We start from the raw sequence: 114098 nt of genomic DNA on the forward strand, positions 1-114098 counted from the left end.
CCGCAGGCCCGAGTCCAGGGCGGTGAGGAGGTAGTCGGCGCCGGAGAACACCCCCGCGAGGGCGTCGGGCGTGCCGACCATGCGGTACGTCGTCGGGCCCGAGCCGAACCGGGCCTCCTGCGGGCCGTCCGGTCCCTGCGCGAGCACGACGAGGACATCGGGGATGCCGCGGATGCCGCGGGTCAGGTCCCAGAAGCGCCGGGCTGCTTCGCGCCACGAGGGCAACGGGGGCCGCAGGGCTCGGAGGACCACGCCGGCCGGTTCCGCGTCACCGTCCGGGTCTTGCGTGGGCGCGAAGCGGGATTCAAGGTCGACGACCAGCGTCGCATCGACCGGCGCGAAGACGCCACCGGTCACGGTCACAACACCGTCGTACAGCGTGATGGTGGCGGCCTGCGGGGTGTCGTGCGAGCGCACGGCCACCGTCCCGGCGCCGCGCTCGAACGCCTCGGGGGCGTGGCCGATCCGGACCGCGTCGCGCAGGGTCCGGCCGAGCAGCCGGACGATGGGCGCGGCATCGTCGTCGATCTCGATCCGGACCGGCGCGCGCCGCGCCTCCGGGCCCGGGGAGATCGTCGAGGTTTCCGTCATTGCCCTGCCTTTCTCCGAAGACGGATGTGCGTTGCCGCGGGCGCGGCGGTCAGTCGAGAGCGGCGTAGATGTCCGGCCGACGCCGGGACAGCAGCGCCGCCCAGCCGAGGCCGCCGGCGAAAGCCGCGACGACGACGGCGAGGAAGACGTTCGCTCCGGTGCGCGACCCGATCAGCAGCTCGAAGTTGCCGACTACGAGCACGAGGATCGTCCCGAGCGCGCCGAGCGCGAGTGCGGGCGCGACCGTGCCCGTCCACGTGGTCGCCGTGCGGACCCTGCGGAAGTGCACGACGACCGCCGCGGACGTCAGGGCCAGGAGCACGATCAGCCCCAGCGTCCCGGCGCCGCCGAACCAGGCGTAGATCTCGACGACGGGCTCGAGGCCGGCGATCGCCGTGGCCGCGAGCAGCACGCCGATCACCCCGGAGGTCAGCAGTGAAGCCACGTGCGGCGACCGGTGCGCGGGGTGCACCGAGCCGAGCGAAACCGGGAGCGCGCCCTTCCGGCCGAGGGCGAACAGGTAGCGGCCCACGACGTTGTGCGCGGTGAGCACGCAGGCGAAGAAGCTCGTGACGAGGAGAACCTGCATGATGTCGTGGGCGGCCCGGGACAGATAGCGGTCGGCGAGCCCGGCTGCGAGGGCTTCGGGGTCGTGCGCCGCGAGCTCGGGGGCGTGCGCGATGCCGAGCCCGTTGATCATGGCCCAGGAGGAGAAGGCGTAGATCACGGCGATCAGGACGACGGCGATGTAGGTCGCCTTCGGGATCGTCCGGTCGGGATCCTTGGCCTCGGACCGGAAGACGGCGGTGGCTTCGAACCCGACGAAACCGAAGACGGCGAACATGATCCCGGTGCCGGTGCCGCCGCCGGTGAACGCGTCCCAGGTCAGCGGGTCCGTGGAGAGACCGTGGTCGCCTCCGCGCAGCACGATGGCGAAGTCGACGAGGAGGACGATCCCGACCTCCGCGATGAGCAGCGCGCCGAGCACCCGCGCGCTGACCTCGACGTTGCGGTATCCCAGGTAACCGATCGCGGTGAGCCCGGCGGCCGCGAGGCACCACCAGGGAACCGGGACGCCGAAGAAGGTCTCGATGACCGTGCGGGCGGCGGCCCCGAGGTAGGCCGAGACGGCGACCACGAGGAGTGAGTAGGTGACCAGGGCGAGCGTTGCGGCGCCCAGCCCGGCCCCGGTGCCGAGGCCGCGTTGGACGTAGGAGTAGAAGGCGCCCGCGTTGCGCACCTCGGGGGTCATCGCCGAGTACCCGACGGTGAACAGCACCAGCACTACTCCGACGATCACGAAGTCGAGCGGCGTTCCGATGCCGTTGCCCGAACCGAGCATCAACGGGATGAGCCCGGCGAACACCGTCAGGGGCGCGGCCATCGCCACGACCATGAAGACGATCTGCGGGACGCCCAGTGTCCGGTCGAGGCCGGCGGTGGCCTCCGGTGTCCGTTCTTCGCGCTGCTGGCTCATGACAACCGCTCCGTTCGGTGGTGCTTTCCGCGGTCTGGTCATCCCGCGGGCCGGCTCGCCACCTTGACCAGACCCGAGTCCAGCACCTCTCGGACGGCGCGCTCCGCCGCACGGACCGCGCCGTCGAAATAGCCCTGGTTGACCGTCGCCGTTTCCGTGCCGGCCCAGTGGATCCGTCCGACCGGGCAACGGTCCGCATCGGTGTACTGGGTCAGCGAGCCCGGGGCGCGGGAGCCGACGCAGCCGCTGATCCACGGCTCCTGCGTCCAGTCCTTCTCGAAATAGCCGACCGGGTTCGCCGCTCGCGGTCCGAACAGCACGGTCAGATCGCCGAGGAAGGCGGAGCGCCGCGCGGCGGGGTCGTCGAGGATCGCGTCGGGCCGGTGCCCGGCGGTGCCGAGGAAGGTCAGCAGGATCCCGACGCTGCCGTCGGGTGGGGAGTTGTCGACGACGTACTGAGCCACCGGCAGATCCGTGACCGCCTGGCCGTTCAAGCCCTGCTCTCGCCAGAACGGGCGGTCGTAGACGGCGAAGAGCTTGCTCTCCGCGCCGACGCTCCAGCGACGTTGCAGCATCGTGCGGCGGGTGGGCAGGCCGGGCGTGACGTGGATCCGGGCGGCGTCGGCGGGCGACATCGCGATGATCACCCGGTCCGCGCGGACGTCGACCCGCGCCGACCGGACCGACACCCCGTCGGCGTCGTGCGCGATCTCGATGACGGGCGAGTCGAGCACCACGGCGTCTCCCAGGTCGTCGGCCAGGCGCTGCGCGATCCGGACCGTGCCGCCGACCACCCGCGATTCCTGCGCACCGCCGGTGATGTTCAGGGTGTGGTCGATCCCGCCGGCGCCCCGGATCCGCGCCAGTTGCACCAGCAGCGACGTGGAGTGCGGGTCCTCGGCGTTGGTCACCGAGAAGCCGATCGTGAACATCTCCTTGGCCTCGGCGGTCATCGCGTTCGCGTCGAGCCAGTGCCCGAAGGTGGTGGAGTCCCAGGAGCGGGCGCGGCGCGCGGTCCACGGGGTGTCGAGCGGCACGGTTCTCGCCATCCGCTCCAGCCGCAGCTGCAACTGGGCGAAGTCGGCGAGAGCGAGCGGGTTCAGCGGCGGGACGAGACCCTCGTACCGTTTCGATCGGCCGCCTCGGCGGTAGATCGACTTGCCGTCGACGTAGGTCTTGAAGGTCTCCAGCCCCAATTCGTCCAGCAGCGAAAGGATCCGGTCCTGGCCCGGCCCGACCCACTGGCCGCCGCCCTCGGTGATCACGCCGTCGGCGACGTCGAGGTTCATCGCGCGGCCGCCCACCCGGTCACCGGCCTCGGCCACCACGACCGACAGCCCGGCCTGCGCCAGCCGCCGCGCCGCGGTCAACCCGGAAACCCCGGCGCCGACGACGGCGACGTCCGCGGTACGCAATTCGGTCATGCTGATGCCCTTTCGAGGTGTTCGGCAACGTGGCCGACGACGCGGGGAGCCAGCGCGTCGGGCAGGTGGTGGCCCATTCCGGGAATGACGACGTGCCGCGAACCCGCAATCGCGGCTGCGGTGGCGTCGCCCCCGGACGGCGCGACGACGAGGTCGCGATCGCCGTTGAGCACGAGGGTGGGAGCCGTGATGCGGGTGATCTCCGCCGTCCGGTCGCCCGAAGTCTGGATGGCCTGGACCTGCCGAGCGGTCCCCGCTGCTCCGTCGCCGTCGGTGCGGTTCCACGTCTCGACGGCGTGGCTCGCTTCTTCGACCTCGTCGATCGGGAACTCGATGCCCGCGATGTGCGCCGTCAGGCGAAGGTGCGCGCGCACGGCCTGCGCCCGGTTCCGCGGCGGCGAGGCGGCGAGCAGCGCCAGGGTCGAGAGGGCCGGCTGCCCGACCTTCCGGTTCCCCGTGGTGGAGTACAAAGAGGTCAGCGACCTGGTGAGGGCCGGGTACCGCGCCGCGACGGTCTGCGCGATCATCCCGCCCATCGAGCGACCGACGAGGTGCGCCGGCCCCAGGCCGAGGTGCTCGATCAGCTGCGCGGCGTCGGCCGCCATGTCGGCCAGTGTGTAGGCGTCCCGGCGGGGCCGGGCGAGCAGTTGCCGCAGCGTGCTCGGCGGCGGCGTGGTCGCGTAAGCGGAGCGGCCGCAGTCCCGGTTGTCCATCCGGATCACCTGGAGGCCGGCCGCGGCCAGCGCGGAGACGAACCGCCACGACCACGTCGTCAGGTCTTCCGCGAGGCCCGCGATGAGCAGGACCGGCGCGGCGCCGGGCTCGCCGTCGACGCGATAGCAGACCCGGGTGCCGCCCGGAAGGGTCACGAAACGGTCTTCGACGGGTTCAGGCACCGATCTCCTCCCGTGCCCCCGGGCGAGCGCTTTCCGCACCGGCGGCGGTTCCGAACCGCAGCGCGTCGTCCAGCAGGGAGCCCCGCAGCAGCTTGGCGTCCTGCGGGTAGGACATCGACATCTGCCACCTGCCCGTCCCCTGCTTCGGGGTGGTTTCGCGGGCCCGCTGCGCGTAGCCCGAGCTGAGGTCCATGACCGGCCGCGTCTCCATCGCGGGATCGGCGTCGACGACGACGCTGTCGTAGCCGGAGGCGTCCATGTGCCCCACCAATGCGCAGAAGTAGCGGCACAGGATGCCGACCTTCAGCGTCCACGACGAGGTCGTGTAGCCGATCGCGATGGCGAGGTTGGGGATCCCCGAGAGCAGGGTGCCGCGGTAGACGACGCGCTCGGCGAGATTCACCGGCGCGCCGTCGACCACCAGCTCGATACCGCCGAGCAGGCGCACGTTGAGGCCGGTCGCGGTGACGATCAGGTCGGCGTCGAGGTGCTCGCCCGACTCGAGCCGAATCCCCGACTCGGTGAAACGCGTGATCCGGTCGGTGACGATCGAAGCGCCGCCCTCGCTCAGCGCGGCGAAGAAGTCGCCGTCGGGGGAAAGGCACAGGCGCTGGTCCCACGGGTCGTAGGGCGGGTTGAAGTGGGTGTCCACGTCGAAGCCCTTGGGCAGCGACTTCTTGTTGATGCGCCGGATGACCGCGCGGCCCAGGCGGGGGAACGTGCGCAGCGACTTGACCACGCCCCGGTCGATCCAGATGTTGATGAACCGGGTCATCGCGTAGCCGCGGCGTTCGCCGAAGAGCCGGGTCAGCAGCAGCGCGACGGAATCGACCTTCGGCCAGGGCACCACGTACGTCGGGGTGCGCTGGAGCATGGTCACGTGGGCCGCGGCGCCCTCGCCGGTCAGCATCGACGGGATCAGGGTCACCGCGGTCGCGCCGCTGCCGATCACGACGACCTGCTTGCCCGCGTAGTCGTAGCCCTCGGGCCACTGCTGCGGGTGGACGATGTCGCCGGCGAAGTCCTCGCGGCCCTCGAAGTGCGGGGTATAGCCCTCGTCGTAGCGGTAGTACCCGGTACCCGCGAAGATCCAGTTGGCGGTGACGCGCCGGTCGCCGTCGGTGGTGCGCACGTCGATCGTCCAGCGCGCGTCGGCACCGGACCATTCGGCGCGCTGCACGCTGTGCCCGAGGCGGATGAGCCTGCCCAGGTCGTTCTCCTCCACCGTCTCGCGCAGGTAGTTCAGGATCTGGGGACCTTCCGCGATGGCGGCGCGGTCCTTCCAGGGCTTGAACTCGTAGCCGAAGGTGTGCAGGTCGGAATCCGAACGAATGCCGGGATACTTGAACAGGTCCCAGGTGCCGCCGATGTCGTCGCGCCCCTCGAACACGACGACACGCTTGTCGGGGAACGCCTCGACGATGTACCGCGCGGCGCCGATACCGGAAATGCCGGCACCGATGATGACGATGTCGAATTCCTCGGGTGGCTGCGTCGATGCGTTCATCGTGAAAGCCTTTCGATGGTGATCACGTCGATGTGCCCCTCCACGGTGCCTGCTGCGGAGGTCCGTGCTCTACGCCGCGATGCCCCGTCCTGCGGGACGACGTGGTGCACAGTGCACCGCCCGGGCCACTGCGTCGCCGTGCCCCCGGCGTCGTGGTGCAGTGTGTGGCGACTGTCGCGGGACGTGGGTGCACATCGGCGTAGCGGGCGGCCTCGCGAGCAGGCCACTGTGGAGCAGCGCGAGATCACGGTCACATTCAAGGAGGCGCTGCCATGCGCGACATTCTCTTCGCCGCAGCGGACATCTGGATGATCGCAGTCGGAATCATCTGCGGCGTGAAGTTCATCAGAGGCCATCGCAACTATCTGATCGGCCTCGAATGGATCATCATGGGTGTGTCGGGAACCAATTTCCTGGTCTACGGGGTCACCAAAGCGGGCCCCGATTCCCTGCCGCACCACATCGCGTTCTTCCTGGACGCGTTCTCGCGCTCGATCGGGTTCACGCTGATCCTGGTCCTCGGGTTGCTGGTCGTCACCCACAGGTACAAGCCCACGATCCGGGTCGAGGTGGGCGCCTTCTCCCTGGCCGCGATCCTCGGATTCGTCCTGTCCGAGTTCGCCGACGAGATCGGCACCCCGGGCAAGGTGTTCTTCCTGATCACCGCGCTCGCGACTTCCGGCTTCCTGTGCTACTTCGCGTGGCGCCTCCGGGAGATCGGCGAGCGCGCCCACGCCGTGTGGATACTCGGCGCCACCGCGCTGAACGTCGTCGTCGCGTCGATCTACGACTTCTGGCGGATCCCCGGCGACGACGCCGACCACACCCGGTTCTACATCCTCGCGCTGTTCAAGTGGGGCCTGGCGATGCTCGTCATCTACCGGGCGTATGCCGCCTTCGCCGCGCACGACAAGCGGGTCGGCGCAGGTCCCGACCCGGTCACCCACGCCCCCGGAGTTGAAACCGCATGAGCACCACCTACACCACGTTCACCGGATGGGTCGATTCCCCCACTGACCTCCGGTCGTCGCTGACGGAGGACACCACCTGCTCCGTCGCGGCATCGGCGGCGGACTCGCGGGCATGGCGACCGCACTCCGCCTCGCCGAGCACGGCGTCGACGCCGTGCTGCTGGAATCGGCGTTCTGCGGCCACGGCTCGGGCTCCCGCAACGCCGGCCAGCTGGCGAGCGCTCCCGGCGGCGACATCCAGCTGCTGAACCTGCTCTACCGCAAGCGCATGCCGGCGATCATCCGCCTCCCCGAGAACGCCGCCGCTCACGTCGAGGGCCTGATCGAGGCGCTCGGCATCGACTGCGACTACGAGGCCACGGGGAACGTTTTCGTGGCCGTCTCGCGCGGACAGCTGGGGCGAACGCGTCGTATCGCGAAGATCCTCCGCCGTGCCGGGGCCCACGTCGAGGAGGGCACGGCCGGCGAGCTGGGCATCCCGCACGGCTTCCTCGGCGGCATGCGCGCGAGATCCGCGGCGGGATCGTGAACCCCGGCACGTTCCTGCGTGGCCTGCGAAGCGCAGTGCTCGCCTCGCCCGTACGGCTCTTCGAGCAGTCGAAGGTCGTCGACATCATCCGCAGCAACGGCGGCGTCAACGTCAAGACAGCCCGCGGAGTGGTCCGGGCGGAGAAGGTGGTGCTGGCCACGAACGCCTACGCGGGCGAGTGGGACATCACGCCGAAACGCCTGTCGTCGCCGATGTGGGTCACCGAGGTCGAGACCGAGCCGATCGCCCCGGAACGTCTCGCCGCTCTCGGCTGGGCCAGCCGGTCCGGGCTCATCACCCAGCACAACATCATGGAGAACTACCGGCTCACGTCACGCCACACCATCGTGTTCGGCGTCCGGCAAATCGAACGTGCGACGAACTACCCGCTTCCCGAACGCCGTCCCGACCCGGCAGTGGTCGCTGACCTCGCCCGTGCGTTCGCGCGCCGCTTCCCGCCGCTGGCGGACGTGGCGATCGCCCACGCGTGGGGCGGCTGGATCGGCATCACCTCGACCTGGCTGCCGGTCGCCGGCACGGTCGGCGACGACGTCTACTACTCCCTCGCGTGCAACGGTCACGGGCTCGCCCAGGCCACATACATCGGGTCCCTCATCGCGGATCGGCGTGGAAGCTGTGAATGCGGCCGTCCGCGTGCTCCACGACGGCCCAGCCGGCGAAGTCCTGCCGCATCGTGCGCAGCACTGCCGGAACATCGGTCTGCCGATGAGCGCCCTCCACGCCTCGCAGTCGTTCCCCGCTCAGCTGAGTTCCCCGAACCCAAGGCGACCATGGACAACCTCCCGAATTCCGCCTCGTCCGGCGTACTGTCCTCTCGCGACTGGCGGTCGATCACCGGCATGGCCGCGGTCATCCAGGCGTTGAACGTGACCGGCTGGGGTGTGCTCGGGTTCGTGGTGGCACCACACCACTACGCACTGGGAGCCACCGGGGTCTTCGGTGTGGGCCCGGGTGTCACGGCTTTCACCCTCGGCATGCGGCACGCGTTCGACGCGGACCACATCGCCGCGATCGACAACACGACCCAGAAGCTCCTCGCCGAAGGCCAGCGGCCGCTCGCGGTCGGTTTCTGGTTCTCCCTCGGGCATTCGACGGTCGCTTTCCTGCTGTGCCTGCTGCTGTCCTTGGGAATCCGAGCGCATGCGCCGCGTCGATTTCGACGAAGCCGAACTGGAATCGCAGCTGAACAAGCGAGGATTTCGGACTCGGTTTCGACACAGCCACCGAGATCGGGCTGCTCCTGCTTGCCGCCGGGGCGTCGGCGTTTTCCATGCCCTGGTACGCGATCCTGCTGCTGCCGATCCTGTTCGCGGCCGGGATGACCCTGTTCGACGCGGCCGACGGGGTGCTTCATGAACTTCGCCTTCGCGTGGGCGTTCGCGAAGTCGGTGCGGAAGGTCTTCTACAACATCACGATCACGGTGCTGTTCGTCGCGATCGCCCTGATCAACGGGACGACACCAAACCACGCCCCGATGTGAGCGCTGCCTGGCCGCCGCTGCAGTTCACCTCGGCACGCCACCACGACACTGTCGTGCTCACCGTGGCCGGCGAAATCGACGTTTCCACCATCTCCGCCTTGAGCGGCGCGCTGGCCGGCGTCATCACCCAGCGCCCCGCCCTGCTCGTCGTGGACCTCACCCCGACGACGTTCCTCTCCTGCGCCGGCCTGACGGTCCTGGCCGCGGCGCACCGCCTGGTCGGGGCCCGAACCCACTTCGCCGTGGTCGCCGGCTCGCGCGCGTCCTGGCGGCCACTGCACCTCACCGGCCTGGACCGGCAGCTGCGCGTGCACCGCCGCCTCGACGGCGTGACGGTTCCCGTCACGCCGATGGTGCTGCGGACGGTGGTCGCCGACGCCGCGATCCTGGTCACCGCTACCGGCGGGAGCCGGCCCGGCGAGGCCGCGGCCATGACGACGGAACTTCGGCAAGCGTGCGAACTGTGCTCCGGCGTCGTCCTGTTCGACGTGTCGGCCTGCACGCTGCCCGATGCCGCCGTCATCGGCAGCGTGCGGGCGGCGATCGCCGGCAACGGCCGGCGCCGGTGCGGTGTCCAGGTCCTGACCGAGAGCGAAAGCCTGTGCGAAGCCCTGGACGCCTCGGGTATCGCGCACTGCGCTTCAGCCGGGCCGAGCTGGTGATCACCGCGCGGGAACGGCAGGTCGCGGAGCCACCGTGGCTTCGCAACCTCGAAGTCAGCGACATCGACCGCGTCCTCGAGATGGTGTACTTCGTCGTCCGGCGCACCGGCCGGTCCCCCGCCGCCGCGGCGCGCCTATGCGTGCGGCTGGTGCCGAAACTGGCTGCTTCGGCGACCGCTGCCCCGTCCTCGCCGTCACACCGGCTGGCGGCGGCGCGGCGGGCCCGAATCGCCGTGGCAACCACGCTGCGCGGCCTCGAACACCGCCGCGACCCGGCGGTGTTCGACACCGCCTTGGCCGAAGCGGTGGTCCGCGACGAGCTCGCGCTCCTGCCGCCCCGGCAGCGGTTCACGGTCTGGTCCGTGGCCGTGCGGCACCGGCCGATCTCCGAGGTCGCCGCCGAAGCCGGGTGGACCCGGAGCCAGGTCGTGCGCCTGCTCAACGCCGGGCTGTCGACCATCACCAGGTGGGGCACGCATTCGATCCCGTTCGTCTGACCGCACCGGTCCGATCTTGTTTGGCACGGGCCCCGACCGGGAATCCGGGTCCGGTAGTGAGTGGCCGCCCCAGTCCCCGGCGCCCGCAGGACTTGGGAAGGACTCACATGACTGTGTCTGCCGTGAGCGGTGACGCCGCTCTCCGGGCCGCGTCACGCAACGATTTCGGCGCGCTCGGCCGCCTCGTCCGCGGCGAAGGGCTGCTGGACCGGCGGTTCGGTTACTACGCCTGGAAGATCAGCGCGACCCTGCTCGTCTTCGCCGGCGGCTGCGTGGCGTTCTCACTGCTGGGCGACTCGTGGTGGCAACTGGTCACCGCGGGATTCTTCGCGGTGATGTTCGCCCAGATCGCGTTCCTCGGCCACGACGCCGGCCACAACCAGATCTTCCGGACCGGCCGGGCCAACGACCGCTTGGGCTACGCCTTCGGCGGGATCATCGGGATGAGCTACGGCTGGTGGATGGGCAAGCACACCCGCCACCACGCCAGCCCCAACCACGAAGACGACGACCCTGACATCGACATCCCCCTGCTCGCCTTCACCCGCGGACAGACCGGCGACAAGCGCGGGTTCGTGCGCTGGACGTCGAAGCACCAGGCGTTCTTGTTCTTTCCGTTGCTACTGCTGGAAGGGCTGAGCCTGCACTGGGCCGCCGTCCAGGCCGTGCGGGACAACGAGGTCAAGCACCGCCGGCTCGAAGCGGTCCTGCTGGCCGCCCACCTCGGGATCTACCTCGGCGCGGTGTTCGTCGTGCTGTCCCCGCCGGTGGCGGTGGCGTTCATCGCCGTGCACCAGGGGCTGTGGGGTGTCTACATGGGATGCTCGTTCGCGCCCGGCCACAAGGGAATGCCCACCTACACCGACAAGACGAAGCTCGACTTCCTGCGCAAGCAGGTGCTCACCAGCCGCAACGTCCGCGGCGGCCCGTGGGTCGACTTCACCCTCGGCGGGCTGAACTACCAGATCGAGCACCACCTCTTCCCGAGCATGCCGCGAGTCAACCTGCGCCGCGCCCAGCCGCTGGTCCGGAAGTTCTGCGACGACCACGGAATCGACTACGCCCAGTGCGGGCTGTTCAAGACCTACTACTACGTACTGCAGCACCTGCACGAGGTCAGCGCTCCCCTTCGCACAGCACCGACACCTGCCCTCTAGTCCTCCCGAGCGAACTCGCAGCCGATCGCTAAATCAAGCACAGAGTCGACTGCTGTCCTGCAACCAAGCAACGTCAAGATGTCCGTCAAACCGGGTCACGCCCAGGGGGAAGCTCAGATCTTGGGTTGGATCGTCTGCCGGGCAGGCCTTGCTGCGTGCCCACCCGGCAGGGTTATCGGCCCGCCAGAACAGTCGCCGACGGCGTAGGGTGCGCATCACCACGTCGGCGTCGGGGAGGCCGGAATGACACCCGAGCACGATACGGTCCCGCGGGGCCGGGAAGCGAAAACGGACAGCTGGTGGCGCGTCCAGCTGTCCAACCTCTACGGGCTCTTCGCGATTTCAATGATGACGTTCGACGGCCGCGAAGCGACGGACATCCTCCGGCTCGCCGCGACCTCGGTGCCATCGCTGAGTGGATGCACAACCGATGCGGCATACCTCATCGACGAGGACGGCATGGTCATCCCGCAGGACGGTGCGGAAGAGGCTCATCCCGACCTCGCCGCGGAAGTCGGCAAGCTCGACGGGCAGAGCGGGCGGATCGAGCTCGCCGACGGCCTCTGGCGCTGGTGCTACGCGCTGCGGGGGGTGGGCGGCCTGACGGGCAACCTCGTGGTCCGGGCCGAGCGGCCGCCGCCCCGTGACGAGTTCTTCCTGCTCAACGCGCTCGGCCAGCAGACCGCAGCGGCGCTGTCCAGCTCCGCGCTGCTCAAGCGGGAGCGGCGGCAGTCGGTGGCGCTGCGGGAGCTCAACGACCAGCTGTCCACGTCGGTGAAGCGGCTCAAGCAGCAAACGCAGGTGCACGACGTGCTGTCCACCATTTCGGCCTCCGGGGCCGGCGAGCCGGGCATCGCGGACGCCCTGCACCAGCTGACCGCGCTGCCGGTGGCGATCGAGGACCGGTTCGGCAACCTGCGCACCTGGGGTGGCCCCGGCCGGCCGGACCCGTACCCGAAGGTCGGCGTGCACCGGCGCGACGAGCTGCTCCGGCACGCCGCGACCCTGCCCGAAGCGGTCCGCGTGAAGGACCGGCTCATCTCGCTGGTGCGGCCACGGCACGAGGTGCTCGGCGTGCTCGCCCTGATCGACCCCGCGCGGACCGCCGGCGCGTACGAGGTGTTCGCGCTCGAGTACGGCTCGACCGTGCTGGCGCTGGAACTGTCCCACCAGCGCAGCCTGGCCGAGGCCGAGCAGCGCCTGCGCCGCGACCTCGTGGACGACCTCATCACCGGAACCGACGACGAGAGCGCGTACGCCCGTGCCGAGGCGATCGGGCACGATCTGCGTCGCCCGCACCACGTGGTCGTGCTGCGGTGGTCCGGCGACCTCACCGAGGGCGTGGTCGCCGAGGCCACGGGACGCGCCGCGACGACGCTCGGGCTCGCCCCGCTCGTGTCGCGCCACTCGGGCGCGGTCGTGCTGCTGGTCGCCGGGCAGCTGGACGGTGCGGCGCTGCACGCCGCGCTGTCGGACAGCCTCGGTGCCGAGGGGGCGATCGGCATCGGCGGCCGCTGCGACACCCCGGGGCGGATCCCCAAGTCCTACGCGGAGGCGGTGCGGGCGCTCGAGATCCGGCGCGCCTCGCAGACCCCGAACGGCGTCACCGGGTTCGGACAGCTGGGGATCTACCGCATCCTCGACACCGGGCAGAACCACGGCGAAGTCGTCGAGTTCGTCCGCGAGTGGCTCGGGAAACTGATCGACTACGACACCCACCGCAACGCCGACCTGGTCGCGACGCTCGCGCAGTACCTCGAGTGCGGGGGCAGCTACGACGACACCGCCGCCGCGCTGATGATCCACCGGAGCACGCTGCGCTACCGGCTCGGCCGGATCCGGGAGATCACGGAGCTCGACCTCCACGATGTGAACAGCAGGCTGAACCTGCACCTCGCCACCCGGACGTGGCAGGTGCTGCGCGGATCGCAATGACCGGAGGTCCGTACTACGTGCCCCCCGGCGACACTCGCGTAGGCCGGGTTCGGATTGCCCATGAACGCCTAATTTAGTTGCAGGACGACGGAATCAGGCGTCCGCCGGTGAACTTGGTGTCTTCAGAACGCCGTCGCCGCGGCCTCGGCCACGGTCTGGTCCTGCTCACCGCTGCCGCCGCTGACGCCCACCGCGCCGACGACCCGGTCGCCGTGCCGCAGCGGGATACCGCCCGCGAAGATCATGACCCGGCCGTTGTTGGATGCGTTGATCCCGAAGAACTGGTCACCGGGACCCGCGTTGGCGCCCAGGTCGGCGGTGCTGATGTCGAAGGCCCGGGACGTGAAGGCCTTGTTGATCGAGATGTCGACGCTCCCGATCCACGCCTCGTCCATCCGGATGTGCGCGACGAGGTTGCCGCCGGCGTCGACCACGGCGATGTTGCTGGGCGAGCCGATCTCGTCGGCCTTGGCCTCCCCCGCGGCGATGATTCGCCGGGCGTCCTCCAGGGACACGGACTCCGTTTTGATGGTCATGGCAAGGTCCTTGCTGCTGTGGGTGGCGGTGGTGGACCCACAGCTTGGTGTTGTCCGACCCCGCACGTCTCCGTCTCCTGGGTCGAACTTCGCGTGCTCCGATGCGCACGGCAGGCCCACCCGAGGACTGCACCACGCACCGGACGCCGCGAAACGGATCGCGGCCTCGGCGCAGCCCGGCAAGGCCTCGGGGAAGTTTCGGAGTGCACGACCGCGAGCTACCGATCCGCACCCTGCGCGAGCAGTCGTCGAGCGTAACCAGCCCGTTCACGCTGTGGATGGTGCTGTTCGCCACGCACCGCGAGGAGGAGGACGAGGAGTACGAGATGCCCGGGCTCGCGATCAAATCTGTCGCTGCGCTCGGGCCGCCCCGAGCCGAGGGCGCCTACTTGGTCCACTACGGACTGATCCACAACTGGCACGAGGCAGCCGCCACAGTCGACTTCGGCGGCGACGTGATCTTCGCGGTCGTGCAGGCGCACCCGAAGGTGCGAATGAGCGAGGTGACCGCGGAAAACCCTTACCTCCTCGGCTTCGACGGGGAGGACGCCGTCAGCCCAGACCTGGCCCACCAAGTCAACAACCACGCCCGACGTCGGGCCTGGCGGGCTGATGCGCCCCCGTCCGCATCGCCCGATGCTGACCTCCGCAGAGATCTCACCGGAGATCGAACGAACCGCAGGAGGCAGACATGGCCGTCACGAAGGGACTGCTGGTGACGCTGGAGGCGCAGGCGGGCAAGGAGGCCGACGTCGAGGAGTTCCTCAACGCCGGTCGCTCGCTGGTCGAGGAGGAGCCGGCCACCTACCCCTGGTTCGCCGTCAAGCTCGGACCGACGACGTACGCCATTGTGGACTTCTTCCCCGACGACGCCGGCCGCACGACCCACCTGCAGGGCAAGGTCGGCCAAGCGCTCGGGGCGAGGGCTGACGAGCTGTTCTCGAAGCCGCCCGACATCGCGCAGCTCGACGTGCTGGCCGCGAAGCTGACGTGAAGACGGGCCGAGGATAGCCCCGACAAACCCCTGCAAGGTCCCGACCTCGTCCCGGAGTGGGCGGGACAACGCCCTCGAACTGCGCCAACCGGACCGCCGCGAACTGCCACGCCTCGACGGTGTCGAAGAGAAGCTGGAACTGGTCCCCCGCCGGGGCGGGGGACCAGCGTGATCCCTTGTCGACGGCGACCTTCTCCACCAGCCGGGACGTCATCGGCATCCGGGTCGAAGGCAGCGGGCCCAACCACGTATGCGTGGCCTGCTTCGCGACGCGCCAGTCACCCGTGATCGACGCTTTCGTCGACGCCGTAGTAAGCCTGGTGCCCTCATCCGGGCAAGCACACGAGTGGACTCCTGCGGCGCACGAAACCGAGCCGGTCGGCGATGACTCGAACTTTTGATCACGGCGGCTCAGGCACGATGACCGCTGCCCGCGCAACTCAGCCGTACCCATCGCGGTGACGGCTACCCCGCTCGCCCAGCAACACGGAAGTATCGCACGCACGAGCGAGGCGATCGACTTCGTCTGCGACATCCTGCTCAACGCCGATGCCGACCTCGGCCCCAGGCTGGGCGAGGGGAACATCGGGCTAGCGCTCCCGGACGTGGTCACCCCCGACACCGAGTGGACCGCTACCGTCACCGGCTTCGAGCCCCACCAGGGCCGGTGTGTCGTGACCAACGCGGACACGGGCCTCGCCGTGGATCACCCGGCCCTGCACCGGCGCGACAACACCGTGGCGATAGCAGTGACCCTTCTCACACCAGCCGTATACCGGGTCGAAGTTTCGGGAGGTGGCAGTTCCCCGGTAAGCCAACTGGTTATGGCCGAGGGCTCGTCAAGCACGCCAGCCTGACCTCACCAAGTGTCGCCGTGGACGGCGTCGCCGGCGGCCCGCCGCAGCTTCTGCTGCCGGGTGACCGGGTCCCAGGCGTGCGTGATGGCCAGCATCCGATCGGCCGGGTGCGCCAGCACCAGATCCACGTTGCCGGAGGCCGAGGATCTCCGGGACCGTCCGGTGGCGGAGATCCTCGGTGACCTGGTCAGGCCCGAGGGCGGGGCCGCCGTTGCCGTGCAGGTCGGCGATCTGCAGCTCCTGCGGCCACCTCCCGCAACCGTCTCCGGTTCTCTGCCGCCGGCAACGAGCCCGGACAGCACGAACACGCCCGTCGGATCAACCTGTTCGGGGCGGCCGTCGAGTAAGCGGTGGACGCTGTGACCGCCAGCGGCTTGGCTCGGTTTTCGATCATTGAGCTGAAGCGCCCTATTCGAGGGCCGACGCGAGAGCGGGACCCGGGCGTCTGGCCTGATTCGGCGTGAGCTGCTTGCGATTCGCCGTCAGGACCTCGTCGGACAGGTTGGGGGTCGACCTCGGCCACAGCACGAGACACCACCAGCGCGCCCACCATCTGGCAGAACAGCCCTACCGCCTGCTCGCGGGCTCGCGCAGCCGCCGGATTGGCGCGCACGTTCGAGCACCATCTCGGTGATGGCGCCGAAGTGATCGGCCCGGCGCTGGGCGGGCTGCTCATCTCGGCGGCGGGCCCGGAGGGCGGCATTCGCCGGGTCACGCCCAGGCGTCGGCAGTCTCGTCATCCACCTTGACCGCCGGACGCGGCCCGCTCGTCGATGGCTTGCGCGATCCCGCAGACGTAAATGTTGCCGTCCGGGCCACGGTGGGCGGTCCCTGCGAACCGCACGGGGGTCGGACCGAGCGCCAGGCCGACCCGCACGGTGTCTTCGATCGGGTCGCCGGTGAGCAGGCTTGCGCGCACCTGCTCGTCGAGTCGGGAACGGTCGGTGTCGTCCACAAGCGCCAGGAACCCCGCGTAGGTCGTCGGCGGGTGGGGATCGAACAGCAGACCGGACCAGGTCATCGTGCCGGCGCTCGGATGCCATTGCCAGACGCCCACGCGCACCCTGACCCACTCCCGGAAATCCACGCCGTCGTCCTGGCCGACGCAGTAGATGAACTCGTCGTCCGGGTCGGCGAGGAAGCTCCACCGGGTCCGCCGGTAGTGCCCGTCGCGGATCAGGAAGCCCACCTCGGCGTCGTCCCAGCGGCCGAGCTTCATCAGCAGCTCGATGCCCTCGACCATGCCGTCCCGGTCGTCGGGGTGCACGAACTCCCACCACGACACCGAGGCCAGCTCCGCGATCGTCCAGCCGAGCAGTTCGCTGTGGCGGGCGTTCGCTGCCTGGTAGAACCCGTGGAAGTCGCTGCGGCCGAGAAGCATCGGGCCGCGTTCCCACTCCTCGGACAGCGACCTTCCCCCGGTGCGTTCGGTCGCCCACTCGACGACGTGCGCGGGCCATGCGGCCTGATCTGACATCCGGGAGCCCTCCCCGTCCATTCGGCCTCGTCACGGCCGCCGGCTGCGCCGACCCGGCACGACACAGCTACGCCGGGTGCGGCCTCGACAGGTGATCGTGCACCAGCCGGACCGCCGTCGCACCCTGCCCACGGCCGTGGCGACTCGTTCGACCGATCCGATGCGCATGTCGCCCGCGGCGGAAACCCCGGGCATGCTGGTTTCCACGGCGGCGGCGCGCGTCCCTGCGGCGCCCTGGACTCGTCAGGAGGGTCACGCGACGGGCGGTGCGGACCACGACGCGAACCGGCGACGGTCCTGGCCGGACCCGTCGCAACACGCACGATGCGGGGCGTCGGCGCACCGGGTCGATGCGCGGCCCGTCAGGTGGCGGGGATCATGCCGTGCGGGTCGAGGATGAACTTCCGAGGGACGCCGGCGTCGAACTGCGCGTAGCCGTCCGGTGCGTCGTCCAGCGAGATCACGGTGGCGTTGACATTGCGGGCGATCTGCACCCGGTCGTTGAGGATCGCCATCATCAGCCCGCGGTTGTAGCGCAGCACCGGGCACTGGCCGGTAGCGAAGGAGTGGGACTTGGCCCAGCCCAACCCGAACCGCATCGACAGCGCACCGACCCTGCTGTCCTCGTCGGCGGCGCCGGGGTCGTCGGTCACGTACAGCCCGGGGATGCCGATCCGCCCACCGGCCCGGGTGATCTCCATCGCGGTGTTGAGTACGGTCGCCGGCGCCTCGCGGCCGTCCTTGGTGTGGCCCTTGGCCTCGAAGCCGACGCAGTCGACAGTGGCGTCCACTTCGGGCACGCCCAGGATCTCGGCGATCTGGTCGGGCATCGGCCCCGCCGACGGGTCCAGCGTGGCGCAGCCGAAGGTGCGCGCGTGCGCGAGCCGCTCGGCGTTCATGTCGCCGACGATCACCACGGCGGCCCCGAGCAGGAACGCCGAGGTCGCTGCGGCGAGCCCGACCGGTCCGGCTCCGGCGATGTACACCGTCGAGCCAGTGCCCACGCCCGCCGTGACGCAGCCGTGGAAGCCGGTCGGGAAGATGTCGGTGAGCATCGTCAGGTCGCGGATCTTCGCCAGCGCCTGGTCCCGGTCGGGGAAGCGCAGCGCGGTCCAGTCCGCATAGGGCACCATCACGTACTCGGCCTGACCACCGGGCCAGCCGCCCATGTCGACGTAGCCGTAGGCGCCGCCGGGACGTTCGGGGTTGACGTTCAGGCAGATCCCGGTGTCGCCCTCGTGGCAGGTGCGGCAGCGCCCGCAGGAGACGTTGAACGGCACCGAGACGATGTCGCCGATGGTGAGGTTCTCGACGTCGGGTCCTTTCTCGATGACCTCGCCGGTGATCTCGTGGCCGAGGACCAACCCGACCGGCGCGGTGGTGCGCCCGCGGACCATGTGCTGGTCGCTGCCACAGATGTTGGACGACACCACCTTCAGGATCACCCCGTGCGGGCACTTGCGGTTCTCGTTGCCCGGCGGGACGCCCGGGCCCGGTCGCAGGACCAGCTCGGGGTAGTCGACCGTCTCGACGCTCACCTTGCCCGGACCTTGGTAGACCACTGCACGATTGTCCGCCATGACGCTCTCCTCGCTGCTCGTCGTGGAGACCAGCCTGGTTCGCGGCCCCGCTTCGGGCACCGGCCTGCCGGGTCCGCTGTGTGGGCCGTCCACTGCCCTGACGGGACGACCCGCGGTGTCGCTCCACCCGGGATGGCACCCTGGACAGTGCCGTCATTCGGAGCAGGCACGGTCGCAAGGGCGATGGTCATCCCTACAGCCCGGGCCGGGCACACGGTCGCGGTCGGCGATATCGCCCCGGAGACCGCCCGACACGTCGCCGGCGACGACCTCCCTGCTCATGGCGACCATAGGTGGCGTCATCGCGGTGGCGCAGACGGCGAGGCCGGCCAGGGCTGCCCTGCATCGCGCCGCGCGATGCCAACGTCACGATTCTGACGGATTGTCGGATGTCAGCGGCCATACGCCGACCACCTCTGCCACCTGCGGCCCGGCGGGCGTCGGGTAGGTGATGCGGTCGCCGGCGCTGCGTCCGATCAGCGCCACACCGAGCGGGCTGTCGGCCGTGAGCACCTCACCGCCCGCGTCGCTCTCGGCCTCCTCGGGATAGCCGACCCGCAGATCCTCCTCGGTACCGTCCGGGTGGCGCACCCGCACCCGCGTGCCTCGGGACAGCCCGGCGTCCGACGGGTGGTGGAGCTCGCGCACGAGCTCGCCGATCCGGTTGTCGAGGCGGACCAGCTCGTCGCTCAGCTCCAGGGTCACAGCCTGGTCGGCTCGGTCGCCGGGACCGTCGTCTCCGGTCAGGCCGGCCCGCACTGCTCGCCGCCGGGCGCGGAGCACGTCGAGCTCCTCAGCGGGCCCGGCATCGCCGGTCATGGCCCGTTCCTCGTCAGCTCGGCACCCGCGATTTCGCGAACTGCTCCACGATGGCCGGACAGAAGGCGGGCAGGTCGGCCGGCGAGCGGCTGGTGGTGAACTGTCCGTCGACGACGACCTCCTCATCGACGGCCTCGGCACCCGCGTTGCGCAGGTCGGTCCACAGGCTGGGCCAGGACGTGAGCCGGTGGCCGCGGACGACGTCGGCCTCGATCAGCGTCCAGGGGCCGTGACAGATGGCCGCGACGGGCTTGCCGGTGGCGACGAACGACCGGATGAACCCGACGGCGTCGGAGTTGATCCGCAGCCCGTCGGGGTTGACGGTGCCGCCGGGCAGGAGCAGCGCGTCGTACTCGTCGACGGAGGCGTCGGTCACGAGCCGGTCGACGGAGAACGTCCCCGCGGACACCAGGTCGAACTGGCGGGCCTGGATCTCCCCGGGATGGATCGAGAGCAGGTCGCTGGACGCACCCGCTCCGTAGAGCGCCCCGCGTGGTTGTTCCAGCTCGACCCGCTCCACCCCGTCGGTGGCCAGGATCGCGATCCGCTTGCCCTCGAGTTCGTGTGCCATGTGTATCTCCCAGACGTCGTTGCACCGATGAGTCGGCGCTACTTTTCCCGCCCGTAGGGCCGAGCCGGAAGGGCCTGCCGGGGCGAAGTGGTCGGTACCGGCTCGGCCCGCCGTGCCGGATGCGGCGTCCGTTCGCCACCGCAGGCTGCCCCAACGTGCGGTGTTTGGTCCTCGCAGGTCCTCATCCGGCGCGCTCGCGGCGGACATGGTGTGGGCTACTACCCCGTGGAAGGAACTCTCATGACCATTGCCGTGACCGGCGCCGCCGGCGCCCTCGGACGCCTCGTCATCGATTCTCTGCTCACCACCCAGGAACCCCGTGACGTCGTCGCCATCGTCCGCGATGCCGACAAGGCCGCCGACCTCGCCGCCAGGGGTGTCGAGGTCCGGGTGGCCGAGTACGCCGACGCCGACGCGCTCGGCAAGGCGCTCGTCGGCCTCGACAAGGTGCTGCTGATCTCGTCCAGCGAGGTCGGCCGACGGTTCGCCCAGCACCGCAACGTCATCGACGCCGCCGCGTCCGCCGGCGTTCCCTACCTCGCCTACACCAGCATGACCAAGGCCACCGAGAGCAGCAGTCCGCTCGCCCCGGAGCACCGGCAGACCGAGGAGTACCTCGCGGCCAGTGGCCTCGCCCACACCGTGCTGCGCAACAACTGGTACCACGAGAACTACCTGGCCCAGCTGCCGGCGATCACCGAGTCCGGCGTACTCACTGCCGCAGCCGGCGAGGGCAAGGTCGCCGCCGCCGCGCGCAGGGACTTCGCCGACGGCGCCGCCACGGTGCTCACCACCGACGGGCACGAGCGCAAGGTCTACGAGTTCACCGGCGACACCGCGTTGTCGTACGCCGACATCGCCGACGCATTCGGGCAGGTCATCGGCCGCGCGGTCGCCTACCGGCCGGTCGCGGCGGCCGACCTGGTTGCCGCCATGGTGCAGGCCGGCGTCGACGAGGGGACCGCGGCCTTCGTCGCGGCGATCGACACCAGCATTGCCGAGGGGGCACTCGATCTCGTCGACCCGACCCTGGGCACCCTCATCGGCCGGCCCACCACATCGTTGGTCGAGGTCCTCAGAGCGGTCTGACGCGACGATCGGCGGTCACCACACGGCCTGGCCGGGGTTGGCCCCGGCGAACCAAGAGGACTCGCATCCGGTGAACAGCCTCTCAGGCCCGCCATGGCACCGACCCGACAGGCCGGTTGGAGAGGCAACGGATGGACCCATCGGGCCGAGGACGGCGGACGGCCTGCCGAGCAGTGTGCAAGGTATGGATATCGCGGTGATCGGAGCGGGCACCGTCGGACGGGCGCTGGCCTCGACGATGGTGCGTGCGGGGCATGCAGTGTGGGTCAGTGACGTCGACGGCGAGACGGCCAAGGCCACGGCCGACGCGACCGGCGCCACGACGGCCGGCTCGAACCGGAGCGCCGCGGATGCCGCGCGGGTGGTCGTGCTCGCCGTCTCCTTCGACGCGGTCGGTCCGGTCCTGGACGAGCTCGGCCGGGCCGTCGATGGCAAGATCGTCGTCGACGTCACCAATCGGATGGATCCGCAGCAGCTCGACGGGACGTCCAACGCCGAGGCCATCGCGGCCCTGGTGCCCGCGGCCCACGTGGTCAAGGCGTTCAACACCGTGCTGGCCGCGCGTCAGGCGGACCCGGTTGTCGACGGCGTGCAGCTCGACGGTTTCGTCGCCGGCGACGACGAGCAGGCCAAGCAGGCGATCCTGGACCTGGTCGCCTCGATGGGGTTCCGGCCGATCGACGCAGGCGGGCTGATCATGGCACGGGCACTGGAGGCGATGGCGATGCTGAACATCAGGCTCAACATCAGCAACGGATGGCCGTGGCAGGACGGCTGGAAGCTCGTCGGCCCGACCGGTTGACGGGGAGGGCGCCACGATGTGTATCGACCCGACACGGCGTCGCGGTGTCGCGGTACCCGACACTCCAGGGGAAGGCTGCCGGCCCGGGTCGGTCGTCGCGCGTCACGACGGTCAGGACGACCGCCACGACCGCGGTGACGACCAGCGTGACCGGGTGGCTGCGCTCGGGTCGATCCCTCCGACGCGCGATGCGGGGACGATCGGCGCGGAAGTCGGCCCCACGGGCCGGTTCGCCCGCACAGCAATGGCTCCACCGGGGCGAGGCGCCGCGGGCAGAGCCCGGGCACACTCGGTGCGATGACCGACGACCACGACCGGAAGGGCTCCCCGTGAGTACCGCGACGACCGTGTGCAGAGCGACGACCGTGACCGACGCGCCACCGGAGACCGAGCCGCTGCCCGACGTCGCCGCCGCCACCCGGGTCGGCGGCGACATCGTCGACGAGTGGGGGAAGCAGTCGTTCCCCGCGAGCGACCCACCGGCCAACTGGTGAGCCCACGACGGTCGGTCGCGCTCCCCTCGGGGGAGCTGGTGCCGGCGCTGGGGCAGGGCACGTGGGGCTGGGCGGAGCACCCCGACAGCCGTGCCGACGAGATGGCAGCGCTGCGCCTGGGCCTCGACCTCGGGATGACGCTCGTCGACACCGCGGAGATGTACGCCGACGGCGGGTCGGAGGAGCTGGTCGGCGAGGCGATCGCGGGGCGGCGCGACGAGGTGTTCCTCGTCGACAAGGTGTTGCCCGGCAACGCCGACCGGCAGGGCACCCTGGACGCCTGCCGGCGCAGCCTGGGCCGCCTGCGCACCGATCGGATTGACCTGTACCTGCTGCACTGGCGGGGGCGGGTGCCGCTCGGCGAGACGGTGGCGGCGTTCGACGAGCTGGTGCGCGGCGGCCAGATCCGGCACTGGGGCGTCAGCAACTTCGACACCCGTGATCTCGCCGATCTCGCCGCCGTCGCCGGTGGTGGCGACGTCGCGACCGACCAGATCCTCTACAACCTGCAGCGGCGCGGGCCTGAGTTCGACCTGATCCCGCACTGCCGGCAGCGTGGCCTGCCGGTGATGGCCTACTCGCCGGTGGAGCAGGGACGGCTGCTGGAGCACCCGGCCCTGGCGGAGGTGGCGAGCCGGCACGGGATCACCCCGGCCCGGGCGGCGTTGGCCTGGGTGCTGCGGTCCGACGGGATGATAGCGATCCCGCGGGCGGGGTCGCCCGAACACGTCCGGGACAACGCCGCAGCGCTCGAGGTCCAGCTCGATGCAGACGACGTCCGGCTGCTGGACCAGGCGTTCCCGCCGCCCCGGACCCGTCGGGCACTCGAGGTGCTCTGAACTCGCGAGCCAGTGGTGCTGATCGCGCTCGTGTCGAACGGGGTCGTGACGGATCGTGCGAGCCCGAGCACTCCGGCCCGACGAGCCGACCCGGCCGCTCAGCTGACGCCCGCGGGAGCCGGGTCCTCCACCTGCACCTCCAGCTCCCCGTGGGCGACATGCACCCGGACGTAGCGGCCGGGCGTCAGCTCGCCGACCAGCAGGAGAGCGGACAGGCGGTTGTCCACCTCGCGCTGGAGGCGCCGATCCCGTACACGCCGCTGCGGTACGCGGTCGAGGACATCGAGGTGGACGGCATGGTGATCCGCCCGGCGACGCGATCCTGGTCGGCTTCGGCGCCGCCGGGCGCGACCCCGCCCAGCACGGCGACACCGCCGACGAGTTCGACATCACCCGCGCGGCCGCACCGCACCTCACCTTCGGCTACAGCGTGCACCACTGCCCAGGCGCACCGCTGGCCCGCCTCGAAGCCGAGGTGGCGCTCCCGGCGCGCCTCGGCAAGTGGCGCTCGGCAGCGCAACGCGGGAACCGGCCGCACCACTGGCGGAGCTCGTCAGTGCGGGTGCCGTCTACACGACGCTGCTCGATTTGATCCCGCTCGGCCGGCTCCTGCCCACCGTCATGTGCCGACCGCATGGTTGTTCGAAACGAACGCGGGCGGTCCTCTCACCAATTCCACTGGGGCACAGCTGGGGCAAACCCCCTGCTACAACTGCACTCAACAACACATAGTTGCAAGCAATGGCGATCAGGCGCATCGTTTCACTAGGCGAATCTCCATCGCCGCAGGTCAGGGCCATGATCGACCCTCACTGGCAGTGAGGGGGTCACGGGCAGGCTCGCACACGGTGTCCTCCCACCTGATCGAGGCGGAACGTGATCGGGCGCAGGGACACGCTGGCGGACACCGACCTGCACGCGCTGAAAGTGCTCGTCCACCACGGCAAGGTCCGGATCGTCGACTGGGGCCTGGTCCCGGCACGGGCAGCCCCGCTAGTCCGTGCCGCAGCAGCGGCGGACGGCGTCTTCGGTCAGCGGGCCGTGCACGGGGTCCGAGACGACCGCGCGCAGTTCCGCGCTCCGGACCACGTCGAGTAGGTGCTCCGGGAACACCTCGGCACTCCACTGTGGTTCCCGGATCCCGAGAACCGCACCCGGTTTGCGCTGCAGGTGGTCGGCGACCGCCGGCCAACGGACCCGCAGAGCGGCCCACAGCGCGAGCAGCCCGGTCTCAGGTGTGTTGCCTTCGAGCGTCCGGACAGCGCGCAGAATGCTGTAGGTGTTGAGGAAGAGCTTGATCTCGCGGGGGTTGCCGCCAATCAGCGGGGCGAACTTCCGCAGCATGTGCTCGGTGTTCGCCTGCGTCTCCGGCGCGGCCACCGCGCGGACCGCGTCGACGGCCACAGCGTCGCGAACTTCCGGTTCGGTAACCGCGTTCAGCGCCGCCAGAATTCGGCCTTCGTCTCCGGCCGCGGCCTGGATCCTGTCCATGGCTTCGACGGCCGCGGCGGTCTTCCGCAGATCCTCTTCGCCGTCGGAGACGTCCAGGAGGTGCCCCAGCAACCGTTGCCGGGCCGTGTGGCCCAGCGCGGGCATCGGCACGGTCAGCTGGAACAGCTTGTCCATGAACTGGTAGCCCAGCGGGCCCGCCGCCTGCCGTCCGTCGCTGTCGAATTCTGCGTACGCCGTGGTGAAGCTCTGCCGGAGCCAGTATCCGTCGGCGCTCACCACGACGTAGGCCGCCCGCGACGTCCCGGCGGGGCCGTGGGCGTCCCGGAGCAGGGTCTGGACCGCTTCGAGGACCTCGACCACGTAGTCGTGCTTGCACCGGTCGAGGTCGTCAACCAACAGCACGACCGGCTTGCCTGTCTGCCGGAGCAGCCAGTCGAAGTGCTCGGCGACCCGACCCATCGGGTTCGCGCCGGTCTGCTCGAACAACCGGGCACCGCCGGCCGAGTCCCACAAGAGGACCCTGCCGGCTACCCGGACGCCGGGCCAGAGCACACCGACCGCCGCGATCGCCGCGAGTACCACCTTCAGCCACTCTGAACCAGGCTGTGGGGTACCGACGACCGCGCGGACGAGCAGGCCGATCCCGCCGGCGCACAGGACCAGCAGGATCGCCGACAGGACAAACGGAGCCCCGGAGCGGCGGGCCCGTGCGGCCAGCTCCTTGAGGTTGAGCCACCGCCGTGCCCACCAGCCCCGGTCCTGCACGATCGCGTTGCGGACCGCGGTCAGCAGCGCCCACCAGGGCGGCGACAGCCGGGACTGCTGCCAGGCGTCGAACGGGGTCACAAGCAGTCCCGCCCCGGTGAGCCGCCGGCCCAGCAGGCCCAGCAAGGTGCTCTTGCCGGCGCCCCACTCGCCGTCCACGTGCACGATCAACGACGTGTCGGGGTGCCGCAGCCGGGTTTCGGTGATCCGCGTCGCGAGTACTTCCGCCAGCGCGTCCCGCTTGAGCAGGTCGATCTCCGTCGGCGTGTCCGTGGTCCATTCGACATCGGACTTCTCCTGGACTCCGAACCGGCCGGCCGGCGGTTCGGTCACCGCTTCGAGCGCCGGCAAGGTGTCGCGGGCCACCTGGTCGACCAGGACGACACCGGCAGGCACACTCGCCGCCGTCGCCCGCCGGAAAGCCTCGTGGCAGAGCCTGATCACGGTGCGCACATTGCCGCTGGACAGTTCCACAAGATGGGATACAGCCTCTTCGGTGAACGGCTCGAGGCGGTAATGTCCTGTAGTCACCCCCTGCGATTGCTCGATGAGCGCCCGGACATCAGACACCCCGAATGGGGTCAGCACGATCACCTGGCCGATGCGCTGGCGTACGTCCGCACCGAGCTGGTCGAGTAGGTCCGGGACGCCCAGCAGGACGAGCATGACCCCGGACGCGGAAACCACTTCGAGCAGTGTCCGGAACGCGCTCAGCCGCAGTACTTCTACCTCGTCGAGCACGATGAGCAGTTTCCGGCGTAGCGCACCGTGCAATTGAGCGATCGACGCCATCGCCTCCAATGCGGCGACTTCCGAGTCGATTGCCCAGGTGATCCCCCGTTCGCGCAGGTGCTCGTCGGGCAGGTGACCGTTGAGCCAGTCCCATGCCGCGGTCCTCAGGTCCGCGCGCAGCAGAAGCATGAGCACACTGACAAGCGCGCGATCCGAAATGAATTCACGGAGTTTCCGCTCGAGGCTACTCGGCAGTTCCGGGGCGCTCGGCGACAGCGACTCAACGTCGGCGACGACGTCCGCCTGAAGCGCCGCGACGAGGTCGACGAACGTTTCGACGCCCAGTTCCTGCATAAGATGCAAGTACGTTTCCCGGAACGTGGTACTCGCCGCCAAGTACGAACTGGTGATGGGAAGGTGCGCTACTGACCGCACCAAGCTCACGGCCGTGTGGGTCTTCCCGGTGCCGTGTTCCCCGAGAACGACGACCGTGTTGCCCTGGCCCACGGATTCACGGATGTAAGCGTCGAGGCAGCCCCGGACCTGGCGAAACGGTTCCGTTTCAACCGTCGTTTCGACCGTGATTTCGCCCACGCCCATGGGCGTGGCGACCGCTATCGGAGAAAACGGGTTCCCAATCGGGGCGTTGTCGCGTTCGGCGCTCATGGTCTCCCGGGTGCGGGGGGCGGCGGATACGTCAACGGAAGTATGCCCGGCGTCCCCAGAAGAACAAAGGGGCTAGCCCGTCGTGCGGTGGGTGCGGTCGCCCAGGGCGTGGTCCGAAACCGCCGTGTCCAGGCGCTTCAGCAGCGGGATCGTCACCCAGTTGGTGCCGTCGAGGGGCCTTGCGGGCCTCCGAAGCCGTGGGCAACTGTGCACCTCGGCGCAGGTGCGCCACCGCTCGCTCCTCAAGTCCGGGCCGTCGTTGCAGCCTTCCGTCGCTGTGCAAGCCGGCCGTGTTACTCGTACAGGCAACCTCACGGCCTGTACGGCTGCTCCGCGCGGATGACATTCGCCAACGCCGTAACCAAAGTGCACGGCCCGGCGACTTCTTCCTCAGGCGTTTGAACATCAGCAGAGGAGCAGGAGTCGCATGCAGACGATCGCTGCTTTGATCTCCGTGCTCGCCGCGGCGATCGCGTTCGGCCAGGTACACCTCATGCGGAACTCAGCTCACGGCTCGCTGCTGAACGAGATGCTCCGGTGGCAGGGAGCACAAGATCTGCGCGACGACCGAGCCCGTATGTACGGGCTCGCGAGCAAGCCGTTCGAGTCGTGGAGCGCAGAGGAATACCGGTGCGTCGAGCGAGTCGCGACGGTTCTCGACCAGATCGGTTTCCTCGTGAAGCACCGCTACGTCACCATACGGGCGTTCCTGACCTGGCACAGCCAGGTCGTGCTCTGCTTCCAGATCGCGGACCCGTTGATCAGCTATCGGCGAAGCAGCGAGAACGTCCCGGAGCTCTTCCTGAACTTCGAATGGCTCGCCCGCCGATCTCTCAAGGCCACTCGCCAGCGAGCATGGTGGCACCAACGCAGCTGGCAACGCCTCCAAGCGCAGACACCGACGCTCACGACAACGTTCGATCTCACGGAAGTTTCCTCGACCCGGCGAACCGACAACCGGACCGCGGTCTTCAACGGCCCCAGTGTCGAGTAGCCGAGAGCGCGTGAACGAAGCGTTGCACGGGCGATGCGCGCGGCGATCTGGCCGAAGTACTAAAGCTTCGTCCGCAGCGGGTCTTCGACCGCATCCGGCAGGGAAGCCGGCTCGACACGGTCCGGGCGGCGGGCAGCGGCAATCGCGCACCCTACTGTGATCATCGCGCCCGCCACAGTGAGAACCCACGCCCAGGCGACACCCATGACAGTGGGCCGGCGGGCTGCTGCTGGCGGTGCTCGCCGCCGGGCTGTTCGCGACCGGCTGCGCGTTGAGGTCCGGCGACGGTCTGCAAACAGCAGCGAACGTCAGCTGGTGTCGGTCGCCTTCGCCGTGCCAACGCTGATCGGCCTGGCCGTTCACCTCAACTGCACCCGCATCACCGCAGCGTCGGGTACCAAACCATCCCGGCACCTGGTCGGGATCATCCCACCCCGCGCCCGCGGCTTCCAGGAACGCGCCCTGCTGGGCACGGTGACGACCACCCTCGACCGTGACCGCACCACCATGCTCGCCGGACGCGCCGGCTCGACCCTGCTCACCATCGGGATAGCGCTGTTTGCCGAGATTGGAGAGGGTCAGTCGCCGGTTTCCGGCCGACACCATCACCTTCTGCCCCAGCACATGCGGTGGCGGTGCAGGCGTTGCGGCTGTCTCTGCCGATGTGGCGGTGCCAGCTCATTCCGACGCCGCTGTCTGAGCGGGGGACGGCAGGACGCTCTCCATCACCTCCGGGACCGTCCTCCGGAGGTGACAGCGGAGACTTCGGCCCCTACAGCATCCGGTTAAACGTGCCCAGCTGGCCGTACTGACCGGCAGCTCAAACCCGAGCTTCTTCTGCCTGCCGTCCGACGGGAAGCAGGAAGATCCTTCTGGTCGCGCCGAGCTGCCCGAGACCGCGCGGCGGCCACCGAGCTGCTCAAATCGCTGGCGGCGTGGGCGTAGCTTCCGTCTTGTCGAAGCGCAGATTTCGCCATTCTCCTGGGAAGTCCGGGAAGTCGATCGGGTCACCAGAGCGATCGATCGTCCAACCGGGAGGCCAGCGGCTGGCATCGTTCGCAGGAACCAGCGCCACCGACGCCAGGAACCGGGCGGCTCCGCGGTAAAGATCGTTGTCGCCGTCATCGAACGACGCGTTCGCGAAGTTCACGGCCTGGAAAAGCAAGCGCTTCCGAACCAGGCCATCCCAAGTTTCGCCTCTTCGAAGGCGAGAGGACCGTCCGTTCTCACGCCTTCGAAGCGAAGGTACCGAAAGGAGGTGAGCCGGAAGTTGCCGCTCCCGAGAAACCACGTCTTGAAGAACCACGCAGCCGCGGCGAACACTGCGTTGGAGAATTCCGCCCGGCCGGTGAACTGCGCTCGGCTGAACGTGGCTTTGCCGTCGAACGCCGTGTTCGAGAAATCGGCGTCACCGATGAACGTCGCGTCGGCGAACTTGGCTTCACGCACCCGGCGGTCGTGGAAGTCGAAGTCGACGAGCGTGGCACCGGTAAGGTCCAGATCGATGTCCGCCCACCGCTTCTCGCTGTCCTCGGTGATCAAGTGGTCGGCCAGGATTCGCTGAGCCGCCAGCCGAACCTGCAGCTCCTGATGACGCGGATCGATGTCCTCGCCGGCCTTGCCCGGCCGCACCGAGGGCTCCCGGCGCACGGCCGCGTCGAAGGTCTCGGCCGGGCGAACCGGCGGCGTGAACGGCATCCGCAGATACGCGCAGAGGACGTTCACGATGGTCTGCCGCTGGCCGAGGTTGTTCTGCGCCAGGCGTTCCAGCGCGTACAGGCCGCCGAGCCGGACCGGCGCGCTCTGACCGAGCTGCTCGACGGCCTTGGTGTACTGCTCGGTGATCCGCCGGTCGATGACGTCGTCCCGGGCGTCCTGCGCGGTGCGTTCCGCCAGCCGGTGAACCTCGTACTTCTGGAGTACGTCGAGCTCGGTCGACCGTTGCCGCCGGACCGCCAGCCACAGCGCCACCACCCCGCCAAGACCGACGCCGAGCGTGCCGCCGGTCCGGATGGCGTCGAGCCTGTCGCCGTCGACCCGCATCCCCAGCAGCAGCCAGACCGCGGCAACCGCGACCACGATCATCATCGGCAGCCCGGCGGCGATCACCCACCGCGGGATCGGCGTCAACACCGGACGCCGCGGCGACCCGGGCTCAGTCGGTTCGATCACCTACAGGTGTCGCACCGGCGACCGGAAACGCAACACCCAGTGGCAGCAGTGCCAGCTCCGTTGCCGGGCGATGAACACCGCGTCGGCGTACCTCGCGGCCTGTCACCGCCGCGCTCCGACGAGCTGGCCTGGAAGTTGACGGGCCGGCCTTGCGTTGTCCGGACCAACAGTATCGTGTCGTGGACTGCGAAGTGTTCGCCGACGTGGTCGATCTCGTGCATCAAGTCTTCCCCGGCGAAGACGCCGCCAGCCTTATCGCTGCCCTTCAGCAGACTCGCGAACCGCCCGCCTGCGCAGGCCTGAGGTGCTTCCCGCCAGCTGAGTTCGAACGCCCGACGAAGGGGTTGTCATCTCGACCACCACGGAGCAAGCCGTCGGAGGTGAGCACGGACCGCGTCGATGTAGACGGTCTCGTGGTTGGTCAGCTCCCCGAGGTCGACGAGTGACGAAGGGATGTTCATCGCGCTGTCCGTGTTGTTCGCCGGCGCGTTCCACGCTTCGTGCATGGCCGTCCCGGCGGTCGCGCGAACCTGCTTGATCAGCTCCGCGAAGGCCTTTCCGACCTGTTCGGATTCGATGACGATCCAGGCCGCGTGATACGCGAGGTCCGCTTGCACCGAGCGCAGCGCCTCGGACAGCCTGACCCGTTCTTCGCCGGGTGCGTCGACGCGGCGGCGCCGGATGGCGTACGGGAACTCCTTATAAGACTGGTACGCCGCGAACGCTTCCGCGAAGGCCACCCGAAGCCGGTTGCGCTCCTCCTCCCGCGTTTTCCTCCGCGCGAGCCAGATCGTGATCGCCGCGGTGATCAGAGCCGCGAGGAAGGCGCCAGACACGACCGCGGCCACCAGCACGCTGGTGCCGCCGGCCGCGGAGGTTCCTCCGCTCGGTGCGGTCACCGTCGTGGTGGTCACGTCGACGGGGTTCGCCACGACGCCATTATCGGTCATGCGGCCTCGGTGCCGGTCTCGCCCGTTTCGCCGGTGGGAAGGTGCGCGGCCTCTTCGCCGGGCCATTCGCCGGTGCGCTGCCACCACCGCTCGCGCAGCAGATGGGCCACGACGTGCCCGAGCAGCGCCACGGGCCCGTCCTTGCGGGTCCAGCGTTGTTCGGCCGGATCGCCGGGATACCACATGCAGAGGGACCCGTCGGGGTACCGGTGCGGGGAGTCCGACGGCAGGTCGGTGTAGACGTGCGGGATGTTGGGGGCCGCGCGGCCGAAGACCACCGTCACCGCCTGGACGGGCAGGTCAGGGAGGTCGAGCCGGACGGCGATGGCGAAGCCGCCACGGTGACGTCGCGGCGGCCGCACCACGCGCACCCGCAAGTCGCACGCGGCGAGCCGGTGCTGGAACAGGAGCCGGGGCGCCGGCTTGGCGTACCAAGCCGGCGCCCGCCACGTTGGCGCGTTCCTCACTCCCGGGGCTCCGCAGCGCCGTACGCCCGGGTCGGCCGGATCAGGGTCGACGGGCCGCCGAGCCCGAGGGTGGCCGTCACCACCGGAATGTTCCGGCGCAAGACCGCGATCTTGCCCGCCAGACCGCTGGGCGACGGGTTCTCGACGTACTTGAAGAAGACCCCGGACAAAGCGGTGAGCACAGCCTCGCGGTCATCGTCGTGCGCTAAGGCTTCCGCAAGTCCGTCGGCGGCCGTCCGGAGCCGCTTGGCCGCGATGTCACGCGAGACCAGGAGCTTCACGTTGGGCGAGACGCCCGCCGGATCGGGCGTCGCGCGGCCGGCTTCGACCCGAGCCGCGGCGTTCATCAGCACCGCGCTCAACGCCGCCGCCATGCCCATCCCCGGCTCGACGAACTCCCAGGCCCAGACCGTGAGGTTGTGGGAGGAGAAGCCGGGCTGGTTGTACTGCTTGTTCCACGCCTTCAGCAGCCGGACGACGCGGCGGCGGGTCCGACGCAGCGACGGCATGCCGGCAGTGAACAGTTCGACGTGCCGTTCGGGGGGGTACCAACCTCCAGATCGCCCGCAGCTCGACCGGCCCGGTGGGCTTGGCCCGATCAGGGAAGGGCAGCAACCGACGTGTCGCGCTGGCGATCTGGGAGTGGACCAGCGACCTGCTCGCCCAGCAAGACGCCACCGAGCCCGACCTTGACCAGCACGGAGAGCCGGCGCCGTCGCCGGTCCAGACGAGCGAGCGGTCCTTCATCCGCGGCCCCGAAGGCACGCACACCGTCGCGACCACCATCGTCGCGATGATCGTCAACATCGCCCAGTGCGCGCCGCCGCGGACAGCGCTGGCAGGGCCAGGAACGACGCCACCGCGCCGCCGAGGTGTCCTACCCCGTCGCCGATCGCGGCGGCTGTGCCGCGGGCGTCGGGAAGCTCTCGGTCGTATGCGTGAACGCCGGGGCACCATGATGCCGATCGCGACGGTGAACACTGCCGCGCCCGAGCCGAGCACCAGCAGCAAGTAGGTGACCAGGGCCATGGCCGCCGCGAGCACGGAACTGGTCTCGGAAGTCTTTGGACTCGACGCGAAGTCCGTGCCCAAGGCCGAGACGGCGGTGATATTCCGGGCCGCCGTTCGAAAGTTCAGTTAACAATAGACGGAAGGTCTGGCCATTCGACCAGATCAACAAAACCGATCAACGACATAGCGGATCTCGCTCGTCGAATTAACCCGGGATCTTTCGTAGCCATTTCCAAAAGTGGCGCCGTATTGAAGTATGCAACCACGTTCACAAACCGCCTGATTCGACGCCGTGCGACTCTTTCCAGTCCGAGTTCGATCAATTGCACCAGAGTTGAAGTGACCAGGCGGGGATCAATCTCAGCGTCGTGCATTAATTTGTCCAGAGCCCCGTAGGCCGCCTCGTTGTCGCGATCGGACATCAGGATTCTCATTGCGCAATGGACCAGTGTTTCAGCGGCGACGGAACGGGCAAAGCCTACGCCGAGCACCACAGTCAATGTGTCTGTAGGAGTGTCAGGATCTGCGCAAATTGCATGAAGCAAAGTCGTCCAGAGCCGACTCGGCATAGGGATCCCACCGAGTCGCCCCAGGGTGAGGCAATCCTCAAAGGCCGACAGTTTGACATCGCTTTTAGCGGTGATCGCGGATAGGATCACGTTAGCAGGAGAGCGAAGCTTGCCGTCGTAAAATGCGAACGCATTCAGTGCCGAATCGACATTTCGACTCAATGGCTCAACGGCATGCAGGAGAACATCGTCTTGCGGTGATTGGTGAACGTGGATTCCAGACTCCATCACACTGCCAGCTGGCAAGACTATTTTCCCGTTCGACTGGGAGTCAGGAATCCCGAAGCTCCATGCGAGATCAGTATCCAGTACACTTGGAGGTTCATCCCGCATTAGCACGACGTCCCGCCGGGTCCCATGACCTGTGCGCCTGATCGCAAGTATGTCGATCAAGCTAGTCCACTCCTCGGCGCCCAGTTGCGAGCGCCACAGCAGAGTAAGTTTCTGCCAACTGGTGACCGGGTCGTCATCATCAGACAGGTCCGAGGCACTAAAAGACTTCCCGGTCGTCAATGCCAGAATAACCAGGTTCGCCGTGTAGACGGCAATCCTCCGAGCCGTGGGAAGACGACGAGGCTGGTAGCGGTCCAGACTAGCGTCGATTCGAGAATACTGCGCCGACGCGAGTAGGCTGCGCACGACCGAGGTGAGCGTAGTCCTGTCTGCCGCCGACACATCGTCGAGAAGTTCACCCAGGAACCCGAAGATAGCTGCTCGCGTTGTCAGCGGAGCAAAGGACAGCAGGGCGTGCAGCATTGTGTCGTCAACTTCAGGAATGCCAAAATGATGTGCGGACACGGCGCGCTGCTTGACCACGAGATCAAGGGCCATACGGTGGACCAGTCTGGCCACCAAGTATTCACCGAAAGTAGCATGCAAGAACTCATAGGTGTGTACGAACTCGTTGTCGAGAGACGCCCGGGCCTCATGAATAAAGAAGAACCGGCCGACAATAAGCTGCGCTGCAGTGAGTCTAGTGCGCATGGTCTCGCCGGGACCATTCCGTGCATCAAACAGGGCGTCTAGATCACGTCCGAGATCGTTTTCCGCAACCCACTGACTGCCTCGGTTAAACATAGCGAATGCGACAACGGATAGTCGCGCCAATTCCTGGTCAACGCCTCGATCGATCTCTTTGTCGAGCATGCTCGGGTTACTCTTAGCAATCTCGCGTCGGGCGAAGCGGGTCAATAGCTCTTCGTAGAGTCGCGCCCGACCCATGGTCAGGCCATCCCGCTGAAGTGCATTGCCGTCGGCGTCGTAAAGCGCCAGCATGAAAAGGAGCAGCGGTTGCCCCGCCAGGGCGCCATGCGCAAGGACGCTGTTAACACTGAGAGAGTCGAGCCCATTCCTCTTCTGATAGTCGGCGTTGACCCCGTTCCATGCCGATAGCCAGCGGGCAACTTGTGGTTCTTCGAACGGCTCCAAGCGCAGCACCACGGTACCGTCGGGCAGCCTGGCGCGGTTGGCCACCGCGATCCGACTAGTCACTATGACAACAACCGCGCGGTTGTGCTCCCTCTCGCGCCGCTGGAAATCGCGGATCTTCGTCAGATAGTCCGATCGACTAACTCCAGTCGCCTGCAGGAGCTCGTCGAAACCGTCGAGGAGGACGACCGGGACGGCCGCGCCAGCCGATCTGGCCAACTCGGGCCAATCAAGGCGTTCCCCTGTTGCTACACGGATAGCGTGTTCGATCTGTTCCTGCAGGTCGGCCTCTGCTGGAACATCGCGAAGGACGACCCGGATTGCGAAAAAGTCCTCCGGGGGCAGGAGGGCGGCGAGCATCTTGGTCAGGACCGACTTGCCCGACCCAGGTTGGCCGAGCACCATCAGCGGCGTGGTGATGGCCCGCGAGCAGGTCAGGTAGCCTGCGAGATAGTCCTGGGCGTCAGATCGAACCGGTAGGTTCGTCCACCATGAATCCTTACTGACCTCATCACGCTGATTTGCCTCGGCCACACGGAACAGCGGCGCGACGTATGCGTCCCTGAGCGTCGGCACCGCGAGTCCCCGCGGCAGATCTCCAGCTTCCACCAAGGGGCGGTCGAGCGCGGCGCAATGAGCTCGGACCACGGCATCTCGCCGGTCGTCGGGGGTCATGCCGCTGGTCACTGTGAGGAGCAGATCACGCAGGCCGTCAAGAGAAGTCCGAGTGGCAGAGTGCTCGATCATCGACACCCACACCCCGAATTCAGGGCAGTCGACGGCGAGTCGCCGATAGTGCCCCTGGTACAATTCAAGCGCCCTGTCGGGAATCTCTTTCGCCACCTCGGCCCGATAATGGTCGCGCTTTACCGCACTGAGGCGCTCCCAGACGAGCAGACCCTGAAGAAATTCGATGAAGTTCTCCACCGATGCCGCAAAGTACGTTGTTAGTTCGGCGCCGAGTCGTTCGGCTGGCAACTCTGGTCCCGGCAAAGGGATCTCCGAGCCAAGAAGGGCACTGACAAGGTCTTTAGCCTTCGGGGTAGCAGGCCGCTCGGCGGCGATTATGGCTAATTGCTCCTGCTTAATGATCTTCAGCTGCTTGAGCTTCTTCACGTCGACTGGGAGGCCGACCTTGCCAAGCGCCTCGAAGAACGCGGTGACGACTATGACGCTATGTGCCGCTTCTAGCAGCTGGGTTCGTCCAACCCGATTGAGTCCAGTGACCTTGTCGGCGACGGTCTTAGTCAGCTCATTGCCCAGCCGCACCAGTTCGGCGCGAGCGCCAAGCAGGTTGATACCGCCCACGAGCAGCAGCCCGGTAGCCGAAAGACGGTCAACGAGGTTGAGCAGGGCAGTGTCTCCACCCAGCAGCTTGACAGCGTCGTTGTAACGGAAGCCTCGTCGCATGTCGGCAAGTATGCCCGCTGAGCCCTGGCGTGCAGAGAGGACCCGCCGGGGCGATATTGATCTGTCACACAGAATCGATATTAAGCACGGGAAGGACCTTTTCGGCCTTAGCCGCCATGCACTAACGAACAAGACAGCGCTATTGAAATTTAGCGACCGGGTTTGACTGGCGATCTTGCTCGTCCACCAATCGGGCCCTGATCGATCCCCGGCAGGCGTGGCGTATCCCGGCCGGCTTCACTCCCGTGGCCGCGCCGTGACGAGCGCCGCCGCGTCCTACTGGGTGTCCGGACTGCTGGAGCTCGTAGGCGAGCTCCAGTGGGGGAAGTGGATGATCGCGCGACCCACTGTTCATCGACATGCCCCGGCGCAACCTCACCCTCGTGCTCAACGCCGCCCTCCCCGCCCAGACTACGAGCAAATCCACCTGTCTATCGCCGCCGTCGAACACAGCCGCTTCACCGGATACCCCATCCGTCCGAAGCACCACCGGTCCGCGATCTAGGAGAACCCGCAATGACGATCACCACCAACGCCCAGTGGACCGGGCGTTCCCTCGTCACCGACGACCTCTTCCAGCGGCTGACTGACCGCATCATCCAGGTCGAGGGCTTCGAGCGTGACTTTGTCGGGCGCATCCTGGACCAACCACTCGCGTTCCTCCTCGCCTGCGCCGCCAACGACGGCGCCCCGCTCGCACCGAGCGAACTCGTGCACATCGGCTGGCACACTTTCGTCCTCGACACCTCCGAGTACGCCGCCTTCTGCGATCGCATCGCCGACCGATTCATCCACCACGTGCCCACCGACAACGGTCCCGCCGTCGAGTCTTCTACGGGCACGCAAACTGTCCTTGTATTGACAATTTTTTGTCAATACAAGTCGAATATGTCCAGTCACGGAGGTTTCCATCGGAAGCATCCCGGCTGGCAGGTGGGTAGCCGGAGATCTTTTTGACGCTGTCTCGGCTTGGCGAGCTTCCGCGACGGCGATTGTGGTCCGCGCAGCCGGGGTGGTATACCGAAGGCGGGTTAAGCGGCTTTGGGAGGGGTGCGCGATGACCCGGGATCCCGTTCACCACTCGCTGTTCACGGTCGACATCGAAGACTTCAGCGCAAGGTACCGGAACGACCGCGCCCGGCTGGCCGTGCGCGCTGCGATGTATCGCCTGGTTCATGACTCCTTCACGACGGCTGAGGTCGACTGGGACTCCTGCACGTACCAGGACTGCGGCGACGGCGCCGTGATCATCGTGCCGCCCAAGGTTTCCACCGTGCTGTTGCTCGACCCGTTGCTGCCCGGGCTGCTCGCCGGTTTGGTCGACCACAACCTCCGGGCACCGCCCGCCCAGCGGATCAGGCTGCGGGTCGCCGTGCACGCCGGTGAGATCACCCGTGACGAGCACGGGGTGACCGGCCACGACCTGGTCGTGGTCTGCCGTCTACTGGACTCGGCCGAACTCAGGGCCGCGCTCGCCTACGCCGATACCCCGCTGGCGGTCGGGGTGTCCGACCACGTCTACGACACGATCGTGCGGCATGGATACCGCGGCATCGAGCCGTCGACCTACCACCCGGTCACCGTTCAGGTGAAAAAGACCCGGCTGCACGGGTGGATCCACGTGCCCGGCTCCCGGGTGCCACCGTCGTTCGAAGCACACGGCGGTGAGACGCCGCCGCAGCAGTTGCTGCCGGATCTGACCGCGTTCGTCGGGCGCGCCATGGAGCACCGGCTGCTCGACAAGCTCAGTGTCGAAAGCCGCCTCCTGGTGCTGAGCGGCCCTCCCGGCGTCGGCAAGAGCGCCATCGCGATGCAGTGGTGCCACCAGGTCGTCGACCGCTACCCCGACGGCCAGCTGTATGCCCACCTCGGCGGCCCGGCCGGGTCGGTGACGGTCGAGCAGGTGCTGGGGCACTTCCTGCGCGTGCTGGGCGTCGCCGCCCCTCGCGTGCCGGTCGGCCTCGCCGAGCAGTCCGCGCTGTTCCGCTCCCTCACCGCGGGCCGGCGGCTACTGCTGGTGCTCGACGACGTCGAGTCCGCCGACCAGGTCCGCGCCCTGCTGCCGTCGTCGGCGGTGAGCACGACTGTCGTCACCAGCCGGTCGAGGCTGAGCGGACTGGTCGCGAACGGGGGACGGCTGATCGAGATCGCCCCGCTCCCTGAAGAGGACGGGGTGGAGCTGCTCGCGCGGCTGGTCGGCGACGGCCGGATCGAACGTGAGCAGCCGTGTGCGCAGCAGCTGGCGGCGCTGTGCGCCGGGCTCCCGCTGGCATTGTGTGTGGCGGGCGCCCGGCTGGTGTCCCATCCTCGGTGGTCGGTGGAAAAGGTGGTCGCAGAGCTGGTCGACGAAGGGCGTCGGCTGGCCGGCTTGTCTCTTGCCGGTGATCTGTCCGTACAGGTGGTGTTCGATATGTCGTCCGAAACGCTGTCCCCTCCCGCCGCGCGGCTGTACCGGCTGCTCGGCCTCCATCCCGGCCCCGACTTCGAAATCGGTCTCGCCGCCGCCGCGGTGGCCGTGCCGACGGCCGAGGCGGAACGGCTGGTGGACGAGATCGTGACGGCGAACCTGCTGGCCGATCCCGCCGCCGACCGGTACCGGCTCCACGACCTGATCCGGTTGCACGCCCGGCAGCAGGCATTGGCGCACGAGCCGGCGGAACAACGAGAGCTGGCCCTGCGCCGGATGCTCGACTGGTACCTGCGCACGGCCACCGACGCAGGTGCCGTCGTGACCCCGCACCGCACCGACGTGCGCCGCGATTTCGCGGACGTCCCCGTCGAAACCGTCACGTTCGCCGGCCATGCGGACGCCCTGGAATGGCTCGACCGCGAACGGGTGAACCTGCTGGCGGCCGCCCGCTCGGCGGCGGACAACGGCTGGAACACCACCGCGTGGCAGCTGGCCGACGCGATGTGGGGCCTGTTCCTGTACCGCACGCACTACTACGACTGGCTGCAGTTCGACCTGCTCGCCGTCCGGGCGACCGTGGAGGACGCCGACCGCGAGGCGGAGGCCGGCGCGAACGACCGGCTGGGCCTGCTCTTCCACGCGTTGGGGCGCAACGACGAGGCGCTGGCCCACATGGCGACGGCCGCGCAGATCTGGCGGGAGCTCGGTGACCGGCACCGGATCGCGGGCTCGATGGAACGATTCGGCTTCGCCTACCTGGACCAGGGCCGGATCGAGCTGGCCCTGACCCATTTCGAACAGGCGCTCGAGGGCTACCGGGAACTGCGGCAGCAACGCAGTGTCGGGCTCGCCTTGGTGAGCATCGGGCGCGCGCTGTTCACCGCCGGCCGCCCCGCCGAGGCCGAACCACCGCTGGCCGAAGCCGTCGGGGTGCTGGACGGCCTGGACGTGCCTGATCCGTACAACGCGGCGAGAGCGCGGATCGCGCTGGCTCGCACCGAGATACAGATCGGGGCCAGGGAGCGGGCACTGGAGCGGCTGCGCGTGGCCGCGGCCGCGATGCGGGCCGTGAACTCGCCGCTGGGCCAGGCGGACGCCGAATGGGCTTTGGGTGAGCTGTTCGAACACGCCGGTGAGCCGCGGGTCGCGAAAGGCCACTACGAGCGCACCGAGGAGATCTACGCCCGGCTCGGCAACCCCGGGGTGGACCAGGTGCGGGAGCACATCAGCCGGCTCTGAGGAGTCAGGCCCGGAAAACGCGCCGGTAGGTCGGGGGGATGGGTTCGTCGGCCGGATGGGTCACCGGTTCGCCGTCCACCTCGATCCAGGCGTGGAACGAATACGGGTCGACGGCGAACCCGAAGCACCAGTCGATCCGGAGACCGAGGAACGCGGCCGTCAGCACCGCGGTCAGCGAAATCTCGACGCAGGCGACCCGGCCGGGGTACCACCGGCTCGCCCGGCGGGCGGCGCTGAGCGCGGAGAGAGCGTCCGCGGCGCTCGCCTCCGGCTTCGCCTTCTTCAGCCTGGCTACTAGAGCGGCCGAGGTCCGGAAGGGCAGGCGCAGGAGCAGCAACGCCAGCAGGAACGTGAACGGGGCGGTGAGCCGCCAGCGCCGGCCCGCGGGGACCTCGTCCGCCGGCACGGCCATCAGCACGCCGGCGGCATGACGGCCTTCCGCGTCGGGCAGTTCGACCAGCCCGCGGGCCACCAGCGTGGACACCAGCTCGTCGGCGTCCCGGCGGATCCGGTCCGCCGGCACTGCCGGGTAGCGAGCGAGGAGGGCGTCGACCGCCTTGTCGACGTCGGCCGCGCTCCGCAGCTCCTCGTAAAACGCGGCGCCGCTGCGGTTGAGCACGAACCAGCGCCCGGTCGCCGAATCGAGCAGCACGAGGCGGCCCGCGTCGTCCGGCACGGCCCGCACACTGGCGGGCACCCTGGCTTTGATCACGGTCGGACCCCCTCCTCGCGCTCCCGCAACCACGCTTCCACCGCGAACACCTGGTGGAGTGCGCCCCACGGGGTGGGCATGCCCTGGATTGCGCCCTCGAGGACTTCGCGGACCGGCCCGGGCTCGAGGATCCCGTGGTCGGCGGCGACGGATTCGGTGAGCATCCGCCGCAACACCGGCGCCGCCCGGCGGACACCGAGGTACACGCCACGCGTGTAATCACCCTTGGTCGTGCGGGCCAGCACCGCCGGGGGTACCAGCCCGCTCAGCGCCGCGCGAAGCAACGGCTTGGGCGTCCTCGGGTCGGCGCGCCGGCGCGCGGGCAGCGCGAGGCAGGCCCGGACCACCTCGGTGTCCATGAACGGGGCGTGCACCTCGACGCCGAACTCGGCGCCGACCGCCCGGACGGTGCGGAGGGTCAGCGTCTGCTGCCTCACCAGCTCCTGGGTGACCACGTCGCCGGCGTCGAGGTCGTCGTCCTCGGCCAGGTGGTCCGCGGTCTCCCGGATGTGGGCGGCGAGAGACCGTCTGGCGGCCGGGGTGAGCCACTGCGCCGAAGGACGCCGCCAGTAGGCGATCCGGTCCGCCTCCCAGGACTCCGCACCGACCGGGCGACCGGCTGCCACGTCCTCCGCGAGGGAGTCCAGGGCCCGGCGCCGGGTCGTCCGGCTGAGCGTGACCGCGCGGCTGACCAGCGCGAGCGGCGTCCGGCCGCGCAGCCGCGCCCACGCCACGCAGTCGGACCACAGGCGGGTCAGCTCACCGTGCCGCGCGAGGTCCGCGAGGTAGGCGGCCGGAGCTTTCAGCACGACGTCGCCCCCCTCGCCCGTGAGATGGGCTTGGGAGCCGAATTCGACGGCGCGCGCCAATCGCGTTCTCAGCGCCCCCGTCGCCAGCGACGACCCGTGCGGCCAGTCGCCGGTGGGACGCAACACCTGGTAGGGCAGGTGCCGGGGACCCGCGGGCACGAGGTGGTGGCGGATGCCGGTGACACTTCGAGCGTGCCGCCCTGCGAATTCGATGTCGTCGGTGACCGGGGCGGCGGGATTGACGGAGGTGAAGGAGTCGAGCTCGCCCAGCTCGCCCGCCGCCAGCACCGTCAAGGACGTCGAGTCCAGGCCACCCGAGAGGTCGAACGTCCACCGATACGGCGACAGGGTGCGGGCCCGTACCGCCGTGGAGAGGGCGGCCCGGAGCCGTTCGGCGGATTCCGCCATCGTCATTTCCGGTTCGGGGCGCAGAACGGAATAAGGACGCTCGCGGAGGCCAGCCCGGCCGATCGACAAAACGTGCCCAGCCGGCACCCGGTGGATACCGCGGTACATCGACCGCCCGCGTACCGGTTCGCCCGATTCCGGACAGGCGAGGATCGCCGCCACGGAAATTTCGTCCAATGGCCCACCCGCCAGCCGCGCGAGGTCCGAAGAATCGGTGCCGAACCAGACGGCATCCGCCTTCTCGGCAACGAAGAGCGGAAACTGACCGACTGGGTCGGCCAGGAGGACCGCCCCGGATCGGGTGATCAGGAGACTGGAGTGGCAGCCCGGCCAGCCGTCCGTCGCGCCGACGTCGTTCGAGCGTGATATGGCCTCACAAGCCTGGGCCAGCTGGGAGTCTGGCACGAAGCTGTGTCCGATGAGGAATAGTGTGCCATCACGGGAGCCCGCCTCTCGGAGGCTGGCCGACAGCGTGCGCGAGACAACGTGGGCGAGCCCGGTCGCCCTGGTCCAGCAACCGACGAGGCTCATCGATTCACCACGACGGCACGTCACCTGGGTCCGGCACGGGTTCAGGAACTAGTCTTCCTGGCCGCTATCGTCCACGCTTCCGTTGCCATTCCCGCGGGTGGTCTTGAAGACCGGACCGAAATCGAATACCGCCGGCGGCTCGTAGTCACCCTCGGGAACGATGAGGACGGTGTTCGGGTCGACGTCAGCGTCGTTCACGAGTGCCCCCTGATACGTTATGGCGAACCGTCTTCGTCCAGTCACTGTCCGCACATAGTACTGTTGTTCGGGTCGATTGACAAAAAGTCACCCGCACAGGAAGTCGACTTGTCGAACCGGTCGGGTTGAACCAAGCTGTTGCCGAACCGCCCACCCCCGGAGCTCCAGAGTCAACAGGCCGGCAGGTCCGCCTTCACCGACTCACTGCCCCTTCCTCTAAGCCGTGTACTCTTCAAATCGAAGCCGATAAGCCATCAGGAGGCAGAGTGTCGAGCACGGGAGCCACGACCGTGGAGGCCCGGTCCCTGCTGTGGACCCCGTCCGATTCGGTCAAGGACGTCAACCGCCGGAAGGTCATCCGCGCGGCGATGGCGGATCCCGGGATCACCCAGGTGAGCCTGGCCAAGCGCCTTCTGCTGTCGCAGGGAACCGTCTCCGCGGTGGTCTCGGAACTCCAGCAAGAGGGCATCTTCCGCGTGCAGAGCGAGGAGGGCGAGCGCGGCAAACGGGTCCGGCTCGGCGCCGTCCGCGGAGTGGCCGTCGGCGTGGAGGTCAACCACGACCGGATCGCGGTGGCGGCGCGCCGGGTGGACACTTCGGCGGTCGAGTACGAATCCGTGGCCTTCCGCGCCGATCAGGGCAGCAGCAGCTGGGTCCGGGAGAGCGCCAACCTCATCAAGGAGCTCACGGTGCAAACCGGGCTCGACATCGATCACATCGTCTCGATCGGGGTGGGCATCCCGGCCGCGGTTGACCCGCGGACCGCCTTGGTCACCCAGGTCGCCGCCTCGCTCGACTGGGACATCACCGGCAGCGTCCCGGAACGATTCCGCGACCACTTCCGCGATGTGCCCATCATCGTGGACAACGAGGCCAACTACGCGGCCTACGGCGAGCACCTGTACGGAGCCGGCCGCGGCGCCGGGACCATGCTGTTCGTCAAGGCGTCCGTCGGCCTCGGCGCCGGGTTCATCATCGGCGGGCTCATCTACCGGGGACGGCACGGGTACGGCGGGGAGATCGGTCACCTGACCATGGAGCCGGACGGCATTCCGTGCCGGTGCGGCAACCGCGGCTGCCTGGAGACCCTGGTCGGCGGGGCCCGGCTCCTCGAGCAGGTCCGGCAGGCGTACGCGGGCTATCGCGCCGATCTGCCGACCAGCGTGGAGGGCATGATCGAGCGGGCCAAGCGCGGCGACGCCGTGTGCCGGCGGGTACTCCAGGACGCCGCCCGGACCATCGGCCTGGCCCTCGCCCGCGTATGCAACCTGATGAACCCCGAGCTGATCGTGCTCGGCGGCGAACTGGGGAGGGCACCGGAACTCCTGCTCGGGCCCATGATGGACGGGCTACGGCTCTACGCCCTTCGAGGCATGGTCGAATCGAAGGACCCGGTGAAGATCGTCGGCTCGGACCTCGGTCTCGCCGCCGGGGCGCGGGGAGCGCTCGGATTCGCCCTCATGACCGACCGCACCATAGAAGCTTGAGCAAGCCTTAAGGCACGACCTTCTTGACTTCAATTTGAAGCAACGTAGACTTTTGTCAGAGGCTCACAGTTATCGGGTCCGAAGTTGGGAACGATGGCCATGCGGTACCAGGACGCCATAAGCGACCTCTCGCCGTGGATCCGTCGGCTTGCCGGTAGCTGACAGACGGACGGGTGTACGACCGGGTCGAAGCAACGAACACTTCGATTCGATGGTCGGACGTCATGAAAGGTGCCATGCGATGGACGTCCCCCCACTTCACCTCATGACGACGGGTTCTTCGTCCGGCGGCATCCGCCGCTTCGCTGGCCGCTACTTGCCGAAGGCCTCCGCCACTTCGCGCCACCGCCCCGCACCGAAGCTCGGTCGCGGCTGGATCAAGCCACCGTCGGCGGCCACGACGGTCAGCCGCGAGGTGGAGACCGAGGCTCGGGAGGAACGCTGGAACACGATGGACATCGAGCGCACGGTCTTGGTGGCCGTGCACACGATCACCAGCCTGATCCGGCTGGAGGACATCGTTCTCCCGCTCGAGGACGATCCGCGCGTGCAACTGGTCTACACCCAGGTGCCCGACCAGTTCGGTGAGGGCGTCGAAACCCGGCTGCGGGACATGGAGGTCCGGGTCCTCTCCTGGGGGGAAGCGACCAGGCGGAAGTTCGACCTGGTCGTCGCGGCGAGCCTGCACCGCCTCGGCGACCTGCCGGCCACCGCGAGGTTCGCCGCGCCGCACGGGGCCGGGTACAACAAGCTCTGGCCCGCGTGGGCGTGGCCCGGGCTGAAGGACGACCGGCCGGTGTACGGCCTGGACCGGGCGTCGTTGCTCGACGACGACGGCCAGCCGATCGTCGACGCGTTGCTGCTCCCCCACCCCGCCCACCTGTCCACCCTGTCGCGCCAGTGCCCCGAAGCGGTGCCGTACGCGGTGGTGGCCGGCGACCCGTGTTACGACCGGTTGCTCGTCTGCCGGGCGCACCGCGAGCACTACCGCGAACGGCTCGGCATCCGTGACGCGCAGACCCTCGTGGCCGTGTCGTCGACGTGGGGGCCCCGCTCACTGCTGGCGATGAACCACGACCTGCCCCGGCGGCTGGCGAGCGAGCTCCCGGCCAACCACCGGGTGATCGCCACAGTGCATCCGGCCGTATGGGCGCAGCACGGCGCCCGGCAGGTCCGGAACAGGTTCCGCGAGGCGCACGCGGCCGGGCTCGACGTGGTCGACACCTACGAGGACTGGCGAGGCCTCTTGGCGGCCGCCGACTTTCTCGTCGCGGACCACGGCTCACTCTCGGCGTACGCGGCCGGCGCGGGAATCCCCGTGCTGCTGAGCCACTTCGCGGACGGCGAGGTGGACCCGGACTCGATCGTGGCCGAACTGGCCCGGAACAGTCCGCTGCTGGATTCCCAGGCCCCGCTGGTCGGTCAGCTGACCGCCGCGCGGGAGGCGCAACCCGCCCAGTGGCGGGCCGTCCACGACCGGCTGGCCGCCCGGCAGGGAGTGTCGGCCGAGATCGTCCGGGAAACGCTCTACCGCAAGCTTTCCCTGACCGAGTTGCCACAGCCAGCCCGGTGGCCGCTGGTGCCGCCGCCGCAGCTGATCAGGGACAACCGGCGCAGCCCGTAACTCCCACATCGGGAGCCGGGCTAGTACTTCAGCCGCACTTCGTTAGGTGGGTGACGTCGTCGATAGTGGCTGGTTTGGCGCGGTGTTGGTGGCGTCGGCGCCAGCGCGACCACGCCCAGACATAAGCCTGGGCGGGAAATCGGGTCAGGTGTGCCAGGAGACGGCGGATTTCGGCGAGGGTGACGGCGAGGTAGGTGTGGGCCAGCATGGCCACAGTGACGTGCCGATACTAAGCGTCGTGTCGGCGGACCTGGTAGTGGTCGAGACCGACTTCGTTTTTGGCGGTCTGGAAGCATTCCTCGATGGCCCAGCGGGCTCCCGCGACGCGAACGAGCTCGGCGTCGTCGGTGCCCTCCAGGCCGCAGCAGAGATAGTAGGCGAGCTCGGGTTCCTTGTCGGCAGCGGTGATCTGACGTCGGATGAGCAGTCATCGTGTCCAGCCGGGCGGGGTGTGTTCGCCAGCGGGAAGTGACGACTGACGCCAGCGCCGCTTCTGCGTGTTCACGGAGGAGCTGTCGTTGCCGGGGCGCCAGCTGCTACATACAGCCGACGGCAGGTGGGCGTCGTGCTGCTTCGGCGCTCAGCAGGCCCTCGGCGCGGCTTCACCGGCCGCTGACAACCGTCGCGGCCGCCACCTTCACGACTGCGCCAAGAACTGACGTCGGGACCACCTGGCGAGTGGGATCCGGAGCGGAACGTGGATTCAGCTACGCGACGCGGGCTTCTCTCGATCGAGTGGCATGTGTCGCGTTACCGCGGGCGCAGTGAAGGCGTTCCTGGCCAAAGACAAGCCAGAGTTCGCCGGCCGGTGACGATCGCCGGTGTGGCCTCGCCCGGTCGGACCACACCGGCCGCGCCGCTAGAGCAGGCCGTTGAGACGGTTGAACAGGGCCTGAAACCGCATGCGGGTTGGCTCGTCGATCTCGTCGAGCAGCTTCCCGGGCGAGCGCATCAGGTGATTCGCCGGCTGAAAGTGATCGAACCGGCCGCCGTGGAGCGCTTCAACCTGCTTGACGATCCGGCCACCGCCGTTGAGCCGCGACTTCGCGAACCTGCCCACCTTCGACGCGTTCAGCAGCTTGAGGTACCAGGCGACGTCGAACAGGTCCTCGATGTCGGCCTCGGCGGTGCCGGTGATCTCGGTCAGATACACCAGACGTCGGTCCTCGAGCAGGCCACGGCTGGCCAGCTGTGCGATCCGCTGGTTTCCACCGGCGGCGACGTCCATCAGGACCGCCACCTTGAGCTCGCTGCCGCCCATCAGCGACACGAACGCAGGAACCTTGTCCAACCCACCGGCCGGCGTGATCGTCCAACGCGGGTCAAGCGGCGTGCCGCCCGCCCGCCGGATCACGTCGCTCATCACCGCCAGGTACACCACGTCGGCCGGGCCCTCGACCAGCAGCTGGTTCGGGCCGATGATCAGCGTCTGGGTCATATCGATGCCGAGTGCGCCGAGCAACGGGAAGACGGTCTCGGGGCGGGCCTTCCAGATGTCCTGGCTGACCTTCGTGCCTTCGTTGTCCACGTCCTCGACGGTCCGACACTGCTCCAGCTTGTTCGGCTGGATCATGAACAGGGAGTGCGTGCTGTACACGACCTGGTGGTGTGGCGCGAGCCGTTCCTCGATGTAGCGCAGCAGGTCGGCCTGAGCCTTGGCGTGCAGGTTCAGCCCTGGCTCGTCGAGCAAGATGATCCGCCGTCGGCCGGTGCCGCTGGTGTACTCGGAGAAGGCCGCGAGGAACGAGAAGAACCAGATGAAGCCTTTCGACCGGCCCTCCATCCCCAAGGTCACGCGGTGCTTCGCGTTCTTGATGCGGATGTGCAGCCACGGATCGGGAAGCGGAACCGACGGGTTCTGCGGGTTGGGCTTGGACCGGAACTCGATGTCGAGCTCGACCGAGAGGCTCGGGTTTTGGGTCCAGTAGTCGAAGAGCTGGTCGGTGAGCTCGTTGGCCGCCGCCTCCAGCGCGGCCTTGCGGCTCTCGTAGGAGTCCGCGGTGAACTCCGCAGACTCGACGCCGGCCAGCTTCAGCAGGGACAGCGCCGTGCGCTCCTGCGGTCCCAACTCTGCCTCGTCGATGGTCTGCAGCCGAGTAATCGACACCTCTCCCGGCAGCACGCTGTACTCGTCGAAGTACTGGAAGTCGGGAATTCTGGACCGCAGAACCTTTCGGATGTCAGCCCCGAGGTCGCGCTCGGCAAGGTCATTGGCTAGTTGGACAGCAGCTTCCGCTTCGCTGTCCGCGCGAAGTGCCGTGATCAAGTGCTCGACGGTCGTGGCGTCGGCGTAACGGCTGACGTCAAGGCCTGCCTTGGTGACCAGGTGGCGCGCGGCGCCAAGCGGGTTCGAGATAGCCGATTCCCAGTAGAACCACTTGGCGTCGTACTTGCGGCCGACGGTGACAACGTCGGCGCGAAGCGCGTCGGCACCAAAGTCCTGGGTAACCGCATCGATGTCCGCCTGCTCGAGCTGGAAGGTCACGGTCACCGGCTTCGCCGAGGTGATCGCGGCCTTGTCACGGGAACGGTAACGACGCGGGTAGTCCCGCAGTTCGTTGAAGTTGGTCGGGTGCCCGCTGGAGAGCGGGTCCACGCGGTACAACGCCTCGAGCACTGCGGTCTTGCCGGACTCGTTCTTCCCAACGAGGGCGGTGACATCACCGTTCAGGGTGAATTCACCCGAATCGGTGACGCTCTTGAATTTTGTAATGTGGGCGGACAGCAGACGCATCGACGCTCTCTTTCTGCAACGACCTCTAAGGAGGGCTGCCCCGACCAGCGGTACACAGGCTACGCCGTTCGCGCCGTAATCGCTAAGCCATTTCGTCGCTGCCTCACACCCGCAAACGGCGTCCCGGCCGACGAGAGGGGCCAGTCTGCCCTCACCCGGCCCGGCCACATGGCAGCCGGCCTACTCCCAGGCGTAGAAGCCGCGGCCGGTCTTGCGGCCCAGCTCCCCCGCGGCCACCTTGCTGCGCAGCAGCTGCAGCAACGCGAACCACTTCCCGAGCGTATGGTGCAGGTACTCGGCGAAGACCATCCGCACGTCCAAGCCGACGAGGTCGGTGGAGCGCAACATACCCACCGAGTGCCGGTAACCCAGCTCGATCGCATTGTCGATCGCCTCCGCGCCGGCGACTCCCTCTTCCAGCATCCGGATCGCCTCCACCCCCAGCAGGACGCCGCGGCGGCTGGCAGCGAAGCCCGGCAAGTCGCGGACGGCGACTCGGCCTTGCTGAGGTCCCGGACGCGGCCCATCACCTCTTCGGCGGTCTCGGGGCGTACATCACCTCGACCAGGTTCGAAGCCGGCACGGGGTTGAAGAAGTGCATACCGAGGAACCGGCCGGGCAACCGCAAAGCGCGCCCAGCTCGGCGACCGACAGCGAACTCGTGTAACTGGCCAACATCCCATGGTCGCCGATCACTGGCGAAAGACCGTGCGAGAACTGTTCACCTGCCCAACCGATCACTCACCGCCGCCAAGCAAGCAGCGTCACCCGACGCGACGGCAAGAGCCGTCCAGCTCCCCGGCGTGCGGCAACAAGCGCTGGTATCGGCATACGGGCCTAGTTCCGCTGGGGGGCGGGTAGCTTGCCCTTCGGTCAAGCGTCGTGGCGCCCCTCTGAGTAACCCACCGTGATCAGCACAGAGAGGCGATTGGATCTTGCGCTATTGAGCGCCCTCTTGCACCTGACTGGGGGACGACTCAGGGGTAAGGCCTGACAATAGGGCAAGTCTGAAGGACCGGAGGGATGCGGCAACGTTTGGTTACCCACGAGTGGAGGTCGGGGTCGATATAGGTCAGCAGCTGGTAGGCGTCGTGCATGCGGTCACGCAACTCCTTGTTCCAGATCGGCTCATGGTGTGCGATCCGGTTACGGAAGTCGTGAAGACGCGAGACCGGCCCCGCGACAGTCGAAAGCCGCTTATCCGGGGCATACGGGAACCCGCGGGCAAGGCTCGGCCACAGCGACGTCTGGTACTGGTTGGCGAGCAGGAACCGCCAGAAGCCGAATGACAGCTCGGTGATGGTCTGTCCATCACTAGGCATCTTGTGTTTGTTCTCCACGCGTCGGCGTGCTTTCTTGATGTCTTCACGCGCCTGCCGGTCCAAGATGTAGTGATGATCATCGAGCCAGGAGCCGGTGCGGTTCTTTCGCCGGTGCTCGCGTTCGAGTCGCGTCGCCATGGTGTTACGCAACGCGACCTCAAGGTGACTCATAGTTTCCCAGAAGCTGGCACTGGCCAGCGAGTTCCAGGCGTACAGGTCGAGAGCGGCGTCGGGATCATACTGGCAGGCCGCGAGGTAGACCGCCATCCGCGGGCTGCCGAGTATGGTCAGGACGGAGCCGCCCGGTTGATTTGCCGTCATCGTCTCGGGTACACTCCTCGCCGAAGACTGCGAGACGGTCCCTGGTAGTCCTGCTCGGGACAGGCCAAACCGACGTAGTTATGTAATCGTGTCCTTCGGGAAGGCGCCGTCCATCGGGCGGCGCTTTTCTTTGCTTGCGAGCAAGCTGAACGTGGCTCGCGGGCTGGGGCGGCGTCCCGGAGCCCCACCATGGCCACTACAAGGTCTGTCATGAGTTGAAAGTCGCGTGACGATCGCCTGTTGCTACGGCTTACGGTCGGTAACTACGTGACCGGAACCCATCTGAGTACCAGGCGACAGGCTGGACCCGGTCGGCCGGGCCCGCCGCTGTTACCCACTCCGGAGCGCCGGGCGCTGGAGCAGACCCACGACGCCGCAGGACGCCGAGGGCTGGCACCACTATAGGACGAGCACCGTGTCCTTTACGCCCTCGCGACCGCGCTGAGCACCACCGCGGCGGCCGGCCAAAGCGCTCGATTCGCGTGTGGGGTTCCATAAGTCGTGCGAGTGCCGGAAATCACGTCCACGCAGGTCAAACGGCATGTCCGTACTCGTGGAGGACTCCCCCGAGTCGGTCCTGCCAGCGTATGACGAGGCGTTCGATCCGGTCGGGTTCAAGGGCCTGGGGCCGGGCTCGCAGGGGCGCCGCGGCGGCCAGCGATCGGTGGGTTCGATGCTGGTTGTAGTGCCGCTCGTACTCACGGAGCGCATGCCGGAGGTGAGTCTCGTTCCAGATCAACGTGCGGTCCAGCAGTTCGGCCCACAGCGTCTTCACCCAGCCTTCCATGATCGCGTTCATGCGAGGCATCCGGACACCGGTGCGCACAGTGGCGATCTTGGCGTCGCGGAGGACCTCATCGATCAACGCGGGGTACTTGGCATCGCGGTCGCGGATGAGGAACCTCACCTGCGCAACGTGCCCGGCATCCGCCAGGTCCATGAGCAGATTGCGGACAGCTTGCGTCACCCAGGCATGGGTGGGGTGCGCGGTGGTACCGAGAATGCGGACCCGCCGGCCAACGTGGTGGACAGCAGCGAGGATGTACTGCCGCTGCCCGGTCAGGGTGACGGACTCGACGAAATCCATCGCCAGGATCGCCTCGGCCTGGGACCGCAGGAAGTCAGCCCACCTGACCGCCGCCCGTTGCGGGGCCGGATCGACACCGTCGGTCTTGAGGATCTCCCACACGGTGGAGGCTGCGACCTTGACACCGAGTAGGGCGAGTTCGCCGTGGATGCGCCGGTAGCCCCACGAGGGGTTCTCGGCCGCCAGACGGAGGACGAGGCGACGGACCGAGGTGAGAGTACGCGGACGCCCAGGCCCTCGGTTCACGCTCACGCGGGCGTGACGGTGTTTCACCAGATCGCGATGCCAACGCAGCACCGTGTCCGGGGTGACCAAGAGCCGGAGCCGACGCAACACCCCGCGGGACAGCGGCACCAGCAACGCTGCAAGGAACATCCTGTCCTCGGGCCGAAGTCGCGGGCGCCGGTCACCGAGCTGTCGTTGCAAGATGGTCAGTTGGTGGCGCAGGGCGAGGATCTCAACGTCCTTCTCGCGGTCGGCCATCGACAGTAGCCGCAACACCGCGAACACATGGACAACCGCAAGATAGACGAAGCGAACCAGCACGAGACGCGATTCATGCCGGACCGCGAGCGGTCACCCGCCGATGACCTTGACCTGCACGGACACATTTCTTGGCACGTACAACCCCGGGCGGTTGCCGACGTTCGCCCAGGTGGTCCGGGTGAACCTGATCGGACGTACAACGTACTGCGCCTGGGCGCGGCACCGATCGCGGAGAACTCCATGTTGACGGCGACCGCGGCGCAATTGTGCTGACATCCTCGGTGTCAACGTTCGACGGCCAGGTCGGCCAGACATCGTACAACCGCGTCAAAGGCGGGACGGGGACACGGGATGACCTTGGCCGCGGCGCGGGATCTGGCGAGCTGGCAGATCCGGGTCAGCACGATCGCGCCGGGGACCGCGGACACCCCGATGCTGGGCCAGCTGCGCTCGGACATCCGTGAAGGCCTGGAAGCGACGGTCCCGCACCCGAAGCGCCTTGGAGATCCCGACGACTATGCGCGGCTGGCCGTGGAGATGCTGGAGAATCCTTATCTCAACGGCCAGACCGTGCGGCTCGACGGGGCGATCCGGATGGCGTCTCGCTGAGAGGAACACCTCGATCAGCCTCGCGTGAGGCCGGGGTACTGCCCTTCGGTTAGACAAAACGGCTTCGTAGGAGTCTTGAGGATATGTGGATCGTCCAGTTGCTTGGGATCTAGGACAGCGCCGTCGAGGACCGCGTCCGTCAGATCCGCGCCGGAAAGCAGAGCACGAGTCAAGTGCGCCTCGATCATGTCGGCTCCCACGAACCGGGCGGCCACCAGGAAGGACTCTTCGAGATTCGCTTTGGGTAGTGCCGCGCAGGTGAAATTGGCTTGAACGGCGTTTACTCGTCCCATCTTGGCGCTCAAGAAGTTGGCACCGGTGAAGTCGGCGCCAGTGAGGTCCGAACCGCTCAGGTCCGCGCCCGCGAAGTACGCCCGGACGAAGTCCGTTCTCACCAGGTCGACCCCGGACAAGCAAGTACCGCGCAGGTCCACTGAATACTCGGCGGCATGCGTATCCGGCCGGATGTTGTGATGGCCGATGACCCCGAGCGCTTCCCGGATGTCGTTCGGCACTCCTTTCCCCTCAGTGCAGGCGGAGACCGGCGAGTGTTCACGAATGAATGACGCCAGTTGTTTGAGAACCGTGGGGTGGTGGCGCGGAGAGTCCATTAGCAGGCTCTCCAGCGAGTGGATGCCGCCTTGCCTGATATCGATGCTGTCGCGGTCACCCAGCTGCTGAACCGCGCGATTGAACCTGTCGTCGAATTGGCCACGCTCGGCGAGCTCGACCTGCTGTTGGCTCGCGTCGGCGGCATGCTGGCTCGCCTCGGCGGAAACACAGCTCACAACCACGGCACCCGTCGCCACGAGCACGGACAAAAAGCTGACAGCCTGGCTCCAGCCCCACTTGCCCTCGCGCGCGCCGACCGAGCGGTTGTCCTTCGGTGCTCTGGATCGGCTTGCCGACAAGACGGGGGAACTGCGCGCGGCTCGCCTGCGGTTCTTGCTGCGTCGCTTGCTTCTCGCGGACATAGCGAGCAATTATGCCGTGTCTCACAGAGTACTCCATGGCGGGGCGAACAAAGCACCGACGTCGGGACGGGTCACCTTCATCGATGCGTCCGCGTTGATTCATCAACGATCTTCATTTCCGCGGGCACCTGATGCGGGTCAACTGCCCGGCCAGCCACTCACCCAGCTCGGCAGTAGAGACGCCCGCCCGGAACGTTACCGCGGCGGCTGGCACCTCCCCCAGCAGGTCGTACGGGATCCCCGCCGCCGCGGCGTCCCGGACCGCCGGGTGCACCCGCAGCGCCTTCTCGATCACGATCAGCACGATCGTGAACCCGCCGCGGTTGATCGCGTTGTCGGTGCGGCCGTGGATGAACAGGAAACCGTCCTCGTCGATCGTGGCCAGGTCCGTTGTGCGGACCCAGCCCTCGACCGGGAGCTACGAGCCTTCGCCTCCAGCACGCCGACGCCCCCGAGGCAGCGGAAAATCCGTACGGTCGACGGCCCGCAACGACACCCCGGAACGCGCGCCCGGCGCTCCCCGCGTCGAAGTCCACTACTCCCGCTGCAGTGCCGGGTCCCACCCCGCGATCGCGCCCGCGAACTCCGCCGCACCGTACACCGACAGCACCAGGACGCCGAAGCGGGCCGTGAAGCGGTCGGCCTCGTCGGCCCACAGGAGCGCCGTTCCGGAGGATACCTGCTCGACGCCGTCGAAGACATCCGTCGGCAGGTCCGACTGCAGCACCATCCGCAGCGCCGCCTAGGCCAGCCGCACCCATCGCGGGCGGGTCCGACGTACGAGCGCGGCACACTGCGCCATTTCGAACTTCTACAGCAGCGCCGTCGGCAACCCCGCCGCCACGTTGGCGATCGGGAAGTACTTTTATTGATGACTGACTCTGGACGCGACTGAGGCACACTCTCTCCCAGAGAGTTCGGCCTCTTCTGCCCCGATCCCGCGTGATTTGGCGTCGAGCACACGCCCACAGCCGCTTCCTTCCCGGTTTAGGGTCGAGTCCCACGGAGCTGGGTCGAACACCTTGACCTGCGCAGTTTGATCACCGAAATCACGCTCATGAAATATCGTAGAAGGTCACCGCCTCTGCGTCAGCGCAGTGGACGGGACCGAAGCGGGTCGGTTAACAACATTCAGCCTGCCGTTCTGCTGCTCCATGAAGCAGTGCGGGCCGCCGAAGGTAGCCAGCACAATGCCGGGCAACCGCCGCAGCCCCGGCGCTGATGCCGCTGTTGTACGTGGCCGCACCAATCAGGTGCCCCATTCGACACCAGAATGATCTGGCGATTACCTGGCGATGGGAACCCGGGGCAACCTTGCCGAAGCCGCCCCTCCGGGAGGCCACCCGAGCCGACGACCTGCGGTAGTGCGCGGTTCGGCTGGTCAAACCATGTTCCGCACTTCCCTGATACGGAAGAGGTCACCGGGTAGCGAAGGCTCCCCCAGACCGCCTGAACACGCAGGTCAGAGGCTCAGGCCGTCGTCGAGGAGCAGAGGGCTTGGTGGCTGGATGGCAACGAAACGGCGACGCTTCCGGGCTGGGGCCACCAGCCAGCTTTAGACGGCGGCGCCATCGAGCCAGATGACCCTTACAACTTGGTGTCGTGGTGTCTCCCCGCAGCTTCCTGAGCGGAGTTGGTCGTTGAGGCGCGCGCCGTCGAAGTCGACCTGAACAGGTACTTCCCCTCTGGCCGGTACGGCGGTGTCGTGGACGATCCGTGCACACCGACCAGGCCCTGGAGCGGACATGACGACTCCTCCGAACACCTCTCCGCGATCAAGCGCGGCACCGCGCCGTGCACGACCGCCAGCGCGCCACGACGCTGCCGGTATTCGCCCTCGACCTGGTCGTCGGCGCGACGACGCCGCACCCACGGTGTTGTTGCCAGCGTCCCCTCCGCAGTTGTCGCCGGGCGCCGCCGGTGCTCTGCTGCGGCTGCTGCTCGACGCGGACAAGGCGGCCTGATCATGCGCTTCGCTTTCTACGGCCGGGTCTCCACCGAGGACCAGCAGGACCCCGAGGCATCCCGAAACTGGCAGCTCGCCAGGGCCAAGGCGCTCGTCGACAAGCACGGCGAGATCGTCGCCGAATTCTTCGACATCGGGCAGTCCCGTTCGATCCCCTGGAAACGCCGTCCCGAGGCGATCCGGCTGCTTGCGGCGATGCGTGACCCCAGCCGCGGGTTCGACGCCGTCGTGATCGGTGAACCGCAGCGCGCCTTCTACGGCAACCAGTACGGGCTCACTTTCCCCGTACTCGTCCACTACGGCGTCGGTCTGTGGGTGCCCGAGGTCGGCGGTGCGATCGAGCCGGAGTCCGAAGCTCACGATCTCGTCATGTCGGTCTTCGGCGGGATGAGCAAGGGCGAACGCAACCGGATCAAGATCCGCGTCCGGGCGGCCATGGCCGCCCAGGCCTCGGTCGAAGGCCGGTTTCTCGGTGGTCGGCCGCCCTACGGCTATCGGCTTGCCGACGCCGGGCCGCACCCCAATCCGGCCAAAGCTGCTGAAGGCAAACGGTTGCATCAGCTGGAACCCGACCCTGTTACCGCGCCGGTCGTGCAGCGGATCTACGCCGAGTACATCGGCGGCCGCGGGAAGTTCGCCATCGCCGAAGCGCTCACCCAGGACGGCATCCTCTCCCCCTCGAGCAACGACCCCGCCCGCAACCGGCACCGTACCGGCGTCGCGTGGGCCAAGGGCGCGGTCGGGGTCATCCTGACCAATCCCCGCTACACCGGGCGGCAGGTCTGGAACAAGCAGCGCAAAGACGAGGTCCTGATCGACGTCGAAGACGTCGGGCTTGGCCATGAAACCAAGATGCGCTGGAACGCCCGCGACAAGTGGATCTTCTCCGAGCAGATCGTCCACGAACCGATCATCGACGTCGAGACCTTCCAGCAGGCCCAGGAGATCGCCGCCGCCAAGGGCGCCGGCCGCAAGACCCGGGAACGAACCCGCACCCGCCACCCCTACGTCCTCAGCGGCCTCCTGCACTGCGGGGTCTGCAACCGCCGGATGCAGGGCCAGCGCAACCACGAACGGCCGTTCTACCGCTGCCGCTACCCCACCGAATACGGCCTGGCCAACAAGACCGAACACCCCCGCAACGTCTACCTCGCCGAGCGCGACCTCCTCGGCCCCATCGACAGCTGGCTCGCGACCAGCTTCGCCCCGCACCGGCTGCACGACACCATCGACGCCCTCTACGCCGCGCAACCGGATCTTGACGTCGATCCGGCGGCCGCGGCTGCCGAGAAGCTCATCGTGGAATGCGACCGCGCGCTGGAGCGCCACCGCGCCGCTCTCGAGGCCGGGGCCGACGTGCAACTGGTCACGGGATGGATCACCGAGACCCAGGCGCGACGCGCTGAAGCAAAGGCACGTGTCAGCATGAAGCCGAAGCAGCAGCGGCTGACCAAGGACCAGATCCGCGAACTAGTCGAGCGGCTGGGTGACATCAGGAAGGTACTGAGCGCGGCCGATCCCATCCGCAAACGGGAGGTCTACCGCCAGCTCCAGCTGCAGGCCACCTACTACCCCGGTAAACGACAAGTGCGGATCGAGGCTAATCTCGATCCGCACTGGTGGGGTTATGGTAAGTGTCCGAGGACGATCTTGCTCGATAATGACAACCCTTAGCCTCTAAGACACTCTCCAGGTGAGTAACTTTGAGCCAGTCGGCCAACCGCCACAGTCGAACGCCAACGAGGCGCGGGTGAGGGCGAGCAGCGTGGTGATGGAGGCGGGGTCGTCGCCGGTGAAGATCGTCTCGTCGGATCCAGGTGTCCACGACGTTAGGCGCGACCGGCCACTCGGCCTGTAACCACAGCTCGCCGCCCTCGAACTCCACCACGATGACGTAACTGCCGTCGACGTGACGGAAAGCCTCCTGGGTGTGCTCGGCGTAGCCGCTCCGTAGCAGCCGCGCGACCCGGCGCAGCCCCAGGGCCGCGAACCGCGGCGGTGCGGCGCAGCCAGCGCCGGATCCCGTTCAGCGCGCCAGCGTCCTCGTCCGGGCCGGCGTCGGTACTAACTTCTAGATACTAACTTCTAGATGCAGGCGATCGAGGCGAAGTCGGGTGTAGCGGGCGAGGCTGCCCTCGACGGGCATGATCACGATGGCGGTCGAGGACCAGCTCGGTTCGATCAGCCCGGCCGCGGCCACTGCCGTCCCGGTCCTTGTGGTCGCCGCTGGGTTCGTCTTCGGTCAAGTAGCCGACCTCCCGATCAGAGCTGACGAGTGGAAATCCGAACGCGCCGTTGCTACCGCGATCATCGGCGCGGAACTCACTATCGGTCACGATGTGGCTCGAGTAGTCCAGCTTTTCTTGGCAGGGTTCAGCTCTCGATGACGGCAACCGCCTCGGTGACGCAGCTCAGTGTTGTCTCACCTACCGGCTGCACCTCAACGAGCCAGATACCAGGGGGCGCGGGAAGCGCGGCGGAGTAGCGATCGTCACCGTCGAACGTCGCCGTCTGTTGCCGGATGAGGTCGCCAGCCAGCGTCTTGAGCCGTATCATGATTCGCAGGTTCGGCCGGTTGGCTGTCACCACGACCGGCAGCGGGCTGTCGGTCGTGGCGACTTCGGGTACGTCCAATCCAATTTTGACCGGTGGAGACAGGATGCTGCCGACGTCAATGGCGTTTGCCTTGGTCCAGACAAGATCACGGACATACTTGTGGTTGGGTAGCGATCCATGTTTTTGCCAGACAGGTATGGCGTCCGCGTCGTCAGACCACTCAGCTGGCACAGCGGCGAACCGCGCGACGGTACCGTCACCGAGGTAGTCCCGGCTGCGGTAACGGCGCGGGTAGGCGACCTCCAGACCCTGTATGCGCACGCTCTGAACGGTCGGCTGGCCGTGCCCGACGATCGCATGTGTCCGGTATGGCGGCTCTCCGTTCGTCCGGAATGCCTCCTTGATCTCGTCGTGGAACCGCAACCCGTCCTCGACCAGGGGACGAGCCCCGGAACCGAGCAGCATGGTCGCCTCGACATCGGCCAGCATCTGCGGTTCGGGCACGGAGTCGACGCAGCGGTAAACGGGAAGAAGTTGCCACAGTGCGGGCATGGTGCGGGCGGAATCACGGAGGGGCACTGACCAGCGACCTAGAGGCCAGGGAACGCTACCGGCCAGCAACTGGAGAGCCTTCACCGACCCGCTGTAGGGCGTACCGAGTGTGATCAGGTGGCGAGTGAGTTCCCGACCTCCAAGAACCTCTAGGTAGTAACGTGCCACCAGGCCACCCATCGAGTGCGCGATAAATGTGACCTTCGCATTTCGCTGGCCGGAATCTTCTCTCCACTTGGAAAGTTCGCTTTCGACGAACGATTGGAGGCGACGCGCCGAATACCTGTTGGATAACCGCCAATCATACGGGAAGAGGCGCATATTACCGTATCGCCCACTTCTCTTCAGCAGGTCGTCCAAGAAGGCGCCGTAGCCAGGTCCAGAGTGAAATCCAGGCCATATCGACCATCCGCGGACGAGGTCGGTCGGCACGTATCCGCTGGGATCCGGATCCCCATCATCGATCCCCGCCGGTAAGGCCAGCTCGGCTAGCGTTCCCGCCACGTTCGACAACCCGCGAGCCAACACGCCCACCTCAGCGTTCCAGACAGCCCCACGCGGAGACTCCAGGATGCTGCCCATGATACCGGGAAGGACGATGACCAGGTCCAATTGCCGCTCCTCCATGAGAACAGTCGACGGTCTCCCGAAGATGACATGTACAGTAGCCTGTCGTCGGACGTGGAGGTAGATCGGTGAGCACGGCGAACGACGAGCATGGGCGCGATCATATGGTCGTGGTGCTTCTGGACTCCTACGAGCACATGGGGTCACTCGATTCACTGCGCGCCAACGTCGAGGTCACTGTACAGGCATGGAGCCGAGCAGGTTTCACATTTTGCGAGCCAGAATTTCTCGGCACTGGCACTCTGCGAGAGATACAAACGTGGATTTTGAAATGGCATCCGCCGCATGTCCGACAACTCCTCATCTATTGGTCCGGACACGGCAAGCAGCTCGATGATCGCAATTTTGCACTACTCGCCAGGGACACCAAAACAGACTTCATCGACGCCACGAACACCGTCTCGGTCGAACAACTGGGCACTGTTCTTTCCCGATGCGACGTCGACGAGATCATCGTCTTCGTCGACGCCTGCCACAGCGGCGGCGGCCATCGGGAAATCATCGATGCGTTCATCCGGAGCTCACGGCGGCGGGTACGCAGGGCAGGCAAGGCGCGTCCGGCCATCGCCGCCATCGCCTCTGCGGACTACGACCAGTACGCCGGAGAGAACGTGTTCTCCGTGGCTTTGGCCCGTGTCCTGAAACAGGGCGCACCGAAAGGCTACTGGGGCGATCAGCAACGGGACTTTACTGTGGCCGAACTGGTCGCCGCGCTTCGTACGGTCATCCGCGAGAGCGAGGTCGACCAGCAACCGCAGTTCGCATTGGACGGCGTGAGCGCACACCATGGCGGAGATCTTCGGCTCGTTAATCCACGATACCGTGAATTCGCCCCGGACATCGACGGCGAGATAGTCGGCGCCTTAGCTCCAATATCTGGCGCGGACCTCGACGAGCACTTCTGGATTAAGTTTCGGGGCATTGATTCGGCCGACCAGCGGGGATTCTACTTCACCGGCCGGGCACAGGTCCTGCGAGAGATCAACAGTTGGCTTGTCAACAACACCGGCATGCTAGTCATTACCGGGCGACCCGGTGTGGGCAAGTCCGCGCTTCTCGGCCGTACAGTGATCATGGCAACTCCGGCGCTACGTCAACGCCTCCCGGACTACGGCATCGACGTGTCCCGAATGAATCCGGACGACCTACCGCCAGACGGTGCAATCGACATCGCCGTGCACGCTCGCAACAAGGACCTGTCCGACTGTATGACGGATATCGGCACCGCGTTGGGGATTCTCGCTCCGGAGACCGGATGGCGCAACGCCGCCCACTTCGTTAGTGCTGTCGCAGACCTACCACGTCCCATCACCCTCCTGGTGGATGCGCTGGACGAAGCCCGACCCATCGATGCGCTGCGTATCGCTCGAGAACTCCTGGCCGAACTGGCCGCGATTCCCGGGGTTCGGGTCGTTGTAGGCACCCGGGCGGACGCCTCCGATCCGCTCGGCGCGATACCAGAGGAGCCAATGGCACACAACACAATCCTGCGGGCGCTGGGAACCGCCCAGGTGATCAATGTCGATCGGTACGACGCGACCGGTGACATCTATGCGTACTGCACAGCCCGCCTGAACAGTTTCCCCGCCTCGATCTACACCAGTGACGATCCGGAGACCACTCGTCGCGTTGCCCGACTGGGTTCGGCCGTGACTAAGCGTTGCGGCGGCAGTTTCTTGCTAGCTCGGATCGCTACACGCGCGCTGGCAACACACGAGCGGCAACTCGATGAAGACGCGCCCGAGTTCGACGCACTGGTCCAGTCCGACGTCGACGGCGCCATCAGTGCAGACCTCGCTCGATACGGCTACCAGGAGGAGAAGGTTGGCGACCTTCTCACAGCACTGGCGATGGCCGAAGGTTCCGGGCTGCCGAGGCGAAACGTCTGGTTAATCGTTGGGAACGCGGTTCGCCGGCGCACGGCCGCCTACGAGGACGCCGATCTCGTCTGGGTTCTCAACCATGCGGGGACGTACGTCACACAGTCCGGCGAACAGGGTGAAACGGTCTACCGCCTCTACCATCAGGCGTTGATCGAGTACTTCCTTGCGCGGACGAACCCAGCGCTGACCAGCCGCCGCATCACCGAAGCCCTGGTCGAGCGAGTGCCTGGGCCACCCGGCGACCGACGCTGGGACCACGCCAATTCATACACACTGGAACATCTGGCAACCCATGCGGTCAACGGCAGCGTCCTGTTGGACATTCTGGATGATCAGATCTTCCACCACGTCGGCTCTGGCCGGATGGCCGCCGCCCTGCTGCGCACCGCGGACACAACGGCAGACGAGGCGGCCTTGGACCGCGTGATCGCGTTTCTCCGCATCGCGATAGCCGCCACCACCGAGTCCGACGCGGACCAGGACAGCTACCAGCGAAGCCTGCTTGCCGCTCTGCAGTTCCGCGAGCAACGCTCGCAGTCGTTCATGGATGCCGATGAGGCAGTCAAACTTAACGAGGACATACTGCATCGCACCGCCGAGGGCATTCCAGCATCGGCTGGACTGCAAGCAAATCTTGGGTCGGCGCTCCGACTCCGGTACACACACACCGGGAATCTAGACGACCTGGATCGAGCGATCGACGCGCTTCGTCGCTCTGTCGAGCTGATCCCGGCCGGGGATCCGACCCTGTACGACCGCCTCTACCAGCTCGGCCTCGCCCTCCTCGATTCCACCGAACACACCGGCAACTTACCGGCGCTGGAAGAGGCCATCGCCTGCCTTCGCGAGGCAGCGGACGGCATCGGCGCAGGTCATCCTCGCCAACAGGAATTCTTGACAGCACTCGGATCAGCGTTGCGTCGTCGTCTCGAATGGACAGGCTCGTTGGCCGACCTCGACGAGTCCGTTGCGCTGAGCGCGCAAGCCGCAGAAAGTGCGGTATCGGAGGACCCGCTGAGGGCCCGGTACCTGTCGAATCTCGCGTCTGCACTAGCCCTCCGATATGCTGAAGGGGGCAGCTACGTCGACCTAGAGCAAGCTGTGACGACCGCTCGTGCCGCCGTCGAGGCAGCCGATCCTCGAAACCCGCAACTCGGGGAATTTCATGGCAACCTCAGTTCCGTTCTGCGCACTCGGTATCTGGACAGCGGTGAGCCTGCCGACCTCCGGGGCGCCGTGCTCAGTGCACGTCGTGCAGTTGACGCAACGAAGGCCACAGCCCCGGAGCGTCCTCGCCGGTTGTCGATGCTCGGCGCAATCCTCGTCACCAGCTACGAGGCGACCGACGACGCCGGCGAATTGGACGAAGCTCTATCGGCATGCGTCGATGCGCTGGCCGAAATTTCCATTACCCATGTCGACCGAGCCGACGCCTTGGTCACTATGGGACTGATCCAGTACCACCGCTTCTTCCGGACTGACGAACTCGCCGACCTGGAGTCGAGCGTCCAGGCCCTGACCGAGGCGGTCGCCCTTACGCCTCGCGAGCACCGGGGCAGGCCACAGCGTCTTCTCGCGCTTGCCACATCACTCCGCGCTCACTTCGATGCCACCACTAACTATGTTGACCTCGATCAGTCGATCGCGGTTCTGCAGGAGGCTGCCGAAACGGCCCCCGTAGAGAGTCCAGAACAAGCGACTTACCGGTACCAACTGGCTACAAACCTCCTCATCCGCGCCGAGCTAGCCGGGAGACGAAGCGACCTGGACGCCGCCCAAGCGTACTTTGCGCGCGCTTCCGCAGTCGCTACGGCACCGGTCGCCGTCCGCATGCGATCAGCACGAGACCTGGGTGCCGTAGCCGCTGCAGCCGGCAACTTCCGTCTTGCCACCGACGCTTACGCGGCGGCGGTCCGGCTGCTCCCCCGGCTCGCTGGAAACGGACAAAGCCGGACGATGATTATGGATCGTCTCGCGGAATGGAGTGGTCTGGGCCCTGAAGCCGCAGCGTGCGCTATCAACATAGGTGCGGTTGATCTCGCAGTGCAGTTACTAGAGCAGGGTCGCGGGGTCTTGTGGACGCAAGTGCTGAACAGCCGCGACGACCTGTCTCGGCTGTCAGACCAAACTCCAGCGCTGGCAGCACGACTAGTCACCGTCCGTGACGAACTCGCCCACCAAGATCGAGTAATGTCGACGGCCACCGGACCGTCGGACCTGGCCCGCACAACCTCAGACGATGTCGATCACCGCCGTCGGCTCGCCAGGGAGTGGGACGACCTCGTGTCCCAGGTTCGTGCGCTGCCGGGATTCGCGGATTTCCTCGCTGCTCCGCGCGTCGAGGAACTCTTGGCAGCTGCGGCGGATGGCCCGGTCGTCATCGTCAACGTTAGCCGGTACCGGTGCGACGCGCTTATTCTGCGACCCGCCGGAATTGAAGTCGTCGCTCTTCCCGATCTGCAGGCCGACGACGCGCAGAGATGGCTGACTGTCTTGCTGGAATCGGTCGAGCACCTCGACCACCACAGCGCAAGCTCATTGTCCGACCTGCTTTCCTGGCTCTGGGATTCCACCGTGGGGCCAGTCTTACAGGCGTTGGGCCTCGCTAGGCCGCCCGACAACGACGCTTGGCCGCGGGTCTGGTGGTGCCCGACGGGACCATTAACTCTAATGCCTCTCCATGCAGCCGGAAAAACGGACGGCACCGGCGAGCATGGCGTTGCGAAGTCAGCCCTCGATTTCGTTCTTTCCTCTTACCTGCCAACCGTTGGCGCCCTCCAGCACGTTCGTCGGAAGCGTGTCGCATTTCCTCGCGACTCCGAAATTCTGGCCGTAGGCATGCCAAACACCGCAGCCTACGCTCAACTGCCGGGCGCCGCACGCGAAATCAGCCTCGTCCGGCAATACGCTAGCCCTGGACGTGCGGTCGTTCTCCTCGACGGCGAGGCGACCGTACGCGCGGTAATCGATAACATGCACCACTGCCAGTGGGTTCACTTCGCTTGCCACGGCGGGCAGGACTATGATGATCCCGGAGGCAGCGCTCTGCTCCTCCACGACGGACCACTCACCGTCCTCGACATGGCAGCTCTCCAGGTCGAAAACGCCGAACTCATGTACCTCGCCTCGTGTCAGACCGCCATGGGCGGCCCCCAGATTCCCGACGAGTCAGTCCACATGGCGGCGGCCGTACAACTGGCCGGATACCGTCACGTAGTCGCAGCCTTATGGCCCGCCAACGATAGTATCGCGGTTCGGGTCGCAAAGATGGTCTATGACCGACTCTCGCACAACGGCGAGTTGCACAGCGACCGAGCCGCTCATGCCCTCCATGAGGCCGTTCGAGCACTGCGCGCCAGATACCCACAGCATCCGCACGTCTGGGCGCCATTCATCCACTCCGGCCCTTAAGGGCCATCTCCTAACCGGTGACAGGTGTGTCCGGGTGATCGTTAATAACGGTGGGATGCAGGTAATCAGGGAATCGCGGTCAGAGCGGATCGCACCGTTTACTGGACTGCAGCGTGGCCAGTTCCGCAAGCTCGTGCGCGGCGTGGCCCAACGCGGCGGGAACGAGATCGCCGACGGCCGCCCTGACCAAGTACTGCAACGCCAGTCAGGTGAGCGGATAGCCGCGTCTTTTTGTGGGTCCACTGCTTGAGCTCCACTGCCACCGCAGTGACCCACCACCAGAGCGAGCGCCCAGCAGCAGCGCATCGACCCGCTGCCCGCTACCAGGCAACTTGTACTCCAGCAGCAGCCGCAGGTCGCCGAGCCAGCCCGCCGGAACATGTCGAACAGCCAAAACCAACTCTTGTGCCAGCTCAGCTCCTCAGAGCCACCAGGCGGCCGACCGTAAGACTGGATGAAGCTGCGACGAACCCCGCCGGCGCCGACTTGAACTGATCAGCCAGTTCGGCGACGGTTCCCCCATGGATAAACATGTTCAAGGCATGCCAGAGGGCACCGACATCAAGTGAAGTGATCACGCCCCAGCTGACCGGCAAGGTTCGTGTTCCTAGGGACACGAACCCAGTGTCCGAGGACGATCTTGCTCACTATCTACACGGATGCAACTGCCCGCATGACGCGGGCGATCGGCACCAATGCGCGAATCCACCGAGAGAGGCTGTCGCCCCCGTAAGTCCACGACTGGACAGCGCGATCACGGGAGGTTTCATGAGCGCGGCAGGTGCCAGCAGCTACGGGCAACGAAGTCGCAAGCCAGTACAAGCTCGATTTCGAATCGGGAGGGCAGCGTGGGAGCGGACCTCGAATCCGCGGCCGTACAGTAACTTGACCACGGGTCTCTAGCTTCCTAGAGAAGTCAGCGGCGCCGAGTGGGCCCTAGCCGTCGAGGTAGCCATGGGCGATGCCTCGCTAATACTCACAACCTGCGACCGCAATCCAGTCACGTCGCACGGTCAAGCCGGCTAAAAAGGCACGGTGACCAAGACCCCGTTGCCGGGCCCCGGCGACCCGTGCCAGCCAGACCCCCGCAAGGCGGGACTACGACCAGAGCACCTCATCGTCGCTCCCGCAGACGACGCAGAGCTGCAGCAGGTCTACGGGTGGCTGAAGTTCCGGCCGATCACCCACCTCCTCCGCGGCGCAGTCGATAACGCTGTCCGCTACGTCCTGGACGGAGCCCGCACCTGGCGGTTCGACCTCATGAGCGACGAAGTCGACTCCGACGAACGCTCATCGGTGGGCACCAAGCTGCAGTATCACGTGATCGAGTCCCTAGGCCTCAGGAAAGAGCCCCCACTGGACACGATGATCATGGACATCCCGGTCGAGATTAAGGGCACAGTCAGGAAAACTTGGATGATCCCGCGCGAAGGACAGTGCGAGATCACGCTGATGATCCAGATCGACGCCCGCCAGCACCGCTTCCGCGCGCTGCTCATGCGTACCCACCGAGCATGGCTCACCGGGAAGCAGGGAAACCGGGATCTCAAGCGTTCGCCACGCGCGGACGCGGTCTCCAAGTACGCGATCGAAATCGCGCCATGGACCGAACTCCCGCCCGAGCCGCTACGCGAGCTTTCTCCTGATCAGCTGCAGGTGGTGTTCGGCCGTGAAGGCCTGCGTAAACGCATGATCGCGCTGTTCGGCTACTTGCCCACGGTGGTGATCCCCCGGACCACCATCACCACCGTGGGTGCCGGCCTCGGCGATCCGCTGAAGCGGGCTCGTGAAGCCAAGCCAGACGTCCTCAAAGAGCATGACCTAGTCGTACTGGTTGGAACATGGCAATCAGACCTCAACGCGGCAGCCAAGCTCGGCTATAACCTAAACAACGAAGCCTGGGTCGCTGTACCACGCTCCAGGCTCGCGTCGTTAGGCCTGTCCCCAGACGACTTCAAGCACTAAGGTGTGACCTACGTTCGCGAGGGCCACTATTCAGAAATTCTCACAAATAGCTGGCGGCTACATGGTCCTCCAGCGGAGATCATCGGGCGCATCCTGCAACTTGATGCGATGATCGAAAACGCCGGATCGATCAGCTTTCGATTTGATGCCAGGAAGCCGCTCGACCGGACCCCAAACGTTCCACCAGTGCCGCATTCGAACAACAGCGTCCTCATTATCCAGAGTCGTCGCAAGCAGCGGCACAAAAGTGGATTCGAAAGATTCTTTTACTTGAATTACAGCATCCCGAACCAGGCGAAGCCTGAATCCAGCCCGATCAGGCACATATTCGATGCACGACTCGATAGCTAACAAAAGCACCTTTATTCGGGCCATAAACAGATGAAAATCCTCCGCTCGCCATAGCTCAGCACTGCCGTCGAGGGCGTCAAGAAAATCGTCAACCGCGATCCAAGCGATTGAGCGACTTGCGACACTAACTCCTTCCGACCTCATGCGTGAGTCGAAGTTCGCAGGCAAGAAAGTCGAAAGAGGCATACCAGATAAGCTCCGTAACGCAACTTCCCAGATTTCAAGTGTTCGGCGCAAAGCTTCTGCGGATACTGTAATAACAGCATCACTGCCACTTTGAACGCGAACCTCGAAAGTTTCCACATGAGGAACTAGCCCGCAACAAATAACCAAAGCCTGCAGACAAGGGTTTACCTGGTGTTCCTCAAGCTCTAAGCACGTAATCCTGGCCGTCTTTGAATTGAATTTTGCATCAAGCAGACGCAAACCATTTGTGCCGAACAACGCTTCAGCTCTTTGCCATGAAGATAGTCGACCAGGGTCACCCATCTTCGGGCGACCGAAATCGTGCTCAACACCCATAACTTTATAACAGGCCAGCGCTGCCTCACAGCCGCGCACGAATGCTTCTACTAAAACTGCCGCCTGTGTAACAACCGAAACATCTACCTCAACGCCTTCCGCCTGATACTTCTCGGCAACACCGTCCCATATCAACGTCTCATGCGCTTCGCCATTCCGGATATCTCTGATTATGGCACGCTGCGCAATGCTACCTAACCAACCTCCCCGTGAAACAAGTTTTTCCCGCAGCTGAGTAAGCATGGGAGGATCAGACCAGGAGCCTTCGCGAAGACAGTAAAGAATCCATCCATAGCGCCTGAACTGACCTTCGACGAGCCTTTTGTACAAGTCCACCAGAGCTAAGTGTACAGCTTCCTCATCGTCACCTTTCCTGACTACTTCGAGCGATCTGTCAATCCTTACCTGAATCTGCCGGAGCTCCGCCTCCGATTTCTCTAGATATCGGATAACTGGCCTAATTGTCTGATCGGCAGCAGGAAAATATAGAGCCTTCAAAAAAGCGTCGCTAGAACAATATGCAGATACCGGATCCTCGCAGCCGACAATCCAACCTACTGCGGACACGCCAACCAGAACATCTTCCACAGGAGGAAGACGCAAGGAACTAAGGTGAGGAATCAATACCACCAGAAGTTCACTTATTCGCATGTAATAGCTAGACAGGACCCAGCCCGGGGAAAACCGGATGGCATCAGATGGAATAGTCTCAGAATCGACGCCAAACGCGCGCGCAAGAGGACTAGAACATTCTTCACCATGAACACTTAGCCACCGCAAATCTAGACTTTCGAGATCCAAGCCTTTCGACGTAGCATCGACACCAAGCACTGACTGCGTAACCTCGAATAATGCAATGTCGAGCGAGCCCGTAATGGATCGCGCTGCATCTTCATCAAAATTCTCAAATGGAGCAAGTGCAAGGATGAGGGAAACGACTCTATTCCGAAGCTCCAGCATACTACCCATCCAGGCCTCAACCTGCTTAAATTCAGCCAAGACGGGACCAGCGGTTAGTAACGCCGAAAAATCCGACAGGAGGCCCTTAATATTTTCCGCATAATGTCTCCAGATCCAAGAACGAATCGGAATAGTATGCGAAGTAGGAAAAATGAGAGGCTCATTGATTACAGTCCTGAGCGGAGCCACTAATTTCATGCGCGCCGCAACCGGAAGAATCAACTGCATGCTCCACGTAGACAACCTGACCCCCTACCTGTCGAGCGTCTGCAGGGATACTACCAGCATCCAGTTCAAGGACTTTAGAGGTCTGCTCGCGCTGCTACCGAGCCAGTGAGAAATCGGGATCACAGCAGGCCAGGTTATCGAGTCCTATTAACTCAGCAAGTGACGGGAGCTCGCCGACGAAGTCACTTCGAAAAGATCGACTCGTCGTCGAAGCAGCCAACTATTGACCCGGATAATGGCGCTCCACTGTTTCATACGCCCACTCGACGTATTTCTCCCAGTCATATCTCGCTTGAAGCATTAGATCAGCCGCATCTTGGATCGACTTATCGCAAGCAGTCCTATCTTGACCTAAGACGACATCGACGTTCACCGCCTCAATTAACTTCTTACGATACGCATTCAAGGAAGCCGCGTTGTCCTGCTTTGGGGCATTAACCGCGGACGCCAAACCGGATGGGTCATGCGCCATCGTGACTTTAGGGGCGACCTGAAATGCCAGTGACACCATGTCGGGAAACTGTGAAAAATAGTCAACGGAGTAGGTAAATACGCGATTGAGCCTAACGTTACACGGCATCCTCGACTGAGCAATATTACGCAACCAATGACAAAACCCCATTAGAGACCACAAGAAGAACTCACTGTCATCAACACCTGCCAGGTTGACACCATCTTGAACGAGATGGTCAAGGTCAAATTCGTCGATCCCCGCGTCGCGCATAGCCGCACTAAGGTCCGTCACAAGCACACGAAGGGCCTCCTGGTCGACACGCGTCTTACTCACTCTTGTCGTCAGGAAAAGAACCCAGGGCTGATCCTGACGATCTTGCAAGGAAAAGAGGTTCCTTAGCATCGAGTAAATCGACTTATCACGGTCGGCTGGGCTCAGGAGTAGATGGTCGCACATATCTAGGTTAACTATGTCAAATGGAACTCGACGCCGAATATTCTGATGATTCGTCGATTTTTCGATGCCAAGGTCGCGAATATCGCCCGGAATAATTTCAGACTGCGGGTCGATCCCTTCCAGCATTTTTACTTCTTGAAACGAGACGTCCATGTCGGTGCCGTTGCTATTAGATTTTCCAAAGTCTCGATCTACGCCGAGAAAACTAAGCCCCAACTCTTTTGGAGCAAGAACATCGCTTTGAAAGTAGCGGAGATCAAGCATGTCAACACCGGGCAGGCCCAGATAACGAAGCTCACGCACATCCTTGCGCAGCTCGCATAGCTGTTCAATGCAAACGGCCCATTGGTTATCGCGAACATACTGCTTTCGCGGTTTATGCCAAGCCTCGAAACCACGTGCCGACGAGCGCTCTGGCTGAACATACGGCTTTTGGCCGATGTCCTCAGAGGAAAAATCTTCCGGTGGGGAGAATCTGTCGCCCTCTACCTCATCTGCCCCACTCATCCCTGCATCCTAACGATCGCAGAAATCGACTCAACCAACGCTTCCTGCTCGTCATCGTCGAGCTCATCGAAGACGCCGTACGCAACTAGCGTCTGGATTATAGCCTTGATTTTTCGCTCATTGGACTTCGCAATCGCCGACCGGGAAATTGACTGGTCACCTAGCGTCCTGGAACGCGAAAAGATCAGATCTGCATCATGCTGAGATCGATTGGTACGAGCATCAGCGTCGACCAGCTCAACTGTTGGCTTATCTGCATCGTCACCAAATCTTCTAACCCAAGCCTCCGACGCAATTTTTTCGAGTTCGCGTGCTTCAGATCCCTGTGCTTCTTCGCGCGCCTGCTTACGCAAATTCGATCCAATCAATTTTTGCTGATTGATCGCTCTCGTAAGTGCCGTGTGGATCCAACTTGTGAGGCGGACGACGTGCGGATGAGAATAGTTAAATGACTCGCGGTCGATGTTTAACGCAGATTCAAAACCTTCCGACACAAAGACTTCACAGGATATCTGACGCAAACGAGTAATCTCGGCGATCTGAAACCTAAGGAATGTGGGATCGAAAAGTGTGCCACTAGCGCCATGAACTCGAATTAGCACACCCGAGTGCTCCACCGGCGCAATTTTTGCATTCCAGAGAAGATAAGCACTGAACTCCAGCGGCCCGCCGGAATCAGCGGGGTCAACCCCCGGAAACTCCTCGCGAAGATGTCCGACAAATATTAAAGGCTTTTTAATTGCGTTAGTCGTGTAAGGCAGGTTCCTGAATCGTAAAGGACGAAGGAGCTCTAGCTCATCGAAAAACACTCGAAACTCTGTGTCGATCGAGTCCCCGGGATCCCAATCAATCAAGTCTCTGATGGTCTTGTCTTCCGTTAACGGCAACGGCTTCGCGCGCCCTGGCCCGACACCGGGAAGTTCGAATGCTTCTACATCGCCCGCCCGGAGATCGAATGGACTTACATCCACGTAGCGAAAAGGCCCAGCAAGTCCCAGCTGCCATGCCATCTGAAGATAGTAGTCAAAGAGACCGTCTAACTTGGGATTCCCATTCGAATTGGCAGCCTGGTCCCATACTGTATCCACAAACTGCCTGAATGCTTCGTCAGGCGCCATCCCGGCTTGCCATGGAAGTTCCTCGAAAGAAGCAAGAAGATTCGACTCTTCGCCTTCGCTACCATAGAGCTGCCTGCCCGTATGGAATAAGTCCTTAAAAAAGCCCGTTTTATCACTTCGAAGCCATTTATCCAGACTTTGCAGAGCCTGCTTAGTCTTGGGACGTATATTGTTTAGCATTATCGTCGTGCCGTGAGTTTTGTGATCCTCGGCTGGCTCTTGCCAGATCGATACGCGACCAGCCTCATACTGATCGTCGCCGACGGACGTGAAATCGCTGTACTGCTTCAGGCGCACACTGGCGACCGTCCGCCACTTGTCACCGGCTTCTTTTGTGACGATCCGGAAACTCTGAGTTAGCTGCGATACCGAAAAGAGACCGATGCCAATTTTGCCAATAAGACGCCGGCCGCCCGGGCTGAATGATGGATTCGACGAGTTTGCGACTCCAAGGTCGACGCCAATCTCTGATCGCTTTGCACTGCCCCCGATATGGTGAATAAGATGAGTAACAGCCGCGGGACTCATGCCATGACCGTTATCTTCTACCACAATCCTAGAGAACCGCGGGCGATCAGTAGATATAACTACCCGAGTCGCATCAGCATCGTACGCGTTAGAGATGAGCTCACGTATCGCCGACGCTGGCTGACGATAAATTCCGTCCGTAACACGAGCCAGAACTTTTCCGTCGGTTTGCAGTGTTGTCTCAACCGGCGAGGAGACATGGCGACTGGCCACGATCTGCTCAGTCAGTCGTTCGTCCCTGTCGTTAGCCACCGACGCCTCCCTTTGTGCGTTCATTGAGTCTACCTCTCGGCAACTCTGTCGGTCACAGAAGGGATGGCGGCGTGTCGCAAACAGTCCTAACTCGCCGAGAAACCCTCCTACATGTCAGCGCGCGACTCCATGGGGGCGTACCCCCTTCTGTGGCCATTTCCCATCATCTAGAGCACACGAGTGAACAGGCCAAATTCGCCTGCGTCAGTCCTCGTCACGCTAAGCAACCGTTGCCCCCCGCATTGCTACACCGGGTGACGGATTGGTGCACAGGCCTTGGCGGGCTTGGTCACCAAAGATTTAGTCTTCCATCCGCAACTCACCAGGTCTGCCATGAAGTCAGCATTCTTGTTGCCGTTGTGAGTCCTGCTATCCGCGCCAAGACGCAGGGGGACAGGGTTGCAGCCGCGAATCGTGAACGGCTGCGCTCCACCTCACCTGTTGCTTTCCAAAGCCGCTAGAGACTGGCTCAGCCAACCGGTCCTCTAGCTTCACGATGGATGTGACACCGGCCGTCACAACCTGGTCGCGAGCCGTCATGTTGTCACAGAGGCTGTGACAGCCATAAAGACTGGCTGACCTGGCAAAACGTTCTCGTGACGGCTGCGAAACCACCATTGGGAGCCCCGTCGCAGCCGTCACAACGGGCCTCCGAGCGCCTGTTTCGACTCAAGTCACGTCGTCCGCTACATCGATGGTCGAAGCTCAGCTTGCCGAGCGTTGACACGTTCGCTGCTGCACGCATGACCGCTTGACACGGGTTCACATGTGCACACTCGACCGGGACAGGTTAAATGTTGCCGATTCGATCTCGGCGGAGAGGGATACCGTGCTCAACTCGATAGATGGCGTCGCAGCGTTCACACTGTCGTGGAATCTGGCGTCGACGACGCTCATCGGAGAGCTCGAAGACCACGGCGCCGGCTGCCCCGCAAAGCATCGTGATGATCTGGCCAGGCACTGGGATTTCTGTCAAGTGGGTTCGATGCCACTGGCCGTCGATGACCGGCTGGATCACGAGTGGGTCAATATAGATCGCCGCGGTCATCGCGCCGCCTGAACCTGCGTAGGAGCGCTCAAGGCATTGGCGGTCGCGAACTCTCCGGACGCGCGCCGCAGGAGGGTCCTTGCCGTGTCGTTGTAGCGGCTCAGCGTCGTCCGGTCGGTCAGGTATGTGTTGCAGTGGTGGTGCCTGAGCACCACAGCGAACGGATCGGATCGATCCTCGAAGAGCGTGAAGGCGCCGATCGACGTCAGCGCGGTCTCTGTTGACGGCACGGTCCGGACAGTCACGTGCTTGAGCTGTGCCGCCGCGCGAATGTGCTCGATCTGCTCGTTATGCAGGTCGTCCATGCCGTGTAGTGCCTGGTCAGCGATCAGGAACACATAGCGACGGTCCCCGCCATCCAGTGCCTGGCGGCGGACTTGGCGGCCCAGCAGGTCAATGTCTCTGCGGTCGTCCTGCACCACAGCCTTGTCCAGTATTCGTTCGGCATACGCACGGATTTGGAGAAGCTCCGGAATGCACGACGGTGCCCACTCGACGACACGGCTGGAGAGCTGTTCATACGTCCACAGCAGGTGTCCTAGTTGCGGGTCAGACTGGTCGACCAGGTTCACGTCCCCGGCGTGCGAGGCGAGCGCCATCACTCGGTCGTACTCGGCCGACTCGACCCGGAGGTATCCGAGGATCCAGGCCACGGCCGTCGCCGGCGCGACTTTGATGCCTAGCTCCCACGCCGAGAGCGTCGCGGGATGAACACCGATCTTCTCGGCCAGCCTCCGCAGGCCGATTCCGCGGCGCTTGCGGGCGTCGCGGAGGCTGCTGCTGACGGCAACAGTCGCGGGCGGGCGGATGATCGGCTTGGGCATCTTCGAGTCCTTGCTGAGGGCTGCGGGTGGCAGGAACGCGCACGTGAGCTGCGGATTGATGACGGCGGTTGGGTGGCCTGCTGTCAGGGCGGGCTCTCGGCGGGAAGCGCAGCTCCCACCTCTGCGACCAGAGCGCCGGCTGTTGCTGCGACCGTCTTCAGCGCGCTGATGTGCTCCAGCAGCCGGTTCAGACCCAGCGAGGTCAGGCGGAGTTCGCGGGGTTCGGCACGGCACTGGAGGTAGCCAGCCGCACGCAGGAACTCGATGTGCAGTTCGAGGTCGGGGGTGGGCAGCCCCAATGCCTGCTGAACTGCGAGTTGGGAACGCCAGCTGGTGTCGGCCAGCAGGCAGGCGATGAACAGGCGGACCGGCTGGAGCAACAGCGCGTCGAGGTCCGTACGCGACGTGGGCGAGATCGGCGTCATCGCCGCTTCACCGCGACGCGATCGGAGGCGTTCACGAGTTCACGACACGTCGGACATGAACGGTCGGCCGGTGCCAGGCAGGAGTGAATCAGCACCTCGTGGCCGCAGAGAGAGTGGTACCGGCCTTGCTGGAGGCGGATGCCGCGCAAGAACTCGTCGTCCGTGACTGCGTGCGTCAGGCCGTCCAGCACGCACCGGTACCAGCTGATGTAGAGCGCTGAGTGCAGCGACCTGCAGCTAGTGCCTGTCATGTCCGCTCCCTTCGACCTCGCGACTGATGAAATCAGTCAAACGGGAGTCAGGTCCGACGACCAGAGCAGCAGTGCGGCAGTTGTGTGGCGCGTAGGTCGCACTAGTCGTTCTGAGCTGCGGTTACTGCTGCTACATTGATCTGGTCACGCAGGGTTGGAGGTTGGTCATGCCCATGGGGCGACGTCGCGATGGGCTGATCTCAGCTCGTAAGGTCGCCGGCTTCACCCAGGAGGGTCTGGCGGACGTGCTGCACGTCGACCGGTCGACCGTCGCTCGCTGGGAGGCGGGCGACTACGTGCCACTCCCCTACCTCTGGCCGAAGCTCGCGAGCGTGCTCGGTCGTTCACGAGACGAGTTGCAGGCCCTGATCGGTCCGAGCGCCGTCACGCGGGAGTTCAACCCCAACGACTCGTTCGAGCCGGTGTTCACTTGGCTCGATCGGCGTGCCGGGTGGCCGCTGGGCAGAGCCCGTGAGCAGGTCTACGCGAGCGCAGCCGCCTCAACTCGGAACCGGCCGAATCCGCCGCGAAGCGTCATCGCGGATGCCCTGGCTGACTACTACGCGCCGGCGACCAGCGACCACCGGCCCTACGTCGCGCGCTGCGGTCAGGTGGAGGTGACCACCAGCGTCCTTACGCGGCCGGCGTGGCTGGATCTCGCCTGCTCGCTGACACCCACGAGCGAGCACACCACCTTCGAGGGTGGCAGAGCGAGGCCATCGGCGGTGGTCGATGAGCGAGCTGCGGTGCAGCGTCTCGCGGACGCAGCAGCGGGCGGCATCCGGATCACCGACGTTCCCCTCTACCGGCTGCTCGAGGTCGACCCGCAGCCCGGAGCACTGAGGGCGAAGGTCGGGATCGGGTCGTTTGTCGAATACGCGCTTGGCGTCGACCTGCTGGAACGCGAGTTGATCGAGCACTTGGCGAGCGGTCGCAGCGCCCGTCCAGGGCACATGCCACTCCGTGACCGCCAGCTGCCCGACGTGTCCGCGGTGCTCGACCTGCCCGGCCGTCTCTGCGCGGGTGGCGTTCTGGCGTTGACAGCGATCGCGCGGCCGGCGGACCCGTTCCGTGGTGGCGCCGACTTCGTGCTGCTGGTGCAGAAGAGGTCAGCGCAGGTCGTGAACACGGCCAATCGTCTGTCGGTGATCCCGAAAAGCTTCCATGGGCCGCTCGCGGACCGGCGGGCAGACGCCCGGATCGGAGTTACCCTGCGCCGCGAGCTTGAGGAGGAGCTGTTCGGCAGGACGGACGTCGACCGGTCCGCCGGAGACCTCAGGGTCGCCGATCCCATGCATCCGACCAGGCTGTCCACTCCGATGCGGTGGCTGACCGAGCAGCCCGGCCGATTGCACATGGAGTGCACCGGGTTCGGGCTCAACCTGGTCAGCGGGAACTACGAGTTCGCCAGCCTGGTCGTGATCGAGGATGAGGAGTTCTGGCCGCGGTTCGGTGGCGACGTAGAGGCGAACTGGGAGGCAGCCGGCCTGCAGCAGTATTCGACGCTCGACGGTGACTTGGTCACCGAACTGATCGGTGACGAAAACTGGAGCAACGAAGGACTGTTCGCTTTTCTCCAGGGGTTGCGTCGGCTCGCCGAGATCGGCGGTGATCGAGTGAAGATTCCCGCCGTCGAATTAAGTTGCTGAAGGCCAGCGAACGGTCAGGACGACCGAATCCGCCAACGCTTCCCAAGAATGGTCGATGCCCGGTCCCCACATCATGTAGTCACCCTGGCGCGTCATAATCTTGCCGCCGCCGGTGACCTCTACGCGGAACTCTCCGGAGATCAGCATCACGAGCGTGGTTCGCTGGTCGTCGGACGTCCACTCAGGGCGCTTGTCCCCCGCAGGATGGTTGGCCCACTTGACTTCGACGTCCTTGGAGGCTCGGACACCCTGCGACGGATCGATGAAGTGGCCGACCAACCAGCCGCGCGTGTCCGCCGCGTCTTCGTTGGCGTTGCCTGCGGTCCAACCGTCGCTCACTGGCGTATCTCCCATTCGATCGCGGGCAGTTTCACGCGCCTTCCGCCGATTTCCGCAAGGCGTCGAAGCCCTTGTGTCATGGCGAACAGTCCTTCGTTGCTCCACGCTACATCACCTAACAACTCGGTGACGAGTTCGGCATCAGTAGTCGAATACTGACGAAGAGTCGCGGATTCCCAGTTCGCTTCGATCACTCCACCGTAGCGTGTCCAGAATTCTTCGTCGTCGATGACGATCAGGCTTGCGAACTCGTAGTTCCCACTCACGAGGTTCAGGCCGAAGCCGGTGCACTCCATCCGTAGGCGGCCGGGCTCGGCGAGGAGCCAGCGCATCGGCTCCGTGAGCCTGGTGAGGTGCATCGGGTCCGCGGTCAGCGTGTCGGCGACCGTGTTGTCAGCGTCCGGCCGGCCGAACAGCTCCTCTTCCATCTCTCGACGCAACGTCGCGCCGATCTGGGTTTCTCGCCGTACATCAGTGAGCGGCTGGTGGAAGCCCTTCGGGATGACGGCCAACCGGCGCGTGGCGTTGAGTACGTGGCCGGAGCGTTCCTGGACCAGGAGCACGTAGTCCGCTTCGCCGCGGTAGGGGTCGGCCGGCCGAGCGATGGCTGTCAGAGCCAGTGCTCCGCCTGCGCAGAGTCGGCCGCCGACGTCCAGGATCGCGCCTACGTGTGGGAGGTAGCGATCACGCAGGGGCAACGACGTCGTGTCGCCGGCTGCGAGCGCGTCGAGCAGCTCGCCTTCGAGGAGGTCCATGGTCAGGGCGTAGTGGACGAAGTGGTCCACCCCGAACGTGCCGCCGAGGTGGCGTTCACGGATGTCCGTGCTCAGTAGCCGATAGAGCGGCGCGTTCATGAGCCGGGTGTTCATGGCTACCGTCTCGGCGAGCCGGTTGACCGCTGCCTTCGTCGCGTGCTCGTCCAGGACTTCCCGCGGGTCTGGCCGGGCGCTTGCGATCGTGAGCCCGTCGTGCGGCGGGCGTAGTTCGCACGCCAGATCGAGCCAATCAGCGCAGGTCAGGATGCTGGTGTTCACGGCCTGGTCACCGCAGCTTCCGGCGTACAAGCCGTGGTCGCCGTGGTGCCGGCCGTAGTACTCGGCGAGTGCGTCGGTCACGGCGCGCTGATCGACCCACGCGCGGCGCGTGGCCCGGGCGTACGCCTCCTGCGCGTCGACGCGCGCAGCCTGCTCGGCTACGGCGCGGCGTGCAGCGCCGGGGCTTCGGTAGGCGTGCTGGTCGAGCCATTCGAGGGCCGCGCCGATGTGGGGGTCCGCGGCCAGTCGTCGATCGGCTTCCTTCGTGTCCGGCCTCGTGTGGGCGGCCGGCCCGTCGCCGGTCAGCGCGGCGAAGCGGGCTCGCTCGGCGTCCGACGCTCGCTCATACGCGGTGTCGAGGACCTGTTGCATCTCCGACTGCGGGCGAAGGTCTGGCTTCTGGTGCCAGGACGCGACCGTACGTGCGCCGATTCCGAGTTTCTCGGCGAATTTCTCATTGCTCAGCCGCAACGCGGATTGCAGCGCTGACGCTGACCGTCCGGTCCAGCCGCCCACTCCGCTCATTGCCGCCCCGAAGCGCTCTTGTGCAGCGGATATGCAGTGGTTGCGCACTGCTTCTGCACTGGTTGTGCATGGGATCGGGCGTCGTTTCGGCCTTCAATTCTAGGTATGGAAATCACCTGGTTCACCAGCCCGAATCGCCCGCCGCTAACGCTTCGGCTTCACGTGCTCGACCACGGTCGCGAGGCTCGTTTGGACGTCCTCCAGCCGGTCGGTGATCTCGGCCAGGCGCTGTTCCAGCGCGTCCAGCCGGGACCACAGCTCGTGGCCGTCGTCGGCCGGCTCGCCCGGGTGCGGCGGGGTACGGTTTTGCAGCACGGCCAACAGGTGCTGCGGGTGCCAGCCCAGCGTCGTCGACAGCGCTTCGAGCGTGCGCGCGCTCCGGCGGCGCTCCACTGTGTGGTGCTGGAGCTCGCGCACGATCGCCTGCGACACGTGCGAACGCTCGGCCAGCTCGCGTTGTCGCCAGCCGAGTTCGTTCACGCGCATGTTGATGGCCTTGGCGACTGCCGCCCAGTCCTCCGTCACGTATTCCTCCGCGCTCCGCCTCAGCGCCGAGATTAGCGGTTCTTCAAGCCTTCACCACGTCGCTTAGCGCTTCGTCGGCGGCGCGTCGGACAAACGCGCCCTTCGAAGAGCTGAAATCAACAACATAGTCTTGAAATCATCAGATTGGTCTTTCTCATGAACTCGCAAATCACCTTTCACACCATTCGAGAAGCGGCCTGGCTGCTCGGCGTGTCCCGCGCTGCGGTCAGCCGCGCGATCCGGACGCACGAGCTGCGCGCCACCCGCTGTCGTTCGGGGCTCCGTGTGTCGTCGGCCGAGCTGGCCCGTCTGCTCGGGTCGCGTCAGGCCGGAGGTGCCGCATGAGCGCCGATGACCTGCAGTCGATCGGGATCGCGTGGCGGCTGGATCGGCTGCGCTGGGTTCCGACCCAAGTCCTGACCGACGTCGTGACCAGCGAAGGAGTCTGCATGTGGCCTCCGCCGGACGACGGGCCACCCGACGCTGACAGCGACGGCCAGCTGGCCGAGCGGCTGTGCGGTGGGTGCCCTGTTCGGGACGAGTGCCTCGAGCTGGAGTTGCGGACGGCCGGCCTCGACACCGTCGGCGTCTGGGGCGGGATGACCGACGACGACCAGCGCGCGCTGTACCCACTCTGGTTGCGGCGTGGCGAGCGGACCGATCGGGGTGCGCGATGAACGGACTCACCGTGACGCCCACGCAGATCCTCGCCGGTGTCGGCGTGCTGCTCGTGCTGCTCTGGGTCTGGCGGGCCGGTTCCCGCCGAGCGAAGGCCGCCGCCGAAGCTGCTCGGAGCGGGGCACGGTTCGTGTCACTGGCCGGGCGGGTGCTGTTCAACGCCGGGCTGATCGTCGCTGTTCAGTGGGTCGTGATCGCTCATCCGGGTAGCCCGTGGCTGCTGTTCGCCGTGCTCGGGCTGCCGGCGCTGTTCGCCTCCTATGCCCTGACCCGCGCAATGACGGTGACCACCGTCGACACGTCGAAGCGAGGTGGTCGGCGATGAACCGGGCACAACGGCTCGCGCAGGACGCCGCCGAAGCCGCGGAGGTGCGCGCCTACCAGACCGATCCGGACGTCGTCGCGCTGCGGATCGAGCGCGTGCGGCGGCAGGTCGACTGGATGTGCTGGTCGGGGATCGTGCTCGGGTTGGCCTTCACGATGACCAACGTCCAGGGCTTCGCGTCGGCAGGCACTCAGGCGGGGTCGCTGCCGTGGCTGGCCGCGTGGGTGCTGGACCCGACCGTCTCTCTCGTTCTGCTGGCGATCCTGCGGGCGGAGCAGGTCACCGCGCGATACCAGGTCCAGACCGGCGTGTGGGTGCGACGAGCGAAGTGGTTCACGCTTGCCGCCACCTACGTCATGAACACCTGGACGTCGTTCGCGGCCGGGGAAGCGGCCGCCATCGTGCTGCACTCGGTGCCGCCGCTCGTCGTGTTCGTCGCCGTCGAGGCGATCACCGACCTGCGGGACAAGCTCACCGATGCCGTGCTGGTCGCAGCTGAACGACGCCCCGTTCAGCAGGAGAACGGTGGGCGACGGGTGCTGTTCGCCGATTATCTCGCTATCGCTCGGGAGAGCTGGGCGCCGGACGTCGAGATCACGCCGGCGTGGGTGCGGCGGGCTACCGGCTGCTCGCGGGGCCTGTCGCCCCGGCTGGCGCGGGCGCTGCGGTCGGAGGTGGGCAATGGCTGACTCATTGCCGGTCAAGGCCGATCCCGTGTTCGACGGCGAGTTGATCGACGACACGTTGCCTCAGCCGCGTCGGCGGGAGCCAAAGACGAACCGCTTCGTCCGGTGGTGGCGGCATTCGCCGCGGGTGCCGTTGTGGCTGAAGAGCAAGCCTCAGGCTGTCCAGGCGGGCAAGGATGCCGTCGTTGGGCTGGTGAAGTCGCCATGGCGGTACGTCGGCGCGGTTGTTCGCGGGCTGGTCGTCGGGGTGCGGTGGTGGCGTGGGTGGGTCACCGTCCGGGACTACCGGACGGCGGCCGAGGAGTCGGAGAAGTTGGCCGACAAGTTCACGGAGATTCGGGCGCTCACCCTGTTCCGCTGGAAGGTGACCGGTGCCGTCCTGGTCGTCGCGGCCGTGGGGGTGGCCGTCGTTGACCTGGTGTACGGCACCGATCCTCTGTGGATTGGCGGAGCCGCCGCCTCCGTGGGGCTCGCGGTCCTTGGGCGCAAGAAGGACGGCAGTCCTGGCCGAAAGCCGGCGCTCGCCGGGCCGCGCACCTTGACCTGGACGATGGACCCGCAGGTGCTGGTGGACGCGTTCCGGGACGCGAAGCTGATCGGCAAGGACGAGGCGTTGCGGCTCGTCGAGCGTGCGACGCGTGTCGGCGACGGCTGGGCGGTCACCGTCGACCTTCCGGCTACCCGCAAGGCGGCCGACGTGGTGAAGAACCGGGATGCGCTCGCGTCGGCGCTCGCCGTCGATGAGGTTCAGCTGATCGTCGAACGAGTCCGCGGCAACGGTGGACACGCCGGACGGGTGTCGATGTGGGTGGCTGATGAGGACCCGTACGCGTCGCCGCCGTTGCGGACGCCGCTGCTTGGCGTGGCGCACTGGGATGCGTGGCGGCCGATCCCGTTCGGGCGGGATGCGCGGGACCGGCGGATTGACCTTCCGCTGGTCTGGACGTCCCTGCTGGTCGGGGCCATCCCTCGTCAGGGCAAGACCTTCGCCGCCCGGCTCGCGGCGGCCGGTCTCATCTTGGACGCTTGGGTACGCCTGTACGTAGCGGACTTCAAGGCCGGGAAGGACTGGGACGCGGCCGGCCTGGTGGCGCACCGGTTCATGTCCGGCGACGAACCCGAACACGTTCTGGCGCTTGTGGACTGGCTGATTGAGCTGGTCGGCGAGGTTCAGACGAGGTTCCGGCGGATGCGCGACCTGGACGACCTGACGTGTCCGGAATCGAAGGTCACGCCGGAGATGTCCCGCGATAAGGCGCTGAACATGCCGATCACGGCCATCTTCATCGATGAGGTTCAGGTTCCACTGGAAGACCGGACGCCCGTGGACGTGCAGGGAAAGAAGCTGGCCGCGGGTGAGTACGTCGGCGAGTTGCTGACGTGGCTGGCGAAGAAGGGGCCGGCCGCTGGGATCGTCCTGGTGCTCGCCACTCAGCGGCCGGACTCGAAGACGATCCCGTCGGGGCTGCGGGCGGTGCTTGGGTCGCGGTTCGCGCTGCGGGTGATGGACTGGCGCGACTCGAACATTGTCCTCGGCGAGCAGATGAACACGCGCGGGTTCGACTCCAGTCGGTTGCTTCCCTCGCACAAGGGTGTGGGCATCCTGCGGCCGGACGGCGACACGTCAGCTGGCGCCGATGTGCTGGCCATGACGGTTCGGACGTACTACATGCCGAACGAGGATTGGCGGACTATCTGCGAGCAGGGCCGGACGCTGCGAGAGGCGGCCGGGACGCTCACCGGGCACGCGGCCGGGCAGGACGCCATGCCGGTGCTCGACCATGCAGCCGCGGTCAAGGCAATCGGTGCAGGTCACGCGGCTGAGTCGCCTGGCGAACTACCCGAGGTGCTCGCATCGCTCATTGAGTGCCTGGGAGACGATCTCGGGCCAGACGGCCGAGACTTTGTGCCGACAGCTGAGTTGCTGGACGTCCTGGAGGTCGACTCGCGGACGTTCGCGCAGCAGATGGCCGAGGTGGGATGCCGGCCGACGCGAGACCGCGTGACCGGCGAAGACGGCGAGACACGGCAGGTTCGCGGATACCGGACGGCTGAAATCAGGAGCGCAATCGACCGCGCGAGGGCAGGCGGCGAGTCGACCGGGCAGGAAGGTCGGTCATGAGCGCCACTCACTCCGAGGATCGACCGATCCGGGTTATTCTACCTGCGGGATTGCCAGCGCTGACGCCAGCCGTGGCACGCGGGCTGCTGGCCGTTCTGATCGAGCTTACCGAGGTGCCGGTCCTGGACGGACCGGTAGAGGAGGAACCGTGACGGCTGAAATCAGCAACGATCCGTGGTCGACGCTGGACGACATCCTTGGTCTTGAGGTGGCCGAGCCGGTCGACGACGGGATCGGTGAACTCGCGGCCTACGGCCGGTGCTCGACAGAAGACAACCAGGACCCGGAGACCTCTCGCGGTTGGCAGTTCGGGAACGCTCGGAAGTTCGTCGAGCCGCTGGGCGGCCGGATCGTCGCCGAGTACTTCGACATCGGGCAGTCGCGGTCGGTCCCCTGGGAACGCCGGGACGAGGCCGCGCGACTGCTCGCCGAGTTGAAGAACCCCCGGCGGACGTGGAACGCCGTCGTGGTCGGCGAGGGCACCCGGTGTTGGTTCGGCAATCAGTTCTCGCTCATCGCACCCCGGTTCGCCGCGTACGGCGTCGACCTGTGGGTGCCGGAGCTTGGCGGGAAGTACGACGCGCGGAACCCGTCGCACAAGATGCTCATGAGCGTGCTCGGCGGGATGAGCGAATCGGAACGCCAGCACGTCCAGGCACGTGTCCGCGCGGCGATGGACGCGCAGGTTGTCAACGAAGGGCGACACCAGGGCGGCCGGGCGCCGTATGGGTACGTCGTCGTTGATGGCGGTCCGCACCCGAATCCCCGAAAGGCCGCTGAGGGGTTCCGGCTGCGCGTGCTGGCCATCGATCCCGACGCAGCCGAGGTGGTCCAGCGGATATTCGCCGAGTATATGGAAGGGGTCGGCGATCGAGCGATCGCGAAGGGGCTCAATGAGGACGGAGTGCCCTGCCCTTCGGAACGCCGGCCCGACCAGAACCGGCACCGGCTCGCCGACGGTTGGCAAGGCAGCACCGTCCGATCCATTCTGGAGAATCCGCGGTACACCGGGTACGCGATCTTCGGGCGTTGGACCAAGCAAGAGACGCTGCTGAATCCGGACGACGTCAGCGCGGGGCACGTCGTGCGGTTCAAGCGAGCGGCGCCGGATCGCGTTGTTCGGTCGCGGCGACCTGCGCACCCGGAGATTGTTTCTGTCGAGGCGTTTACGCAGGCGCAGTTGATGCGCAGGTCCCGCGCGGCCGGCGGATTGCCCGGGATTGCCAAGCTCGAACGGAATCGGGCAGCCACCAAGCACACTTACCTGTTGAAGGGGCTGGTGCGCTGCGAGATCTGCACCCGGAAGATGCAAGGTGCGGCGATCAGGAAGGGCGTCTACTACCGGTGTATCGCACGGACGATGACGCCAGGATCGGCGGCGCTGGCCGATCACCCGAAGACGGTGAACCTTCGAGAGGACGTCGTAGTGCGGCCAATCAACGAGTGGCTGTGCCAGGTCTTCGACCCGGACAACCGCGACGACACGGTACGGCTGCTGACCGGGTCGCAGGACGGCCGGGTGGACGGCCGTCGAGCCAACGCGGAGAAGCGGCTGAAGGGCGCCGAGGAGAAGCTACGGCGGCACCTTGCAGCCATCGAGGCCGGCGTAGACCCAGTCAACTTCGTCGAGCCGATGAAACGCGCACAGGCCGAGCGGCAGGCGGCGATGGAGGAGCTGAAGCACCTGCCGGACACGCAGGCGGTCGACGTGGCGGAGGTGTACGCCATGCTCGACCAACTCGGCGACGTCGCCAGGCACCTGAACTCGCGGGCCCCGGAGAGGATCACGCAGGTCTACCGCGACCTGGGCCTACAGGTGGTCTACGACAACAAAAAAGAGGCAGTCACTGTGACTGCCTCTCCCCGTGTGGGTAACGTGTGTGTCCGAGGGGGGACTTGAACCCCCACGCCCGTTAAGGGCACTAGCACCTCAAGCTAGCGCGTCTGCCATTCCGCCACTCGGACCTGCTGAAGAAAGAGTATACGGCTCCTCCTCGCCCTCCTTCAGGGGGGTCTGGATCCGCTCCTGAAGCGCCTCTGGCATCATCGGCGAGTTTCGGATCGGCTGCATCGATTCAGCCCTGTGTCCTCGGGCGAACATGCGGACCGGCTCCTGGTAGCTGTAGCGCTCCGGGCCGGATGGGTCCAGTAAGTGTGCGTCCGCCAGGGACTCCAGCAGGATCGTTGTCTCCGCGCGGCCCAGGTCCAGGACCTCGGATGCCGTTGCCGTCGAGAACGTCGGGAAGGCCGACAACAACGCGAATGCCCGGGTCTGCCCGGGGGTCAGCTCCGCCAGCGCCGACTCGTACGGCTTCTCGATCGCCTGGCACTCCGGGGGCCTTGCCGGTGATCCCGGCGCCGGGCGGCCCACTCGCTTCAACGCCTCCGCCATCGTCCACGCCGGGCGGGACGCCAAGCGGGCGGCGATTGCCTGGAGCACCTGGGGTAGGCCCGCTGTGCGGGATGCCATCGTCCGCGTCTCGGGAAGCTCGCGGCCGACTCGCTCGGGGCCCAGGAGCCGGGTGAGCAGCGCCATCGAGTCCGGGAGGTCCAGGCCGTCCAGTTTTGTCCAGTGGGCCTGGGCCAGGTCGTACCTGCGCTGGCGGGCCGTGATCATCACTGCCGGGCCTCCCGCGCCGGGGAGCAGGGGGCGGAGGTCGTCCGCTGGGCGCGCGTTGTCCAGGATCACCAGCAGACGGCGGCCCGTCGTGCGGGTTCGCCACAGCGCCGCTCGCTCGCTGACCGACTGCGGGAGGTCCGTCACGCCGATGCCGCGCAACAGCTCCGACAGCGGGTCCGCCGACTCGGCCATGTCCAGGAACAGGCGGCCGTCCGGGAAGTTCGGGGTCAGGGTGTGGCCGATGTGGACCGCCAACGCCGTCTTGCCGATCGCCGCCAGGCCCTCGATGCCGATCACCGATGCCCTGGTCAGCGCTTCGGAGAGCGCCGCGGTCTCCGGAACCCGGCCGACGAACTCCGGGAGGTCCGGGGGCAGCTGCGACGGGCGGGACAGCGGCGCCAGCGAAGGGTCCGCCGCGAGGATCCGGCGCTGCATCTCCTGCAGCTCAGGACCGGGATAAAGGCCCAGTTCGGACTCGAGCAGGCGCTGCGTCCGGGCGTAGACGTCCAGAGCCTCGGCCTGGCGGCCCGAGCGGTACAACGCCAGCATCTGCAGCTCGCGGGGCCGCTCGCGCAACGGCTGCTCCGCGATCAAGCCGGAAAGTGCCGCCACCGCTTCGACGTGCCGCCCTGCCTCGATGTCGGCCGCCGCCAGGTCCTCGCGGGCCGTCCGGTGCAGCTCGGCGAGCCGGACGCGGGCGGCCTCCGCGTAGTCGCCGTTCACCCCGGCCAAAGGCGTGCCGTGCCACAGGAGAAGCGCCGCGCGCAGGGATTCGGCCGTGGCCGACGACAGCAGGCGCTGGAACTCCGTGACGTCCAGGGCGGCCGGCCGGATCGCGTAACCGCCGCCGGTGGACTCGATCGGCACCCCCGCGTGCCGCAGGCGTGACACGTACGAGCGCACCATGCCGACCGCCGCCCTCGGCTCGGCGCCGCCCCACAACGCCGAGACCAGCTGGGACGGCGACAGCGGCGTGCCCTCCTGCAGGAGCAGCACCGCGAGCGCCGCCCGTTGCTGCGGCGGGCCCAGCTCGATCTCGGCGTCGCCGCGCCACGCCCGGACCGGGCCCAGGACTTCGAACCGCATCGCATCGGTCACGCAGAGCGCAACCTGCCGCCGCGGAGCGGTATTCCGTCACAGCCCCCGGAAGGCCTCCCGGTGCCCGGCGAGCCAGGTGGCGAAGTCCTGCAGCCGCGGGTTCAGCTCCCGGACCGCCTCCGGGTCGCGCGCGCCGGCGAACACGTCTTCGTGCTCCGCGTAGTAGAAGAACATGTTCGAGAGGTCGTCGGCGCCGGGGAAGCCCGACGACCGCAGCGCCTCGACGCTCATCGGCCGGTACGCGACGTCGGTGCCGAGCTCCTTGGCGAACGCCGCCGCGTACTCCTCGCCGGTCAGGTTCTCACCGGAGATGCTGATCCGCTCCCCCGCCGCCGACGGGCCCTGCGCGAAGACGCCGAACGCCGTCCGGCCGATGTCCTCCGCCGCGATGCCCGGCAGCCGCGCGTCGCCCATCGGCAGGTGCAGGGCGAGGACGCCGTCGTCGTCGCGGACCGGGCGGAAGAAGTCGACGAACGCCTCGAAGTAGAACGTCGTGGAGAGGAACGTCGTCGGCACGCCCGCCTCGACGAAGAACTTCTCCGCCTCGGCCTTGCTGTCGAAGTGCGGGACCTTGTACCGCTCGTGGAGCGTCGGCACGCGGTCGTCGCGCAGGTGCAGGCGCGTGTCCGGCAGGGTCGACCAGATCACGTGCCGCAGCCCCGCGGTCTTCGCGGCCGCCGCCATCGCGCGGGCCTGCTGCTGCTCGCGTTCGACGGAGTTGTACTCCCAGAACGCGGTGACCAGGTAGGCGCCGTACGCGCCTTCGAGGGCCTTCGTGAGGCTCGCTTCGTCGTCGAGGTCCGCGGCGACGACTTCGGCGCCCCGGGCGGCCAGCGCCTGCGCGGCCGCGGAGTCCGGGTTGCGCGTGAGCGCGCGCAGGGCGAACCGCCGCTCCGGGTCGTCGAGGATCGCGCGGGCCAGCCCGCCGCCCTGCTGGCCGGTCGCGCCGACGACGGCGATGATCTTCTGGTCGGACATCGGAACCTCCTGGGACCGGGCCGGGTGTTCCGGCCACCGGTCCAGGTAAGCGCGGCGCTGTGCACAGCGCGTGCACGCCGCGTGCACGCGGTTTACAAGACCACCCCGGGATTCCTAGGATTCGCCGGTCGGGCCGCAGAACTGGAGGATCCGGATGGCGCGCGCCGGTCGGCGGCAGGACGACGAGATCTCGGTCGCCGAGCTGCTCCGCGAGACCGGGGCGACGCCGCGGTCGCTCGGCGGCCCGCCCGAGGCCACGCCCGCCCGCGACGAGGACACCGGCGACGGCTACCGGGAACGCCTCGAGCAGCGGGCCCGGGAGGCGGCCGCGGCCCAGCAGCGGGCGGGACGGCGGATCCGGTGGGTTTCCGCGGTCGGCGGCGCCGTCGTGGTGCTCGGCAGCCTCGTGCTCATCGCGGTCACGTCCGAAAGCTCCCCGGGGCGGCAGGCGGCGCTCACCCCGGACTCGCTCGCGCCGGCGACGACTCCGCGGTCGACCACGCCGGTCCCGGTGAAACCGAACCCCACGCCGATCCCGACCGTGCTGCGGCAGACGGAGTCCTCGGCCCCGCCGCCGCGGAGCCAGGCGCCGCCCGCCGAGGTCGAGACCGCTCCGTGCGTCGTGCGTTTTTCCGTGACGGACCAGTGGAACGACGGCTTCACCGCGGGCGTCGCCATCACCAACAAGGGCAGCGAAACGCTCTCGCCGTGGACGCTCTCCTGGACGTTCACCGCCGGCCAGCGGGTCACCCACGGCTGGGACGGGAAGTACAGCCAGAGCGGCAGCCGGGTCACGGTGACCGCCGAGTCCTACAACGCCACCCTCGCGCCGGGCGCCACCGTGAGCACCGGCTTGAACGGCGCCTTCGACCACGGCAACCCGCCGCCCACGGCGTTCACGCTCAACGGCGCCCGCTGCGACGCGGGCTGACGATCTTCACGTCGGCCAGCTCCAGCAGGCCGTCGAGCTCGACGCGCGCGCGGGTGCGCCGCGGATCGGGCACCAGGCCTTCGGCGCGGACGACGTCGAGCAAGCGGGACGCCAGCGGCAGCACCAGGTGCCGGCCCCAGCAGCGCTCGCTGACGTGCCCGAACGGCAGGTAGCCCGGGTGACGGTCGGCGTCGAGCTCGGCCCAGCGCCGCGGCCGGAACTCGTCCGGCGCCTCCCAGAGCTTCGGCGAGCGGTGGCTCAGCAGCGGCAGCAGCAGGACGTCGTCGCCGGGCGTGATGCGGGCGTCCACGTCGGCGAACTCCGGCGAGCGCACACGCAGGATGTTCCACGACGGCGGCAGCAGCCGCAGCGCCTCGTTGATGACGTACTCGTTGGGGACGTCGTCGTCGAACGGCGCGCCGAGCCACACCGCGTTGGTCACCAGCGCGGCGACCGTGAAGCAGATCGGCCCGGCGACCCGGCGGTAGAGGTACATCCGGAACCGCCGCTCGGCCAGCGTTTCGGCGGCCACGACCTGGCGCGCGAGGGTGGACAGCGGCACTTCGGGAGCGGGCGGGCGGACCAGCGCCGCGCCGGCGGTGACGGCCGACCACGTCAGCTTGGGCGTCAGCTCCAGGCGCCGGTCGACGAGCACGCGGAACCGTCGCAGCTCCGGCCCGAAGACGAAGCGGCGCAGGTGGTCGTGCGGCACGGCCGGCCACGCGCCGGTGAGGTCGGGGCGGTCGGCGGGCCGCTTCAGCGCCGCTCGCACGTCCGCGCCCAGTGCCTGCATGAGGCTCGCGGACTCGGCGCGGGTGACGGCGCGGCCCAGCACCGGCTTGAACGTCGGCCGTTCCTCGGCGTTGGCCGGGCGGGCGCGCAGGACGGCGTCCATCAGCTCCGGGTCCGCGATCCCGACGGTGTCTCGTTCGAGCCGGAAGAGCCCGCCGTCGCGGTGGTCGCGCAGCAGGGCTTCCAGGCGGGGCGCGAAGACGACCTCGCGGTGGGCGGGGGCGATGACCACGTTCGGGACTCCTCGACGGGAACGGGCCGGCCCCGGGGGGTGTCCGGGACCGGCCGCGACGATCAGATCCAGCCGTACCAGGCGTAAGCCTTCAGGCTCTTCTTGGGAAGCGCTTTCTTGACCAGGCGGACGAGCTTCACCGGATTCCTCCCTAGCTCGGTTGTCAGGACCGTGATCGAGACTAGGCAAAGCGGGATCGGTTCAGCACGAAGCACTACACGTTCGGCCCAGATCTTTCGGCGTGAAATGGGCGCGATGAAAAATGCGTGTTAAATCAGCTGAGCACTTCGCGCATGAATGTCACAAGCCACTGCTGTGCCGGGCTGCGCGCGTGCGTGTGGCGCGTGTACACCGACACCTGCGCCGGCTCGACGTCCAGCGGCAGCTCGAACAGCCGGACGCGGTGCTGCGCCGCGAACATCTCCGCCACCAGGCGCGGGACCATCGCCACCAGTTCGCCGTCCTGGACCAGGTACGGCAGGGCAGCGAACCGGGTCACCTCCAGGACCACCCGGTCGAGCAGCCCGCACGCCTCGAGCGCGCGGCGCGGGCCGTCGTGGCCGGTCGGGCCGAACACCGTCACGTGGCGCTCCGCCGCCAGCTGCTCGAACCCGACCGACGAGCCCAGGCGCGGGTGGTCGAGCGACACCATCCCCAAGTAGCCCTCGGAGAACAGCGGGACCCGTGCGACGCGCTGCGAGCTGATCAGCGGCGACGCGATGAACGCGTCGATCTCGCCGCGGCCGAGCTGGTCGGCCGCGCGGTCGACGTCCAGCGGCCGGACCGTGAGCGTCACGCCGGGCGCCCGCGCGGGCAGCGCCGCCATCAGGCGCGGCAGCAGCGAGATCTCCCCCAGGTCCGACAGGCAGAGCGTGAACGCCGCCCGGGCGGTCGCCGGCGAGAACGACCACGCGCCGCTGACCGCCGTCTCGATGCCGGACAGTGCGCTGTGCAGGGGTTCGTAGAGCGCGCGGGCGGTCGTCGTCGGCACCAGGCCGCCGCCCGTGCGGCGGAACAGCTCGTCGGAGAACCGGCGCCGCAGCTTCTGCAGGCTGTAGCTGATCGTCGGCTGCGTGACGTGCAGGGATTCCGCCGTGGCGGTCACGCTGCGAGTCTCGTAGAGCAGCACGAACGTGCGCACCAGGTTGAGGTCGAAATCCCGCATCATCGATCCTCTCTATGAACGACCTGGCCAACATCTATTGGAACACGACCAGGCAGCTTCCCTAGGGTCTGGTCCACCCCGTCCGAGGAGGACCCGCGCATGCCCACCGTCCGCCGGATCGCCCACGAGTTCCTGCACCGCCGAGGCCTGACCACGATCTTCGGCAACCCCGGCTCGAACGAGCTGCCGTTCCTCGCCGAGCTGCCGGACGGCTTCCGGTACGTCCTCGGCCTGCACGAAGGCGCCGTCGTCGGGATGGCCGACGGCTACGCCCAGGCGACCGGCCGGCCGGTGCTGGTCAACCTGCACGCCGCCGCCGGCTCGGGCAACGCGATGGGCGCGCTGACCAACGCCGTCTACTCGCGCTCTCCCCTGGTGCTCACCGCCGGCCAGCAGGTGCGGGCGGCCATCGGCCTGGAGGCGATGCTCGCCAACGTCGACGCCACGCAGCTGATGCGCCCCCTGGCCGCCTGGTCCGGCGAGCCGAGCTGCGCCGAAGACGTCCCGCGCTCGCTCGCGCAGGCGGTGTTCGAAGCCGAGCTGCACCGGCGCCCGAGCTACCTCTCGGTGCCCTACGACGACTGGGCCGCCGAGCTGGACGCGAACGCCGCCGTGACCCTGGACCGGACCGTGCAGAGAGGCTTGGCCCCGAGCGAGGCTCAGCTCGACGAGCTCGCCGCCGTCGTCGCCGCGGCGAAGAACCCCGCGCTCGTCCTGGGCGGGGACCTCGACGCCACCGGCCTGTTCGACCGCGCCGTCGCGCTCGCCGAGCACCTCGGCCTGCCGACGTGGGTGGCGCCGTCGCCGCACCGGCTGCCCTTCCCCAACCGGCACCCGCTCTTCCGCGGCGTGCTCCCGGCCGGCATCGCGCCGGTCTCGGACGCGCTGACCGGGCACGACCTCGTGCTCGTCCTCGGCGCGCCGGTGTTCCGCTACCACCAGTACCTGCCCGGTGCGTACCTGCCGGAAGGCACGCGGCTGATCCAGGTGACCGACGACGTCGGCGCCGCGGCTCGCGCGCCGATGGGCGAGGCGCTGGTCGCCGACGCCGCGCCGGTGATCGAGGCGCTGCTGGCCAAGGTGCCCGGCCGGACGTCGAGCGGTGACCACGTCGAGAACCCGGAGCCCCGGACCGGCGAGAACGCGTTGCACCCGGAGCAGGTCTTCGCGGCGCTGCGGGAAACACAGGCCGCGGACACCCGGTACGTCGTCGAATCGACCTCGACGAGCTCGGCCTGGTGGCGGCAGATGGACCTGCGTCGCGCGGGTTCCTACTTCTTCCCCGCGGCCGGCGGCCTCGGGTTCGGCCTGCCCGCCGCGGTCGGCGTCGCCATGGGCAGCCCGGACCGCCCGGTCGTCGGCGTCATCGGCGACGGCTCGGCGAACTACGGCATCACGGCGCTGTGGACCGCGGCGCACTACCGCGTCCCGGTCACCTTCGTGATCCTGCGCAACGGCGTCTACGGCGCGCTGCAGTGGTTCGCCGAGGTGCTCAGGACGCCGGACGTGCCGGGCACCGAGATCCCCGGCCTGGACTTCACCGCCATCGCCGCCGGTTACGGCGTTCCCGCAACCGCGGTCACCGACCTCGACCACCTCTACACCGAGCTCAAGACGATCCCGGACGGCCCGCGGCTGATCCAGGTCGACACCGAACCGACTTCCCCGGAGTGATCATGACCCTGCTCGACGAAGACTTCGTCCGCGGTACCGGCGGGACCCACCCGGTCGTCGAACCGGCCACCGGGGAAACCCTGGGCGGCGTGGGCATCGCGACGACGGCCGACGTCGCGGAGGCGGCCGCGATCGCGGCCGCCGTGCAGCGTGACTGGGCCCGGCGCAAGCCCGCCGAACGCGCCGCGGTGCTGCGCCGCGCCGGCGAACTGTGGGAGGCGCACGCGGCCGAAGTACAGGACTGGATCGTCCGCGAAGCCGGTTCGACGCGGCCCAAGGCCGGGATCGAGACGGAGATGGCGGCCGGGATCTGCTTCGAGGCCGCGGCCCTGCCCACCCATCCGCGCGGTGAAGTGCTGAGCACCAGCGAACCGCGCTGGTCGCTGGCCCGGCGCGTCCCGGCCGGGGTGGTTTCGGTGATCTCGCCGTTCAACTTCCCGCTGATCCTGGCCATCCGCTCGGTCGCGCCCGCGCTCGCGCTCGGCAACGCCGTGCTGCTCAAGCCGGACCTGCGCACCGCGGTGTCCGGCGGGGTCAGCATCGTGCGTGTCTTCGAGGAGGCCGGACTCCCCGAAGGCCTGCTGCACCTGCTGCCCGGGGACGCCGCCGTCGGCGCCGCGGTGGTCGACGCGCCCGAGGTGTCGGTCGTGTCGTTCACCGGTTCGACGGCCGCCGGGCGCAAGGTCGGCGAGGCCGCCGCGCGGGCGCTCAAGCGCGTGCACCTGGAGCTGGGCGGGAACAACGCGCTCGTCGTGCTGCCGGGCGCCGACGTCGCCAAGGCCGCGTCCGCCGGCGCGTTCGGCTCGTTCCTGCACCAGGGCCAGATCTGCATGACGACCGGCCGCCACCTCGTCCACGAGTCCCAAGTGGACGAATACGTCGAGGCACTGGCGGAGAAGGCGCGCCGGCTGCCGGTGGGTAATCCGGCCGCCGGCGACGTCGCGCTCGGCCCGATCATCGACGACCGGCAGCTCGCGCACGTCACCGACGTCGTCGACCGCAGTGTCGCGGCGGGTGCTCGCGTGCTGGCCGGCGGCAAACCCGACGCGCCGTACTACCCGCCGACCGTCCTTTTCGGACTGTCCGAGGAGAACCCGGCCTGGCGCGAGGAGATCTTCGGTCCGGTCGCGCCGGTGCGCGCCTACCGCGACCTCGACGAGGCCGCGCGGATCGTCAACGACTCCGAGTACGGCCTGTCGGTCGGCATCCTCGGCGACGTCGGCACCGCGATGACGCTGGCCGACGAGGTCCGCTCGGGCAAGGTGCACATCAACGAGCAGACCGTCGGCGACGAGCCCACCGCGCCGTTCGGCGGCGTCGGCGACTCCGGCAACGGCTCCCGCTTCGGCGGCGCCCAGGCCAACATCGAAGCCTTCACCGAGACCCAATGGCTGACCGTCCGCGCGGAGATCGCGGGCTACCCCTTCTGAGGAAACGATGACAACGACGTCTTCCCGTCCCGTGTGGACGGCGGTCCTCTGCTGGCTGACCGTCCTGCTCGAGGGCTACGACCTGGTCGCGCTCGGCGCCACCATCCCCACCCTGCTGAAGAGCGGCTACCTCGGCTTCACCGCGGCCGGCGCGACCGCGGTCGCCACCGTGTCGCTGGTGGGCGTGGCGGTCGGCGCGGCGTTCCTCGGCCCGCTCACCGACCGCTTCGGCCGCCGCGGCATGCTCATCGGCTCGGTGCTGCTGTTCTCGTTGTTCACCCTGCTGACGCCGCTGGCGCCGGACGTGGCGACGTTCGGGATCTTCCGGTTCGTCGCCGGACTCGGCCTCGGTGCGTGCATGCCGGTGGCGCTGACGGTGATGTCGGAGAACCTCCCGGCGCGGCGGCGGGCCAGCGCGAGCACGTTCACCATGACGGGGTATCACGTCGGCGCGGTGCTGACGTCGATCCTCGCGCTGTCCGCCAAGGACGACTGGCACGTGCTGTTCTACGGCGGCGGGATCGTCGGCCTGCTGGCCGTGCCGCTGATGTGGTGGAAGCTGCCGGAGTCGGCCGCCTACCTCGCGTCCAAGGAGGACTCGGCGGCCGAGCGCGTCGGCCTGCGCGACCTGCTCGGCGCGCGGTTCCGGCGGATCAGCATCGCCGTGTGGACGGGTTCGTTCATGGGGCTGCTGCTGGTGTACGGGCTCAACACCTGGCTGCCGCAGCTGATGCGCACGGCCGGCTACCCGATTTCGACGTCGATCACGCTGCTGCTGGTGCTCAACATCGGCGCGGTGCTCGGGCTGGTGCTGGCCGGCACGATCGCCGACCGGTTCGGCATCCGCCCGATCGCCCGGATCTGGTTCGGCGCGGGCGCGGTGCTGCTCGCCGCGCTGAGCCTGCGCATCGGCAACGCGGTCGTGCTCAACGCGGTCGTGCTGCTGACCGGCGTGTTCGTGTTCTCCGCGCAGGTGCTGATCTACGGGTACGTGGCGCAGGCGTTCCCGGCGCAGGCCCGCGGCACGGCCCTCGGGCTGACGTCGGCAGTCGGGCGGCTCGGGTCGATTCTCGGGCCGTTCGTGACGGGCGCGCTGGTCACGGCCGGGGTCGCGTACCCGTGGGGGTTCTACTTCTTCGCCGTCGTGGCCGCGTTGGGGCTGGTCGCGGTGCTGATGCTGCGGAGTGAGGCGCACGCGGAGCCGGCGACGGTGTAGTCAGGCCGTTTCCTCGGGGCGCCGGCGCATGGTGGGCTCGGGGTCCTCGGTGCGGCGGTCGGAGTCTTTCAGCACTTCGCGGGCCTGGGCCTCGGGGTCGGCGCTTTCGGCGGCTTGTTCTTCCGGCAGGAGCTCGGCGCGGGTTTCGGTGCGGTCGGGGATCTTGTCGTCCATGCCGGGGTGGTACCCGCTGCTGTCCGGGCTCAGACACCCGGGCGGCTGACGCGCCTGCACGGGAGAGTGGCGGGGCCCGGGTTGCGCGCCGGGGGATGGCGAGACCGGCACGGTCGGCAGGCAACGGCCACCCGAGCGGCGCCGACCTCGTCGGCGAACGTCGTCGGCCTCATCGGCGAGCGGTGTCGACCTCGTCGGCAAGCGGCGCCGACCTCATCGGCGAGCGGTGTCGACCTCGTCGGCAAGCGGCGCCGACCTCGCGAGCGTCGTCGACCTCGTCCGCGAGCCTCGTCGCCGAACCGGAGTCTCAGTCCTTGGTGCGCCGGTTGCCCGCTGCGTCGCGGCGGAGGCGGTCCGTCTCGTCCGAGATCTCCCCCAGCTGCTCCGCCAGCCCCGCGTGATCGTCGGTCAGGTGGGGCTGAGCCGCGGCCAGCGGCGGCAACAGCGTCGCCGGGTCGTCGTCGCCCAGGGCGGCCCCCAGGCGGTCCGCGCTCTCCTGGGCCGCCGGGCCGAGGCCGTCCAGTGCGCTCACCCGGCCGGCCAGCTGGCGCAGGATCACCGAGTTGCGGCGCGCCCAGTCGGCGACCGCCCGGTCGCCCGCCCGGCGGTCGCGCTCCGCGTCGACCCGGGCCTCGCCCGTCGTCTCCCCCGAGTTCGACGGCTGCAGCCGCAGGTAGCGGCGTTCCGCGGCCTGGCGGCTCGCCACGCCCAGCGCCGGTGCCAGCGCCACCCAGCTGGCACCGGCCGCGCGCGCGGCGGTGATCAGCTCCGGCTCCCATCCGGCGAGCTCCTCGCGCAGCAAGCGCAGGCCGGCCAGCGCGGACAGCAGCCGGTCCTGGTCCGCCGAGCCGGTGCGGGCGGCCGTGACCGCCTCGTGGATCCGGCGCAGCGCGTCGGCGGGATCACTTGCGTCCATCCGTCATCCTTTCGACGACCTGATTCTTGTCATCGTTCTGATGACATGCTAGAACAAGAACGCGTGGTAACGCCAGAGCCGTCGAGATGACGTCGAGGAGAATCGCGTGAGCACCGAGAGACCCATGACGGATGAGCGCGGGCCCGTGACCGCACTGCTCGAGGAACTCCTGGCGCGGATCGCCGCCGACGTGCCGGGCACCGTCGGCGCGGCGGTTTCCGTGCACCACAACGGACATCCGCTGCACTTGGCCGCCGCCCACGGGCTCGCGGCCACCTTCGTCCCGGCCCAGCTGGACGGGCTCGGCGGCCCGGTCCCGACCGCCGGCCGGACGGGCGAGGCGGTCGTCACCGCCGACGTCTTCGCCGACGAACGCTGGCCGTCGCTCACCCTGAGCGGCCTGATCGAACGCCACCCCGAGCTGGCGGCGGACTGGTCCCGCGTCCGCGGCGCCGCGGCGCTGCCCGCCCCCTGGGACGTCGAGGACAGCCTGGTGCTGTCGGTGACGCTCGACCGGCCCGCCACCGACGAGACGCTGACGGTGTTGCGGCGCAACGAAAGGCTCACCGCGATGGCGCTGGTCGTCGCCGAAGCGGCCCGGCCGGACCGGGCCGAGCAGATGCTCGACCTCCTGCAGTCGCGGGCGGCGCTGGAGGAGGAGAAGGGCATCGTCATCGCCCTGCGCCGCTGCGACCCCGACGAGGCCTGGGAGACGCTCAGGCGGGCGAGCCAGCAGTTCAACGTCAAGGTGCGCGAGCTCGCCGTGGCGCTGGTGGAGCTGCTGGCCGGCGCCCCGGCACCGCAGCCCGGCGGCGATCGCACGATCCGTCCGGGTCCCGCCGCCCGGGCCGCCGCCGAGCAGGTGCTGCGGGCGTTCGAGGGCGACGCCGAGCTGACCGGCGTGTAACGCTCCGGGCGCCGCGGGCGACCTGCGTGCACCGGGATCGCCGATCCCGGACGGCCCGAGGAGGCCCGATGCCGGACGCCGGCCCCTGGCCCGAGATCCACCGGGAGCGCGTCGCGCTGGCCGACGATCTCGCGGACGTGCACACCTGGTCGACGCCGTCCCTGTGTCGCGAGTGGACAGTCCACGAAGTACTCGGCCACGTCGTCTCGACCGCGACGCTGAACCCGGTCACGTTCTTCGCGCGGCTGGCCGGCTCCGGGTTCCGGTTCACCACGATGACGACGAGGAACATCGCCCGCGAGACCGCCGACGGCCCCGCGGCGACGCTCGCCCGGCTGCGCGCGCACGCGAACGACACCACCGGGCCACCGGGGCCGGCGGATTCGTGGCTCGGCGAGGTCGTGGTGCACGGCACGGACATCCGGTGGCCGCTCGGGCTCGACCGCGCGTTCCCGGCCGCGACGCTGATCCGGGTGGCCGGGTTCTACCGCCGGTCCAACCTGCTGATCGGCGCGAAGAACCGGGCCGCGGGGCTCACGCTCCGGGCGAGCGACGCGGAGTGGTCGGCCGGGAGCGGGCCGGAGGTGGCGGGGCCGTTGCTCGCGTTGGTGATGGCGATGACCGGCCGCGAGGCGGCGCTGGAGCGGCTGTCCGGCGCCGGGGTGGAGCAGCTCGCGGCCCGGTGCCGGACGGCTTGAGTTCGGCCGCGGGCTTGCGCCGGCCGGCCACGCACCCTTCGGCCACCGGCCTGGAACCGGCCGCCCCGGCCAGGTCGCCGCGCGCTCCCGCTGCCGACCTGGAGCTGCCCGCCCCCACCGCCGGGCAACCTGAGTCCGTACTCGATCGCGCCGACCGGTCAGCTCAGGCCGGGTCGATGCGGAACACCGCAATACGCTCCGCCGCCGCGGCCGCACCTTCCGGGGTTGCCTCCTCCGCGAGCCCCGTCGTCACCAGCCGCTTTCCCACGCTGGCCGGACTGCTCGCCACCAGCTCGCGCAGGAGCGGGCGCCGCTCCTCCACCGGGACCTCCGTCAGCCGAGCCGCCTTCGTGCGACGGCCGCGCGTCAGCGTCACCGATTCCGCCGCGCGGGCGTTCGCCACCCAGGCCGCCTTCGGGTAGGCCTGGAAGATGTAGCGGTCCCCGTCGATCGGGATCACCGCGATCGGGAACGTCCGGGGCACCCCCGTGCGGCGTCCCGGGACCGTGAGCAGCTGCATCGGGCCGAACGCGACACCCAGGCGCTGGAGCCCCACGACGATCTTGTTCCCGGCGTTGACCATCCGCCGGTAGTTCTGCGCTGTTGTCATGCCACGACCGTACACGAGATCATATGAGTTTCATATGATCTGTGGCTCGTACTCAGTGGCGTTCCGGGCCGGGCTCCGACGCCGGCGGCAGCGGGTCCGGCACGGGCGTGCCGGGTTCCGGGGCCGGCCACCCCGGATCCGGGCTCGGCGAGGCCGGGTCCCGGCCGGGCAGCGACGGATCCGGGCCCGGCAGGGACGGGTCCGGCGCGACGGGATCGGGCGGGATCGGCTCGGGCGGGGCCGGCGGTGCGGTCAGGCGAACTGCGGTCGGCATCGGTTTTCCCTCCGCCTTCGCGCCGCCCGCGACTCGGACGACGATCACCGGTGGTTACCACCGCCCTGCGAGACGGAAACACGGCGGCGGGATGCGGAGCTCCCGGCGCGGCCGGCCTCGACGGTTGACCCTGACACCGTGTCAGCCGTTATTCCGGACCCATGACGTTCTTCCGCACCGCCACCGAGGTGGCCGCCGACCTCCGCCGGGGCACGCTCTCGGCCCGTGAGCTGACCGAACAGATCTTCGCCCGCATCGACGCCTCCGACGTCAACGCCGTGGTCGCGACCCGCCGCGAGTTCGCGCTCGAAGCCGCCTCGAAAGCGGACGCGACGACCGGCGGTCCGCTGCACGGCGTCCCGATGACGATCAAGGACGCCTTCGCCGTCGCCGGGATGGCCACGACCTGGGGCGAGCCGGCTTTCGCGGACAGCGTCGCCGACGAGGACGCCGTGGTCGTCGAACGCTTGCAGGCGGCCGGCGCGATCGTCGTCGGCAAGTCGAACGTCCACCACCTGCTCGCCGACTTCGGCCGGACCGAGAACCCGGTCTACGGGCGGACGGTGAACCCGCGCGACCGCTCCCGGACACCGGGCGGTTCGAGTGGCGGCGCGGCGGCCGCGCTCGCGGCCGGACTGTCCTTTTTGGAGTACGGCTCCGACCTGGCCGGCTCGATCCGGATCCCGGCGGCGTACTGCGGCGTCTACGGCCTCAAGCCGACGCCGGGAACCGTCCCGCTGCGCGGTTTCCAGCCACCCGGGCCGCCCGCCGATCCGGTGCGGGAGTTCCCTTCGACCGTCGGTCCCCTGGCCCGCTCGGCCGCCGACCTTCGGCTCGCGCTGAACGTCACCGCCGGGCCGGGAACGCCTCCACGGCGATCGCGGCTCGCGGACTTCCGCGTCGGCGTCGTCCTCGACGATCCGGGCTGCCCGGTCACCGACGAGGTCGGCAAGGTCCTGTCGGACGCCGTCGACGCGCTCGCCCGGGCCGGTGTGCGGATGACCGAAGGCTGGCCGGACGGCGTCGATCCGGTCGTCCAAGCGGAGGCGTTCGGCTTCCAGGTCGAGTGGTTCTTCGCCGCGATGGAGGGCCGCGAACCGGACGGCGCGGCCGAGCAGGAGCGGCAGCGGGCGGCGCTGGGGGCGGCGTGGGCCCGGTACTTCGCGGACGTCGACGTCTTCCTCTGCCCGACCGTGTTCACGACGGCGTTCCCGCACGACGACCGGCACCGCTACGACGACCAGGTGTTCTGGGTCGCGCAGGCGTCGCTGCCCGGACTGCCTGCGGTGAGCGCGCCGATCGGCGGCACGCTGCCGGCCGGGCTGCAGGTGCTCGGGCCCGCGCGCGAAGACGACACCGCGATCACGTTCGCGGAGCTCGCCGCGGACGTCCTCGGCGGGTTCGTCCCGCCTGCGGAATGATCGGGCCGTGTTCTCGATCGGCGACTTCGCGCGCCACGGCCGGGTGTCGGTCCGGATGCTGCGCCACTACGACGCGCTCGGGCTGCTGCGGCCGGCGCGCGTCGACGCCGCGACCGGTTACCGCAGCTACACCGCGAGCCAGCTGGCGCGCCTCAACCGGATCGTCGCGCTGAAGGACCTCGGGTTCACCCTCGAGCAGGTGGCGACGCTGCTGGCCGAAGACGTCTCGGCCGAGCGGGTGCGCGGCATGCTCACCCTGCGCCGGGCGGAGCTGGAAGCCGCGCTGGCGGAAGGCGCGGCGCGGCTCGCGCAGGTCGAGGCCCGGCTGCGGACGATCGAGGAAGAAGGGCACGCACCCGACGTCGTCGTGAAGGAACTGCCGGCGATGCGGGTGGTGGAGCTGACGGGCGTGGCGGCGGGGTTCGCGCCGGAGGCGATCGGCCCGGTCGTGCGCCCGCTGTGCGCGGAGCTGGGCCGCCGCCTCCCCGCGGCGGACGTCACCCCGGCCGGGCGGCTGACCTGCTACTACGAGCAGCGCGCGGAGGACGAGGTCGTCGTGCACGCGGCGGTTCCGGCGTCGGTCGGCCCGGGCGACCTCAACGGCTTGGCGGTGGCGGACCTCGCCCCGGTCCGCGCGGCGACGCTCGTCCACCGCGGCGCGATCGACGGCGTGCTGCCGAGCTGGCAGGCGGTGGTCCGGTGGATCGACGACCACGGGTTCACCTCGGCCGGGTCGCAGCGGGAGCTGTACCTGGACTGCCCGGAGGATCCGGCGGGCTGGGTGACGGAACTGCAGGAGCCGATCGGCTGAGAGAATCCCCCGATGACGACGCCCGCCCAGCCCCGTGCCTTCCTCGCCTACGTCCGGGACACCGAGCAGCACTGCGCCGAGGTCCGGGAGTTCGCGGCCCTGCTGCGGGAAGGCGGGATCGACGTCGAACTCGACCAGGGCACCGGCCAAGACCGGTATGCCTGGGCGCTGAAGAACATCGGCGAAGCCGACTTCGTGCTCGTGGTGGCTTCGGAAGGCCATCGGCGGGCGGGCGAGGGAACCGAAGCTTCGGCGCTGCGCGACCTGCTCGAGGACGATCGGCGGGACTGGACCGGGAAGCTGCTCCCCGTGATCCTGCCCGGCCGGAAGATCGGCGACCTCCCCGCGTTCCTGCGGGGGCACCACGCCGACCACTTCCTGGTCTCCGCTCTGACGGTGGACGGAGTCGACCACCTGCTCCGCCACCTGACCCGGCGGTCCTGGGCGGTTTCCTGGCGATCCGAGCTGCTCCCGCAGGACTACCGGCCGCCGAGCCCGCTCGTCGAGGTGCATCTCGTTCCCGCCGGCCCTGCGGCCCGCTACGGCGTGCCCGAGCTCGCGCGGGCGTGTGAGGAACTGGCGACGCTGGGAACGTCCGAGGGGCTCTTCTCGCAGTCCTTGAGCGCCGGATCGTCAGCGGACGCGGCGTGGGCGTTTTCGCCCGACGAGCAAGGCGGGGAATGCGGGCTCGCCGTGGTGCGCGATGGCCAGCGGACGTGCTGGTTTCCGTTGCCCGGCGCGGTCTTCGACTGGGAAGACCTGGCACGGCAGGTCTCGGCCCGGCTGCGCACCCTGCTGGCCATCGGCCTTCCGACGCCCGGCCGTCTCGCTCCCGGGATCGGGTTGGATCCGGTCACCGCGACGACCGGGATCGCCGAGCCGTCGACTCACCACAAGACCTTCAGCCTGACCAGTCCCGGGCGCATCAGGATCGGCCCCGAGGAATCCTTCGCGCCCGAAGAACTGGATCGCGCGGCCGGCGAAATCGCCGAAGAGCTCGTCGCGCGGCTCGAGGCCCCGCTGGAGCGTTGAACTACTGCGTCCGCGGGTGGTGGGCGTGCTCGGCCGGGAGGTCGCGGTCCAGGTGGTCCGCGTGGTGCAGCGCCTGGGCCAGCAGGCCGCGCACGTGGTTGTCGGCCGCCGAGTAGTAGACGAACGTCCCTTCGCGGCGGCCCTTCACCAGACCGGCCAGCCTGAGCTTCGCCAGGTGCTGGCTCACCGCCGTCGGGGCCGCGCCCGCCAGCTCCGCCAGGCACGCCACCGACGACTCGCCTTGCAGCAGCGCCCACAGCACCTTGATGCGGGTCGGGTCGGCGAGCAGGCGGAACGACTCCGCGGCCAGGTGGACCTGCTCGTCGGTGGGCATGTCGAACTCCGGCGACGACGCGTGCATGCCGCGAACCTTACTACTTGCGTATCTGCGTGCATGCGCAGATAGACTCACCGCATGGGACACGGACACGGGCACAGCCACGACAGCGCCGGGCGTGTCGACCACGCCCTCGAAACCAGCCGGCGCGGCCTGCGCACGCTGACGTGGTCGTTCGCCGCGCTGCTCGTGACCGCCGTCGCGCAGCTGGTGCTCGTGCTCGTCACCGGCTCGGTCGCGCTGCTCGGCGACACGATCCACAACTTCGCCGACGCGCTCACCGCCGTCCCGCTCGGCATCGCGTTCGTGCTGGGCCGGCGCGCGGCGACGCGCCGCTACACCTACGGCCTCGGCCGCGCGGAAGACCTGGCCGGTGTGGTCGTGGTGCTGGTCGTCGCCGCTTCCGCGGTGCTCGTCGGGTACGAGTCGGTCCTGCGGCTGCTGGATCCGCGGCCGGTCGGCCACCCGTGGATCGTCGCGGCCGCGGGCGTGATCGGCTTCGCCGGCAACGAGCTCGTCGCGCGGTACCGGATCAAGGTCGGCCGGGAGATCGGCTCGGCCGCGCTGGTCGCCGACGGGGTGCACGCCCGGACCGACGGCTTCACGTCGCTGGCCGTCGTCGCGGGCGCGGCCGGGGTGCTTTTCGGCTTCCCCGCGGCGGACCCGATCGTCGGGCTCGGCATCACGGTCGCGATCGTGTTCGTGCTGCGCGACGCGGCGAAGGAGGTGTTCCGTCGGCTGCTGGACGCCGTCGACCCGGCGTCGGTGGAGCTGGCCGAGCGGACGGCCCTGGACGTCGAGGGCGTGCTCGGCGCGCGTGACCTGCGGATGCGCTGGGTCGGGCACCAGCTGCGGGCCGAGCTGGCGGTGACCGTCGCGGCGGACCTGACGGTCGGCGAAGCCCACGCGCTCGCGCACACCGTGGAGCACCGGCTGGTGCACACGATCCCGCGATTGGCCGCCGTGGTGGTCCACACCGAACCGGAGGTGGGCGCGGAACGGGCGCACGAGGCAGTCGGCCACCACCACTGAAGGGCATCACGCGTGACCGGGGAGGCATCACGCGTGATTCGTGCGGGCGAAGACCACCAGTGCCAGCGCGTCGCCGAACCGCGTCATCCACCACCCCGGGAAGGGCACGCGTGGGACGGGCGGCCGGTTCAGCGCCGCCGCAGCCCGAACACCAGCTTCAGCACCACCAGCAGCACCGTGCCGAGGATCAGTGGCTGCGCGAGGATCAGCTGGACGAGGGCGGGCATCGCCTTCAGCGTCGGCGCCGGGACGAACAGGCCGCCGATCGCCGTGATGAACGGGAAGCCGGCCAGCATCAGGTTGTCGCGGGACCAGTGCACGCCCGACAGGACGTCGATCGCGCCGGCGAACAGCACGCCGAACAGCACCGTGCCCGCCGCGGCCAGCACCGGCAGCGGGACCGCCTGCAGCAGCCGGTCGAACGGGCCGAGGCCGCCCAGCACCAGCAGGATCACGCCGGTGGCCAGGGTGACGTACCGCGAGCCGACCTTCGTCACGCGCAGCAGGCCGATGTTGTCCGGGTAGGCCAACGTGGACAGTCCGCCGAACACCGCACCGACCGTGCTGCCCAGGACCTCGCCGAACACGCCTTGGGCGACGCGGTGAGCGGACAGCTCCTGGCCGCCCCAGTCGGCCACGATGTCGTAGGTCGCGATGCTCTCGGCGATCGCCGGCAGCAGCGTGATGAAGAAGATCAGCACGAGGTCGCCGTGCACCTCGAAGCCGAACGGGAAGATCCGCGGCACCGTGACGCCGAGGTTCTCCCCCACCGCACCGAAGTTCGTCGGCGCCAGCAGCGCGTAGACGAGCGTGCCCACGACCACGGCGACCAGCACCGCGCCGCGGCGCAGCAGCTTTCCGCGGCGCAGCAACGTCAGCGCGATGACGAGCGCCGCCGCGACACCGCCGGCGAGGAGGTTCACCCACGGGAAACCCGGGCTCGCCGGCGTGCCCAGCCAGTTCGGCAGCGCCGTGCTCGTCAGCTGGGTCGCGAGGATGAGCACGAGGACGCCGGAGATGATCGGGTCGCGCACGAACTTGGCCAGGAGGGTGATCGGGCCGAACCGCTTGAGCGGGATCGCGATGACGCACCAGATCAATCCGGCGACGACCATCGACCCGAACGCGGCGCCGAGCCCGCCGCGCCCGTGCCCGACGGCCAGCAGTGCGGCCAGCGAGCCCGCGTACGGGCCCTGGATGATCGGCAGCCGCAGCAGGAAGACCGACTGCAGGATCACCACCAGCCCGGACGTCATGAACGTGACGCCGTAGAGGTAGGCGGTGTCGGCGGCGGACAGCTTGAACGCCGTGCCGATCAGCGCGGGGAAGATCAGCAGGCCCGCCATGCCGAGGATGTTCTGGATCCCGAGCCCGACCGCGCTGCCGACGCGGACCTTGTCGTCGATGCCGACGTCGAAGACGGGCACGGGCTCGGCCGGCGCGTCGACGGTGATGCGAGTGGCCACGGGAGCTCCTGGGTGGGCGGGTCAGCGGACGGGACGGGGAGCGCGCAGCCGGGCGGCCCAGCGTTCGAGCATCCCGGCGAGCACGACGCGGATCAGCTCGGACGCCTTCATCGGCGGGACGTCGGCCCGCGGCTTGCTCACCGGGGGCGCGACGGGGGTGGCCGCGGCAGGCGCGGGTCGGGCGGCCGACGGCTCGGCGGCAGCGGCACCGGCACCCGCGGCAGAAGCGGCTCGGGCGGCCGACAGCTCTGCGGCGGCGGCATTCGCGGCAGGCGCAGGTCGGGCGGCCGCGGGCTCTGCGGCAGGGGCAGTTCGGGCGGCGGCGGGCCCTCCGGCGGCGGCATCTGCGGCAGCGGGTTCGCCCTGCTCGATCCGCTCCCGTACCCGCGCAGCCAGCTCGCCCACCATCCGGCCCGAGACGTCGGCCATGATGCCGCGGCCGAACTGGGCCAGTTTGCCCGAGATCGTCAAGTCCGTGGCCAGCACGACGTTCGCCCCTTCGCCCGCGGGCGTCACGCGCATCGTCGCGCGGGCCTTGGCCGTGCCGGAACCGCGGGTGTCCTTGCCGTCGGCGAGCAGTACCGCCGTGCGCGCGAGCGCGTCGCGCTCCACCACCTTCGCCACGCCCTGGTAGGCCGCCGTCACCGGTCCTACCTTGATCTTCACCTTGCCGCGGTAGGAATCCTCGCCGAGGTCCTCGACCAGTTCCGCACCCGGGAAGCACGCGGCGACGTTGTGGGCGTCCTGCAGGAAGCGGTACACCTCGTCCGGGTCGGCGGCGACCTCGAAGGAGTTCTCGATGAGCATCAGGAGGCCTTTCCTTCGGCAGCAGCGGCGAGCAGGGCGTCGACGATGCGGGCGGGGGTGACCGGCGCGCGGGTCACGCGGGCGCCGAGCGGGCGCAGCGCGTCCTCGACGGCGTTGGCGATCGCGGCCGGCGGCGGGACCGTGCCGCCCTCGCCCGCGCCCTTGGCGCCGAGCGGGTTGAGCGGGCTGGGCGATTCGATGTGGAACAGCTCGACCGGCGGCACCTCGGCCGACGACACCAGCGCGTAGTCGAGGTAGCTGGTGGCCTGCGGGGTGGCTTCCTCGTCGTAGACGGCTTCCTCGTACATCGCGTTGCCGAGGCCGTGGGCGAACCCGCCGAGCACCTGGCCGTCGACGAGCAGCGGGTTGATCACCGTCCCGCAGTCGTGGCCGATGACGTACTTGAGGATGCTGATCTCGCCGGTCTCCGGATCGACCTCGACCAGCGCGGCGTGCGCGCCGCTGGCGTACGCGGCGCGTTCCGGCGAGAAGTAGCTGGCCGTCTCGAGCCCGGCGGTGATCCCGCGCGGCAGCGTGATGCCGTGCTTGCCGATGTTCGCCACCTGGGCGAGTTGCTGCAGGGAAACGGACTTCTCGCGGTCGCCGCCGAGGCAGGCGTGGTCGCCGTCGAAGTCCACTTCGGACGCGTCGCAGCCGAGCAGCACCGCCGCCGTGTCGAGCAGCCGGGCCCGCATCTGCTTCGCCGCGTCGAACACCGCGGGCCCGCAGGTGGCCGTGATGCGCGAAGCGAACGTGCCCTGGCCGAACGGGATCCGGGCGGTGTCGCCGGTGGTGACCTCGATGTACGCCATGTCCAGGCCGAGACCGTCCGCCGCGATCTGGGCGTAGATCGTCTCGTAGCCCTGGCCCTGCCCGGCCGCGGCGAGCGTCACGAGGATCCGGCCGCGGTTGGTGACGCGGATCTTCGCGCCTTCGTACGGGCCGAGGCCGCAGCCCTCGACGTACACCGCGAGCCCGATGCCGACATAGCGGCCTTCTTCCCGCAGGCGAGCTTGTTCCCGGCGCGCGTCCGCGTAGCCGATCCGTTCGAGCGCACCTTCCAGCAGCGCCGGGAAGTTCCCGCTGTCGTAGGTCAGCGGGCTGCCGTCGCGGAACATGATGCCGACCCGGTACGGGAACTCGTCGGCCTGGATGAGGTTGCGCCGCCGCACTTCCGCGGGATCGAGGCCGAGGTGCGCCGCGATCCGGTCCATCATGCGTTCCATCACGAACACCGCCTGCGGCCGGCCCGCGCCCCGCACCGACGACGTCGGGACCATGTTGGTGTAACAGGCCCGCAGCTCGATGTCGATGTTCGGCACCTTGTACGGGCCCGGCACCGTCGACGTCGTGATCGACGGCACCTGCAGCCCGGCACAATACGCGCCCTGGTCGTGCTCGATGACGTCCTTGACGGCCAGGAGCCGCCCGTCGCCGTCGAAGCCGACGTCGATCCGGTGCGTCTGCGAGCGTTCCATCATCGCCGAGACGAAGTTCTCCTGCCGGTCCTCGACCCACTTCACCGCGCGGCGCAGCTTCTTGGCCACCCACGGGATCACGACTTCCTCGCCGTAGAACTGGGCTTTGGGGCCGAAGCCGCCGCCGACGTCCGGCGGGGCGATCACGCGCAGGTCGTCCTCGGCCATCTCGTAGATCATCGACAGCTGCTGGCGCGCGTAGTGCGGCGACTGCGTGGTGTCCCAGATGGTCAGCTGCCCGGTCGCCGGCTCGAAGCGCGCGGCCACCGCCCGCGATTCCATCGAGTGACCGCCGCCGCGCATCTGGTAGAACTCTTCGCTCAGCGTGTGCGGCGCGGTGCTCAGCGCTTCCGTGGCGTTGCCGGCGCTCTGGGTGAGCAGCACGGCCACATTGGACTCGTCGCCGGTGTGGGCGAGCGGGCCCCCGGGGCGCAGCGCCGCCGCGGTGGAGCCGACGGCGGGCAGCACCTCGTAGTCGACGTCGATCAGTTCCAGCGCGTCCTCGGCGAGGTACCGGGACTCCGCGATGACGACGGCGAGCGGTTCGCCGACGTAGTGCAGTTCCTCCGGCGGCATCGGCAGCCGCGGGTAGTCGCGCAGCTGCGGGTGGAGCACCTTGGGCGCCAGGGGTTTCTGGATCTCCATCAGGTCCGCGCCGGAGAACACCGCGACGACGCCGGGCAGCGCGAGGGCCTCGGAAGCGTCGAACGCCGTGATCCGCGCGTGCGCGTGCGGCGAGCGCAGGAACGCCGCCGCGAGGGCGTCGGGCAGGTCGAGGTCGTCGAGGTACCGGCCTTGGCCGGTGAGCAGCCGCTGGTCCTCCCGGCGCGGCAGCCGCCGGCCGATCATCGCGTCAGGCATCGGAGTGTCCTTTCGCGACGTCCAAAACGGACTGGACGAGCCCGGTGTAGCCGGTGCAGCGGCAGAGGTTCCCGCTGAGCACCTCACGTGCCTGAGCCGCGTCGCGGACGGTGTCCTCGCGCAGCGCGGCCGTGACGCTCATCAGGAACCCCGGCGTGCAGAACCCGCACTGCAGGGCGTGGTTGCGCTTGAACGCCTGCTGCAGCGGCGCCAGCTCGCCGTCGGTGGCCAGGCCTTCGACGGTCTCGACGGCCGCGCCGTCCGCCTGCACGGCGAGCATCAGGCACGCGCGGGTCGCGGCGCCGTCGACGATCACCGTGCACGCGCCGCAGACGCCGTGCTCGCAGCCGAGGTGCGTGCCGGTGAGCCGCAGCTTCTCGCGCAGGAAGTCGGCCAGGGTCATCCGCGGGTCGACGGTTTCGTCGAAGGGCTCGCCGTTGACCGTGCCCCGGACCGGATGGGTGAGCTCAGGCATGGGCTTTCTCCGTGATGTCGGCGAGCGCGCGCTTGACCAGCACACCGGTGAGCCGGGCGCGGTACTCGGCGCTCGCGTGGATGTCGCCGGTGGGATCGACCTGGGCGCGGGCGGTGGCCTCGGCGGCCGCGCCCAGGTCGGGTCCGAGGGGCTGCCCGAGCACGAGCTGTTCGGTGTCGGTCAGCCGCTGCGGGGTCGGCGCCACCCCGGCGGCCGCGATCCGGCACGCCGTGACGACGCCGTCGTCCACTTCGCACACCACGGCGACCCCGGCCAGCGCGAAGTCGCCGCGCCGCGTGGCGAACTCCCGGAACGCGGAGTACTGGTTCGCGCCGGGCCGGCCGACGCTCACCTCCAGCAGCAGCTCGTCCGGTTCGAGTGCGGTGGTGAGGTGGAACAGGAAGAAGTCCGCCGCCGGCACGGTCCGGATGCCCCGGGCCGAGGCCAGGGTGAACGTCGCACCCAGCGCGGTGAGCACGCTCGGCAGCTCGGCGGCCGGGTCGGCGTGGGCGAGGCTGCCGCAGATGGTGCCGCGGTTGCGGATCTGCGGGTGGGCGACCTGGTGCAGGGCTTCGGTGAGCACCGGCAGCAGCCGCGCGGCCTCGGCCGAGCGTTCGAGCTGCCGCTGGCGCACCAGGGCCGGGATCGTGATCGTGTCCTCCCCGAACGTCGGTGACGCCCACCGCGCACCGATGCGGTTGATGTCGACGAGGTGCTCGACGTGGGCGAGGCGGAAGTTCAGCATCGGCATCAGGCTCTGGCCGCCGGCCAGGACCTTGGCGTCGTCGCCGAGGTCGCGCAGCAGCTCGAGGGCTTCGTCGAGCTCGCGCGGCGCGTGGTAGGTGAAGCGGGCGGGTTTCATCGGGTCTCCGTGACGCGGCGCAGGTGCTGCCGGACGCGGCCGGCGAGCAACGGGCGTTCGATCAGCGACAGGTGCCGCAGGCCGGGCAGGATTTCGAGCTCGGCGCCGTCGATGCCCTCGGCGAGCGTGCGGGCCATCGACGGCGGGGTGGCGTAGTCGTGCCGCCCCGCCAGCACCAGGGTCGGCGCCGTGACCGACGGCAGCAGCGGCCGCGAGTCCATGGCCCCCATGGCGATCGACGCGGCGGCGTGGGCCTCGCTGTTGGTGCGCAGGAAGATCTTGACCACGCGGTCGGCCTCGTCCGGGTGCCGGTCGAGGAACTCCGGGGAGAACCAGCGGTCCAGCTGGAAGGTCACCTGCTTCGCCCGCGGCACGGCGACGGCCTTCTGCGCGCGCTCGGCCCAGGTCGTGACGGCGTCTTCGCCGTACCAGGCCGTGGTGTCGGCCAGGACGAGCGAGCGGACGCGCCCGGGATGACGGCCGGCGAAGTTCACCGCGACGCTGCCGCCCATCGACAGGCCGAGCAGGCTCGCCGCGGGCAGGTCGAGCGTGTCGAGGGTCCGGGCGACGTCGTCGGCGAGGTCCTCGATGGTGAACGGCTTGCCGTCCCACGCGCTGTCGCCGTGGCCGCGCAGGTCGAGCGCGAAGACCTGGAACTCGTCGGAGAGGGCTTCGGCGAGCGGCGTCCACAGGTCGCCCGAGAGGGCCAGCGGGTGCAGCAGGACCAGCGGCTCGCCCGCGCCGCGGCGGCGCACGGCCAGGGGCTTGCTCATGCGGGCCTCCGGAAGAGCGAGTCGGCGTTGGTGTGCAGGATCGCTTCGACCGCCGCGGCGTCGAGGCCGCTTTCGCGGACGGTCCGGACCGGTTCGGGGTCGCCGAGCGCGAACGGGTAGTCGCTGCCCAGCAGCACCTTGTCGACACCGACGAGCCCGGCCAGGAACGCGATCGACGGACCGGACAGCGCGACCGTGTCGTAGTGGAAGTCGCCGAGGTAGGCGGACGGCTTCTCACGGCCGAGTTCTCCCGCGAAGGCTTCCTTGGTGCGGTAGCCGCCGTCGAGCCGGTGGGCCTGGTACGGCAGGAAACCGCCGCCGTGGACCAGGACCAGCCGCAGGTCGGGGTGGCGGTCGAGCACCCCGGCGAGGATGAGCTTGGTGACCGCGACGGTGTTGTCGATAAGGCGGCCGTGGACGTTGCCCATCGTGCCCAGCGAAGCGAGGTCGCCGGACGGCCCGCACGTCGGCGGGTGCAGCACGACCGGGATCCCTTCGGCCGCGGCTACCGTCCACAGTGGATCGAACGATGCTTCGTGCGGGGCCGGGCCGGCGGGCGGGTCGGTGTTGAGGATCAGCCCCGCGAACTCCGGCCGTTTCCACGCTTCGAGGAGGTCCTCGGCGGCCTGGTCGCCTTCGGCGGCTACCGACGCGAGCGCGACGGTACCGGCCGCCGACTCGGCCATCGCGTCGTTGACCGTGCGCGCCCAGTCCCGGGCGCGGGCCGGGTTCAGCGGGGCCGACTGGATGTCCAGCCACGGCGAGAGGATCTGCCGCGTGACGCCGGCCTGCTGCTGCCACCCCGCGCGCGGCCCGGGCTCGGTCATCCGCGCGCCGATGGGCCGGGTCTCGCCGGTCCCGGGTACCGCCACCACCCAGCCCGCCTCGGTGCGCCGCGCCGAGAACCCCGCGACGGGGGCCTGCTCCAGCGCGGTCAGCAGCGCGGGCGGCACGATGTGCGCGTGCGTGTCGAGGACTTCCGTCCGACTCACCTCCACCGGTCGGGTTGGTGCCTCGACGCTAGGCCGGGGCCCCGCGGGTCACCAGCGCGCTTTCCTGGCAGCAGGCGTAAGGAGAACTGACAGCCGGGGCCTCGCTTCCGGCGCGGGTTCGTGCTGCGATGGCCGGACGAGTCCATTGAGGAAAGGCGGCGGTCGTGACGGGAACGCGGAACGTGGTCGTGGCGATCACCGGCGCCAGCGGAGCGTGCCTGGGTGTGCGCGTCCTGCAACTGCTGCGGGAGCAGTCCGGGATCCGGACGCACCTGGTGCTGTCGAAGGCCGGGATCCTCACCCTGCGCCACGAATGCGACCTCACGCTGGCCGACGTCCGCGCGCTCGCCGACGTCACCTACCGGCCGGGTGAGATCGGGGCGACGATCGCGTCCGGCTCGTTCCCCGTCGCGGCGATGCTCGTCGCGCCGTGCTCGGTCAAGACGCTCTCCGCGATCGCCACCGGCTACACCGACGACCTGGTCAGCCGCGCCGCCGACGTCTGCCTCAAGGAGGGCAGGCCGCTGCTGCTGATGGTCCGCGAAACCCCGCTGCACCTGGGGCACCTGAAGTCGATGGTCGCGGTGACGGAGGCGGGCGCGATCATCGCGCCGCCGGTGCCGGCGTTCTACCCGCGGCCGCGGACCGTCGGGGACCTGGTGGACTACACGGCTCGCCGCGCGCTCGCCCGGGTGAGACTATGGGAGCTGGCGCCGGAACCGTGGGACGGCGAACTGACCAGGGCCGACCCGGCCGACCTGCTGGGGCGGTGACGAAAGGGACCGGAGTGCTGGAGGCGCGGCGGCTGCAGATCTTCTCCGCGGTGGCCGAGCACGGCTCGTTCACCGCGGCGGCCGAGGCCCTGTTCATGACGCACTCCGCCGTCTCCCAGCAGATGGCGCTGCTGGAGCGCCAGCTGGGCGTGCCGCTGATGATCCGCGGGCCGCGCGGGATCGAGCTCACCGAGGCGGGCAAGCTGCTGTCCGAACGCAGCACCGGGTTGCTCGGCACGATCGCGCACATCGAGCAGGAGATGTCGGACCTCAAGGCGCAGCACGCGTCGGTGCGGCTGGGTGCGTTCCCGACGGCCGGCGCCGACCTCATCCCCCGCGTCGTGCGGGAGTACCAGCGGCGGTACCCGGAGACGAAGATCGTGCTGCGCTCGGCGCACGCGTCCGACATGACGGCGGCCCTGCGCGACGGCTCGATCCACCTCGGCCTGGTCTGGGACTACGACTTCGACCCGCGGTCGGTGCCTGCCGACGTCGAGTGGGTCCACCTGGCCGACGACCCGCTGAGCGTGCTGGTGCCCCTCGATCACCCGGTCGCCGGGGAGTCCGAAGTGGAGCTGCGGGAGCTGGCGGGCGAGACGTGGGTGGTGCGCAGCCACCGGCCGCCGTACGACGAGGCGTTCACGACGTTGTGCCGGTTGTCCGGTTTCGAGCCGCGGATCGGGTTCGCGACCGAGGACTACCTGTCGGTGCAGGGCCTGGTCGCGGCCGGGATCGGCATCGGCGCGGCCCCGCGGCTGGCGCTGGTGGCGCAGCGCCCCGACGTCGTGGCGGTGCCGATCGCCGGGCCCGCGCCACGGCGGCGGATCGCGGCGGTGCGCCTGCTGGAGGCGAGTCATCCCCCCGCGGCGCGGCAGATGCTGGAAGTATTGCGGGTGGTGGCGACGACCGACCCGGAGGAACACGCGTGACCGAACCGCCCGACGTCCTGCGCCGCATGCTGCTCGACGGGCGCGCGGACGTCTCCCTGGTCGACCGGATCGTCGAGGACCTGGCCCGCCGCATCATCGACGGGTCCCTGCCCCCGGGCGCGGACGTCAACTCGGTGGAGCTGGCCCGCCGGTTCAGCACATCCCGCACACCGATCCGCGAGGCGCTGCTGACGTTGCAGCGCGAGGGTCTGGTGGACATCCCGGCCCGCCGGCGGCCGCGGGTCGCGCCGGTGACGCTGGCCCAGGCGCGGGAGCTGTACGAGATCCGGGCTTCGCTGCATGCGCTGGTGAGCGAGCTGATCGTGGCGGGTGCTCCGGATTTGTCGGTGCTCGCTACGTGGCAGGCGCACCTGCGTGACGACGCCGCTAGTGGGGACGTCGATGCTTACTTTTGGCACAACGTTTCTTTTCGCCAGGCCGAGGCTGAAGTGGCGGGGAACCGGCAGTTGACGCGGTTGCTGGGGTCGTTGGGGCTGCGGACTTTGCAGCTGCGGCACGTGAGTCTGTCGTTGCCGGGGCGGTTGGACCGGTCGGTGGCGGATCATGAGCGGCTCTTGGCGGCTTATGCCGATGGGGATGCTGTTTTGGCTGTTGCGTTGACGCGGTCGATCATCATGACCGGGCTGCGGTCGATCGAGGCTTCGGGATGGTCGGGACTCGAAGTAGCGGACGAGGCGTAACGGAAGACCGGTGCGCGGCGACTGGGACGGATGTCCGTTCGTTGCCATGACCGACGTTCAGTCGCCGACCTCGGAGGAATAGTGCGTTCACAGCAGGCTTGGCCCGCCGCCCTCGTGCTCCTCTTCCGCCGATGAGCCGCGGTTGGCAGCACACGTCGGTGGTGTGCAGCCTCGAAAAGCCCGCTTGGTGGGGCCGGCAGAAGTGGGTCTGGAGTTGGTACGAACCGACCAAAAACGGACCTGCTCTGGTACAGCCTCAACCGGAAAACGAGATGGATCTCTTGAACATTCTCGGCCGCCAAGGCTGGGAGCTGGTGACCATCACCGTTTTGCCTGCAAAAAGTTTCGGCAACGAAGGCGATCCGGGCTCCGAAGTGCCTCCGCAGTTGACGTGGTACTTCAAACGCCCGATCGAGTGAGTCACACGCCGCCGGCTCGTTCGATTGCCCGGTAGCCCCTCATCACCAACGACCGGCTCACCGCTGCCGCCAACCCCGCGTCTCGGTCTGCGTACGCGTTCACCAGCCTCTCGTGGTCCGCCACCGAATGCAGCAGCCGACCCGGCAGGGACAGGCTCAAGTGCCGGAATCGGTGCATCTGCAGCCCCAACGAACTCAACCGGCGCTGCAGCTCGCCGTTCTTCGACAAGCTCGCCTCCGCATTCCGAAACCCCACGTTGTGCCAGAAGTACGCATCCACGTCACCGCAGGAAGCGTCCGCCGAAAGCAGACCCTGCCAGCGCCGGAGCCCGGCGATCTCCTCGTCCGAGGCCCGCGCCACCAGCAGCTCGCTCACCAGCGCGTACAGCGATGCCCGGATCTCGTAGATCTCCCGCACCTGCGCCATGTCCACCGGGGACACGTACGGGCGCCGGCGCGGTGGGATGATCACCAGGGACTCGCGCTCCAGCAGCAGCAACGCTTCGCGCACCGGTGTCCGCGATGTGCTGAACCGGCGGGCCAGCTCCGCCGAGTTCACCTCGTGGCCCGGTGGCAGCCGCCCCTCGACGATGCCCACCGCGATCTCCTGGAAGATCGTGAACGCCAGCGACGAGCCGCCCTCCACCCCGCGCAACGCGGTGAAGAGCAGCTCTCGCCGCAAGTCCGGCAGGTCCACCGCCGTCACTAGCCGAGGACCTCGGGCCAGCGCCGGCTCACGTCGGCGATCAGCGACGGGCTCGACTCGGCCACCGCCGGGAAGTCGGCCAGCCGCTCGTACGGCCGGCACGCGTCGATGATCGCGCGGCTGTTGAACGGCACCGCGCCCGGCAGCGTCAGCGGGTCGACCCGGCTGCCCCACGTCCGCTTCATCACCTCGATGTCGAGCGACGGGTCCGTCCGCCCGCACATCGCCCAGACGACCTCGCCGAGGTCGCGCGGGTTGACGTCGTGGTCGACGACCACCGTGAACCGGTTCATGTACGCCGCGCTCGGCAGCTGCGACGTCAGGTACGCCGCTTGACGCGCGTGCCCGGCGTAACGCTGTTCGATCGCGACGATCAGCAGCGACCGCCCGCCACCCGCCTCATGCGCCCACACACCCCGCAGCCCCGGCAACCCCGTCTTGCGCAGCGAGTCGGTGATGATCGCCGACTTCATCACCGTGCGCATGTACGAATAGTCGTGCGGCGGCTTGCCCGGCGGCGCGCCGAGCAGGATCGGGTCGTCGCGGTAGTACACCTTCTCGACGTCGATGGTGAGGATCGGGTCGCGGGAGCCGGAGTAGTAGCCGGTCCACTCGCCGAACGGGCCTTCCGGGCGCTTGTCGTCCGGCCGCACCCAGCCCTCGACGGCGATCTCGGCGTCGTGCGGCAGCGGCAGCCCGGTCGCGAGCCCGGCGATCGTGCGCACCGGGGCACCGGCCATCGCGCCGACGTAGTCGTACTCCGAGACGTCGCCGGGCACCTCGACGCCGGCCGCCACCAGGTACGCCGGGTGGTGGCCCAGCGACGCCGCGATCGGCGCCCGCCCCTCGGCCTCGAACCAGCGGCGCAGGTGCTGGGCGCCGTGCTTGCCCGCCTCGATGTTGACGCTCACCGCGCGGCCGTCGTCCTGCACCTGCATCCGGTACGCGCCGAGGTTGATCCGGCCGGT

The 114098-nt window shown here is 68.0% G+C and carries 103 protein-coding genes, 1 tRNA gene and 4 pseudogenes (2 of these 108 running past the window's edge); 49 read left to right on the forward strand and 59 right to left on the reverse strand.

Annotated elements, in window-relative coordinates; genetic code table 11:
• The 5 genes in view from QSK39_RS21640 to QSK39_RS21660 are tightly spaced (at most 49 nt apart) and all read right to left on the reverse strand, a layout consistent with a single transcriptional unit that may run on beyond the window.
• Positions 1 to 591, reverse strand: the 5' portion of a protein-coding gene (locus QSK39_RS21640; protein WP_285479581.1) for a hypothetical protein. Its footprint begins 69 nt before the window's first position; 591 of the gene's 660 nt are visible here — the first part of the coding sequence; the start codon lies at positions 589 to 591; its stop codon lies off the left edge, out of view.
• A 49-nt stretch (positions 592 to 640) separates the two neighbouring features.
• On the reverse strand, positions 641 to 2068 hold the full coding sequence (locus QSK39_RS21645) for an APC family permease (RefSeq protein ID WP_285479582.1): 1428 nt from the start codon (positions 2066 to 2068) through the stop codon (positions 641 to 643).
• A gap of 38 nt (positions 2069 to 2106) precedes the next feature.
• On the reverse strand, positions 2107 to 3492 hold the full coding sequence (locus QSK39_RS21650) for a flavin monoamine oxidase family protein (RefSeq protein ID WP_285479583.1): 1386 nt from the start codon (positions 3490 to 3492) through the stop codon (positions 2107 to 2109).
• Positions 3489 to 4388 carry an alpha/beta fold hydrolase gene (locus QSK39_RS21655; protein WP_285479584.1) on the reverse strand — a complete coding sequence of 300 codons (900 nt, stop codon included), beginning with the start codon at positions 4386 to 4388 and terminating at the stop codon, positions 3489 to 3491. Before QSK39_RS21655 ends, QSK39_RS21650 begins: the two co-directional genes overlap by 4 nt.
• Complete coding sequence (locus QSK39_RS21660) at positions 4381 to 5895, reverse strand: flavin-containing monooxygenase (RefSeq protein WP_285479585.1); 1515 nt, start codon at positions 5893 to 5895, stop codon at positions 4381 to 4383. Before QSK39_RS21660 ends, QSK39_RS21655 begins: the two co-directional genes overlap by 8 nt.
• Positions 5896 to 6167: 272 nt before the next feature.
• On the opposite strand from QSK39_RS21660, the gene QSK39_RS21665 reads away from it, so the two are divergent.
• From QSK39_RS21665 to QSK39_RS21700, 8 genes and pseudogenes are all read left to right on the forward strand, one after another.
• A complete protein-coding gene (locus QSK39_RS21665) occupies positions 6168 to 6866 on the forward strand; it encodes a transporter (protein ID WP_285479586.1) in 699 nt (232 codons plus the stop codon).
• Between the two features lie 112 nt (positions 6867 to 6978).
• A complete protein-coding gene (locus QSK39_RS21670) occupies positions 6979 to 7395 on the forward strand; it encodes an FAD-dependent oxidoreductase (protein ID WP_285479587.1) in 417 nt (138 codons plus the stop codon).
• The gene (locus QSK39_RS21675; RefSeq protein WP_285479588.1) at positions 7392 to 8738 is read left to right on the forward strand and encodes an FAD-dependent oxidoreductase; all 1347 of its coding nucleotides are present in this window, start codon (positions 7392 to 7394) and stop codon (positions 8736 to 8738) included. The genes QSK39_RS21670 and QSK39_RS21675 overlap by 4 nt, the downstream gene beginning before the upstream one ends.
• Positions 8657 to 8897, forward strand: a pseudogene (locus QSK39_RS21680) (HoxN/HupN/NixA family nickel/cobalt transporter). The gene QSK39_RS21675 and the pseudogene QSK39_RS21680 overlap by 82 nt, the downstream one beginning before the upstream one ends.
• Positions 8894 to 9559 carry an STAS domain-containing protein gene (locus tag QSK39_RS21685; protein WP_285479589.1) on the forward strand — a complete coding sequence of 222 codons (666 nt, stop codon included), beginning with the start codon at positions 8894 to 8896 and terminating at the stop codon, positions 9557 to 9559. Before QSK39_RS21680 ends, QSK39_RS21685 begins: the two are co-directional and overlap by 4 nt.
• Positions 9556 to 10056, forward strand: a complete 501-nt coding sequence (locus QSK39_RS21690) for a hypothetical protein (protein ID WP_285479590.1) — start codon at positions 9556 to 9558, stop codon at positions 10054 to 10056. Before QSK39_RS21685 ends, QSK39_RS21690 begins: the two co-directional genes overlap by 4 nt.
• Before the next feature lie 107 nt (positions 10057 to 10163).
• On the forward strand, positions 10164 to 11213 hold the full coding sequence (locus tag QSK39_RS21695; protein WP_285479591.1) for a fatty acid desaturase family protein: 1050 nt from the start codon (positions 10164 to 10166) through the stop codon (positions 11211 to 11213).
• Between the two features lie 243 nt (positions 11214 to 11456).
• Positions 11457 to 13148, forward strand: coding sequence for a PucR family transcriptional regulator (locus QSK39_RS21700; protein ID WP_285479592.1), 1692 nt, complete (start codon positions 11457 to 11459; stop codon positions 13146 to 13148).
• A 122-nt stretch (positions 13149 to 13270) separates the two neighbouring features.
• On the opposite strand, the gene QSK39_RS21705 is transcribed toward QSK39_RS21700, so the two are convergent.
• Complete coding sequence (locus QSK39_RS21705) at positions 13271 to 13684, reverse strand: GlcG/HbpS family heme-binding protein (RefSeq protein WP_285479593.1); 414 nt, start codon at positions 13682 to 13684, stop codon at positions 13271 to 13273.
• Positions 13685 to 13887: 203 nt separating this feature from the next.
• On the opposite strand from QSK39_RS21705, the gene QSK39_RS21710 reads away from it, so the two are divergent.
• The 4 genes from QSK39_RS21710 (at position 13888) to QSK39_RS21725 (ending at position 15535) form a co-directional block, all read left to right on the forward strand.
• Positions 13888 to 14403: a hypothetical protein gene (locus tag QSK39_RS21710; protein ID WP_285479594.1), complete on the forward strand. Its 516-nt coding sequence runs from the start codon at positions 13888 to 13890 to the stop codon at positions 14401 to 14403.
• Positions 14376 to 14678, forward strand: a complete 303-nt coding sequence (locus QSK39_RS21715) for a putative quinol monooxygenase (protein ID WP_285479595.1) — start codon at positions 14376 to 14378, stop codon at positions 14676 to 14678. Before QSK39_RS21710 ends, QSK39_RS21715 begins: the two co-directional genes overlap by 28 nt.
• A 176-nt stretch (positions 14679 to 14854) precedes the next feature.
• On the forward strand, positions 14855 to 15079 hold the full coding sequence (locus QSK39_RS21720; RefSeq protein ID WP_285479596.1) for a hypothetical protein: 225 nt from the start codon (positions 14855 to 14857) through the stop codon (positions 15077 to 15079).
• Positions 15080 to 15136: 57 nt separating this feature from the next.
• Positions 15137 to 15535, forward strand: a complete 399-nt coding sequence (locus QSK39_RS21725; protein WP_285479597.1) for a hypothetical protein — start codon at positions 15137 to 15139, stop codon at positions 15533 to 15535.
• Between the two features lie 2 nt (positions 15536 to 15537).
• Here QSK39_RS21725 and QSK39_RS21730 read toward each other — a convergent pair whose 3' ends face one another.
• The 5 genes from QSK39_RS21730 to QSK39_RS21750 form a co-directional block, all read right to left on the reverse strand.
• Positions 15538 to 15663 (reverse strand): hypothetical protein, encoded by a 126-nt coding sequence (locus QSK39_RS21730; protein ID WP_285479598.1) that lies wholly within the window; start codon positions 15661 to 15663, stop codon positions 15538 to 15540.
• Between the two features lie 608 nt (positions 15664 to 16271).
• Positions 16272 to 17012, reverse strand: coding sequence for a PAS domain-containing protein (locus QSK39_RS21735; protein WP_285479599.1), 741 nt, complete (start codon positions 17010 to 17012; stop codon positions 16272 to 16274).
• 362 nt (positions 17013 to 17374) lie between these two features.
• Positions 17375 to 18592, reverse strand: coding sequence for a formaldehyde dehydrogenase, glutathione-independent (gene fdhA / locus QSK39_RS21740; protein ID WP_285479600.1), 1218 nt, complete (start codon positions 18590 to 18592; stop codon positions 17375 to 17377).
• 366 nt (positions 18593 to 18958) lie between these two features.
• On the reverse strand, positions 18959 to 19411 hold the full coding sequence (locus QSK39_RS21745; RefSeq protein ID WP_285479601.1) for a GreA/GreB family elongation factor: 453 nt from the start codon (positions 19409 to 19411) through the stop codon (positions 18959 to 18961).
• Positions 19412 to 19424: 13 nt separating this feature from the next.
• The gene (locus QSK39_RS21750; RefSeq protein WP_285479602.1) at positions 19425 to 19982 is read right to left on the reverse strand and encodes a type 1 glutamine amidotransferase domain-containing protein; all 558 of its coding nucleotides are present in this window, start codon (positions 19980 to 19982) and stop codon (positions 19425 to 19427) included.
• A 240-nt stretch (positions 19983 to 20222) separates the two neighbouring features.
• On the opposite strand from QSK39_RS21750, the gene QSK39_RS21755 reads away from it, so the two are divergent.
• The 4 genes from QSK39_RS21755 to QSK39_RS21770 all read left to right on the forward strand — a co-directional run bounded on the left by QSK39_RS21755 (position 20223) and on the right by QSK39_RS21770 (position 23206).
• Positions 20223 to 21071, forward strand: a complete 849-nt coding sequence (locus QSK39_RS21755; RefSeq protein WP_285479603.1) for an SDR family oxidoreductase — start codon at positions 20223 to 20225, stop codon at positions 21069 to 21071.
• Positions 21072 to 21255: 184 nt separating this feature from the next.
• Positions 21256 to 21873 carry an NADPH-dependent F420 reductase gene (locus tag QSK39_RS21760; RefSeq protein ID WP_285479604.1) on the forward strand — a complete coding sequence of 206 codons (618 nt, stop codon included), beginning with the start codon at positions 21256 to 21258 and terminating at the stop codon, positions 21871 to 21873.
• 365 nt (positions 21874 to 22238) lie between these two features.
• On the forward strand, positions 22239 to 22367 hold the full coding sequence (locus tag QSK39_RS21765; RefSeq protein WP_285479605.1) for a hypothetical protein: 129 nt from the start codon (positions 22239 to 22241) through the stop codon (positions 22365 to 22367).
• Positions 22364 to 23206: an aldo/keto reductase gene (locus QSK39_RS21770; protein ID WP_285479606.1), complete on the forward strand. Its 843-nt coding sequence runs from the start codon at positions 22364 to 22366 to the stop codon at positions 23204 to 23206. The genes QSK39_RS21765 and QSK39_RS21770 overlap by 4 nt, the downstream gene beginning before the upstream one ends.
• 184 nt (positions 23207 to 23390) lie before the next feature.
• Here QSK39_RS21770 and QSK39_RS53055 read toward each other — a convergent pair whose 3' ends face one another.
• Both QSK39_RS53055 and QSK39_RS21780 read right to left on the reverse strand, forming a co-directional pair.
• A complete protein-coding gene (locus QSK39_RS53055) occupies positions 23391 to 23645 on the reverse strand; it encodes a hypothetical protein (protein WP_353051064.1) in 255 nt (84 codons plus the stop codon).
• A gap of 554 nt (positions 23646 to 24199) precedes the next feature.
• On the reverse strand, positions 24200 to 26509 hold the full coding sequence (locus QSK39_RS21780; RefSeq protein WP_285479607.1) for a P-loop NTPase fold protein: 2310 nt from the start codon (positions 26507 to 26509) through the stop codon (positions 24200 to 24202).
• Positions 26510 to 27248: 739 nt separating this feature from the next.
• Here QSK39_RS21780 and QSK39_RS21785 point away from each other — a divergent pair.
• A complete protein-coding gene (locus QSK39_RS21785) occupies positions 27249 to 27815 on the forward strand; it encodes a DUF4760 domain-containing protein (RefSeq protein WP_285479608.1) in 567 nt (188 codons plus the stop codon).
• Positions 27816 to 28734: 919 nt separating this feature from the next.
• Here QSK39_RS21785 and QSK39_RS21790 read toward each other — a convergent pair.
• The 6 genes from QSK39_RS21790 to QSK39_RS21815 all read right to left on the reverse strand — a co-directional run bounded on the left by QSK39_RS21790 (position 28735) and on the right by QSK39_RS21815 (position 35822).
• Positions 28735 to 28965: a hypothetical protein gene (locus tag QSK39_RS21790; protein ID WP_285479609.1), complete on the reverse strand. Its 231-nt coding sequence runs from the start codon at positions 28963 to 28965 to the stop codon at positions 28735 to 28737.
• Positions 28962 to 29924 (reverse strand): pentapeptide repeat-containing protein, encoded by a 963-nt coding sequence (locus QSK39_RS21795; RefSeq protein ID WP_285479610.1) that lies wholly within the window; start codon positions 29922 to 29924, stop codon positions 28962 to 28964. Before QSK39_RS21795 ends, QSK39_RS21790 begins: the two co-directional genes overlap by 4 nt.
• A 410-nt stretch (positions 29925 to 30334) precedes the next feature.
• The gene (locus tag QSK39_RS21800) at positions 30335 to 30835 is read right to left on the reverse strand and encodes a hypothetical protein (RefSeq protein WP_285479611.1); all 501 of its coding nucleotides are present in this window, start codon (positions 30833 to 30835) and stop codon (positions 30335 to 30337) included.
• Positions 30836 to 30933: 98 nt separating this feature from the next.
• Positions 30934 to 31404, reverse strand: a complete 471-nt coding sequence (locus QSK39_RS21805) for a type II CBASS E2 protein (protein WP_285479612.1) — start codon at positions 31402 to 31404, stop codon at positions 30934 to 30936.
• Positions 31401 to 31913, reverse strand: coding sequence for a hypothetical protein (locus QSK39_RS21810; protein ID WP_285479613.1), 513 nt, complete (start codon positions 31911 to 31913; stop codon positions 31401 to 31403). The genes QSK39_RS21805 and QSK39_RS21810 overlap by 4 nt, the downstream gene beginning before the upstream one ends.
• Before the next feature lie 624 nt (positions 31914 to 32537).
• The gene (locus tag QSK39_RS21815; protein ID WP_285479614.1) at positions 32538 to 35822 is read right to left on the reverse strand and encodes an NACHT domain-containing protein; all 3285 of its coding nucleotides are present in this window, start codon (positions 35820 to 35822) and stop codon (positions 32538 to 32540) included.
• A gap of 516 nt (positions 35823 to 36338) precedes the next feature.
• Between QSK39_RS21815 and QSK39_RS21820 the strand changes: the two genes are divergently transcribed.
• Positions 36339 to 36779, forward strand: a complete 441-nt coding sequence (locus QSK39_RS21820) for a glycine-rich domain-containing protein (RefSeq protein ID WP_285479615.1) — start codon at positions 36339 to 36341, stop codon at positions 36777 to 36779.
• Between the two features lie 100 nt (positions 36780 to 36879).
• Entirely contained in the window at positions 36880 to 39471 is a 2592-nt protein-coding gene (locus tag QSK39_RS21825; RefSeq protein WP_285479616.1) for an ATP-binding protein, read from the forward strand.
• Between the two features lie 4 nt (positions 39472 to 39475).
• On the opposite strand, the gene QSK39_RS21830 is transcribed toward QSK39_RS21825, so the two are convergent.
• Genes QSK39_RS21830 through QSK39_RS21840 form a run of 3 tightly spaced genes read right to left on the reverse strand, consistent with a single transcriptional unit; the run spans position 39476 to position 42129 of the window.
• On the reverse strand, positions 39476 to 40183 hold the full coding sequence (locus QSK39_RS21830; protein WP_285479617.1) for a lasso peptide biosynthesis B2 protein: 708 nt from the start codon (positions 40181 to 40183) through the stop codon (positions 39476 to 39478).
• Positions 40180 to 41931, reverse strand: coding sequence for a lasso peptide isopeptide bond-forming cyclase (locus tag QSK39_RS21835; RefSeq protein WP_285479618.1), 1752 nt, complete (start codon positions 41929 to 41931; stop codon positions 40180 to 40182). The genes QSK39_RS21830 and QSK39_RS21835 overlap by 4 nt, the downstream gene beginning before the upstream one ends.
• 48 nt (positions 41932 to 41979) lie before the next feature.
• Positions 41980 to 42129, reverse strand: a complete 150-nt coding sequence (locus QSK39_RS21840; protein ID WP_285479619.1) for a hypothetical protein — start codon at positions 42127 to 42129, stop codon at positions 41980 to 41982.
• 266 nt (positions 42130 to 42395) lie between these two features.
• Here QSK39_RS21840 and QSK39_RS21845 point away from each other — a divergent pair, with 266 nt between their 5' ends.
• On the forward strand, positions 42396 to 43616 hold the full coding sequence (locus QSK39_RS21845) for an ROK family transcriptional regulator (protein WP_285479620.1): 1221 nt from the start codon (positions 42396 to 42398) through the stop codon (positions 43614 to 43616).
• Positions 43617 to 43857: 241 nt separating this feature from the next.
• Positions 43858 to 45240, forward strand: coding sequence for a hypothetical protein (locus tag QSK39_RS21850; RefSeq protein WP_285479621.1), 1383 nt, complete (start codon positions 43858 to 43860; stop codon positions 45238 to 45240).
• A gap of 28 nt (positions 45241 to 45268) precedes the next feature.
• Here QSK39_RS21850 and QSK39_RS53295 read toward each other — a convergent pair.
• The 5 genes and pseudogenes from QSK39_RS53295 to QSK39_RS21875 form a co-directional block, all read right to left on the reverse strand.
• Positions 45269 to 45667, reverse strand: a pseudogene (locus QSK39_RS53295) (hypothetical protein); the annotation flags it as partial.
• Positions 45668 to 46099: 432 nt separating this feature from the next.
• Positions 46100 to 47974 (reverse strand): ATP-dependent nuclease, encoded by a 1875-nt coding sequence (locus QSK39_RS21860; RefSeq protein WP_285479622.1) that lies wholly within the window; start codon positions 47972 to 47974, stop codon positions 46100 to 46102.
• Between the two features lie 180 nt (positions 47975 to 48154).
• Positions 48155 to 48652 (reverse strand): annotated as a pseudogene (locus tag QSK39_RS53300) (3-hydroxyacyl-CoA dehydrogenase family protein); the annotation flags it as partial.
• A gap of 299 nt (positions 48653 to 48951) precedes the next feature.
• Complete coding sequence (locus QSK39_RS21870; protein WP_285479624.1) at positions 48952 to 49617, reverse strand: hypothetical protein; 666 nt, start codon at positions 49615 to 49617, stop codon at positions 48952 to 48954.
• 532 nt (positions 49618 to 50149) lie between these two features.
• Positions 50150 to 51250 (reverse strand): integrase core domain-containing protein, encoded by a 1101-nt coding sequence (locus tag QSK39_RS21875; RefSeq protein WP_285479625.1) that lies wholly within the window; start codon positions 51248 to 51250, stop codon positions 50150 to 50152.
• A gap of 291 nt (positions 51251 to 51541) precedes the next feature.
• Between QSK39_RS21875 and QSK39_RS21880 the strand changes: the two genes are divergently transcribed.
• Entirely contained in the window at positions 51542 to 51799 is a 258-nt protein-coding gene (locus tag QSK39_RS21880) for an SDR family oxidoreductase (protein ID WP_285479626.1), read from the forward strand.
• Between the two features lie 14 nt (positions 51800 to 51813).
• Here the strand turns inward: QSK39_RS21880 and QSK39_RS21885 are convergent, their stop codons facing one another.
• The 3 genes from QSK39_RS21885 to QSK39_RS21895 form a co-directional block, all read right to left on the reverse strand.
• Entirely contained in the window at positions 51814 to 52773 is a 960-nt protein-coding gene (locus tag QSK39_RS21885; protein WP_285479627.1) for a pentapeptide repeat-containing protein, read from the reverse strand.
• Between the two features lie 112 nt (positions 52774 to 52885).
• On the reverse strand, positions 52886 to 53077 hold the full coding sequence (locus QSK39_RS21890) for an AMP-binding enzyme (RefSeq protein WP_285479628.1): 192 nt from the start codon (positions 53075 to 53077) through the stop codon (positions 52886 to 52888).
• A 231-nt stretch (positions 53078 to 53308) separates the two neighbouring features.
• Positions 53309 to 53503 (reverse strand): hypothetical protein, encoded by a 195-nt coding sequence (locus QSK39_RS21895; protein ID WP_285479629.1) that lies wholly within the window; start codon positions 53501 to 53503, stop codon positions 53309 to 53311.
• 1236 nt (positions 53504 to 54739) lie between these two features.
• On the opposite strand from QSK39_RS21895, the gene QSK39_RS21900 reads away from it, so the two are divergent.
• A complete protein-coding gene (locus QSK39_RS21900; RefSeq protein WP_285479630.1) occupies positions 54740 to 56413 on the forward strand; it encodes a recombinase family protein in 1674 nt (557 codons plus the stop codon).
• Between the two features lie 470 nt (positions 56414 to 56883).
• On the forward strand, positions 56884 to 57126 hold the full coding sequence (locus tag QSK39_RS21905) for a hypothetical protein (protein ID WP_285479631.1): 243 nt from the start codon (positions 56884 to 56886) through the stop codon (positions 57124 to 57126).
• Here QSK39_RS21905 and QSK39_RS21910 read toward each other — a convergent pair.
• Positions 57113 to 58459: an esterase/lipase family protein gene (locus tag QSK39_RS21910; RefSeq protein ID WP_285479632.1), complete on the reverse strand. Its 1347-nt coding sequence runs from the start codon at positions 58457 to 58459 to the stop codon at positions 57113 to 57115. The two genes, QSK39_RS21905 and QSK39_RS21910, sit on opposite strands and share 14 nt — an antisense overlap.
• A gap of 83 nt (positions 58460 to 58542) precedes the next feature.
• Here QSK39_RS21910 and QSK39_RS21915 point away from each other — a divergent pair, with 83 nt between their 5' ends.
• From QSK39_RS21915 to QSK39_RS21925, 3 genes and pseudogenes are all read left to right on the forward strand, one after another.
• Entirely contained in the window at positions 58543 to 63768 is a 5226-nt protein-coding gene (locus QSK39_RS21915) for a CHAT domain-containing protein (RefSeq protein WP_285479633.1), read from the forward strand.
• A gap of 55 nt (positions 63769 to 63823) precedes the next feature.
• A pseudogene (locus QSK39_RS21920) lies at positions 63824 to 63988 on the forward strand (IS5/IS1182 family transposase); the annotation flags it as partial.
• 815 nt (positions 63989 to 64803) lie between these two features.
• On the forward strand, positions 64804 to 65733 hold the full coding sequence (locus QSK39_RS21925) for a NaeI family type II restriction endonuclease (protein WP_285479634.1): 930 nt from the start codon (positions 64804 to 64806) through the stop codon (positions 65731 to 65733).
• A 57-nt stretch (positions 65734 to 65790) separates the two neighbouring features.
• Here the strand turns inward: QSK39_RS21925 and QSK39_RS21930 are convergent, their stop codons facing one another.
• The 3 genes from QSK39_RS21930 to QSK39_RS21940 form a co-directional block, all read right to left on the reverse strand.
• Positions 65791 to 67794: a hypothetical protein gene (locus QSK39_RS21930; RefSeq protein ID WP_285479635.1), complete on the reverse strand. Its 2004-nt coding sequence runs from the start codon at positions 67792 to 67794 to the stop codon at positions 65791 to 65793.
• A 220-nt stretch (positions 67795 to 68014) separates the two neighbouring features.
• Complete coding sequence (locus QSK39_RS21935) at positions 68015 to 69211, reverse strand: PP_RS20740 family protein (RefSeq protein WP_285479636.1); 1197 nt, start codon at positions 69209 to 69211, stop codon at positions 68015 to 68017.
• A complete protein-coding gene (locus QSK39_RS21940; protein WP_285479637.1) occupies positions 69208 to 71109 on the reverse strand; it encodes an ATP-binding protein in 1902 nt (633 codons plus the stop codon). The genes QSK39_RS21935 and QSK39_RS21940 overlap by 4 nt, the downstream gene beginning before the upstream one ends.
• 766 nt (positions 71110 to 71875) lie before the next feature.
• Here QSK39_RS21940 and QSK39_RS21945 point away from each other — a divergent pair.
• The gene (locus QSK39_RS21945) at positions 71876 to 72169 is read left to right on the forward strand and encodes a hypothetical protein (RefSeq protein WP_285479638.1); all 294 of its coding nucleotides are present in this window, start codon (positions 71876 to 71878) and stop codon (positions 72167 to 72169) included.
• Here QSK39_RS21945 and QSK39_RS21950 read toward each other — a convergent pair.
• Both QSK39_RS21950 and QSK39_RS21955 read right to left on the reverse strand, forming a co-directional pair.
• Positions 72154 to 72981: a Scr1 family TA system antitoxin-like transcriptional regulator gene (locus QSK39_RS21950; RefSeq protein WP_285479639.1), complete on the reverse strand. Its 828-nt coding sequence runs from the start codon at positions 72979 to 72981 to the stop codon at positions 72154 to 72156. The two genes, QSK39_RS21945 and QSK39_RS21950, sit on opposite strands and share 16 nt — an antisense overlap.
• Before the next feature lie 83 nt (positions 72982 to 73064).
• Positions 73065 to 73406: a helix-turn-helix domain-containing protein gene (locus tag QSK39_RS21955; protein WP_285479640.1), complete on the reverse strand. Its 342-nt coding sequence runs from the start codon at positions 73404 to 73406 to the stop codon at positions 73065 to 73067.
• A gap of 418 nt (positions 73407 to 73824) precedes the next feature.
• On the opposite strand from QSK39_RS21955, the gene QSK39_RS21960 reads away from it, so the two are divergent.
• Entirely contained in the window at positions 73825 to 75306 is a 1482-nt protein-coding gene (locus QSK39_RS21960) for a helix-turn-helix transcriptional regulator (RefSeq protein ID WP_353051065.1), read from the forward strand.
• Here the strand turns inward: QSK39_RS21960 and QSK39_RS21965 are convergent.
• The 3 genes from QSK39_RS21965 to QSK39_RS21975 form a co-directional block, all read right to left on the reverse strand.
• The gene (locus tag QSK39_RS21965; protein ID WP_285479641.1) at positions 75295 to 75645 is read right to left on the reverse strand and encodes a signal peptidase I; all 351 of its coding nucleotides are present in this window, start codon (positions 75643 to 75645) and stop codon (positions 75295 to 75297) included. The two genes, QSK39_RS21960 and QSK39_RS21965, sit on opposite strands and share 12 nt — an antisense overlap.
• Positions 75642 to 77204 carry a transcriptional regulator gene (locus tag QSK39_RS21970; RefSeq protein WP_285479944.1) on the reverse strand — a complete coding sequence of 521 codons (1563 nt, stop codon included), beginning with the start codon at positions 77202 to 77204 and terminating at the stop codon, positions 75642 to 75644. The genes QSK39_RS21965 and QSK39_RS21970 overlap by 4 nt, the downstream gene beginning before the upstream one ends.
• A gap of 144 nt (positions 77205 to 77348) precedes the next feature.
• Complete coding sequence (locus QSK39_RS21975) at positions 77349 to 77729, reverse strand: helix-turn-helix domain-containing protein (RefSeq protein ID WP_285479642.1); 381 nt, start codon at positions 77727 to 77729, stop codon at positions 77349 to 77351.
• Between the two features lie 156 nt (positions 77730 to 77885).
• On the opposite strand from QSK39_RS21975, the gene QSK39_RS21980 reads away from it, so the two are divergent.
• From QSK39_RS21980 to QSK39_RS22005, 6 genes are all read left to right on the forward strand, one after another.
• Entirely contained in the window at positions 77886 to 78074 is a 189-nt protein-coding gene (locus QSK39_RS21980) for a helix-turn-helix domain-containing protein (protein ID WP_285479643.1), read from the forward strand.
• The gene (locus QSK39_RS21985; RefSeq protein WP_285479644.1) at positions 78071 to 78406 is read left to right on the forward strand and encodes a WhiB family transcriptional regulator; all 336 of its coding nucleotides are present in this window, start codon (positions 78071 to 78073) and stop codon (positions 78404 to 78406) included. The genes QSK39_RS21980 and QSK39_RS21985 overlap by 4 nt, the downstream gene beginning before the upstream one ends.
• A complete protein-coding gene (locus tag QSK39_RS21990) occupies positions 78403 to 78732 on the forward strand; it encodes a hypothetical protein (protein WP_285479645.1) in 330 nt (109 codons plus the stop codon). The genes QSK39_RS21985 and QSK39_RS21990 overlap by 4 nt, the downstream gene beginning before the upstream one ends.
• Positions 78729 to 79421: a hypothetical protein gene (locus QSK39_RS21995; protein ID WP_285479646.1), complete on the forward strand. Its 693-nt coding sequence runs from the start codon at positions 78729 to 78731 to the stop codon at positions 79419 to 79421. The genes QSK39_RS21990 and QSK39_RS21995 overlap by 4 nt, the downstream gene beginning before the upstream one ends.
• On the forward strand, positions 79414 to 81540 hold the full coding sequence (locus QSK39_RS22000) for an FtsK/SpoIIIE domain-containing protein (protein WP_285479647.1): 2127 nt from the start codon (positions 79414 to 79416) through the stop codon (positions 81538 to 81540). Before QSK39_RS21995 ends, QSK39_RS22000 begins: the two co-directional genes overlap by 8 nt.
• A 148-nt stretch (positions 81541 to 81688) precedes the next feature.
• Complete coding sequence (locus QSK39_RS22005) at positions 81689 to 83440, forward strand: recombinase family protein (protein ID WP_285479648.1); 1752 nt, start codon at positions 81689 to 81691, stop codon at positions 83438 to 83440.
• On the opposite strand, the gene QSK39_RS22010 is transcribed toward QSK39_RS22005, so the two are convergent.
• The 3 genes from QSK39_RS22010 to QSK39_RS22020 all read right to left on the reverse strand — a co-directional run bounded on the left by QSK39_RS22010 (position 83422) and on the right by QSK39_RS22020 (position 86236).
• A tRNA-Leu gene (locus QSK39_RS22010) sits at positions 83422 to 83505 on the reverse strand. The genes QSK39_RS22005 and QSK39_RS22010 overlap by 19 nt on opposite strands.
• Entirely contained in the window at positions 83471 to 85258 is a 1788-nt protein-coding gene (locus QSK39_RS22015) for an AfsR/SARP family transcriptional regulator (RefSeq protein ID WP_285479649.1), read from the reverse strand. Before QSK39_RS22015 ends, QSK39_RS22010 begins: the two co-directional genes overlap by 35 nt.
• Before the next feature lie 36 nt (positions 85259 to 85294).
• Complete coding sequence (locus QSK39_RS22020) at positions 85295 to 86236, reverse strand: NmrA/HSCARG family protein (RefSeq protein ID WP_285479650.1); 942 nt, start codon at positions 86234 to 86236, stop codon at positions 85295 to 85297.
• A gap of 154 nt (positions 86237 to 86390) precedes the next feature.
• Between QSK39_RS22020 and QSK39_RS22025 the strand changes: the two genes are divergently transcribed.
• On the forward strand, positions 86391 to 87167 hold the full coding sequence (locus QSK39_RS22025; RefSeq protein ID WP_285479651.1) for a cellulose-binding domain-containing protein: 777 nt from the start codon (positions 86391 to 86393) through the stop codon (positions 87165 to 87167).
• Here the strand turns inward: QSK39_RS22025 and QSK39_RS22030 are convergent.
• The 3 genes from QSK39_RS22030 to QSK39_RS22035 form a co-directional block, all read right to left on the reverse strand.
• Positions 87139 to 88191, reverse strand: a complete 1053-nt coding sequence (locus tag QSK39_RS22030) for a cytochrome P450 (RefSeq protein ID WP_285479652.1) — start codon at positions 88189 to 88191, stop codon at positions 87139 to 87141. The genes QSK39_RS22025 and QSK39_RS22030 overlap by 29 nt on opposite strands.
• Positions 88192 to 88253: 62 nt before the next feature.
• Entirely contained in the window at positions 88254 to 88406 is a 153-nt protein-coding gene (locus QSK39_RS53065; RefSeq protein ID WP_353051066.1) for a tryptorubin family RiPP precursor, read from the reverse strand.
• 59 nt (positions 88407 to 88465) lie between these two features.
• A complete protein-coding gene (locus QSK39_RS22035; RefSeq protein ID WP_285479653.1) occupies positions 88466 to 89356 on the reverse strand; it encodes a LysR family transcriptional regulator in 891 nt (296 codons plus the stop codon).
• Between the two features lie 99 nt (positions 89357 to 89455).
• Between QSK39_RS22035 and mdlC the strand changes: the two genes are divergently transcribed.
• From mdlC to QSK39_RS22050, 3 genes are read left to right on the forward strand one after another with little or no spacing between them, the layout of a single operon-like run.
• Positions 89456 to 91030: a benzoylformate decarboxylase gene (mdlC, locus tag QSK39_RS22040; protein ID WP_285479654.1), complete on the forward strand. Its 1575-nt coding sequence runs from the start codon at positions 89456 to 89458 to the stop codon at positions 91028 to 91030.
• Positions 91031 to 91032: 2 nt separating this feature from the next.
• The gene (locus QSK39_RS22045) at positions 91033 to 92460 is read left to right on the forward strand and encodes a benzaldehyde dehydrogenase (RefSeq protein ID WP_285479655.1); all 1428 of its coding nucleotides are present in this window, start codon (positions 91033 to 91035) and stop codon (positions 92458 to 92460) included.
• 7 nt (positions 92461 to 92467) lie between these two features.
• The gene (locus QSK39_RS22050) at positions 92468 to 93676 is read left to right on the forward strand and encodes an MFS transporter (RefSeq protein WP_285479656.1); all 1209 of its coding nucleotides are present in this window, start codon (positions 92468 to 92470) and stop codon (positions 93674 to 93676) included.
• Here QSK39_RS22050 and QSK39_RS22055 read toward each other — a convergent pair whose 3' ends face one another.
• Both QSK39_RS22055 and QSK39_RS22060 read right to left on the reverse strand, forming a co-directional pair.
• A complete protein-coding gene (locus tag QSK39_RS22055) occupies positions 93677 to 93850 on the reverse strand; it encodes a hypothetical protein (protein WP_285479657.1) in 174 nt (57 codons plus the stop codon).
• Between the two features lie 307 nt (positions 93851 to 94157).
• Positions 94158 to 94766 (reverse strand): HSP18 transcriptional regulator, encoded by a 609-nt coding sequence (locus QSK39_RS22060; protein WP_285479658.1) that lies wholly within the window; start codon positions 94764 to 94766, stop codon positions 94158 to 94160.
• Positions 94767 to 94872: 106 nt separating this feature from the next.
• On the opposite strand from QSK39_RS22060, the gene QSK39_RS22065 reads away from it, so the two are divergent.
• Together QSK39_RS22065 and QSK39_RS22070 are read left to right on the forward strand one after the other, a co-directional pair.
• Positions 94873 to 95673 carry an ANTAR domain-containing protein gene (locus QSK39_RS22065; RefSeq protein WP_285479659.1) on the forward strand — a complete coding sequence of 267 codons (801 nt, stop codon included), beginning with the start codon at positions 94873 to 94875 and terminating at the stop codon, positions 95671 to 95673.
• A 68-nt stretch (positions 95674 to 95741) separates the two neighbouring features.
• Positions 95742 to 96371 (forward strand): maleylpyruvate isomerase family mycothiol-dependent enzyme, encoded by a 630-nt coding sequence (locus tag QSK39_RS22070; RefSeq protein WP_285479660.1) that lies wholly within the window; start codon positions 95742 to 95744, stop codon positions 96369 to 96371.
• A gap of 163 nt (positions 96372 to 96534) precedes the next feature.
• On the opposite strand, the gene QSK39_RS22075 is transcribed toward QSK39_RS22070, so the two are convergent.
• Both QSK39_RS22075 and QSK39_RS22080 read right to left on the reverse strand, forming a co-directional pair.
• A complete protein-coding gene (locus QSK39_RS22075; protein ID WP_285479661.1) occupies positions 96535 to 96981 on the reverse strand; it encodes a nitroreductase/quinone reductase family protein in 447 nt (148 codons plus the stop codon).
• A 52-nt stretch (positions 96982 to 97033) separates the two neighbouring features.
• Entirely contained in the window at positions 97034 to 97255 is a 222-nt protein-coding gene (locus QSK39_RS22080; protein WP_285479662.1) for a hypothetical protein, read from the reverse strand.
• A gap of 161 nt (positions 97256 to 97416) precedes the next feature.
• On the opposite strand from QSK39_RS22080, the gene QSK39_RS22085 reads away from it, so the two are divergent.
• The 3 genes from QSK39_RS22085 to QSK39_RS22095 are packed head-to-tail and all read left to right on the forward strand — an operon-like array spanning position 97417 to position 100519.
• A complete protein-coding gene (locus tag QSK39_RS22085; RefSeq protein WP_285479663.1) occupies positions 97417 to 98676 on the forward strand; it encodes an amidase family protein in 1260 nt (419 codons plus the stop codon).
• Between the two features lie 7 nt (positions 98677 to 98683).
• Positions 98684 to 99487, forward strand: a complete 804-nt coding sequence (locus QSK39_RS22090; RefSeq protein ID WP_285479664.1) for a MerR family transcriptional regulator — start codon at positions 98684 to 98686, stop codon at positions 99485 to 99487.
• Between the two features lie 12 nt (positions 99488 to 99499).
• A complete protein-coding gene (locus QSK39_RS22095) occupies positions 99500 to 100519 on the forward strand; it encodes an SEFIR domain-containing protein (protein ID WP_285479665.1) in 1020 nt (339 codons plus the stop codon).
• A 1-nt stretch (position 100520) separates the two neighbouring features.
• On the opposite strand, the gene QSK39_RS22100 is transcribed toward QSK39_RS22095, so the two are convergent.
• On the reverse strand, positions 100521 to 100880 hold the full coding sequence (locus QSK39_RS22100) for an ArsR/SmtB family transcription factor (protein WP_284742718.1): 360 nt from the start codon (positions 100878 to 100880) through the stop codon (positions 100521 to 100523).
• Positions 100881 to 100934: 54 nt separating this feature from the next.
• On the opposite strand from QSK39_RS22100, the gene QSK39_RS22105 reads away from it, so the two are divergent.
• The gene (locus tag QSK39_RS22105; RefSeq protein WP_285479666.1) at positions 100935 to 101888 is read left to right on the forward strand and encodes a cation diffusion facilitator family transporter; all 954 of its coding nucleotides are present in this window, start codon (positions 100935 to 100937) and stop codon (positions 101886 to 101888) included.
• A 128-nt stretch (positions 101889 to 102016) separates the two neighbouring features.
• Here the strand turns inward: QSK39_RS22105 and QSK39_RS22110 are convergent, their stop codons facing one another.
• Genes QSK39_RS22110 through QSK39_RS22140 form a run of 7 tightly spaced genes read right to left on the reverse strand, consistent with a single transcriptional unit; the run spans position 102017 to position 109602 of the window.
• Complete coding sequence (locus QSK39_RS22110; RefSeq protein WP_285479667.1) at positions 102017 to 103354, reverse strand: solute carrier family 23 protein; 1338 nt, start codon at positions 103352 to 103354, stop codon at positions 102017 to 102019.
• 21 nt (positions 103355 to 103375) lie between these two features.
• Positions 103376 to 104161, reverse strand: coding sequence for an SRPBCC family protein (locus QSK39_RS22115; protein ID WP_285479668.1), 786 nt, complete (start codon positions 104159 to 104161; stop codon positions 103376 to 103378).
• On the reverse strand, positions 104161 to 106500 hold the full coding sequence (locus QSK39_RS22120; RefSeq protein WP_285479669.1) for a xanthine dehydrogenase family protein molybdopterin-binding subunit: 2340 nt from the start codon (positions 106498 to 106500) through the stop codon (positions 104161 to 104163). The genes QSK39_RS22115 and QSK39_RS22120 overlap by 1 nt, the downstream gene beginning before the upstream one ends.
• Positions 106493 to 106975: a (2Fe-2S)-binding protein gene (locus tag QSK39_RS22125; protein WP_285479670.1), complete on the reverse strand. Its 483-nt coding sequence runs from the start codon at positions 106973 to 106975 to the stop codon at positions 106493 to 106495. Before QSK39_RS22125 ends, QSK39_RS22120 begins: the two co-directional genes overlap by 8 nt.
• Positions 106968 to 107837, reverse strand: a complete 870-nt coding sequence (locus QSK39_RS22130; RefSeq protein ID WP_285479671.1) for an FAD binding domain-containing protein — start codon at positions 107835 to 107837, stop codon at positions 106968 to 106970. The genes QSK39_RS22125 and QSK39_RS22130 overlap by 8 nt, the downstream gene beginning before the upstream one ends.
• Positions 107834 to 108610 (reverse strand): alpha/beta fold hydrolase, encoded by a 777-nt coding sequence (locus tag QSK39_RS22135; RefSeq protein WP_285479672.1) that lies wholly within the window; start codon positions 108608 to 108610, stop codon positions 107834 to 107836. The genes QSK39_RS22130 and QSK39_RS22135 overlap by 4 nt, the downstream gene beginning before the upstream one ends.
• Positions 108607 to 109602: an amidohydrolase family protein gene (locus QSK39_RS22140; RefSeq protein ID WP_285479673.1), complete on the reverse strand. Its 996-nt coding sequence runs from the start codon at positions 109600 to 109602 to the stop codon at positions 108607 to 108609. Before QSK39_RS22140 ends, QSK39_RS22135 begins: the two co-directional genes overlap by 4 nt.
• Before the next feature lie 164 nt (positions 109603 to 109766).
• On the opposite strand from QSK39_RS22140, the gene QSK39_RS22145 reads away from it, so the two are divergent.
• The 4 genes from QSK39_RS22145 (at position 109767) to QSK39_RS22160 (ending at position 112424) form a co-directional block, all read left to right on the forward strand.
• Positions 109767 to 110375, forward strand: a complete 609-nt coding sequence (locus tag QSK39_RS22145; RefSeq protein ID WP_285479674.1) for a UbiX family flavin prenyltransferase — start codon at positions 109767 to 109769, stop codon at positions 110373 to 110375.
• Positions 110372 to 111304, forward strand: a complete 933-nt coding sequence (locus QSK39_RS22150) for a LysR family transcriptional regulator (protein ID WP_285479675.1) — start codon at positions 110372 to 110374, stop codon at positions 111302 to 111304. Before QSK39_RS22145 ends, QSK39_RS22150 begins: the two co-directional genes overlap by 4 nt.
• Entirely contained in the window at positions 111301 to 112005 is a 705-nt protein-coding gene (locus QSK39_RS22155) for a GntR family transcriptional regulator (protein WP_285479676.1), read from the forward strand. Before QSK39_RS22150 ends, QSK39_RS22155 begins: the two co-directional genes overlap by 4 nt.
• A 131-nt stretch (positions 112006 to 112136) precedes the next feature.
• A complete protein-coding gene (locus tag QSK39_RS22160) occupies positions 112137 to 112424 on the forward strand; it encodes a hypothetical protein (RefSeq protein WP_285479677.1) in 288 nt (95 codons plus the stop codon).
• A gap of 1 nt (position 112425) precedes the next feature.
• On the opposite strand, the gene QSK39_RS22165 is transcribed toward QSK39_RS22160, so the two are convergent.
• Complete coding sequence (locus QSK39_RS22165; protein WP_284742705.1) at positions 112426 to 113130, reverse strand: GntR family transcriptional regulator; 705 nt, start codon at positions 113128 to 113130, stop codon at positions 112426 to 112428.
• On the reverse strand, positions 113130 to 114098 hold the 3' portion of the coding sequence (locus QSK39_RS22170) for a UbiD family decarboxylase (protein ID WP_285479678.1). It continues 456 nt past the right edge of the window; 969 of the gene's 1425 nt are visible here — the last part of the coding sequence; its start codon lies off the right edge, out of view; the stop codon is at positions 113130 to 113132. Before QSK39_RS22170 ends, QSK39_RS22165 begins: the two co-directional genes overlap by 1 nt.

It is taken from the genome of Amycolatopsis sp. NBRC 101858, assembly GCF_030269325.1.
GTDB classification, from domain to species: domain Bacteria; phylum Actinomycetota; class Actinomycetes; order Mycobacteriales; family Pseudonocardiaceae; genus Amycolatopsis; species Amycolatopsis ponsaeliensis.

Bases quoted from the DNA above. Each gene is read 5' to 3' on its own strand.
- QSK39_RS21645 (WP_285479582.1), bottom strand. From the start codon at position 2,068: ATGAGCCAGCAGCGCGAAGAACGGACACCGGAGGCCACCGCCGGCCTC.
- QSK39_RS21650 (WP_285479583.1), bottom strand. From the start codon at position 3,492: ATGACCGAATTGCGTACCGCGGACGTCGCCGTCGTCGGCGCCGGGGTT.
- QSK39_RS21660 (WP_285479585.1), bottom strand. From the start codon at position 5,895: ATGAACGCATCGACGCAGCCACCCGAGGAATTCGACATCGTCATCATC.
- QSK39_RS21665 (WP_285479586.1), top strand. From the start codon at position 6,168: ATGCGCGACATTCTCTTCGCCGCAGCGGACATCTGGATGATCGCAGTC.
- QSK39_RS21670 (WP_285479587.1), top strand. From the start codon at position 6,979: ATGGCGACCGCACTCCGCCTCGCCGAGCACGGCGTCGACGCCGTGCTG.
- QSK39_RS21695 (WP_285479591.1), top strand. From the start codon at position 10,164: ATGACTGTGTCTGCCGTGAGCGGTGACGCCGCTCTCCGGGCCGCGTCA.
- QSK39_RS21700 (WP_285479592.1), top strand. From the start codon at position 11,457: ATGACACCCGAGCACGATACGGTCCCGCGGGGCCGGGAAGCGAAAACG.
- QSK39_RS21705 (WP_285479593.1), bottom strand. From the start codon at position 13,684: ATGACCATCAAAACGGAGTCCGTGTCCCTGGAGGACGCCCGGCGAATC.
- QSK39_RS21715 (WP_285479595.1), top strand. From the start codon at position 14,376: ATGGCCGTCACGAAGGGACTGCTGGTGACGCTGGAGGCGCAGGCGGGC.
- QSK39_RS21735 (WP_285479599.1), bottom strand. From the start codon at position 17,012: ATGTCAGATCAGGCCGCATGGCCCGCGCACGTCGTCGAGTGGGCGACC.
- fdhA (WP_285479600.1), bottom strand. From the start codon at position 18,592: ATGGCGGACAATCGTGCAGTGGTCTACCAAGGTCCGGGCAAGGTGAGC.
- QSK39_RS21745 (WP_285479601.1), bottom strand. From the start codon at position 19,411: ATGACCGGCGATGCCGGGCCCGCTGAGGAGCTCGACGTGCTCCGCGCC.
- QSK39_RS21750 (WP_285479602.1), bottom strand. From the start codon at position 19,982: ATGGCACACGAACTCGAGGGCAAGCGGATCGCGATCCTGGCCACCGAC.
- QSK39_RS21755 (WP_285479603.1), top strand. From the start codon at position 20,223: ATGACCATTGCCGTGACCGGCGCCGCCGGCGCCCTCGGACGCCTCGTC.
- QSK39_RS21760 (WP_285479604.1), top strand. From the start codon at position 21,256: ATGGATATCGCGGTGATCGGAGCGGGCACCGTCGGACGGGCGCTGGCC.
- QSK39_RS21780 (WP_285479607.1), bottom strand. From the start codon at position 26,509: ATGCAGGAACTGGGCGTCGAAACGTTCGTCGACCTCGTCGCGGCGCTT.
- QSK39_RS21785 (WP_285479608.1), top strand. From the start codon at position 27,249: ATGCAGACGATCGCTGCTTTGATCTCCGTGCTCGCCGCGGCGATCGCG.
- QSK39_RS21810 (WP_285479613.1), bottom strand. From the start codon at position 31,913: ATGCCGTCGCTGCGTCGGACCCGCCGCCGCGTCGTCCGGCTGCTGAAG.
- QSK39_RS21815 (WP_285479614.1), bottom strand. From the start codon at position 35,822: ATGCGACGAGGCTTCCGTTACAACGACGCTGTCAAGCTGCTGGGTGGA.
- QSK39_RS21820 (WP_285479615.1), top strand. From the start codon at position 36,339: ATGACGATCACCACCAACGCCCAGTGGACCGGGCGTTCCCTCGTCACC.
- QSK39_RS21825 (WP_285479616.1), top strand. From the start codon at position 36,880: ATGACCCGGGATCCCGTTCACCACTCGCTGTTCACGGTCGACATCGAA.
- QSK39_RS21835 (WP_285479618.1), bottom strand. From the start codon at position 41,931: ATGAGCCTCGTCGGTTGCTGGACCAGGGCGACCGGGCTCGCCCACGTT.
- QSK39_RS21850 (WP_285479621.1), top strand. From the start codon at position 43,858: ATGGACGTCCCCCCACTTCACCTCATGACGACGGGTTCTTCGTCCGGC.
- QSK39_RS21860 (WP_285479622.1), bottom strand. From the start codon at position 47,974: ATGCGTCTGCTGTCCGCCCACATTACAAAATTCAAGAGCGTCACCGAT.
- QSK39_RS21870 (WP_285479624.1), bottom strand. From the start codon at position 49,617: ATGACGGCAAATCAACCGGGCGGCTCCGTCCTGACCATACTCGGCAGC.
- QSK39_RS21880 (WP_285479626.1), top strand. From the start codon at position 51,542: ATGACCTTGGCCGCGGCGCGGGATCTGGCGAGCTGGCAGATCCGGGTC.
- QSK39_RS21885 (WP_285479627.1), bottom strand. From the start codon at position 52,773: ATGTCCGCGAGAAGCAAGCGACGCAGCAAGAACCGCAGGCGAGCCGCG.
- QSK39_RS21895 (WP_285479629.1), bottom strand. From the start codon at position 53,503: ATGGTGCTGCAGTCGGACCTGCCGACGGATGTCTTCGACGGCGTCGAG.
- QSK39_RS21900 (WP_285479630.1), top strand. From the start codon at position 54,740: ATGCGCTTCGCTTTCTACGGCCGGGTCTCCACCGAGGACCAGCAGGAC.
- QSK39_RS21905 (WP_285479631.1), top strand. From the start codon at position 56,884: ATGATCACGATGGCGGTCGAGGACCAGCTCGGTTCGATCAGCCCGGCC.
- QSK39_RS21930 (WP_285479635.1), bottom strand. From the start codon at position 67,794: ATGCAGTTGATTCTTCCGGTTGCGGCGCGCATGAAATTAGTGGCTCCG.
- QSK39_RS21935 (WP_285479636.1), bottom strand. From the start codon at position 69,211: ATGAGTGGGGCAGATGAGGTAGAGGGCGACAGATTCTCCCCACCGGAA.
- QSK39_RS21945 (WP_285479638.1), top strand. From the start codon at position 71,876: ATGTGCACACTCGACCGGGACAGGTTAAATGTTGCCGATTCGATCTCG.
- QSK39_RS21950 (WP_285479639.1), bottom strand. From the start codon at position 72,981: ATGCCCAAGCCGATCATCCGCCCGCCCGCGACTGTTGCCGTCAGCAGC.
- QSK39_RS21955 (WP_285479640.1), bottom strand. From the start codon at position 73,406: ATGACGCCGATCTCGCCCACGTCGCGTACGGACCTCGACGCGCTGTTG.
- QSK39_RS21960 (WP_353051065.1), top strand. From the start codon at position 73,825: ATGCCCATGGGGCGACGTCGCGATGGGCTGATCTCAGCTCGTAAGGTC.
- QSK39_RS21970 (WP_285479944.1), bottom strand. From the start codon at position 77,204: ATGAGCGGAGTGGGCGGCTGGACCGGACGGTCAGCGTCAGCGCTGCAA.
- QSK39_RS21980 (WP_285479643.1), top strand. From the start codon at position 77,886: ATGAACTCGCAAATCACCTTTCACACCATTCGAGAAGCGGCCTGGCTG.
- QSK39_RS21985 (WP_285479644.1), top strand. From the start codon at position 78,071: ATGAGCGCCGATGACCTGCAGTCGATCGGGATCGCGTGGCGGCTGGAT.
- QSK39_RS21990 (WP_285479645.1), top strand. From the start codon at position 78,403: ATGAACGGACTCACCGTGACGCCCACGCAGATCCTCGCCGGTGTCGGC.
- QSK39_RS21995 (WP_285479646.1), top strand. From the start codon at position 78,729: ATGAACCGGGCACAACGGCTCGCGCAGGACGCCGCCGAAGCCGCGGAG.
- QSK39_RS22000 (WP_285479647.1), top strand. From the start codon at position 79,414: ATGGCTGACTCATTGCCGGTCAAGGCCGATCCCGTGTTCGACGGCGAG.
- QSK39_RS22020 (WP_285479650.1), bottom strand. From the start codon at position 86,236: ATGTCCGACCAGAAGATCATCGCCGTCGTCGGCGCGACCGGCCAGCAG.
- QSK39_RS22025 (WP_285479651.1), top strand. From the start codon at position 86,391: ATGGCGCGCGCCGGTCGGCGGCAGGACGACGAGATCTCGGTCGCCGAG.
- QSK39_RS22035 (WP_285479653.1), bottom strand. From the start codon at position 89,356: ATGCGGGATTTCGACCTCAACCTGGTGCGCACGTTCGTGCTGCTCTAC.
- mdlC (WP_285479654.1), top strand. From the start codon at position 89,456: ATGCCCACCGTCCGCCGGATCGCCCACGAGTTCCTGCACCGCCGAGGC.
- QSK39_RS22045 (WP_285479655.1), top strand. From the start codon at position 91,033: ATGACCCTGCTCGACGAAGACTTCGTCCGCGGTACCGGCGGGACCCAC.
- QSK39_RS22050 (WP_285479656.1), top strand. From the start codon at position 92,468: ATGACAACGACGTCTTCCCGTCCCGTGTGGACGGCGGTCCTCTGCTGG.
- QSK39_RS22055 (WP_285479657.1), bottom strand. From the start codon at position 93,850: ATGGACGACAAGATCCCCGACCGCACCGAAACCCGCGCCGAGCTCCTG.
- QSK39_RS22060 (WP_285479658.1), bottom strand. From the start codon at position 94,766: ATGGACGCAAGTGATCCCGCCGACGCGCTGCGCCGGATCCACGAGGCG.
- QSK39_RS22070 (WP_285479660.1), top strand. From the start codon at position 95,742: ATGCCGGACGCCGGCCCCTGGCCCGAGATCCACCGGGAGCGCGTCGCG.
- QSK39_RS22075 (WP_285479661.1), bottom strand. From the start codon at position 96,981: ATGACAACAGCGCAGAACTACCGGCGGATGGTCAACGCCGGGAACAAG.
- QSK39_RS22080 (WP_285479662.1), bottom strand. From the start codon at position 97,255: ATGCCGACCGCAGTTCGCCTGACCGCACCGCCGGCCCCGCCCGAGCCG.
- QSK39_RS22085 (WP_285479663.1), top strand. From the start codon at position 97,417: ATGACGTTCTTCCGCACCGCCACCGAGGTGGCCGCCGACCTCCGCCGG.
- QSK39_RS22095 (WP_285479665.1), top strand. From the start codon at position 99,500: ATGACGACGCCCGCCCAGCCCCGTGCCTTCCTCGCCTACGTCCGGGAC.
- QSK39_RS22100 (WP_284742718.1), bottom strand. From the start codon at position 100,880: ATGCACGCGTCGTCGCCGGAGTTCGACATGCCCACCGACGAGCAGGTC.
- QSK39_RS22105 (WP_285479666.1), top strand. From the start codon at position 100,935: ATGGGACACGGACACGGGCACAGCCACGACAGCGCCGGGCGTGTCGAC.
- QSK39_RS22115 (WP_285479668.1), bottom strand. From the start codon at position 104,161: ATGCTCATCGAGAACTCCTTCGAGGTCGCCGCCGACCCGGACGAGGTG.
- QSK39_RS22120 (WP_285479669.1), bottom strand. From the start codon at position 106,500: ATGCCTGACGCGATGATCGGCCGGCGGCTGCCGCGCCGGGAGGACCAG.
- QSK39_RS22125 (WP_285479670.1), bottom strand. From the start codon at position 106,975: ATGCCTGAGCTCACCCATCCGGTCCGGGGCACGGTCAACGGCGAGCCC.
- QSK39_RS22130 (WP_285479671.1), bottom strand. From the start codon at position 107,837: ATGAAACCCGCCCGCTTCACCTACCACGCGCCGCGCGAGCTCGACGAA.
- QSK39_RS22135 (WP_285479672.1), bottom strand. From the start codon at position 108,610: ATGAGCAAGCCCCTGGCCGTGCGCCGCCGCGGCGCGGGCGAGCCGCTG.
- QSK39_RS22160 (WP_285479677.1), top strand. From the start codon at position 112,137: ATGAGCCGCGGTTGGCAGCACACGTCGGTGGTGTGCAGCCTCGAAAAG.